94 protein-coding genes and 3 tRNA genes (1 of these 97 running past the window's edge) are annotated in these 115,343 nt (G+C 41.5%); 56 read left to right on the top strand and 41 right to left on the bottom strand.

The window, feature by feature from the left end; all coding sequences use genetic code 11:
- The 5 genes in view from AB4160_RS01175 to dinG are tightly spaced (at most 9 nt apart) and all read right to left on the bottom strand, a layout consistent with a single transcriptional unit that may run on beyond the window.
- A protein-coding gene (locus tag AB4160_RS01175) for a histone deacetylase (RefSeq protein WP_102436092.1) crosses the window boundary here: on the bottom strand, positions 1-405 show its beginning. The gene continues 501 nt to the left of window position 1, outside the view; only the first 405 of its 906 coding nucleotides appear in the window; the start codon lies at positions 403-405; the stop codon falls past the left edge of the window.
- A complete protein-coding gene (locus AB4160_RS01170; protein ID WP_102476368.1) occupies positions 405-1,133 on the bottom strand; it encodes a DUF2057 domain-containing protein in 729 nt (242 codons plus the stop codon). The genes AB4160_RS01175 and AB4160_RS01170 overlap by 1 nt, the downstream gene beginning before the upstream one ends.
- Positions 1,134-1,142: 9 nt before the next feature.
- Positions 1,143-1,808, bottom strand: a complete 666-nt coding sequence (locus tag AB4160_RS01165) for a primosomal replication protein (RefSeq protein WP_102436088.1) — start codon at positions 1,806-1,808, stop codon at positions 1,143-1,145.
- Positions 1,805-2,578, bottom strand: a complete 774-nt coding sequence (locus tag AB4160_RS01160; protein ID WP_102436086.1) for a TSUP family transporter — start codon at positions 2,576-2,578, stop codon at positions 1,805-1,807. The genes AB4160_RS01165 and AB4160_RS01160 overlap by 4 nt, the downstream gene beginning before the upstream one ends.
- A gap of 8 nt (positions 2,579-2,586) precedes the next feature.
- Positions 2,587-4,662: an ATP-dependent DNA helicase DinG gene (gene dinG / locus AB4160_RS01155; RefSeq protein ID WP_372003280.1), complete on the bottom strand. Its 2,076-nt coding sequence runs from the start codon at positions 4,660-4,662 to the stop codon at positions 2,587-2,589.
- 108 nt (positions 4,663-4,770) lie between these two features.
- On the opposite strand from dinG, the gene AB4160_RS01150 reads away from it, so the two are divergent.
- The 15 genes from AB4160_RS01150 to glnS all read left to right on the top strand — a co-directional run bounded on the left by AB4160_RS01150 (position 4,771) and on the right by glnS (position 24,695).
- The gene (locus tag AB4160_RS01150; RefSeq protein WP_372003277.1) at positions 4,771-7,161 is read left to right on the top strand and encodes a DNA polymerase II; all 2,391 of its coding nucleotides are present in this window, start codon (positions 4,771-4,773) and stop codon (positions 7,159-7,161) included.
- 225 nt (positions 7,162-7,386) lie between these two features.
- Positions 7,387-8,571, top strand: coding sequence for a porin (locus AB4160_RS01145; RefSeq protein WP_303501649.1), 1,185 nt, complete (start codon positions 7,387-7,389; stop codon positions 8,569-8,571).
- A 449-nt stretch (positions 8,572-9,020) separates the two neighbouring features.
- Entirely contained in the window at positions 9,021-11,789 is a 2,769-nt protein-coding gene (locus AB4160_RS01140; protein ID WP_372003274.1) for a TonB-dependent receptor, read from the top strand.
- 358 nt (positions 11,790-12,147) lie between these two features.
- Positions 12,148-12,930 (top strand): DUF3450 domain-containing protein, encoded by a 783-nt coding sequence (locus tag AB4160_RS01135; RefSeq protein ID WP_102436074.1) that lies wholly within the window; start codon positions 12,148-12,150, stop codon positions 12,928-12,930.
- Positions 12,930-14,285, top strand: coding sequence for a MotA/TolQ/ExbB proton channel family protein (locus AB4160_RS01130; protein ID WP_372003271.1), 1,356 nt, complete (start codon positions 12,930-12,932; stop codon positions 14,283-14,285). Before AB4160_RS01135 ends, AB4160_RS01130 begins: the two co-directional genes overlap by 1 nt.
- Positions 14,285-14,812: a MotA/TolQ/ExbB proton channel family protein gene (locus AB4160_RS01125; RefSeq protein ID WP_076537019.1), complete on the top strand. Its 528-nt coding sequence runs from the start codon at positions 14,285-14,287 to the stop codon at positions 14,810-14,812. Before AB4160_RS01130 ends, AB4160_RS01125 begins: the two co-directional genes overlap by 1 nt.
- 14 nt (positions 14,813-14,826) lie before the next feature.
- Positions 14,827-15,231 carry a biopolymer transporter ExbD gene (locus AB4160_RS01120; RefSeq protein ID WP_076537018.1) on the top strand — a complete coding sequence of 135 codons (405 nt, stop codon included), beginning with the start codon at positions 14,827-14,829 and terminating at the stop codon, positions 15,229-15,231.
- Position 15,232: 1 nt separating this feature from the next.
- Complete coding sequence (locus AB4160_RS01115) at positions 15,233-15,853, top strand: energy transducer TonB (protein ID WP_076537016.1); 621 nt, start codon at positions 15,233-15,235, stop codon at positions 15,851-15,853.
- Entirely contained in the window at positions 15,853-17,103 is a 1,251-nt protein-coding gene (locus tag AB4160_RS01110; RefSeq protein WP_303501650.1) for a tetratricopeptide repeat protein, read from the top strand. Before AB4160_RS01115 ends, AB4160_RS01110 begins: the two co-directional genes overlap by 1 nt.
- 202 nt (positions 17,104-17,305) lie before the next feature.
- Entirely contained in the window at positions 17,306-19,132 is a 1,827-nt protein-coding gene (locus tag AB4160_RS01105; RefSeq protein ID WP_102476362.1) for a DUF885 family protein, read from the top strand.
- A gap of 117 nt (positions 19,133-19,249) precedes the next feature.
- On the top strand, positions 19,250-19,528 hold the full coding sequence (locus AB4160_RS01100) for a peptidylprolyl isomerase (RefSeq protein ID WP_076537011.1): 279 nt from the start codon (positions 19,250-19,252) through the stop codon (positions 19,526-19,528).
- Between the two features lie 58 nt (positions 19,529-19,586).
- A complete protein-coding gene (locus AB4160_RS01095) occupies positions 19,587-20,120 on the top strand; it encodes a GNAT family N-acetyltransferase (RefSeq protein ID WP_102476361.1) in 534 nt (177 codons plus the stop codon).
- A gap of 223 nt (positions 20,121-20,343) precedes the next feature.
- Complete coding sequence (locus tag AB4160_RS01090) at positions 20,344-20,583, top strand: FeoA family protein (protein WP_102531826.1); 240 nt, start codon at positions 20,344-20,346, stop codon at positions 20,581-20,583.
- Entirely contained in the window at positions 20,576-22,870 is a 2,295-nt protein-coding gene (feoB, locus tag AB4160_RS01085; RefSeq protein WP_372003267.1) for a Fe(2+) transporter permease subunit FeoB, read from the top strand. Before AB4160_RS01090 ends, feoB begins: the two co-directional genes overlap by 8 nt.
- 154 nt (positions 22,871-23,024) lie before the next feature.
- Positions 23,025-24,695, top strand: a complete 1,671-nt coding sequence (glnS, locus tag AB4160_RS01080; RefSeq protein WP_102440510.1) for a glutamine--tRNA ligase — start codon at positions 23,025-23,027, stop codon at positions 24,693-24,695.
- An 88-nt stretch (positions 24,696-24,783) separates the two neighbouring features.
- Here glnS and AB4160_RS01075 read toward each other — a convergent pair whose 3' ends face one another.
- The gene (locus AB4160_RS01075; RefSeq protein WP_102440511.1) at positions 24,784-25,842 is read right to left on the bottom strand and encodes a glucosaminidase domain-containing protein; all 1,059 of its coding nucleotides are present in this window, start codon (positions 25,840-25,842) and stop codon (positions 24,784-24,786) included.
- 86 nt (positions 25,843-25,928) lie between these two features.
- On the bottom strand, positions 25,929-26,525 hold the full coding sequence (locus tag AB4160_RS01070; protein ID WP_102440512.1) for a Yip1 family protein: 597 nt from the start codon (positions 26,523-26,525) through the stop codon (positions 25,929-25,931).
- Between the two features lie 493 nt (positions 26,526-27,018).
- On the opposite strand from AB4160_RS01070, the gene miaE reads away from it, so the two are divergent.
- A complete protein-coding gene (miaE, locus tag AB4160_RS01065; protein ID WP_102476390.1) occupies positions 27,019-27,777 on the top strand; it encodes a tRNA isopentenyl-2-thiomethyl-A-37 hydroxylase MiaE in 759 nt (252 codons plus the stop codon).
- Positions 27,778-27,805: 28 nt separating this feature from the next.
- Here miaE and AB4160_RS01060 read toward each other — a convergent pair whose 3' ends face one another.
- Together AB4160_RS01060 and AB4160_RS01055 are read right to left on the bottom strand one after the other, a co-directional pair.
- On the bottom strand, positions 27,806-28,522 hold the full coding sequence (locus tag AB4160_RS01060; RefSeq protein ID WP_102476356.1) for a UDP-2,3-diacylglucosamine diphosphatase: 717 nt from the start codon (positions 28,520-28,522) through the stop codon (positions 27,806-27,808).
- 6 nt (positions 28,523-28,528) lie between these two features.
- On the bottom strand, positions 28,529-29,023 hold the full coding sequence (locus AB4160_RS01055; RefSeq protein ID WP_102440514.1) for a peptidylprolyl isomerase: 495 nt from the start codon (positions 29,021-29,023) through the stop codon (positions 28,529-28,531).
- A gap of 143 nt (positions 29,024-29,166) precedes the next feature.
- Between AB4160_RS01055 and cysS the strand changes: the two genes are divergently transcribed.
- The gene (gene cysS, locus AB4160_RS01050) at positions 29,167-30,549 is read left to right on the top strand and encodes a cysteine--tRNA ligase (RefSeq protein WP_303411051.1); all 1,383 of its coding nucleotides are present in this window, start codon (positions 29,167-29,169) and stop codon (positions 30,547-30,549) included.
- An 85-nt stretch (positions 30,550-30,634) separates the two neighbouring features.
- Here cysS and folD read toward each other — a convergent pair whose 3' ends face one another.
- A complete protein-coding gene (gene folD, locus AB4160_RS01045) occupies positions 30,635-31,489 on the bottom strand; it encodes a bifunctional methylenetetrahydrofolate dehydrogenase/methenyltetrahydrofolate cyclohydrolase FolD (RefSeq protein WP_102440516.1) in 855 nt (284 codons plus the stop codon).
- 251 nt (positions 31,490-31,740) lie between these two features.
- Here folD and AB4160_RS01040 point away from each other — a divergent pair.
- The 11 genes from AB4160_RS01040 to AB4160_RS00990 all read left to right on the top strand — a co-directional run bounded on the left by AB4160_RS01040 (position 31,741) and on the right by AB4160_RS00990 (position 42,687).
- Positions 31,741-31,817: transfer RNA gene (locus AB4160_RS01040), tRNA-Pro, on the top strand.
- A gap of 111 nt (positions 31,818-31,928) precedes the next feature.
- Positions 31,929-32,005: transfer RNA gene (locus AB4160_RS01035), tRNA-Arg, on the top strand.
- Positions 32,006-32,012: 7 nt separating this feature from the next.
- Positions 32,013-32,088: transfer RNA gene (locus AB4160_RS01030), tRNA-His, on the top strand.
- Positions 32,089-32,373: 285 nt separating this feature from the next.
- Positions 32,374-33,678 (top strand): trigger factor, encoded by a 1,305-nt coding sequence (gene tig / locus AB4160_RS01025; protein ID WP_102440517.1) that lies wholly within the window; start codon positions 32,374-32,376, stop codon positions 33,676-33,678.
- A 90-nt stretch (positions 33,679-33,768) separates the two neighbouring features.
- Complete coding sequence (clpP, locus tag AB4160_RS01020) at positions 33,769-34,380, top strand: ATP-dependent Clp endopeptidase proteolytic subunit ClpP (RefSeq protein WP_076536986.1); 612 nt, start codon at positions 33,769-33,771, stop codon at positions 34,378-34,380.
- 126 nt (positions 34,381-34,506) lie between these two features.
- Positions 34,507-35,787: an ATP-dependent protease ATP-binding subunit ClpX gene (clpX, locus tag AB4160_RS01015; RefSeq protein WP_076536985.1), complete on the top strand. Its 1,281-nt coding sequence runs from the start codon at positions 34,507-34,509 to the stop codon at positions 35,785-35,787.
- Between the two features lie 130 nt (positions 35,788-35,917).
- Entirely contained in the window at positions 35,918-38,269 is a 2,352-nt protein-coding gene (gene lon / locus AB4160_RS01010; RefSeq protein WP_102440518.1) for an endopeptidase La, read from the top strand.
- A gap of 264 nt (positions 38,270-38,533) precedes the next feature.
- Positions 38,534-38,806 (top strand): HU family DNA-binding protein, encoded by a 273-nt coding sequence (locus tag AB4160_RS01005; protein WP_076536981.1) that lies wholly within the window; start codon positions 38,534-38,536, stop codon positions 38,804-38,806.
- A 220-nt stretch (positions 38,807-39,026) separates the two neighbouring features.
- Positions 39,027-40,898, top strand: a complete 1,872-nt coding sequence (locus tag AB4160_RS01000) for a SurA N-terminal domain-containing protein (protein WP_102476389.1) — start codon at positions 39,027-39,029, stop codon at positions 40,896-40,898.
- Positions 40,899-40,976: 78 nt separating this feature from the next.
- The gene (locus tag AB4160_RS00995; RefSeq protein ID WP_102440519.1) at positions 40,977-41,570 is read left to right on the top strand and encodes an HAD-IB family hydrolase; all 594 of its coding nucleotides are present in this window, start codon (positions 40,977-40,979) and stop codon (positions 41,568-41,570) included.
- 166 nt (positions 41,571-41,736) lie between these two features.
- A complete protein-coding gene (locus tag AB4160_RS00990; protein WP_372003263.1) occupies positions 41,737-42,687 on the top strand; it encodes a GyrI-like domain-containing protein in 951 nt (316 codons plus the stop codon).
- 43 nt (positions 42,688-42,730) lie between these two features.
- Here the strand turns inward: AB4160_RS00990 and AB4160_RS00985 are convergent, their stop codons facing one another.
- The 3 genes from AB4160_RS00985 to AB4160_RS00975 all read right to left on the bottom strand — a co-directional run bounded on the left by AB4160_RS00985 (position 42,731) and on the right by AB4160_RS00975 (position 46,107).
- Positions 42,731-43,963 carry a DUF819 domain-containing protein gene (locus AB4160_RS00985; RefSeq protein ID WP_102440521.1) on the bottom strand — a complete coding sequence of 411 codons (1,233 nt, stop codon included), beginning with the start codon at positions 43,961-43,963 and terminating at the stop codon, positions 42,731-42,733.
- Between the two features lie 36 nt (positions 43,964-43,999).
- Entirely contained in the window at positions 44,000-44,875 is an 876-nt protein-coding gene (locus AB4160_RS00980) for a LysR family transcriptional regulator (RefSeq protein ID WP_102440522.1), read from the bottom strand.
- Positions 44,876-45,072: 197 nt separating this feature from the next.
- A complete protein-coding gene (locus tag AB4160_RS00975) occupies positions 45,073-46,107 on the bottom strand; it encodes a porin (protein WP_372003260.1) in 1,035 nt (344 codons plus the stop codon).
- A gap of 335 nt (positions 46,108-46,442) precedes the next feature.
- Between AB4160_RS00975 and AB4160_RS00970 the strand changes: the two genes are divergently transcribed.
- Positions 46,443-48,218 (top strand): flavocytochrome c, encoded by a 1,776-nt coding sequence (locus AB4160_RS00970; protein ID WP_102440524.1) that lies wholly within the window; start codon positions 46,443-46,445, stop codon positions 48,216-48,218.
- Between the two features lie 164 nt (positions 48,219-48,382).
- On the opposite strand, the gene fabV is transcribed toward AB4160_RS00970, so the two are convergent.
- The 7 genes from fabV to pspF all read right to left on the bottom strand — a co-directional run bounded on the left by fabV (position 48,383) and on the right by pspF (position 56,173).
- Positions 48,383-49,585, bottom strand: coding sequence for an enoyl-ACP reductase FabV (gene fabV, locus AB4160_RS00965; RefSeq protein WP_102440525.1), 1,203 nt, complete (start codon positions 49,583-49,585; stop codon positions 48,383-48,385).
- A gap of 105 nt (positions 49,586-49,690) precedes the next feature.
- Entirely contained in the window at positions 49,691-50,476 is a 786-nt protein-coding gene (locus AB4160_RS00960) for an ATP-binding cassette domain-containing protein (protein WP_076536964.1), read from the bottom strand.
- On the bottom strand, positions 50,457-51,464 hold the full coding sequence (locus AB4160_RS00955; RefSeq protein ID WP_102440527.1) for an oligopeptide/dipeptide ABC transporter ATP-binding protein: 1,008 nt from the start codon (positions 51,462-51,464) through the stop codon (positions 50,457-50,459). Before AB4160_RS00955 ends, AB4160_RS00960 begins: the two co-directional genes overlap by 20 nt.
- 3 nt (positions 51,465-51,467) lie before the next feature.
- Positions 51,468-52,358 (bottom strand): ABC transporter permease subunit, encoded by an 891-nt coding sequence (locus AB4160_RS00950; RefSeq protein ID WP_102440528.1) that lies wholly within the window; start codon positions 52,356-52,358, stop codon positions 51,468-51,470.
- The gene (locus tag AB4160_RS00945; protein ID WP_372003257.1) at positions 52,345-53,376 is read right to left on the bottom strand and encodes an ABC transporter permease subunit; all 1,032 of its coding nucleotides are present in this window, start codon (positions 53,374-53,376) and stop codon (positions 52,345-52,347) included. The genes AB4160_RS00950 and AB4160_RS00945 overlap by 14 nt, the downstream gene beginning before the upstream one ends.
- Positions 53,376-55,004, bottom strand: coding sequence for an ABC transporter substrate-binding protein (locus tag AB4160_RS00940; protein WP_372003255.1), 1,629 nt, complete (start codon positions 55,002-55,004; stop codon positions 53,376-53,378). The genes AB4160_RS00945 and AB4160_RS00940 overlap by 1 nt, the downstream gene beginning before the upstream one ends.
- Positions 55,005-55,075: 71 nt before the next feature.
- Entirely contained in the window at positions 55,076-56,173 is a 1,098-nt protein-coding gene (gene pspF, locus AB4160_RS00935) for a phage shock protein operon transcriptional activator (protein ID WP_102440531.1), read from the bottom strand.
- A 178-nt stretch (positions 56,174-56,351) separates the two neighbouring features.
- On the opposite strand from pspF, the gene pspA reads away from it, so the two are divergent.
- The 6 genes from pspA (at position 56,352) to AB4160_RS00905 (ending at position 60,902) form a co-directional block, all read left to right on the top strand.
- Positions 56,352-57,047 (top strand): phage shock protein PspA, encoded by a 696-nt coding sequence (gene pspA / locus AB4160_RS00930; protein ID WP_076536951.1) that lies wholly within the window; start codon positions 56,352-56,354, stop codon positions 57,045-57,047.
- Positions 57,048-57,066: 19 nt separating this feature from the next.
- Positions 57,067-57,306 carry an envelope stress response membrane protein PspB gene (pspB, locus tag AB4160_RS00925; RefSeq protein WP_102440532.1) on the top strand — a complete coding sequence of 80 codons (240 nt, stop codon included), beginning with the start codon at positions 57,067-57,069 and terminating at the stop codon, positions 57,304-57,306.
- Positions 57,293-57,688 carry an envelope stress response membrane protein PspC gene (gene pspC / locus AB4160_RS00920; RefSeq protein ID WP_076536947.1) on the top strand — a complete coding sequence of 132 codons (396 nt, stop codon included), beginning with the start codon at positions 57,293-57,295 and terminating at the stop codon, positions 57,686-57,688. The genes pspB and pspC overlap by 14 nt, the downstream gene beginning before the upstream one ends.
- A 138-nt stretch (positions 57,689-57,826) precedes the next feature.
- Positions 57,827-59,281 (top strand): YcjX family protein, encoded by a 1,455-nt coding sequence (locus tag AB4160_RS00915; RefSeq protein WP_102440533.1) that lies wholly within the window; start codon positions 57,827-57,829, stop codon positions 59,279-59,281.
- Between the two features lies 1 nt (position 59,282).
- Positions 59,283-60,383, top strand: a complete 1,101-nt coding sequence (locus AB4160_RS00910) for a TIGR01620 family protein (RefSeq protein WP_303501674.1) — start codon at positions 59,283-59,285, stop codon at positions 60,381-60,383.
- Between the two features lie 171 nt (positions 60,384-60,554).
- A complete protein-coding gene (locus tag AB4160_RS00905) occupies positions 60,555-60,902 on the top strand; it encodes a ComEA family DNA-binding protein (protein WP_372003252.1) in 348 nt (115 codons plus the stop codon).
- 74 nt (positions 60,903-60,976) lie between these two features.
- Here the strand turns inward: AB4160_RS00905 and AB4160_RS00900 are convergent, their stop codons facing one another.
- Positions 60,977-61,714, bottom strand: coding sequence for a YciK family oxidoreductase (locus AB4160_RS00900; protein WP_303411026.1), 738 nt, complete (start codon positions 61,712-61,714; stop codon positions 60,977-60,979).
- Between the two features lie 259 nt (positions 61,715-61,973).
- On the opposite strand from AB4160_RS00900, the gene AB4160_RS00895 reads away from it, so the two are divergent.
- The 3 genes from AB4160_RS00895 to AB4160_RS00885 all read left to right on the top strand — a co-directional run bounded on the left by AB4160_RS00895 (position 61,974) and on the right by AB4160_RS00885 (position 66,626).
- Entirely contained in the window at positions 61,974-64,448 is a 2,475-nt protein-coding gene (locus AB4160_RS00895) for a VolA/Pla-1 family phospholipase (RefSeq protein WP_372000503.1), read from the top strand.
- A gap of 120 nt (positions 64,449-64,568) precedes the next feature.
- Positions 64,569-65,582, top strand: a complete 1,014-nt coding sequence (gene sohB / locus AB4160_RS00890; protein WP_198590876.1) for a protease SohB — start codon at positions 64,569-64,571, stop codon at positions 65,580-65,582.
- Between the two features lie 21 nt (positions 65,583-65,603).
- Positions 65,604-66,626, top strand: coding sequence for a helix-turn-helix transcriptional regulator (locus AB4160_RS00885; protein WP_102476343.1), 1,023 nt, complete (start codon positions 65,604-65,606; stop codon positions 66,624-66,626).
- Between the two features lie 69 nt (positions 66,627-66,695).
- Here AB4160_RS00885 and AB4160_RS00880 read toward each other — a convergent pair whose 3' ends face one another.
- The 4 genes from AB4160_RS00880 to AB4160_RS00865 form a co-directional block, all read right to left on the bottom strand.
- Complete coding sequence (locus AB4160_RS00880; protein ID WP_372003249.1) at positions 66,696-67,904, bottom strand: SO2930 family diheme c-type cytochrome; 1,209 nt, start codon at positions 67,902-67,904, stop codon at positions 66,696-66,698.
- 105 nt (positions 67,905-68,009) lie between these two features.
- Positions 68,010-70,658: a parallel beta-helix domain-containing protein gene (locus tag AB4160_RS00875; RefSeq protein ID WP_372003246.1), complete on the bottom strand. Its 2,649-nt coding sequence runs from the start codon at positions 70,656-70,658 to the stop codon at positions 68,010-68,012.
- A gap of 238 nt (positions 70,659-70,896) precedes the next feature.
- Positions 70,897-71,964, bottom strand: coding sequence for a DUF3083 family protein (locus AB4160_RS00870; protein WP_102440541.1), 1,068 nt, complete (start codon positions 71,962-71,964; stop codon positions 70,897-70,899).
- Between the two features lie 182 nt (positions 71,965-72,146).
- Complete coding sequence (locus AB4160_RS00865; RefSeq protein WP_241904989.1) at positions 72,147-72,725, bottom strand: arylesterase; 579 nt, start codon at positions 72,723-72,725, stop codon at positions 72,147-72,149.
- A gap of 85 nt (positions 72,726-72,810) precedes the next feature.
- On the opposite strand from AB4160_RS00865, the gene AB4160_RS00860 reads away from it, so the two are divergent.
- The 5 genes from AB4160_RS00860 to AB4160_RS00840 all read left to right on the top strand — a co-directional run bounded on the left by AB4160_RS00860 (position 72,811) and on the right by AB4160_RS00840 (position 78,599).
- Positions 72,811-73,560, top strand: coding sequence for an ABC transporter ATP-binding protein (locus AB4160_RS00860; protein ID WP_102440543.1), 750 nt, complete (start codon positions 72,811-72,813; stop codon positions 73,558-73,560).
- Positions 73,560-76,043, top strand: coding sequence for an ABC transporter permease (locus tag AB4160_RS00855; protein WP_372003243.1), 2,484 nt, complete (start codon positions 73,560-73,562; stop codon positions 76,041-76,043). The genes AB4160_RS00860 and AB4160_RS00855 overlap by 1 nt, the downstream gene beginning before the upstream one ends.
- Before the next feature lie 559 nt (positions 76,044-76,602).
- Positions 76,603-76,905 carry a hypothetical protein gene (locus tag AB4160_RS00850; protein WP_303501686.1) on the top strand — a complete coding sequence of 101 codons (303 nt, stop codon included), beginning with the start codon at positions 76,603-76,605 and terminating at the stop codon, positions 76,903-76,905.
- 345 nt (positions 76,906-77,250) lie between these two features.
- Entirely contained in the window at positions 77,251-77,547 is a 297-nt protein-coding gene (locus AB4160_RS00845; protein ID WP_102440545.1) for an antibiotic biosynthesis monooxygenase, read from the top strand.
- Positions 77,548-77,717: 170 nt separating this feature from the next.
- Positions 77,718-78,599: a LysR family transcriptional regulator gene (locus tag AB4160_RS00840; RefSeq protein WP_102476339.1), complete on the top strand. Its 882-nt coding sequence runs from the start codon at positions 77,718-77,720 to the stop codon at positions 78,597-78,599.
- Positions 78,600-78,644: 45 nt separating this feature from the next.
- Here the strand turns inward: AB4160_RS00840 and AB4160_RS00835 are convergent, their stop codons facing one another.
- On the bottom strand, positions 78,645-79,541 hold the full coding sequence (locus AB4160_RS00835) for a TIGR01777 family oxidoreductase (RefSeq protein ID WP_372003240.1): 897 nt from the start codon (positions 79,539-79,541) through the stop codon (positions 78,645-78,647).
- Positions 79,542-79,813: 272 nt separating this feature from the next.
- Here AB4160_RS00835 and AB4160_RS00830 point away from each other — a divergent pair, with 272 nt between their 5' ends.
- The 8 genes from AB4160_RS00830 to AB4160_RS00795 all read left to right on the top strand — a co-directional run bounded on the left by AB4160_RS00830 (position 79,814) and on the right by AB4160_RS00795 (position 87,654).
- Entirely contained in the window at positions 79,814-80,944 is a 1,131-nt protein-coding gene (locus AB4160_RS00830) for an AI-2E family transporter (RefSeq protein WP_102440548.1), read from the top strand.
- A 22-nt stretch (positions 80,945-80,966) separates the two neighbouring features.
- A complete protein-coding gene (locus AB4160_RS00825; RefSeq protein ID WP_102440549.1) occupies positions 80,967-81,890 on the top strand; it encodes a class I SAM-dependent methyltransferase in 924 nt (307 codons plus the stop codon).
- Positions 81,891-82,397: 507 nt separating this feature from the next.
- Positions 82,398-82,556, top strand: coding sequence for a periplasmic nitrate reductase, NapE protein (locus AB4160_RS00820; RefSeq protein WP_102440550.1), 159 nt, complete (start codon positions 82,398-82,400; stop codon positions 82,554-82,556).
- A 41-nt stretch (positions 82,557-82,597) separates the two neighbouring features.
- Positions 82,598-82,858: a chaperone NapD gene (locus tag AB4160_RS00815; RefSeq protein ID WP_102440551.1), complete on the top strand. Its 261-nt coding sequence runs from the start codon at positions 82,598-82,600 to the stop codon at positions 82,856-82,858.
- 2 nt (positions 82,859-82,860) lie between these two features.
- On the top strand, positions 82,861-85,350 hold the full coding sequence (gene napA / locus AB4160_RS00810; protein WP_102440576.1) for a nitrate reductase catalytic subunit NapA: 2,490 nt from the start codon (positions 82,861-82,863) through the stop codon (positions 85,348-85,350).
- An 11-nt stretch (positions 85,351-85,361) separates the two neighbouring features.
- Positions 85,362-85,832, top strand: coding sequence for a nitrate reductase cytochrome c-type subunit (locus AB4160_RS00805; protein ID WP_102440552.1), 471 nt, complete (start codon positions 85,362-85,364; stop codon positions 85,830-85,832).
- Positions 85,833-85,852: 20 nt separating this feature from the next.
- Positions 85,853-86,440 carry a cytochrome c3 family protein gene (locus AB4160_RS00800; RefSeq protein WP_102440577.1) on the top strand — a complete coding sequence of 196 codons (588 nt, stop codon included), beginning with the start codon at positions 85,853-85,855 and terminating at the stop codon, positions 86,438-86,440.
- A gap of 914 nt (positions 86,441-87,354) precedes the next feature.
- A complete protein-coding gene (locus AB4160_RS00795; RefSeq protein WP_102440554.1) occupies positions 87,355-87,654 on the top strand; it encodes a hypothetical protein in 300 nt (99 codons plus the stop codon).
- A gap of 47 nt (positions 87,655-87,701) precedes the next feature.
- Here AB4160_RS00795 and AB4160_RS00790 read toward each other — a convergent pair whose 3' ends face one another.
- Positions 87,702-88,703, bottom strand: coding sequence for a D-alanine--D-alanine ligase (locus tag AB4160_RS00790; RefSeq protein WP_372003237.1), 1,002 nt, complete (start codon positions 88,701-88,703; stop codon positions 87,702-87,704).
- Between the two features lie 618 nt (positions 88,704-89,321).
- Between AB4160_RS00790 and AB4160_RS00785 the strand changes: the two genes are divergently transcribed.
- The 5 genes from AB4160_RS00785 (at position 89,322) to prpF (ending at position 96,278) form a co-directional block, all read left to right on the top strand.
- Entirely contained in the window at positions 89,322-89,981 is a 660-nt protein-coding gene (locus tag AB4160_RS00785; RefSeq protein ID WP_102440556.1) for a GntR family transcriptional regulator, read from the top strand.
- Between the two features lie 65 nt (positions 89,982-90,046).
- The gene (gene prpB, locus AB4160_RS00780) at positions 90,047-90,925 is read left to right on the top strand and encodes a methylisocitrate lyase (RefSeq protein WP_076536891.1); all 879 of its coding nucleotides are present in this window, start codon (positions 90,047-90,049) and stop codon (positions 90,923-90,925) included.
- Positions 90,926-91,136: 211 nt separating this feature from the next.
- Positions 91,137-92,261, top strand: a complete 1,125-nt coding sequence (prpC, locus tag AB4160_RS00775) for a 2-methylcitrate synthase (protein ID WP_102440557.1) — start codon at positions 91,137-91,139, stop codon at positions 92,259-92,261.
- Between the two features lie 103 nt (positions 92,262-92,364).
- Positions 92,365-94,980 carry a Fe/S-dependent 2-methylisocitrate dehydratase AcnD gene (gene acnD, locus AB4160_RS00770; protein WP_372003234.1) on the top strand — a complete coding sequence of 872 codons (2,616 nt, stop codon included), beginning with the start codon at positions 92,365-92,367 and terminating at the stop codon, positions 94,978-94,980.
- Between the two features lie 104 nt (positions 94,981-95,084).
- Positions 95,085-96,278, top strand: coding sequence for a 2-methylaconitate cis-trans isomerase PrpF (prpF, locus tag AB4160_RS00765; RefSeq protein ID WP_372003334.1), 1,194 nt, complete (start codon positions 95,085-95,087; stop codon positions 96,276-96,278).
- An 83-nt stretch (positions 96,279-96,361) separates the two neighbouring features.
- Here the strand turns inward: prpF and AB4160_RS00760 are convergent, their stop codons facing one another.
- From AB4160_RS00760 to AB4160_RS00695, 14 genes are all read right to left on the bottom strand, one after another.
- Positions 96,362-96,739: a hypothetical protein gene (locus AB4160_RS00760; protein ID WP_102519827.1), complete on the bottom strand. Its 378-nt coding sequence runs from the start codon at positions 96,737-96,739 to the stop codon at positions 96,362-96,364.
- A gap of 142 nt (positions 96,740-96,881) precedes the next feature.
- Positions 96,882-98,879, bottom strand: a complete 1,998-nt coding sequence (gene recD / locus AB4160_RS00755) for an exodeoxyribonuclease V subunit alpha (protein WP_372003232.1) — start codon at positions 98,877-98,879, stop codon at positions 96,882-96,884.
- Positions 98,879-102,682, bottom strand: coding sequence for a UvrD-helicase domain-containing protein (locus AB4160_RS00750; RefSeq protein WP_372003331.1), 3,804 nt, complete (start codon positions 102,680-102,682; stop codon positions 98,879-98,881). Before AB4160_RS00750 ends, recD begins: the two co-directional genes overlap by 1 nt.
- A 50-nt stretch (positions 102,683-102,732) precedes the next feature.
- On the bottom strand, positions 102,733-106,437 hold the full coding sequence (gene recC, locus AB4160_RS00745) for an exodeoxyribonuclease V subunit gamma (RefSeq protein WP_372003229.1): 3,705 nt from the start codon (positions 106,435-106,437) through the stop codon (positions 102,733-102,735).
- 286 nt (positions 106,438-106,723) lie between these two features.
- Positions 106,724-108,424, bottom strand: a complete 1,701-nt coding sequence (locus tag AB4160_RS00740) for a Na(+)/H(+) antiporter subunit D (RefSeq protein WP_102476329.1) — start codon at positions 108,422-108,424, stop codon at positions 106,724-106,726.
- The gene (locus AB4160_RS00735) at positions 108,411-108,755 is read right to left on the bottom strand and encodes a hypothetical protein (protein WP_102440564.1); all 345 of its coding nucleotides are present in this window, start codon (positions 108,753-108,755) and stop codon (positions 108,411-108,413) included. Before AB4160_RS00735 ends, AB4160_RS00740 begins: the two co-directional genes overlap by 14 nt.
- Entirely contained in the window at positions 108,745-110,235 is a 1,491-nt protein-coding gene (locus AB4160_RS00730) for a monovalent cation/H+ antiporter subunit D family protein (RefSeq protein WP_372003226.1), read from the bottom strand. The genes AB4160_RS00735 and AB4160_RS00730 overlap by 11 nt, the downstream gene beginning before the upstream one ends.
- Entirely contained in the window at positions 110,232-111,710 is a 1,479-nt protein-coding gene (locus tag AB4160_RS00725) for a monovalent cation/H+ antiporter subunit D family protein (RefSeq protein ID WP_102440566.1), read from the bottom strand. The genes AB4160_RS00730 and AB4160_RS00725 overlap by 4 nt, the downstream gene beginning before the upstream one ends.
- A complete protein-coding gene (locus tag AB4160_RS00720) occupies positions 111,710-112,072 on the bottom strand; it encodes a cation:proton antiporter subunit C (RefSeq protein WP_102440567.1) in 363 nt (120 codons plus the stop codon). Before AB4160_RS00720 ends, AB4160_RS00725 begins: the two co-directional genes overlap by 1 nt.
- Positions 112,053-113,066 (bottom strand): Na(+)/H(+) antiporter subunit B, encoded by a 1,014-nt coding sequence (locus AB4160_RS00715; RefSeq protein WP_277869117.1) that lies wholly within the window; start codon positions 113,064-113,066, stop codon positions 112,053-112,055. Before AB4160_RS00715 ends, AB4160_RS00720 begins: the two co-directional genes overlap by 20 nt.
- 26 nt (positions 113,067-113,092) lie before the next feature.
- On the bottom strand, positions 113,093-113,434 hold the full coding sequence (gene mnhG, locus AB4160_RS00710; protein ID WP_102440569.1) for a monovalent cation/H(+) antiporter subunit G: 342 nt from the start codon (positions 113,432-113,434) through the stop codon (positions 113,093-113,095).
- On the bottom strand, positions 113,431-113,727 hold the full coding sequence (locus AB4160_RS00705) for a monovalent cation/H+ antiporter complex subunit F (RefSeq protein ID WP_102440570.1): 297 nt from the start codon (positions 113,725-113,727) through the stop codon (positions 113,431-113,433). Before AB4160_RS00705 ends, mnhG begins: the two co-directional genes overlap by 4 nt.
- Positions 113,727-114,227: a Na+/H+ antiporter subunit E gene (locus AB4160_RS00700; RefSeq protein ID WP_102440571.1), complete on the bottom strand. Its 501-nt coding sequence runs from the start codon at positions 114,225-114,227 to the stop codon at positions 113,727-113,729. The genes AB4160_RS00705 and AB4160_RS00700 overlap by 1 nt, the downstream gene beginning before the upstream one ends.
- 80 nt (positions 114,228-114,307) lie before the next feature.
- Positions 114,308-114,760 carry a Rap1a/Tai family immunity protein gene (locus AB4160_RS00695; protein ID WP_102440572.1) on the bottom strand — a complete coding sequence of 151 codons (453 nt, stop codon included), beginning with the start codon at positions 114,758-114,760 and terminating at the stop codon, positions 114,308-114,310.
- Between the last annotated feature and the right edge of the window lie 583 nt (positions 114,761-115,343).

The raw sequence follows: 115,343 nt of genomic DNA, 5'->3' as shown, positions 1-115,343 counted from the left end.
GTTAAAGACACAGAAACCACTGCCAAAGTCATAATGAGCATGATGATAGCCACCACTTAAATGTAGGGCAATACCATGGTCAATTGCCAAATTAGCGCTTAGCACTGTGCCATTGACCGCGTGAAGGGTGCGGTTAACCAGTGATTCGCTCCAAGGAAAACCGATACGGCGCAGCACTTTATTAGTAAGGGTGTTATTGATAAAGCCATCAACATAGTCACTTTGATGGGTTTGTTTTAACACTTTAATATCGATGGGGCTTGGCTGATGAAAATCTTGCGGGATAGCGAGACCTTGTTCAAGTAAATATTGCTGTAAACGTTGATATTTACTGGTAGGAAACCGATGCTTTTTAGGTAACGCCAGCTTGGAGTAGCTGGCGTGATAAACGAGTGGAATAGTCATTAAAGCTGTTTAATAGCCCAACTCATGAACTCTTTGCGTGTTTGCTCATCAGCTTGTAACCACCAATATTGCAGCATTTGCTCAGGATGAGTTGCCGCTTTATCTGTTACAGCCGATGTCGTTGCGGAAGCTGTCGCAGTTTGAGTCACAGGTGTGCTAGCAACTACTGCGGTCGAGGTCACGGCCGCTGTTGTGGCAGTTGCAGTGTTTACTGCGGCTGGAGCGACATTGCTACTGGTTGCAGAAGCTGCTAATGCGTCAATATCATCACCTTTATTACTGCCAAATAACCCGCCTAAAAATGAACCTTCTTCAAAATCGGTTTGGGTAATTGTGTAATCGACTTTGCCATTATCTTGGCGTGAGATAATCACTTGGGGATCTTTAGCAAAGCTTTTAGGGCGTTTTACAAATTCTCCGTCTGCGGGCTTAAGAAAATACTCATGATCGCCATCGACTATAATAGTGACAATAAAAGGCGCTGATTTTATAAAGCTTTGGCTATCGCTGAAGTCATCTTCAATCATATCGTGGTAACGGATGGCTATTTTATGGGAGCCATTACTAAGGTCTAGATCTGATTTATGGGTAAACTTATTGGTATCAATTTCTTTGCCATCCAATGCTAAATACTCAAACGACATTGGAATGGTTAAATTTGCCGCTAAAGCTGATGTTGATGTAGCTAAAGCAAGTAAAGTGGCACTTAGCGTTCGGGTAAAATTCATTGTTGCTCCTTAACGATTTAAATTTCTATTAGGTCGTTCAAACATCTGGATTCTTTCCTCTATATAACTAATTGCTTGACGACATTTTCCTAAGCGTCGATGTAGAGAGAGAATTTCATTTTGTAATCTGATTTTGTCAGTACTATGACAGTTTGCAAGTGCAGATTCCATTTCTGCTATTTTTTGTTCAAAGGTTGTAGCCCAATTCAAATGTTTGTTCAGCTCTTGATAAATTTGGTGGCTGTTTTTCATTACATTACTGGCTATCCAGCCAAAGCCACTGTCTGAATGTTGTTGCTGTTGTTTTTTTGCATAGCGTGCACGGCTATTGTCACGTTTTTGCTTTTCAGTATTCACATTCAGGTTGGTGGTCACTAAGGCTCGTCTTAATGCGGTAAAGCGATCTTGAATGCGCTGGCAGCTAAGCTCAATGATTCTGACATCAAGTTTGAAAGAAAGTTGCTTTTCTAATTGCTGAATGTCTTTTTTTAATTGGGCAATACAAGGGCTTAATTGGGCACCTTGTTGAATAAATAATTGTGAATTAAATCGTTCAATATCTTGCAGCATTTTCTTTTGTTGCGCAGGTAATTGCTGATCGTGATGTAAGGCATCTTGTTCTAATGAACTGAGCTGCTGTTTTAATTGGTAAATGAGTTGGTTGGTGTTTCTCATAGCCAAGCCGTCCAAGCTAAATGTGCTGCAATGGATAATACAGTAATGATAAATAGCGGTTTGATAAAGGGAATACCAAATCTTATAGCAGATTTAGCCCCAATAAATGATCCCGCCATCATACAAACACCGATCCACAAACCTAATATCCAATCCACTTCGCCTAATAAGGCAAAAATGACTAATGCGGTAACATTACTCACTGAGGTCATTAGCCTTGCTAAGGCGCAGCTGTTTAATAATGGCAGCTTATGCAGCCTGATGCTGGATACTGTCCAAAATGCGCCAATACCGGGGCCTGCAAAACCATCATAAGCACCTAAGGTCATTCCTTGCACTATTTGTTTGTTTTGAGATGGCAACCCGGTGGGTTGATTGATGATAGTTTCGCCCATCGCTTTGGGACTTATAAGGGTGTAGATTGCAATCCCGATAATGATCAGCGGTAAGATTTTTTCGAGCCAAGCAGCATCAATAAAATAAACTAAAAAACTGCCGATGATGGCACCTATAAAGGTCGTCAAAAATGCAGCCCGCCAGAAGGAAGGTTTAATGAGTTGTTGTTTGTAGTAGGTATAACCTGCAGTAATAGAGCCGAAACAGGCTGCGAGCTTATTGGTACCCAATGCTAAATGGGGTGGAACGCCCATCGTTAGCAGTGCAGGGATAGAAAGCAAACCGCCACCGCCAACAACGGCATCTATAAAACCTGCAACAACACCAATTATCGCCAGAATGACCCAATGACTAGGGTCTAACAAAAATTCCAAAAAAATACCTATTCAATAACTTTACGAAATGGCGGTAGGGCATCGAGTAACGATTTACCGTAACGCTTGGTAATTAGGCGGCGGTCTAAAATAGTCACTCGGCCATAATCGTCTTCTTTGCGCAGTAATCTACCACAACTTTGGATTAATTTACGTGACGCATCTGGAATGGTTAATTGTAGGAAAGGGTTGCCACCTTTGCTTTTTATATATTCCGCATGTGCTTGTTCAACTGGTGATGTCGGCACTGCAAAGGGCAGTTTGGTGACAATCAGGTTGGTAAGGTAATCCCCAGGTAAATCTAATCCTTCTGAAAAACTGCCTGTGCCAAAGATAATACTGGCTTTTCCGGCATCACAACGGGCTTTATGTTGAGTTAGCACCTGTTGTCTTGGCATAGTTCCTTGAACAAATAACTGCTCTTTAGGCATTTTACCAATAATTTGATCTGTCACCTTTTCCATTTGCCAATAAGAGGCAAACAGCACCAATGTTGCCATTTCATCTTCAACTAATGCCAATATCTGCTCTGCAAGCTCATCGGTAAAGGCTTCATCTGTAGGCTCATTCTTCATTTGAGGAATAAATAATGTGGCATTATTTTGATAATCAAATGGCGATAGTAACGCCAAAAAGCGGCTGCCATCATTTAATGATAACCCGACTTGATGGGCAAAATGATTAAAATTATTCAGCGCCCGCAGTGTTGCGCTGCACAATACAACACCTGCGGCTTTTTGCCACAGCATAGATTCGAGCATGAAACCCACTTCAATAGGAGACGCACAAAATAAATAATCCTGTTGTTTACCTGTGATCAGTTCAGCCCAGCGCGCCATGGGCGCACCTTTTTTTGAGTCTTCTTTAGCGAGCATTTTCCATAATTTATGCAAGTTTTCTAAACGCTGGGAAATAAAGCCTGCTTCTGAAAGCACTGTTTCTGATTGATGTTTAGGTAACTCACCATCTTTTATCGCTTCACTTAAAACGGTTTGAATTTTATTAAATTGCTTTAATGCAGAATTCGATGCTGAAGCTAAGTTTTCGGCCTGTATGAGTAATGATTCTGGTAATTTGCCATTTTCAAATCTTAAACGGGTTTCTGGGTTGGCAAAGAGCTGCGGCTGGGTATCACAAAAATGTGCCACTTGATTAAGCTGGCTAACCAGCTCATTAATGTGATCTAGCATCGCTTGCACTGGTGCAATAATATGAGTGGTTTTTAATTGGTTTTGTAATTTAGAGCAGGTTTTACCTGCCTTTTCTAGCCAATCAGCTGTGCCGCGAAGACTTGCTTGGGCGCTGGAGAAATCTCTGGCAACTGTTGGCAGATGATGCGCCTCATCGATGACATAAAACATCTCTTCAGGCTCTGGTAAAATAACGCCGCCGCCCAGTTCTAAGTCGGCAAATAACAAACTGTGGTTAACAATGAGTACGTCCCAGGTTTCGACATCTTCACGGGCTTTATGAAAAGGGCAGTTATGATGATTGGATAACTGACGATGGCAGCTGTGTTTATCACAGCATATTTGCTGCCATAAAAAGTCAGGAACAGGTTGCTCTAAAGTGTCGATTTCACCGTTCCACTTTTTATCTTGGTAATCTTTATGGATTTTTTTGAGTTGGTCAATCTGGCTTTGATCAGGCTTTGTCTGCCACATCGCCATTTGTGAGGTGTCTTCGGGGCCAATCATGGCTTCAAGCTTTGCTAAGCAAACATAGCGCTGACGGCCTTTGACTAAACCAAATTTAAAGTCTACCCCAGACTGTTGCAAAAAGAAGGGTAAATCTTTATGCAGTAATTGCTCTTGTAATGCTACGGTTGCCGTTGCTATACAGACTTTTTTCTTGCTGGCAATGGCTAACGGAATCGTGCCAAGAATATAGGATAAGGATTTACCAATACCGGTGCCGGCTTCACAAACCATAATGCGACGGTGTTTGTCATATTCACCGGCCAGTGTTTTAGATATTTCAGCCACCATATAGTTTTGCTCACGGCGAGAGCGAAAATTTGGCATTGCCGTCGCGATATCTTTATAGATAGTGCGGATCTGACTTTTGACTTTATCCGTTAACATGAGTGACCTATTCGCATTCTTTGCTTACTGTTTATGTGTTCGCTGTTATATGCTGTACATAATAACAGTGAATTGAACTGCACGAAATATTTAATCGAGCCAAAAACTATGACAGTAAGCGTAAATAAGGTGACTTCTATCAAAGGGCGAGTGTTGACGCGGCATTCAGCTTTTCGTGATGGTCGACTTATATTGCAATATTATTTAAAAACGAGATCTGGCCCTGTGCTGATAGAAGTGGACGGGGCTGAAGTAGTGTGTTTTTGCCGTCAAATAGATATACCAAAACTCGCAGGACATATTCATCAAGGTTGCAGAATCGAAACTGTCGCGCTTAAAAACTTTAATCACCAAGCTATCGCCTGTATTTACTTAAAGTCAGCCAGTGTACAAAGGCAGTTTTTGCGGATTGCCAATGATATGGGGATTGAGATTTATGAGGCAGATATTAGGGCAGAGCAGCGATATTTGATAGAACGCTTTATTGCCTTTGATGTTGAGTTTATCGGGCAATCTAGTTTAGAGGCTGATTTATGTAACAGTCAGAATACCAGCTTAAGTCAATTGCCGGTGTACCAAGCTGTAAAAGCAAGAAAAAGCGATAATGACATCTCGCTTTCTATGATTTCGTTGGATTTCGAATGTAGCCCTAGCGGCGAGTTATATTCAGTTGGCTTATATGGGCAAGATTATCAATTAGTCATTATGGTGGGACAGCCTCAAGAGTCAGAGCACTATATTCAGTGGGTGGTTACCGAAGTTGAGCTTATTAAGCGATTAATTGATTGGTTTGCCGAATATGATCCTGATGTCATTATTGGCTGGGCGGTCGTCACTTTTGATTTGTCACTATTGTATAAACGTTGTCAGTTACATTCGATACCGTTAACCATTGGTCGTGGGGCGACGGTATTAAGCTGGAAGGTTGAAGATAAGCATCGCCCTGAAACCTTATCTTTACCGGGGCGAGTGGTGCTAGATGGCATCGATTGGATTAAAGCGGCATTCTATCATTTTGAACGCTATTCATTAGAGCACGTATCGCAACAATTACTAAATGAAGGCAAGGCTATTGACCATGTTGATAATCGCAGCCAAGAAATCTGTCATTTGTTTGCCCATGATAAAGTCGCATTGGCGTTTTATAATATTACCGATTGCCGCCTAGTATGGGATATTTTTGATAAAACCCAGTTGCTGGCTTTTGCCATTGAACGGGCCAAACTAACCGGCTTAGAATTTGGCCGCGTTGGCGCATCTGTTGCTGCTTTTAATAATTTATACCTACCGCACTTACATCGAAGCGGTTTTGTTGCCCCTGCTCACCCAGCTAGTGATGGACTTGAATCTCCTGGTGGCTATGTGATGGATTCTATCCCGGGTTTTTACAAAGATGTTTTAGTGTTGGACTTTAAAAGCCTTTATCCATCAATTATTAGAACGTTTTTGATTGATCCCAAAGGCTTGGTGGTGGGCGAACAGCAGCCTGACGAAGTGACTGTGCCGGGTTTTCTCAATGCAAGATTTAGCAGAGACAACCCCATATTGCCAGAGCTAATAGCAACACTCGCGCAGCAGCGTGAGCAAGCCAAACAACTTAACAACCAACCTCTGTCCCAAGCCATTAAAATAATCATGAACTCTTTATATGGCGTATTGGGCTCTAGAGGCTGTGTGTTCCATGATGCCAAGCTTGCAAGCTCGATTACCATGCGTGGCCATCAAATCATGAAGCAAACCAAAGCTTGGATTGAAGAGTTGGGTTATAAGGTGATTTATGGTGATACCGACTCTACCTTTGTGTGGTTAGGAGAAAAGCATCAAATAGACGATATTAGTCAGTTAGGTCATATGCTGGCACAGGAAATTACCCAAAAATGGGCCGATTTTTGTGCTACCAAGTTTCAGTTAAAAAGTTATTTGGAACTTGAATTTGAAAGTCACTTTAATCAATTTGTCATGCCGACATTAAGAGGCTCAGATGCTGGCAGTAAAAAACGCTATGTAGGGGCAACCACTGACAAGGAGGGACAATTAGCACTGACCTTTAAAGGCATGGAGCAAGTCAGAAGTGATTGGAGCCCTTTAGCCAGAAGAATGCAATATCATTTATACTTGTTATTATTTACCCAAGGGGACGTTAGAGGCTACTTGTTAAAGCAAATTAAGGAGCTTCAAAATGGCTCATTTGATGATGAACTAATTTTTAGAAAACGCCTAAAGCGTAACATTGAAGATTATACGGCTAAATCTTCACCACATGTGAAAGCCGCAACGCGTCTATGTCAAATAACAGGTAATTCGGAGCTTGGTAAAAGAGGCACCATGATCGCTTACAGGATGACTCTGAATGGTGCGCAACCTATAGAAGCAACCAATGAATCAATTGATTACCAATATTACCTTGATAAACAAATCGAGCCCATTGCAGAACCAGTATTAGGGCTCAAAGGTGACAGTTTTGATAGTCTTGTGAGCAATCAGATGTTGTTACTTTAATGTTGCTGGCTGTGTAATTTATGGTGATACGTTATCATTTTTATGTCTTTTGGTAGTGGTTTGTGCTTTGCAATGTGCTTATTTAGTTTATTATGATATTTAATCGATTTATCTCTTTGTTTCATGCTAATTCATCATGCTAGCCTTCAGTTAATGGAAAAATTCTATGCAAATAGATTATTTAAAATAATTAATGATGAAAATGAAATGGGAAGGTTTAGCTCGATGAAAAAGACTTTAATCGCATCAACACTTGCAGCAGTTATGTTTGTACCAACAGCTTCTGCTATCGAAATCTATAAAGATGAGAAAAACTCTGTTGCTATTGGTGGTTTCATCGATGCACGTATTTATAGTGGCCAAGGTGAAACTGAAATCGTCAATGGCGCATCACGTATTAACTTCGCCTTTGATCGTCAAATGAATGATGGTTGGGCAACCTTTGCTAAATTCGAGTGGGGTGTTAACCCATTCGGTAACAGTGAAATCGTTTATAGTGCTGGTAGTCAATTTGAATCACAAAGCGATGACTTTCTAAATAACCGTTTAGGTTACGTTGGCGTATCAAATGATACTTACGGCTCAATCAGCCTAGGTAAGCAATGGGGTGTTTGGTACGACGTTGTTGCCGGAACAAACTACCCTATCGTATGGGATGGTAATGCTGCAGGTGTATACACATACAATAAAGCTGATGGCGCTATTAACGGTGTAGGCCGTGGTGATAAAACCATTCAATACCGTAACTCGTTTGATAAATTCAGTTTTGGTGCGCAAGTACAGTTAAAGCAAAATGAATTCGTTATTTACGAAGATGAGAACGTAGATGGTTTTTCTGATGCACCAAGTATTAGTGATGAAGAGTCACTAGGTACTGTAGAATACGGTAATACCTTCGGTTTATCGGCTATGTATCAATTCACTGATGAATTATCTGTTGGTATTGGTTACAACACGGGTAAATTTGAAGGTGAATTAGAGAACGGCACCCGCATTGAAGAGCGTGATGAAATTTACGGCTTAAGCGTAACTTATGGTAACTGGGATGCAGAAGGTATTTATTTCTCTGCTAACTACAATGAAAATAAATTTCATGACACAGATAACATTGGCCGTATGATCGAAAGTTCTAAAGGTGTTGAGTCATTAGTATCATATCGTTTTGACAACAACATCCGTGTTTTCTTAGCATACAACATGCTAGATGCTGATAACGTATTAGGCGCTGATGAAGGCGAAGTATTTAAGCGTCAATTCACTACAGCAGGTATTCATTATATCTGGGATACAAACACCATCCTTTATTTTGAAGGTCGTATCGACAGCAGTGATTTCCGCGGAACAAACGAAGACAAAATGAAGATCAGTGAAGATGATGGCATTGGCTTCGGTATTCGTTACATTTTATAAAATTAAAATTTAACAACTACCCATTAAAACACTCCGAAAGGGGTGTTTTTTTTGCTTTAAAATTCATAGCGACCGTCTGCTTGTTAATTAATTGTAAGTCTCGAAGGTCATTTGACCACATATCTATTTATTGTTGTGGGTATAAAATAGCCGATCGGAACAATTCTGCAACATTTTAAATTGTTATTTGTTATTTTTAAATGCTATTAAATACAGAGGCTTAAGGTGGCTGTGTAGTTTAATTCTCTATTTTTGTATGTTTTTGTGGACGAAATAACCATTCTAAACATGTTAACTGACCCGATATTAATGAAACATATGTTGAATTAATGTTTTATTTGTGATTTTATTGCATACGAAATGTGGTTGAGCGATGTTCAACTTCGTTAACCAACCTAAATTAATAAGGTTGGAACAATAAGAAAGACACAAGTCCAGGGAGATTGACAATGCATAAGAATTTATTAGCTAAATCAGTGCGTCTAGCAATGATTAGCGGTGCCGCTGCGGCAGCACTTAGTTCACCAGTAGCATTCGCTGCTGAAGAAGGCGAAAAAGTAGAACGTATTCAAGTAACAGGTTCTGCAATTAAACGCACAGACATGGAAGGTTCATTGCCCGTTACAGTGCTGACAGCAGAGGATATTGCACGCACAGGTGTAGACAATGTTGCTGATTTAATGCAGCAATTACCTGCAATGCAAGGCTTTACGACTACATCTGATTCAGTTGGTGGTAGTGGTGGCGGTACTAGTACTGCTTCGATACATGATCTTGGTGAAGCATATACGCTAGTGTTATTAAATGGACGCCGTATGGCGCCACGTGGTTCAGGAAGTACTATCGACTTGAACTCAATACCATTAAGTGCAATCGCACGCGTAGATGTGTTAACTGATGGTGCATCAGCATTATATGGTTCAGATGCTATTGCTGGCGTTGTAAATTTCGTATTAAAAGATAATGTAAACGAAACCACAATCACAGGTCGTTACTCACTACCTGAAGAAGACGGTGGTTCGGGCTGGAATGGTAGTATCACGACTGGTTTTGGTGATATTGACACTGATGGCTTTAACGTAATGTTATCGTATAGCCATGATAGCAAAGAGCAACTAAAAGCTACAGACCGTGACTTCGCAAAAACTGGCATGATTGAGTTTGAGAGCAAAGGTAAAGATTTATTTTTCTTTAACGGCTCACCAAATGCAATACCAGGAAATGGTCGTTTTTACTTTGCTGATGGTACAACTCAAGATTTTAACCCAAATCGCAATGAAACTGGTGTTTGTGCAGAAAATACATCATCTATTGGTGATTGGTGCTGGTTCGATTATACAACGACTATTGAAATTCAACCTGAGTCAGAGCGTGATAGTTTCTTATTAAAAGCTGATTTTGCAATTACCGATAATTTAACTGGTTTTGTAGAAGGTACTTATTCAGATTATTCAATGACAACTCGTATCGCACCATATCCATCTGGTGGCGTACTGATTTCAACAGACAGTCCGTTATTTGATCAATATTTTACTCCTAATTTACCTGCGGGTTACAATCCAGAGGATGTTGATTTTGGATTAGGTGTTTGGCGTGCATTGCCAGCAGGAAATCGTACAACTGAGTGGAACACTAAATCTACTCATCTTGTTGCTGGCTTAGAAGGCACTATTGGTGACAATATTGATTTTGAGGCAGCTTATACATACTCAGTGAATGATACGGATCAAAACTACCCAACAGGTTGGTTAATTGAGTCTAAATTTGTTGATGCTGTAGAAAGTGGCGCAATTGATATCTTTGCTCCTGCAGGTACAGTAACTCAAGAAGAAGTAGATGCTGCAGGTATTGTTTACAGTGGTGATTGGTCTAATTCTAAGACAGTCATGAATGCTCTTGATTTTAAACTATCAATGCCAGTATTTGAAGTTAATGGTAATGATGCGTACTTTGCTGCAGGTGCAGATTATAGAACCTATGATTATGATTATTCGCTATCTGATGCAAACCAAGAATCTATCTTACTATTCTTAAGTGCTGATCAACCTTACTCTATGTCTAGAGAAGTATATGGTGCTTTTGCTGAATTAAATGTTCCATTAACAGATACATTCGATATCACCGGTTCTTTACGTTATGACAACATTGGTGCAGTAGATGATAATCTAAATGGCGGAACCATAAATGATAGCGATGATGATGTTACTTATAAGTTAAGCGGCCGCTGGCAAGCAACTGAAGACTTACTAATACGCGCATCTTATGGCACTGGCTTTAAAGCGCCATCAATGTTAGCAATCGGTCAACCACGTGCAGAAGCAGGTGTAACTGGTGGTAATTACCAATGTCCATTTGAAGGTACTGGAGATGCAAAAGAAGCTTGGTGTAAGCCTGGTTCTCAGCAATATAATGTATTTTCACAAGGCAACCCAGGTCTAAAATCTGAAACATCTTCTCAGTACTCTGCAGGCTTTGTATATGCTCCATCTAACCAATTTAGTTTTGGACTTGATTACTGGGCAGTTGAAATGGAAGATGTTGTTACTTCTTTAACTGAAGCACAGATTTTTGCTGAACCTGAAAAGTATTATGATTTATTTACTTATAAAACAAATACCGCAACAGGCATAGATGAGTTAGCTATTTTGCAAGCTAACGTGAACGTAGGTAAATCTAAAAACTCAGGTCTTGATTGGCATTTTAATAGTGCTACAGATCTTTCTTACGGTACAGTTCACTTTGGCTTGACCGGAACTTACACCATTGAAAGTGAGTATACTCGTCCAGGTACTACCGATGATTATATTTCAAGTTTAGGTAAGTTTGGTGATAATAATGCAGTAACATTCCGCGTCGTTAGTCAGTTACAAGCGGGATATGAGCATGATGATTTTTATCATAACTTTACCTTTAACTATCGTTCAGGCTATTTAGATCAATTTCAATCTAAAGAAGTCTGTAGCGTAACAGAAAATGATGCCTTTGGTGACTGTCAAGATGTACAACTATCAGTGGGCTCTTATACCAAACTTGATTATCAATCACGTTGGAATATCACCGATCACGCAAGCGTAGTATTTGGTATTAATAATTTATTAGATAAACAGCCATCACTGAGCTTACGTTCAGGCGGTGCAGGACATCAGGTAGGTTATGATCCACGTTATACTGACTCTTACGGTCGTACTTACTACTTATCTGGTTCATATGCATTTTAATTAATAGTTTTGGACACAAAATGCCTGTTACGTAAGTAACGGGCATTTTTTTATGCAATTGTTTAAGATTTACTCATTAAACTAAAATCAAATGTTCAATTAATACTCTTTCAAACAGATTCGCCTTGTTAACTCTCCTTTTCACTAGTTTTTGATGTTCTCAATTGTTGACACAGGTCAACATTTTGTGAAATGATGCGAGCGGGTCTATGCCTTAGCGGGTATAGAATAGGGAAGAAAAAACTAACAATCACAAGAGAAAGATACACTTAGTGAGTGCAACATCGGTTAACAATAAAATCGCAGTTGTTACTTTCGAGTTAAAGCTTTCTAATTCACTATAAATTGGTTGGGAACTATGTCCAAGGTAAGCAATAGAACAAAAATCGCTACTGCACTTGTTGGCGCGCTTGCATTAGCTAGCAGCAACTTCGTGATTGCAGATCCTCTAAGTGACGTACAAAAAGCAGACGGCAAAATTCATGCTGATGCTGCTGCGTCGCAAAACAAAGTTGATAAGTATTTTGATCAAGCACAAGACATGCTTTTTGAGTATGGCTCAGTTGCTGACGAACGCGAATCTTTAAAATCATACAATGACTATGTTGCCGGATTGGTTGCAGACCAACAGGCGACAATGAAACTTATCCAAGACGATATCGACGGTGTTGATGCTCTTAGACAAGGTGTTGTTCCTTTAATGTTTAAAATGGTAGACGCTTTAGAGCAATTTATCGCTTTAGACTTACCATTTAACAAAGACGCTCGTGAAGCTCGTGTTCAACGCTTAAAAGATACATTAAATAGCGCTGAAGTAACACTTGCTGAAAAGTACCGCTTGATCTTAGATGCGTATAACATTGAACGTGAATATGGTTCTAAGTTAATTGCAGAAACTGGTCAATTACAAATTGATGGTAAAGAAATACTAGTTGATTTCTTAAACTTCGGTCGTGTAAGCCTATACGCTCAAAGCCAAGACCAAAAGTCAGCTTGGATGTATAACGCAGAAACTAAAGGTTGGGATGTGTTAGAAGATAGCTATCTTCGTAACTTAAGCAAAGCTATTAAACAGGCTCGTGGTCAAGGTGCTCCTGATCTATTCGCCTTACCAATCCCTGCTGCGGAGGCTGCACAATAATGAAAAAGTTTATTACTACAGCAATCGTTGCTGCAACTCTGTCACTAACATCAGGTATGGTTAGCGCTGCAGATGCACCAAAAACGATTGAACAACTATTAAAGCAAGTTCAAACAGACCGTGCTAATGCGACTAAAACCAATAAGAAGCGTGAAGCAGAGTTCTTAAATGAGCGTGGCGATAAAGCTGCTCTTCTTAAACGTGAAAAATCAGCGCTTGCAGCTGAAAGACAACGTGGTAAAGATCTAGCGCAAGCATTTACTGATAACGAACGTAAAATCGCACAATTAGAAGAAGATCGTAAGATTGCTTCTGGTGACTTAGGCGAAATGTTCGGTGTTGTTAAAGGTGAAGCAGGTGACTTTGCTGGTAAGTTAGTTGGTTCTAACATTACTGCACAGTTCCCTGGCCGTGATGCATTTATTGCAGAACTTGGTGCTCGTAAAGAACTTCCAAAAATTAATGAGCTAGAACAATTCTGGGAAGCTCAACTTTTTGAAATGGTCGAATCTGGTAAAGTTGTTACTTTCGATGCTGATGTAACAGGTTTAGATGGCGGTGTTACTAATACTACAGTTACTCGTGTTGGTGCATATAACTTACTTGCTGATGGCAAATACGTTGTTTACAACGCTGACCTTGGTCTAATCCAAGAGCTTTCACAGCAACCAGGTAGTGCACAAGTATCAAGTGTTAAGTCATTTACAAGTGCGACTTCTGGCTATGAAAAGCTGTTTGTTGACCCTGCACGTGGTGTGTTACTAAGTGTATTCACTCAAAAAGCGACAATCGAAGAGCGTATTGAAGCGGGTGGACCAATTGGTTACATCATCATCGGTTTACTTGTTCTTGGTGCGCTAATTTCAATTGAGCGTTTAGTTACTCTTTATATTGTTGGTGCTAAAGTTAAAGCTCAACGTAAAGATACTTCAAACCCAGGTAATAACGCATTAGGTCGTGTACTTAAAGTTTATCAAGAAAACAAAGACGTTGATGTTGAAACGCTTGAACTTAAACTTGATGAAGCTATTTTGAAAGAAACGCCAGCTCTAGAAGCACGTATTTCAATCATTAAAGTTCTAGCAGCTATCGCGCCTATGATGGGTCTACTTGGTACAGTAACCGGTATGATTGCAACCTTCCAAACAATTCAATTGTTCGGTACTGGTGATCCACGTCTAATGGCAGGTGGTATCTCTATGGCATTGATGACAACGGTACAAGGTCTTGTTGCTGCACTTCCTCTAATGCTTATGCACGCAGTTGTTATCGCTCGTAGCAAGTCAGTAGTTCAAGTTCTTGAAGAACAAAGCGCTGGTATCATTGCAGAGCACGCTGAGAAGAGGGCTGACTAATGATGCTAATCCTGATGGATGTTTGGGACTCTGTCAGGGGCTTCATGGCCACCGGAGGAGATATCCTCTGGTTGGTAGCGGCAGTGCTATTTCTAATGTGGGTGTTAATGCTTGAGCGTTTTTGGTATATCAATTTAACTGCACCAAAAGAGCATAAAGCGATTATCAACGCATGGAATAATAGAGAGGATTCAACCTCTTGGTATGCACACCGTATCCGTGAAGCTTGGGTGTCCCAAGCTAAGCAAGATATGAATGCTCGTATGCTGCTTATCAAAACATTAGTAGCCATTTGTCCAATGATTGGTCTACTAGGTACCGTAACCGGAATGATAGCAGTGTTCGATGTGATGGCAGTTCATGGTACGAGTAACGCTCGTATGATGGCGGCTGGTATTTCAATGGCAACCATGCCGACAATGGCAGGAATGGTAGCAGCACTATCAGGTGTATTTTTTAGCACTCGATTAGATGCAAAATTGAAAATTAGTCTCGAAAAGCTAAAAGATAGCTTGCCACACCACTAGAGAGAGTATTGAAAATGGCACGTAAAAAGCATTTTAGTGTAGAAGAAGAAGCACAAGTAGATATGACTCCGATGCTCGACATCGTGTTTATCATGTTGATCTTCTTTATTGTGACGACTTCGTTCATTAAGCCATCAGGTCTTGATTATAAGAAACCTGAAGCTTCTACAGCGACACAACAAAAATCTGCAAACATCTTTATTGGTGTGAGTAAGACAGGCGTAATTAAGATGGAAAACCGTCAGGTTGACATCGAGCGTGTAACAGCGAACGTAGAGCGTATGTTAGCTGAAGCACCAGAAGCGGCTGTATTAATCGAAGCAGACCAAGAAGCAGAACATGGCCTTGTAGTTAAGGTTATGGACAACGTAAAGAAAGCGGGTATCGACAAAATCTCGATTTCAGCGGGGAAAGACTAATATGCTGAGAGCAATAGTATCACTCATAGTTGGTGCTGCTGTTACTTTCGCCCTGTTTGTCTTCATGGCCTTCTTGGTCGGTGGCGGCGCTAAACGCGCCGACACTTCAACTGATTCTCCTATTATTGAGATCAGTATGGATAAGCAGGATACGAAAGTGCAGGATAAGCCTAGGGTTAAACCTAAGCCACCAGCACCACCTGAGCAACCACCGAAACCGGATACTACTCCGCCAGATACGTCATCAGATATTGATACGAATATGGCATTTAACATGAGTGGTGTTGTCGCTGGCGGTGCTAGCACAGGTTTTAAACTTGGTAACATGATGACACGTGACGGTGATGCAACACCAATTGTACGTATTGATCCTCAATACCCAATTGCTGCAGCACGTGATGGTAAAGAAGGTTATGTACAACTTTCATTTACCATCAACGAATTAGGTGGCATCGAAGACGTTAAAGTTATTAAAGCAGAACCTAAACGTATTTTTGACCGCGAAGCAGTTCGTGCGTTAAAGAAATGGAAATACAAGCCTAAAATCATTGATGGTAAGGCTATGAAGGTTCCTGGTATGACTGTACAACTTGATTTCACATTGGATAAAGGAGGTAGATAATGCGTAAAGTAAATAAAATCGCTAGTGCGTTGCTACTAACTTTGTGTGGTAGTTCGCTACTCACAGTTTCAACTGCTCAAGCAGCTGAAAAATGTCCAATTGATGAGCGTCAATCTCGTGCAGTTGGTGCTAGTGCTGGTAAGAAAGTTCAAAAAGCTTTCGAAGAATACACAGAAGGACGTTTGGACCAAGCAATTGAAATTTTGCTTGAAGTGAATACCAAAAATGATTTTGATGCAGCGTATATAGGACGAATGATCGGTTCTTTCTATGCTGAAAAAGGTCAAATGGCAACGTCAATCAAGTATTTAAAAACAGCAGTAGATGCTGACATTCTTGGTGGTACAGATCACGCAGCAACATTACGTTTGTATGCTGACTTATTACTACAAGAAAAGAAGTTTAAAGACGCTATTCCTTACTACTACAAGTGGATGGACTTTACTTGTAAAGTCGACCCTGTTGTATACCGTCGTATCGGTATTGCATACAGCGAACTTAAGCAGTGGGATAAAGTACTTGAAGTTGCCGATAAAGGACTTTCTCTAGTAGCGAAGCCTGATAAAGGCCTTTATCAAATGAAATTAACTGCATACTTCAATCAAAAGAAGTATAAAGAAGCGGTAAAGGTACTCGAAATTATGGTACCGCTGTTCCAAGACGATAAACGTTTATGGGTACAGTTAGCGCAATTTTATTTGATGACTGAAGATTATACCAAGTCATTAGCCACTTATGATTTAGCTTATAAAAATGGTTTTCTAGAGTCTGATGGTAACATTACTCGTCTAGCACAACTTATGTCGCAAAATGGTGCGCCGTATAACGCTGCTAAGCTTTATGAAAAACATATGAAATCTGGTTTGATTAAAGAGACTGAAAAGTCGATTAAAATCTTAGCTGGTTTCTACCATAATGCTAAAAACTTCAAGCAAGCAGCCAAATTATATGGTCAAGCTGCTGAGTTATCTGGTGATGCTGAGTTATACCTTAAACAAGGTAAAATTCTTGCTATCGCTGAAGAGCCTAAAGCTGCAATTCCTGTGTTTGAAAAAGCACTTGCAGCAGGTTTGGATGAGCCAGGTGAAGCTGAACTTGAGTTAACTTTAGCCCATTTAAGTTTGAAGCAATATAAGTCTGCTTATAAGCGCGCAAATCGTGCTGCTAAACACAGCAAAACGAAGCGCAGCGCTAACAGCTATATTTCTTATATCAAAGAAAAAGCGCGAATTAACAATATTACTTTGTAATCTGGTTAATTTGAAAAAAGCCCCTTTCAAGGGGCTTTTTTTTTGAGTCGTATTTTTAGGTATAAAGAGAATAGATTGTTATTCTCAGTTACAATTATTTGCTAACTAATAACAACTATTTGCGATACATTGTAAATAATAACTAAAAAGATAAATCATATTTTAAGGCCGCTAAATTTGTGGCTCTGACAGGGATCTGATGATGAAAAAAACATTACTGACCGTTGCTATTGCTTCTTTATTATCGCTTCAAGCATGCAGCGAGCAAACAAGTCCAAACAACTCAAGCACCGCAAGTCTACAAAGCGCGCAACAAAGTAGCCAGACAGCAGCACAAGCATATAATGCTTTAGCGGATGATTACTTTAAAGCACTGTTAGCATTAGAACCTATCTATGCAACCTATGTAGGGGTTAATGATTACAACGCTGAGTTTGGTGGTTCATTAACTGAGGCTTACCTAAAACAACGACATGAACTAAATAGTCAGTTTCTAAAACGAGCAAAATCAATTAATGCAAATGAACTTCCTGCAGATTTACAATTAAGCTTTGATATGTTCATGTATGACCGTCATATGGATCTTGTTGCCGAGTCGTATCCTGAGCATTTTATGCCAATGAATCAGTTTTACAGTACGGTTATCAGCATGATCCAATTGGGCAGTGGTGAAAGTGCCCAGCCTTTTAACACCGTTGAAGATTATAACAACTGGTTAGGTCGTCTTGCAGGTTTTATCAATTGGATAGGCCTGGCTCAAGCAAGAATGGATGAGGGGATCGCCAGTAAAGTTGTGTTACCTAAAGTCTTGGTTGAACGTATTATCCCGCAGTTAGATGCTCAATTGGTTAAAGAGGCTAAGCAAAGCTTATTTTATGCACCAATTAATATCATGCCTGAAGACTTTAGTGAGCAAGATAAGACTCAATTAACAGCAGAGTACAGTAAGCTTATTCAATCTCAGTTAATTCCAGCTTTAACAGATTTAAGAAATTATTTTAAAGATAGTTATCTTTCCCACGCAAGAGCTTCTGATGGTTGGTGGGGATTACCTAATGGTAAAGAGTGGTATCAAACGCTAGCAAATAGTCATACCACCACAAAAATGCCGGTTGATGAAATTCATCAAATTGGTCTTTCAGAAGTAAAACGCATTTTAACTGAAATGGATACAGTACGTGAACAAGTTGGCTTTGAAGGTGATTTAAGCGCTTTCTTCGCATCACTTTCAAGTGATCCAGAATACTTTTTTAGTGAGCGCCAAGGCTTAATTGATGGCTATATGGCACTAAAAGATGACATCAATAAAGAGTTACCTAAATACTTTAACGTGATGCCAAAAGCTGATTATGTTGTTAAACCTGTTGAAAGCTTTAGAGAAAAATCAGCAGCAGGGGCTTCTTATCAATCTCCTGCGGTAGATGGCTCACGTCCTGGTGTGTTTTATATTAATACCTTTAATTTAAAAGCACAGCCTAAGTGGGGCATGACAACGCTTTCTTTACATGAAGCCGCGCCTGGGCATCACTTTCAAATTGCCATTAAACAAGAGTTAACCGGTATTCCTGAGTTCCAACGTTTCCAAGGTTATACTGCATTTGAAGAAGGCTGGGCATTATATGCTGAGTACTTAGGCATCGAAATGGGCTTATTCAGCGATCCTTATCAGTACTTTGGTAAGCTATCTGATGAAATGCTCCGTGCAATGCGGTTGGTGGTTGATACTGGCTTACATGCTAAAGGCTGGAGCCGTGAGCAAGCTATTCAGTATATGAAGGACAACTCGCCAATGGCAGAGTCTGACATTATTGCGGAAGTAGAACGTTATATGGCTATCCCTGGTCAGGCGTTATCTTACAAAATTGGTCAGCTGACTATTTTAAGATTACGTGCTGATGCTGAAGCCCAGCTTAGTGATAAATTTGATCTTAAGGGCTTTCATGATCAAATTTTAACAACCGGTTCGTTACCTATGGCAGTCATGGAGAAAAAAATTGCCCGCTGGATTGAATCCGAATTGGCAAAATAACCAATAACTGATAGTTTAGTAAATGTAATCTGAGTAACAAGGGAGCAATTTATGCTCCCTTTTATTTTTTATAAAAAAATGACTAATTAATGGCATCAACTGCCAAAGGAGCTATAAATGGTACAGGCAACAGCTAGGCATCTTCTTGTGAGTTCTGAAGAACAATGTGAAACGCTTAAGCAGCAAATCATAGCAGGTGCAGACTTCGCTGAAATTGCTAAAGCCCATTCATCATGTCCATCAGGTGCACAAGGTGGAGAACTTGGCTCTTTCGGTCCAGGTATGATGGTTCGTGAGTTTGATGAAGTCGTATTTAGCGCGCCTTTAAATGAAGTACAAGGCCCAGTTAAAACTCAATTTGGTTACCATTTATTAGAAGTAACCAGCAGAGGCTAAACGCCTTATGTTGATTAAGGCAGCTTAGGCTGCCTTTTTTATTGGAGGTCACCACTTAATGATTGCGTTATATACTGACAGATTAAAAATTAGAACCTTAATCAAGGAGGATTGGGACAGTTTTAACCGCCTGCATCAAAATCCTGATGTCATCCAATATATCTGTGAGCCAATGACTGAGTTAGCCATTAAACAGAAATTTAATTCAAGACTTGCACCGTGGGAGTTTGATTTAGGAGAGTGGTTAACGTTAGTGATTGAAGATATTCACACCGGTGCTTTTATTGGTTTTACAGGTTTTCATTGTGATGATGCCTTGCTAAGGCGCGCTGAGGTAGGTTATATCATAGCACCTGAGATGTCCGGTCAAGGTTACGCTACTGAAAGCTTAAACGCAGTTATTGATTGGGGGATCCATCAATTTGGGGTCCACAAGTATATTGGTATCTGTTCAACTAACAATCTCGCTTCAGCCAAGGTAATGACGGCTTGTGGTTTTATTAATGAAGGCTGCTTAAGACAAAATTATAAAATAGGCCCCGATTGGCATGATGAATTTACTTTTGGCCTACTTACTCAAGACACTCGTTAACATTTAAGTAAACAAACACCTCATATAAGCAGCCAATTTAGCCGTTATCAAAATATAATACTCAAAGCACTATTTTCTTTTGGGCTTTTATCACATAATTGACAATACAATTGAAAACCATTCTCGTTTGCACTCATAAAACATGATCTAGGTAAAGGTTTTGCTTAGTTAGCTCATATAAAATTAGTGTAATTCATATTTATAATCCCAAGGTAACTGCTTTATGAAGCTTAGTGAACTCAATCCCGGCGATAGCGCTAAGATTGCAGAGGTTGGCCAACTCTCTTTACCTCAAACAGTAAAGCGTAAATTACTCTCTATGGGCATCACTCCTCATACGTCATTTAAAATGTTACGCAGAGCGCCGATGGGTTCAGGAGTTGAATTAGATTTACGTGGTAGCCGTTTATGTATGCGCCGTGATTTAGCGGATGTTATTGAGGTAATAAAAACAAATGACTAAAGAATTTCATTGCGTCACCGTAGGCAACCCAAATGCAGGCAAGTCAACGCTGTTTAATGCATTAACGGGCTCTAATCAGCAGGTGGGTAATTGGTCTGGCGTAACGGTAGAAAAGAAAACCGGTTATTTCACTCTTGATAACACCAATATCCATTTAACTGATTTGCCGGGTATTTATGATTTATTACCGGCAGGTAATAGTTGTGATTGTTCTTTAGATGAACAAATCGCCCAACAATATTTAGCCGATCAAAGAATTGATGGCATTATCAACCTTGTAGACGCAACCAATATCGAACGCCATTTGTACCTGACTGTTCAATTAAGAGAACTGGGTATTCCAATGGTTGTGGTGTTGAATAAAATCGATGCGGCAAAAAAATTAGGTATTGCAGTCAATCTTGAAAAGATGGCTGCAGAGCTAGGTTGTCCTGTGATTGCCGTTTGTTCAAGAGAGTCAAATGATGTTAAGCAGGTGCAAGGCCAAGTCTTAAAGTTACTCAAAGGCGAAATTTCAGAGTCTGCTTTAATGCTTAATTATGATGAGCGTATTGAAGCGGGCGTGCAAACTCTGCAACAACATGCTAGCGATCTAAGTCGCGGCCGAGCACTTGCTATGCTTGGTAACGGTAATGGCTGTGGAAAATGTAATAATACTAGCTTAAAAGATGTTGTTAATGATTGTACTAAAATTGCGGAACAATCAGGAACAGATGTTGAAGTGTTAGTGGCCACTACCCGTTTTGATTTTGTTGAGACGGTATTTAGCCAATCTGTTGAAGTGGGTGAGTTTGAAAGCATCAGTGACAAGCTTGATAAATTAATTTTACATCCAGCACTCGGTGTTCCGGTGTTTTTGTTAGTGATGTATTTAATGTTTATGTTTAGTATCAATGTGGGTAGCTCGTTTATCGACTTTTTTGATATTACAGCCGGGGCCATCTTTGTTGATCACTTAGGCTCGCTATTATCCTCAATTGGTGCCCCTGTGTGGTTAGTGACAATTGTTGCTGGCGGGATCGGCCAGGGCATACAAACGGTTGCCACCTTTATACCGGTCATTGCAGCACTATTTCTTGCGTTATCGGTACTTGAAGCATCAGGCTATATGTCTCGTGCTGCATTTGTCGTTGATGGATTAATGAGACGTATTGGTCTACCCGGTAAAGCATTCGTGCCAATGATTGTCGGCTTTGGTTGTTCTGTACCTGCCATTATGGCAACACGGACACTGGGTAGTGAGCGTGAAAGAATCGTTACCGGCATGATGGCGCCCTTTATGTCATGTGGTGCTCGTCTTCCTGTTTATGCTCTATTTGCTGCGGCGTTCTTTCCTGATTCAGGTCAAAACTTAGTATTTTTACTGTATATCATTGGTATTTTTGCTGCTATTGGTACCGGTTTATTACTTCGCAGCACAGTATTGCCAGGTTCAAGCAGCGCGGTAGTGATGGAACTGCCTAGTTATGAAATGCCAAAAGCGAAAGCAGTTTTCTCTCGCACAGTTAAACGTACTAAAAGTTTTATTTTAGGTGCCGGTAAAACCATTGTTATCGTGGTGACGCTACTGAATTTTGTCAATGCAATTGGTACCGATGGTAGTTTCGGCCATGAAGACAGTAACGAGTCAGTACTAAGTGTATTAAGCCAAAAAGTAACACCATTTTTCTCACCAATGGGTGTAGAGCAAGATAACTGGCCTGCAACAGTAGGTATTATCACTGGTATTTTTGCAAAAGAGGCGGTTGTTGGCACATTAAACAGCTTATATGCCACGCCAGCAGGCGAAGATGAAGAGTTAGCGAGTCTGTCTGAAAGTTTTTCTGAGGCATTAAGTACTATCCCTGAAAACTTATTGGGTATTGCCCCTGAAGATCCTTTATCAATTGATGTTGGAAATGTCGAAAATTTAGAAGAAGCCGCTGCAGAGCTTGAAGTTGATAGTTCAACATTCAGTGCACTGCAAGCTGGTTTCACAACCAAAATTGCAGCATTCTCATATTTGCTCTTCATCTTGCTATACACGCCTTGTGTTGCGGCAATGGGCGCATTAGTGAATGAGTTTGGTGCTAAGTGGGCTCGATTTGCTGCGCTATGGACCTTTGCATTAGCTTATGGCAGTGCAACGGTAGTATATCAAGGTGCCAACATTGCTAAGCATCCAGTGCAATCTATCGGGTGGATTTCATTCTTTTCTATTGCGCTAGTGGGCTTTTATTTCTGGCTTAAAAAGCAAGGTAAAAAGAGTCAACAGATTATCCCAGGAATTAAAATCATCACTGAATAAGAGATTTTGTGTTCAAATTAAAACCAGCATTTTACGAAATGCTGGTTTTTTGTTTTTTGAGGGTTATTTTTAGCAAACAGGCATTGTAACTCGCGTAAATCTGTAGGATCATCAAAGGTCATAAATTTCACCATCGTGCACCAAGAGGAACTCCATGAGCCAAGTGGACAACGAAGTACGTCCAAGTAACTTCATTCGTAATATTATTGATGAAGACTTAAAAAGTGGTAAACACACCAGTGTGCAAACCCGTTTTCCGCCAGAGCCAAATGGTTTTTTACACATTGGCCATGCAAAGTCTATTTGTTTAAATTTTGGCATAGCACAAGATTATCAAGGTCAATGTAACTTACGTTTTGATGATACTAACCCTGAAAAGGAAGACATTGATTATGTTCATTCTATTCAGGATGATGTACGTTGGTTAGGCTTTAAATGGTCAGGTGAAGTTCGTTATTCTTCGAATTACTTCGATCAATTACATCAATATGCGGTTGAGCTAATCTCAAAAGGTTTAGCTTATGTGTGCTTCTTAAATGCTGAAGAAACACGCGAGTACCGTGGCACATTAAAAGCACCTGGTAAAAATAGCCCTTACCGTGATACCTCAGTTGAAGAAAACTTGAACCTATTTGAAAAAATGCGTGCAGGTGAATTCAAAGAGGGTGAGTGTGCACTGCGGGCTAAAATCGATATGGCTTCACCATTCATGTGTATGCGTGATCCGGTTATTTACCGTATTCGTTTTGCTCACCATCATCAAACAGGCGATAAGTGGTGCATTTACCCAATGTACGACTTTACTCACTGTATTTCAGATGCGATTGAAAACATCACTCATTCGTTATGTACTTTAGAGTTCCAAGACAACCGTCGTTTGTATGATTGGGTCTTAGATCATTTAGATGATTTTAATCAACCAAACCGTACACGTCAGTATGAATTTTCAAGACTTAACCTTGAATACACCATGATGTCGAAACGTAAATTGAACGATTTAGTAACGCGTGAAATCGTGTCTGGTTGGGATGATCCTCGTATGCCAACTATCGCAGGTTTACGCCGTCGCGGTTATACTCCGGCGTCTATTCGTGAATTCTGCCAACGTATCGGTGTTACAAAGCAAGAAAACCTTATTGAAGGTGGCGTGCTTGATGCGTGTATTCGTGAAGAGCTCAACGAAAATGCACCTCGTGCCATGGCTGTGTTAAGACCGATTAAAGTGGTAATTGAAAACTACCCGTCGGATACACCTGAAATAATTAATGCCCCAATGCATCCGAATAAACCTGAAATGGGTACCCGCGAAATTGCATTTGGTAAAGAGTTATTCATCGATGCCGAAGACTTTAAAGAGTCTGCTAATAAGCATTTTAAGCGTTTAGTACTTGGTAAAGAAGTTCGTTTACGTAATGCTTATGTGATTAAAGCTGAACGTTTTGATCAAGATGAAGACGGTAATGTCACCACGGTTTATTGTACTTACGACAATGAAACATTGGGTAAGAACCCAAGTGATGGCCGCAAAGTTAAAGGTGTTATTCATTGGGTTGAAGCGACAACGGCCAAACCAGCTGAATTTCGTTTATACCACCGTTTATTTACTGAAGCGTCTCCAGCAGCTTTTGAAACCTTAGACGAAGTGTTAAGCGATGACTCTTTAACTGTGCTTAAGGGTGTCGCTGAAGCAAGCTTAGCCAATGCAGTGGCAGAAAAAGCGTACCAGTTTGAACGTGAAGGTTACTTCTGCGCTGATAACAAGGATTCATCAAAAGAGGCTTTAGTGTTTAACTTAACTGTGGCACTACGTGATTCTTTTGCTTAAAGTTTACCTGTAGCTTTTACTGGGGGTAGTTTATCCCTAAGTCAGTTAATAAAAATGCCAGAACAATATTGTTCTGGCATTTTTTTGGTTAATCATCAGTAGAACTGGCTTGGTTATTTGCGGAAATTAAGTGTATTGGCGCACCATCACTTAAATAGGCGGCGTCCACTTGATCAAGTTTGTTGTAACGGATCATCTGCTGGATACTATCAATATAGGCTTGGCCACGTTCGGAATATTTATCTAATGTGGTGACTAATTTAAGGCCTGTAATCGGTTTTTTCTCATAACGTAATTGCTGTCTCATTTGTCTCAGTTTAAGGTAGGCTGCATGGGTATTGATATTTAGCATATAGCCCTCAACGGATGCTTGCGGAGTATTAAATCGTGCTAAACCGTAATTGCCTAACTCTGTTCTTTGCTTTTTAGGAGCCATGCCGTTGCCACTGAAATCCCACTGGCCAAAAAAGGCGTTACCTTCAACGGTAAATCGCGATGTCGCCCAGCCGCTTTCTTCAGCCGCTTGGGCTAGCACTAATGACGGCGGCATGATGTCTACGCGCTTAAGCAGTTGTTTTCGCAAATCTTGAGTTAATGGTGTTTGCTTATCGGGGATGACCTTGTATTTTGTTGCGATATCAATAAGCTTGTTATCGGTTAGCTCAGCCTGTTTCACCCATTTTCGCTCTAAAATAATATTTTCATTACTGAGTAATATTAATGGCGCCATTAATCTGAAAAAAACCATTTTCTTAACCTGTACAGGGATCTCATTTGAGGTTTTTTGCCAATTCTCACTCACGCTATCAAAGGTTAATCGAGGTACTTCCCTTACACCGGCATCCCAGCTTTGTTTGTTGTAATTTAACGAGTCGAATAATTCAATTAATTGATCGAGCGAGTTTAAAATAATCTCTGTTGAGGCCTTGGTTTGCGGTTTTTTAGTTGTGAGTTTGTTGTTTGCGGCATCTATATATTGATGATTAACATCTGGCTCAATTGTTGCAGTTGGAGATTTAGTCGCGTTTGTACCAGTAGTATCAGTCTCATTTTCTGTAGTGGATGACTTAACCCAGTAGTTGATGGCAAATAAACCCGCTAGAAGCAGCAATACAAAAAGGATTTTTTGATAGGTATTTTGGGTCATATATCACCTTAGTTCAAACTCACTTTATGGGCCGAGCCATAACAAAAAAGGCGCGAAAGCGCCTTTTAAATATAGTACAAAAACATTTACTGCATCATAGGTCCTAAGCCTAAGCTCCATAATATAACGCTAGTGCCCATTAATCCGACCAATAGCACTAAACCTGCAGTAACGACTGAACTTGCGTAAATAAAGCCTTTTTCTTCAGGGATATTCATAATGATGGGGACACCAGCATAAAGTAGATATACTGAGTAGGCTAAGCCTGCAAGGCCCACTAACATCATAAACCATAACACAGGGTATAGCGCTGATATGCCAACCATAAATAATGGTGTAGCGGTATAGGCGGCTAACTCAAGTGCTTGAGTGAAGGTTGGTGCGGCATCAAAGGTTTTTGCCATCCAATAAGATAAATATGCCAGTGCAAATACGCCAGCAATGAGGCCAAAGTACATACCCACTGACATGAACATGGCGCTTTGTGGAGTGAGAAATAGTAGCTCGCCGTTAGCAGGATGCCAGCCTATATAAGCGGTTGCTACAAAACTGCACACAGCAGGAATTAAGGCGATAAGTAAGATATGACTAAGGCTGCTTTTAACTGCCTCGTGATTACGTTCAATTGTTTGCCACTCTTGTTTCGGATGAGTGTATAGCCCCATTAGGTGATTCAATATCATTGTTATTATCCTTGTTTAGCATTTCATACATAGCTCGCCAAACTTCAGACGAACTGATCATAGCCCCATATATCAATCGCCTTAATCAGTCCTACACATACTTAATGCACTCGTTACTAGTGAGCCGTTTAAGTAATAACTTCATCCCTATCGAAGCTTATCCATTAAAGGTGATTGAAATACAACTTAAGCAACTATTGTTACGCAGATGTATAGACTATTTATTGAACATTAGCGGCCATTCGTCAAGTGCTATTGTTGTTTTATCAGTATAAAAAGCTAATAAGCTCATCAGAAGTTAGCTCATGCAGTATTTTTCTCTTTAGATTGTCGATTTATATGTAAATATTCGACGTTAATGTAACTTAGTTGATGATTGTTAAATATCTATTTGCTGCTTAATGCAATCTTAGAATATGCAGATGGGTTGTCGTATCTGTTTCATTTTTTTAATACAATGGCGCCACATAAAATATTTAGTGGTACTTCAATGATGTATGAGCAGGGTTTACTTGAGCCGATTTACTCTTTTTTGAATTGTGAAACACCTGATAAGTGGATTGAAATGGCCAGCAAGCCTGAAAACTTATCCATCATTCTTCGTGATCATATGATTTGTGAGTTAAAAGCCGCCCAAAGCGCGATGTTTTTAATTAGGAAATACGCGGTGGATAAACCCAGTGCTGAGCAGTTATCCCAATGGATAAAGCCATACGAAGAGTTTGCCTATAAAAAGGTCGGCGATTTAGCCTCTCTTAAAGGAAAAAGTAACGTCAGCAAACAAATCACAGTGCGTGAAGGCTGTGTTTATGGTCAAGAGTTAGTTGATAAAATGGTATTGCTGATCAAAGAAGAATTACATCATTTCTATCAAGTAATGGAGTTGATGGAAAAAAAACAGGTACAGTATGAGCTAATAGAGGCCGGACGTTATGCCAAAGGCTTACTGAAACATGTTAAAACCTTCGAGCCAGATGCATTAGTCGATAAGTTAATTATTGGTGCACTAATTGAGGCCAGATCTTGTGAACGTTTTGCCAAACTTGCCCCGCATCTGGATGAAGAATTAAGTAAATTCTACGTATCGCTACTTCGCTCTGAAGCTCGTCACTACCAAGATTACCTGACGTTGGCCGAGTTAGTATCGGATAAAGATATTAGTGACAGAGTAAGGTTTTTGACCGAGGTTGAAGCTGAGCTTATTTTAACCCCAGATACCGATTTTAAATTCCACAGTGGTTTACCCAATTAACACTATATCCTTGCGGTATTTGAAGTCCTCAAGTTAGCAAGGGCAGTTGTTTAAGATTGGCAGTGTATTGGTCGACAATCAGTATGCTGCCTTGCTCGTACCAGTCACCAACCACAATGCGCTGCTTGTTATCGGCTAATTGATGTATTGCCGGACGGTGGGTATGGCCATGGATCATTCTTTGGCAGTTGGTTTTTAGCAGTAGGCTGTCAACGGCTGATTGCTCAACATCCATAATGGTATAGCTTTTTTGTTGATTGCTTTTTTGACTTTTTTTGCGAATATCAGCAGCGATGTTCTGTCGCGTTGATTTAGGCAAGTTACGGTAAATCCATTTCACGAATGATGAATTTCTGAAGCTTCTAAATCTTTGATAAGCCTTATCGAGCGTGCAAAGGCTATCACCATGCAAGACTACTGTTTTTATCCCATACAAATCTAACTCGACAACTTCTGGGAGTATGATCATTCCAGCTTTACGAGCAAATGATTTGCCAATCATAAAATCTCGATTACCGTGGATAAAATAAATAGGGATGCTTGTGGCGACACGTTTTAGATGGGTGGCTATTTCGTCAGTAAAGGGCTCAGCAATATCATCACTGGTCCAGACTTCAAACAAGTCACCGATGATATAAATCGCTTCAACATCAGCAAGATCTGAGTTGAGGTAGCGAATAAAAGCTTGGCTAATATCTGGGCGGTCTGCACTTAAGTGCAAATCGCCCATAAAAACAGTCTGCATTAATGATTATTCAGCAATGCTTGCACTGTTAATGATAACAGCTTCTAGTGGTACGTCTTGATGCATGCCACGGTTACCTGTGCTAACAGTTTTGATTTTCTCTACAATATCAAAACCTTCAACAACTTCAGCGAATACACAATAGCCCCAGCCTTGAGATGTTTCGGCTTTAAAGTCTAAGAAAGTGTTGTCATTCACATTGATAAAAAACTGTGATGTTGCTGAATGCGGATCAGATGTACGCGCCATCGCTAAGGTACCGACTTTGTTTGATAAGCCGTTGTTCGCTTCATTTTTAACTGCAGCATGAGGGGTTTTCTGAACCATATCTTCAGTAAAGCCACCACCTTGTACCATGAAACCATCAATCACACGGTGAAAAATAGTACCGTCGTAGAAACCTTCTTTTACGTACTTAATGAAGCTTTCAACAGTTAAAGGTGCTTTTTCAGCATTTAAAGCGATTTTGATGTCGCCCATATTTGTGTGCAAAGTGATCATATTTAATTACCTAGATAAAAATTGTTGCGCGATTCTAACTTATCTTACGTGAGGCTTAAAGTGCAGTGTTCAAAACAGTGTTGCTCATGGTAGACTTTGTGGCAATTAAATTGAGTTTTATTAAGAGTAAAAGAGAACCATCGATGTTGAAAATTTACAATAGTATGAGTCGTGAAAAGCAAGAGTTTAAACCGATTAACCCTGGCAAGATTGACATGTATGTATGTGGGATCACCATATATGATTTATGTCACATTGGTCATGGTCGTACTTTTGTGTCTTTCGATATGATAGTTCGCTACTTACGTTATAGTGGCTATGCGGTGAACTACTTACGTAACATCACCGATGTCGACGATAAAATCATTAAACGCGCCGCTGAAAATAACGAAAGTTGTGACTCACTCACTGAGCGTTTGATTGGTGAGATGCACAATGATTTTGATTCATTAAATATGCTACGCCCAGATTTCGAACCAAGAGCGACCCTGCATATTGATGAGATCATCGACATGGTGCAGACACTCATCGCTAAAGAGCATGCTTATGTTGCTGACAATGGCGATGTGCTCTTTAGTGTGGCTTCATTTGCGGAATATGGCCGCTTATCAGGACAAAACCTTGAACAGCTTCAAGCTGGCGCGCGCGTTGAAGTGGAAGCTGCTAAACGTAATCCTATGGATTTTGTTTTGTGGAAAATGTCAAAACCTGGCGAACCAACGTGGGAGTCTCCATGGGGGCCTGGCCGTCCTGGCTGGCACATTGAATGTTCTGCAATGAATGGCAAACACTTAGGTGAAAACTTTGATATTCATGGCGGCGGTAGCGATTTACAGTTCCCACATCATGAAAACGAAATTGCGCAGTCTTGCTGTGCTCATGGCTCAAAGTATGTCAACTACTGGATGCATACTGGCATGGTGATGGTTGATAAAGAAAAAATGTCTAAATCACTGGGCAACTTCTTCACAATCAGAGATGTGTTAGAACATTACGATCCAGAAACAGTACGTTACTTCTTATTATCGGGTCACTATCGTAGCCAGCTAAATTATTCTGAAGATAATTTAAAGCAAGCTAAGTCGGCTTTAGAACGTATTTATACTTCGTTAAAAGGCTTAGATTTATCAGTTGCTCCAGCAGCTGCACCTGAGTATGTCGGTAAATTTAAACTGGCGATGGATGATGATTTTAATACACCAGAAGCCTACTCGGTTATCTTTGATATGGTACGTGAGATTAACCGTCTTAAATCAGTTGATATGGCGCAAGCCAGCGCCTTAGGTGTTAGCCTTAAGCAATTAACAGACGTGCTAGGCATTATCAGCAACGATGTTGATGTTTATTTCCAAGGCGAGGGTAGTGATGATGAAGTCGCTGAAATTGAGGCCTTGATCGTTGAACGTAATCGCGCCCGCGCTGAAAAAGATTGGCCTGCTGCAGATATCGCTAGAGATAGACTAAATGCCCTTGGGGTTATTCTGGAAGATGGCGAAAATGGTGTAACAACTTGGCGTAAAAAGTAACGTCTAAGTTTAATCCGCCATAAAAAAGCCTGCATTAGCAGGCTTTTTTAGTTAATACAATTATTAACTCTGATTAAACAAAGGTTTAGTCGTGGTAAGTCTCAGCAGCATATAAGGTATTTTCTAGTAAGCTGGCAATTGTCATCGGACCTACACCACCGGGTACTGGGGTAATGAATGCCGCTTTCTCAGCAGCAAGATCAAATTCTACATCACCCACTAAGCGGCCATTGTCTAAGCGGTTAATGCCCACATCGATAACAATCGCACCAGGTTTAATCCAATCACCAGCAATAAAACCAGGTTTACCTACTGCAACAATCAACAAGTCAGCTTGGCGTACCTTTTGTTCAAGGTTTTTAGTAAAGCGATGACAGGTGGTCGTAGTACAGCCTGCAAGTAGTAGCTCCAATGTCATTGGTCTACCGACAATATTAGACGCGCCAACAATCGTTGCATCAAGACCATATGTATCTACACCCGTTGAATTGATCAAGGTCATAATGCCTTTTGGCGTACATGAACGCAGCACTGGGATGCGCTGAGCAAGTCGGCCGACATTATAAGGGTGGAAACCATCAACATCTTTATCAGGGCGAATTTGCTCAATGACTTTAGATTCTTCAATGTGTGCAGGTAATGGCAGTTGCACTAAAATGCCATCAATTTTAGGGTCATCATTGCATTGATCAATTAAGGCTAACAATTCTGCTTCAGTGGCCGTGGTCTCTAAATCATATGAATAAGATTGAAAGCCGACTTCTTCACACGCGCGGCGCTTACTTCCTACATAGACTTGTGACGCAGCATCTGCACCAACTAAGATGACCGCTAAGCCAGGAATTCTTTTACCTGCTTCTTTACGGGCAAGTACTTTTTCTTTTAAAGTGATTCGAATAGATTGAGCGATCGCTTTGCCATCAATATTTTGGGCAGTCATGGGGGTATAGTTTCCTTTATGGCGCGATAATAAGACGAAATTAACGAAGCGTATTCTATCAGTCAGCTAAAGTCATGTCATGAATATTGCCTTAGTGATTTTTTAAAAACAGAATTTTTTGTTTGTTAAAACAGCAGCTGAACAAGTTTGTCAAAAAAATCGTTGACGATAGGAAAGTGACTCGTTAATATGCGCTCCGTTCTCACAGCGAAGGTGTTTAAAGAAAATAAACATTGTAGCATTGAACATCTCGGTGATTAGCGCAGCCCGGTAGCGCATCTCGTTTGGGACGAGAGGGTCAGAGGTTCGAATCCTCTATCACCGACCAAATTTATTTATTTGTAAAGCTTCGGTTTTATGAATAAGCTGTAAAAAGATAAGTTGTTAACCAAAGCAACTTATCACGCTAGTAGGATATACAGATTTATCTGTAAACCATGCGCCCGTAGCTCAGTTGGATAGAGCACCCGCCTTCTAAGCGGGTGGTCGCAGGTTCGAATCCTGCCGGGCGTACCAAATTATGGTGATTGTAGCTCAGTTGGTAGAGCCCCGGATTGTGATTCCGGTTGTCGTGGGTTCGAGCCCCATCAGTCACCCCAAATTTTGCATTGATAATGCACAGTTGTAGAAAAAGCGACCTAAGGTCGCTTTTTTTATGTCTAAAATCCCCATTTAACCGCGTTTTCAGACTCGACTCGGCAGTAAACGGTCGCTATAATGTCGCGTCTTGATAAATATCTAATACGGATTACTACGGGTAACAGCGCTTAAACGCTGCTGTATCACTACTTTTATTAGTAAACATTAATCATCAAGAAATGAATATTTAATAGTTGAGTTTTCGACTATTACAAAGGACGTCAGACATATTTCGAGGTAAAACAATGCAAGTTTCTGTTGAAACAACTCAAGGCCTAGAACGTCGCCTAACAATTTCTGTACCTGCTGAGCAAATTGAGAAATTAGTTAAAGACAATTTATTACGTGAAGCGAAGCGTGCAAAGATCTCTGGTTTCCGTCCAGGTAAAGTACCAGTATCAGTAATCAACCAACGTTACGGTAAAGCTATCCGTCAAGATGTGACCGGTGAAGTTATGCAACGCAACTTCATTGAAGCTATCATGGCTGAAAAACTAAACCCAGCTGGCGCACCAGTATTTGCTCCTAGTAAAGCAGAAGGCGAGAACTTCGAGTTCGTTGCTACTTTTGAAATCTACCCAGAAGTTGAATTAACTGGTTTAGATGCAATCGCTGTTGAACAACCACAAGCTGAAGTTAATGACGCTGACGTTGACACCATGATTGAAACGCTTCGCAAGCAACACGCTACTTTCGCTGTAGTTGAAACTGCTGCTGAAGAAGGCAACAAAGTTAAAATGAACTTTGTTGGTTCAGTTGAAGGTGAAGAATTTGAAGGTGGCAAAGCTGACGATTTCGAACTTGAGCTTGGTAGCAACCGTATGATCCCAGGTTTTGAAACTGGCATCATTGGTCATAAAGCCGGTGAAGAATTTGAAGTTGAAGTCACTTTCCCTGAAGATTACCACGCTGAAAACTTAAAAGGTAAAGCGGCTAATTTCGTTATTACTCTTACCGAAGTTCAAGCTGCAGAATTACCAGAAGTGAATGACGAGTTCGCTTCATTATTCGGTATTGCTGAAGGTGGCCTAGAAGCCCTTAAAGCTGAAATCCGTAAAAACATGACTCGTGAACTTGATCAAGCGCTTAAAGCGAATGTTAAAGAGCAAGTTATCGAAGGCTTATTAGCTGCTAACGACATCACTATCCCTAAAGCACTTGTAGACGGTGAAGTGAATGTTCTTCGTCAACAAGCTATGCAACGTTTTGGTGGTCAAGCTGAAAACATGCCTGAGCTTCCAGCTGATCTATTCACTGAGCAAGCTGAGCGTCGCGTTAAAGTTGGTCTATTATTAGGCGAAGTAATCAAAACGAATGAACTTCAAGCTGAAGATGAGCGCGTTCAAGGTTTAATCGCTTCAATGGCTTCTGCTTACGAAGATCCAACAGAAGTTGTTGAATACTACAATGGCAACAAAGAGCTTATGCAGAACATGCGTAACGTAGCTCTTGAAGAGCAAGCTGTTGAAGTGCTATTAAAATCAGCAAAAGTAACTCTAAAAGAAGTTGCTTTTGAAGAATTTATGAACAAGGCAACAGGTAAAGCGTAACCTTCGCTTGACTTGATTGGCGGTTCGCCATTTATAATGGCTCGTATGAGGTTCTCATACGAGCCATTTTTATTTTAGGGAAAGTATAAAATGCATAAAGCGCCAGAATCTGTACTCAATGCTCTCGTACCTATGGTTGTTGAACAAACAGCAAAAGGTGAGCGTTCATATGATATTTACTCTCGTTTATTAAAAGAGCGTGTAATTTTCTTGGTTGGCCAGGTTGAAGAACACATGGCTAATTTGATCGTGGCGCAATTATTGTTCCTAGAATCAGAAAGCCCAGACAAAGATATTTCAATTTACATTAACTCGCCAGGAGGCTCAGTAACAGCCGGCATGGCGATTTATGACACCATGCAGTTTATCAAGCCAAATGTCAGTACAGTATGTATTGGTCAAGCAGCAAGCATGGGCGCTTTTTTACTTGCTGGTGGCGCAAAAGGCAAACGTCATTGTTTACCTAATTCTCGCGTGATGATCCACCAACCATTAGGCGGTTTCCAAGGTCAGGCTTCAGATATTGCAATTCATGCTCAAGAAATTCTTGGCATTAAGAACAAATTGAACCAAATGTTGGCGGAACATACCGGTCAACCAATGGAAATCATTGAACGTGATACTGACCGTGATAACTTCATGAGTGCTCAAGAAGCAGCCGATTATGGTTTAGTTGATTCAGTTTTTGAAAAGCGTAGCTGATCTTTACGCCTGAGTGCGCTATTCTTTGAAGAATAGAGTATTAAAATATAAGACTGTGTTTGTGCATTTAAACAGTACAGATGGTTTTCTACAGACAGTGTCTAGGCTGTAACAGAGGTAGAGTTAATGGGCGATAACAAAAATTCCGGTGACAGCGGTAAGCTGCTGTACTGCTCTTTTTGCGGGAAAAGCCAACATGAAGTTAGAAAGCTAATTGCTGGACCTTCAGTATATGTTTGTGACGAATGTGTCGAGTTATGTAATGACATAATTCGTGAAGAGATAAAAGAAATTTCGCCTAAACGCGATCAAGACCAATTACCAACGCCACACGAATTACGTAATCACCTCGATGATTACGTCATTGGTCAGAATCAGGCAAAAAAGGTGCTATCGGTAGCGGTTTATAATCACTATAAGCGCTTACGTAATGGTACGCCGATTGAAGGTGTTGAGCTTGGTAAAAGTAATATCTTACTTATTGGGCCTACAGGTAGTGGTAAAACATTACTGGCTGAAACCTTAGCGCGTTCACTTGATGTGCCGTTTACTATGGCTGATGCAACCACATTAACTGAAGCAGGTTATGTGGGTGAAGACGTTGAAAACATTATTCAGAAACTTCTGCAAAAATGTGATTACGACGTTGAAAAAGCGGAACGTGGTATTGTTTACATCGATGAAATCGACAAGATTAGTCGTAAATCTGACAATCCTTCTATAACTCGTGATGTATCGGGTGAAGGTGTTCAGCAGGCGTTACTAAAACTAATTGAAGGTACTGTTGCTTCTGTGCCACCTCAAGGTGGTCGTAAGCATCCACAACAAGAGTTTTTGCAAGTTGATACTTCAAAGATCTTATTTATTTGTGGTGGTGCGTTTGCTGGGCTTGAAAAAGTTATTGAGCAACGTGGCTTAACAGGTACTGGTATCGGTTTTGGCGCTGAAGTTAAAGGTGATGCAGATAAAGCGACTATCTCGCAAACATTAGGTAAGGTTGAACCAGAAGATTTAATTAAATTTGGTTTGATCCCTGAGTTTATCGGTCGTTTACCTGTTGTTGCGACGCTAACTGAATTAGATGAATCTGCATTGGTTCAAATCTTATCTCAACCTAAAAATGCACTTACTAAGCAATATGGTGCCTTATTTGAGATGGAAGATGTTGAGTTAGAGTTCCGCGAAGATGCGCTTAAAGCCATTGCTCATAAAGCAATGACCCGTAAAACCGGTGCTCGTGGACTTCGTTCAATTATCGAAGATATTTTACTCGATACCATGTATGACATCCCTTCAGTGGAAGGCGTGATTAAGGCCGTTGTTGATGAGTCTGTAGTAAAAGGCGAATCCGCACCAATCCTAATTTACGAAAATGCCGAAAGCCAAGTTGCTGGTGGTGAACAATAAATAGACGATTTAGTCTTTTATTAAAAATAAGGAGTCCATTGGGCTCCTTTTTTCGTATTAACCATTGAAAGTTTGAGAAACATCCCAATATACTGACTTATAAAATCCATTCATCAAACGGAATCGAACTATGACCCAAGAGCGTGAAGCGCATATCGAACTCCCCGTGCTGCCACTGCGAGATGTAGTGGTTTATCCCCATATGGTAATTCCGTTGTTCGTCGGACGAGAGAAATCTATTCGTTGTCTCGAATCGGCAATGGAACAAGACAAGCAAATTTTATTGGTCGCACAGCGAGAAGCTGATTTAGACGAGCCAACAAAAGAAGATATTTTCGACGTCGGTACCGTAGCCTCAATTTTGCAGTTATTAAAACTACCTGACGGGACCGTTAAAGTCTTAGTTGAAGGTGGTCAGCGTGCAAAAGTAACCGCTTACACCCAAGAAGATGAATTCTTTGTCGCGACAGCTGAATACTTAGCTTCTGAAGACTTAGCTGACAAAGAAGAAGAAGTCTTAGTCCGCAGTGCAATCAGTCAATTTGAAGGTTACATCAAGCTTAACAAGAAAATACCGCCTGAAGTGCTCACTTCATTAACCGGTATTGAAGAAGCAGCGCGCCTTGCTGACACCATGGCGGCGCATATGCCACTTAAGCTAGAAGACAAACAGTCTGTGCTTGAGATGATTAATGTTGGTGAGCGCCTTGAATACTTAATGGCGATGATGGAAGGCGAGATTGACTTATTACAAGTTGAAAAACGCATCCGTGGCCGCGTTAAGAAACAAATGGAAAAGAGTCAACGCGAATACTATTTGAATGAGCAAATGAAAGCCATTCAAAAAGAATTAGGCGATCTTGATGAAGGCCAAGATGAGTTTGAAGTATTAGCTCGGAAGATCACTGAGGCTAAAATGCCAGCAGAAGCCAAAGAAAAAGCCGAAGCTGAGTTAAACAAACTGAAGATGATGTCTCCAATGTCTGCAGAAGCGACTGTTGTCAGAAGCTATGTCGATTGGATGACCTCGGTACCTTGGAGTCAGCGTTCTAAAATTAAGCGTGATTTATCAAAAGCTGAAGCCATTCTTGATACCGATCACCATGGGCTTGAGAAGGTTAAAGAGCGCATTTTAGAGTATCTTGCGGTACAAAGCCGTGTTAAACAGCTTAAAGGGCCAATTCTTTGTCTAGTGGGCCCACCAGGTGTCGGTAAAACGTCACTCGGTCAGTCAATTGCAAAGGCGACAGGTCGTAAGTATGTGCGTGTTGCATTAGGTGGTGTGCGTGATGAAGCCGAGATCCGTGGTCATCGTCGTACTTATATTGGTTCTATGCCAGGTAAAGTCATTCAAAAAATGGCTAAAGTGGGCGTTAAAAACCCATTATTCCTATTAGATGAAATTGACAAAATGAGTTCTGATATGCGCGGCGATCCATCGTCAGCATTATTAGAAGTATTAGATCCTGAACAAAACTCAGCATTTAACGATCATTACCTTGAAGTGGATTACGACTTATCAGACGTAATGTTTGTCGCTACCTCAAACTCAATGGATATCCCTGGACCATTACTTGACCGTATGGAAGTGATCCGTTTATCGGGTTACACCGAAGATGAAAAGCTTAATATTGCTAAGAAGCATTTATTAACCAAACAGATTGAGCGTAATGGCTTAAAAGCGAGTGAGATAACCATAGAAGACAGTGCCATTATTGGCATGATCCGTTATTACACCCGTGAAGCTGGCGTGCGTTCATTAGAGCGTGAGCTGTCTAAAGTGTGCCGTAAAGTCGTAAAAATGATTTTGCTTGATAAGTCAGTGAAAACCGTTGTTGTGGATCAAGATAACCTGAAATCTTTCTTAGGTGTGCAGCGCTTTGATTACGGTAAAGCTGAATCTAACAATCAAATTGGTCAAGTTACTGGCCTTGCATGGACGCAAGTTGGTGGTGATTTACTGACCATTGAAGCCACTTCGGTGCCAGGTAAAGGCAAACTTGCTTATACCGGTTCGCTAGGTGACGTGATGCAAGAGTCAATTCAAGCTGCAATGACCGTTGTTAGAGGCCGCGCAGAGCAGTTGGGGATCAATAACGACTTTTATGAAAAGCGTGATATCCATGTTCATGTACCAGAAGGTGCAACGCCAAAAGATGGTCCTTCAGCAGGTGCGGCAATGTGTACTGCTTTAGTATCAAGTTTAACCGGCAACCCGGTTAAAAGTGACGTAGCGATGACGGGTGAAATTACCCTTCGTGGTGAAGTGTTACCAATTGGTGGCCTGAAAGAGAAACTGCTTGCGGCGCATCGCGGTGGGATAAAAGTTGTGCTTATTCCTAAAGAAAATGAGCGTGATTTAGAAGAAATTCCAGCAAATGTGATTGCTGATTTAAAGATCCACCCTGTAAGGTGGGTCGAGGAAGTCCTTGAATTGGCCTTAGAAAGACCTGTTAAAGGCTTCGAAGTGGTCAAAAAGTAACTAATCAGTAAGAAAACTTGCTAGTAACCCAAAAAAAATGAAAAAAGGGGCTTAACAAACACGAAAGCTGTGGTAGCCTAGATAAGTGGAGAGTCAGTTAGCACCAAACCCTTGGCGCATCTGACTTTGAGCTGTATCCAAGTACATTTTTTTTGGTTTTCCAACTAAGTTTGGTGTGGTATCAAACTTACGATAAAAAGCCTCCGTAGACCGTTCCAAAGACGGATTTGGTTGCGGCGCAAAAATAACATTCAAGGGGATGACATGAACAAATCTGAACTAATCGAGAAAATCGCTTCTGGTGCTGACATTTCTAAAGCAGGCGCTGGCCGTGCACTAGATTCTTTTATTGCTGCTGTTACTGAAGCGCTTAAAGAAGGCGATAAGATTTCTCTAGTTGGTTTTGGTACTTTTGAAGTACGTCAACGTGCAGAACGTACTGGCCGTAACCCACAAACGGGTGCAGAAATCAAAATTGCAGCAGCAAACATTCCTGCCTTCAAAGCTGGTAAAGCACTAAAAGACGCTGTTAACTAAATAGTTGGTATCGTTGCCTTTTGTAAGGCATTTGTAGAAAGCACTGTTTTAACAGTGCTTTTTGCGAAATAAAGTATCAGAATTAACTTTGTTTTTTTGATATTAGGAGAGATAAGGCATACCTCGGTAGCGTCTGAATACTCCGTCTAAATTACAAGAAGGCGCATCCGCAAAAGGTGCGCCTTTTTATTTTATTATGTCGCAACAAGCGAGAATTCAGATGTTAGAAAAAATTCGCGAAGGTTCACAGGGTGTTATAGCTAAAAGTATTTTAGTACTGGTGATCCTTTCGTTCGCATTTGCTGGTGTCAGTAGTTACCTAGGAACCTCGACAGATGTTCCAGCCGCAGTAGTTAATGGTGACGAAATCACAGCCAATGAATTAGAACAAGCATTCCAAAATGAACGTGGCCGTTTAGAACAACAACTAGGCGAAATGTTTGATGCCTTAGCTGCTGATGATAACTATATGAATGGTATCAAGCAGAATGTATTAGATCGTTTGATTTCAGATAAGCTAATTAGCCAAGCGGCTGAAGATTTGGGACTACGTGTTTCAGATGAGCAAATTAAACAAGCGATTCTGAATGAGCAAGCATTCCAAACCGATGGTGTATTTGATAATGACCGCTACTTAGCTGTACTACGTCAATTAGGTTATCAAACCACTAGCTTTAGAAATATGATGCGTGTTGATATGACTCGTCGTCAACTTTTAACCGCGCTAGTGGGAAGTGAGTTTGTTCTTGATGGTGAAGCAAAGCAATTAGCTGAAGTTCAAGGTCAAACCCGTGATATTCGTTATTTAGTTGTGGACTCTACACCTTTCTTAGCTTCTTCAACAGTTTCTGCTGAAGAGATTAAAGCCTATTACGAAAGTAACTTAATTCAGTTCATGAGCCAAGAAAAAGTTAGCTTAGAATATGTCGAGTTGGACGTTGCAGATCTGGCTAAAGGTATCGAAACGTCAGTTGATGATGCGCGTGCTTTTTATGAAGACAACCAACAACAATATCAAACGCCAGAAAAACGTTTAGCTGCACATATTTTATTTGCATCTGGCGATGATAGCGCCGATGAAGCAAAGGCCGAAGCTGCTTTAGCTAAATTACAAGCTGGTGAAGACTTTGCTGCCGTTGCTAAATCAGATTCAGATGACCAATTTAGCGCAGAGCAGGGCGGTCAACTCGATTGGTTCGAACAAGGTGTAATGGATCCTGCATTTGACTCAGCTTTATTTGCACTTTCAACTGGTGAGTACTCACAAATTGTGAAGAGTGAATTTGGTTATCACATTATCAAGTTACTCGATGTGGAATCTGGTGCTGCAGCGCCGTTTGATGACGTGCAAGATAAAATCATCGCTGATCTTCAAAACAAAAAAGCGGTTGATGAATTTTATAGCTTACAAAGTGTTTTAGCCGATACCAGCTACGAAATACCTGACACTTTAGATGAAACAGCTAAAGCATTAGGCGTTGAGGTTCAATCAACAGCGTTATTTTCTCGTGATAATGCGCCTGTTAATTTAAATACTCCAGCTTTAATCAAAGCTGCATTTTCTGATGACGTTATTGGTAGCGGCATGAACAGTGAAGTGATTGAGTTAGCACCTAACCATGTGGTTGTGATTCGTTTACTGCAACATAAAGATGCTGGTACATTGCCATTAACTGAAGTATCTAGCAGCATTGAAGCACGTTTATTGCAAGATAAAGCGAACTTTGCCGCAAGTGAAAAAGCCAATGAATATTTAGCGCAATTAAAAGCAGGCACTGAAATCACTGAAGTTGCAGTAGCAACGAAAGAGAAGCTAGCACGATTTAATCAAGATATTGATCAAGCTATCTCGACTAAGGCATTTAAAATGGCAGCTCCAGATGCTGGTGCAAGCTCATTTGATACCGCTGCATTAGCTAATGGCTATGCGGTTATTGCTTTGGATAAAGTTAATGATGCAGAAGGTATTGATGCAAATATTGTTGAAAGTATTAAGCAACGTTTAGTACCTCAATACAGCGAAGCTGATTACCGTTCAGTTGTCGCAGCTTTAAAAGCAAAAGCAACAGTTGAATACCCAGTAGCTGAATAAGCTGATTGGAATTCACAAAAGCCAAGGTTCGCCTTGGCTTTTTTATGTCAAAATTTTGAGGTTCTTATAAGGATATTTATGAACTTAGCATTGTTTGATTTTGATGGAACTATTACAAGTAAAGATACTTACACGCCATTTATTTACTCAAGTGTACCTAAGTGGCGTTTAATCGTTTGTTATCCGATATTAATCCCTGTGATAGCCGCTTATAAATGGCAGCTCATTGGTGGGTCAAGAACGCGTAGCATCATTTCTAAGTTTGCTTTTTGGCAACAAGATGAGCAACACATTAAGGCCATCGGCGAAGATTATGCTACAAGTTTTGATCTACAAATCAAACCTCAAGCGCTAGCGCGTCTGCAATGGCATCAGATGCAAGGTGACACCATTGTTGTGGTTTCGGCATCACTTAATGTTTATTTAGCGCCATGGTGTCGCCAGCATGGATTTAAACTGATATGTGCAGAGCTAGAAAGTAAAAAGGGTAAACTGACCGGACGGTATATTAATGGTGACTGTAGCGGCGCTGCAAAATCAAATCGAGTTTTAGCTCAGTTTGACCTACAAGATTTTGATAAAGTGTATGCCTATGGTGATACAGAAGAAGATAAACCCATGCTAGAACTTGCTGATGTCAGTTATTACCGATGGCAAAAACTGACAGGCTAACGCCGTTATATAGTAAAAAACTAAGGTATGGCTTTACTGTTTACTAGTAAATCTAGCGGTTTATAAGCCAAACAACTTGTTGCAGTCATGGGACTAAAAATCGGACTTGTAAGTTGTGTTTATATGAAAGATAAGTCAGTTTTAAACTAAGAGGTCTAGTCAAAAATTGAAAGATTTACATGCTCAATTTGAAGTGCTATTAAGCTATATCGATAATAATCTACCTGCAATTTCTGCGTTTGATGACAATCTCAACAGCCGCTTAGCGGCGATTGCAGGGGTTGCTGAAGTGCATTTTGGTGCGTTATTTTACAGTCTGTTTCATACTAAAGTGCAGGATTATATTCGTTTGCTAAAAAACCTTGAAGCGGCGCAGTTACTGGGTTTTGATAAAACTATTAGCTTAGATACTGTCGCGTTAAAAATGGGCTACCCGTCAACTGCGACATTTATTACCGCGTTTACCGACAGCATTGGTCAAAGTCCGCAAAGCTTTCAAGCCTCACCTGATTGGGGGAATTTTTTTGCCAAGCAGCAACCACTGAGTACCCTAGCCGAAGGACACGAGCAGTTTTCTGCTGCTGAGGTTAATATTCAGGCATCGGATCTAACGGCGACAGAGTTAGTGGTTATTAAGCATCGTGGACCCGCTTGTTATTTATCTCAATCGAAAAATGCCTTAAACGCATTTAGGCAAAAATATCATTTATCGCCCAGTACTAGTCGCACCTTTAATTTCGTTTATGATATGCCTTATCCGCAAATTAATGCCTTAACTGACGATCAATCCATGTTATCGCTGGATATTGGTGTGAGTGTCAATCAAGCGCAGCTTACTGAATTAGCACCCGTTATCGCTGAGTCTGGTTATTTTTCGAATAAGTCTGTGGCTAAGGGGCGTTATGCTCAGTTTTATCATTTGGGTTCTGAAAAAGAGCTCAATAGCAAAATAAAATATCTTTATAGTCATTGGCTTGCTGCCAGTGATTGGACTTTAACGACCCAGCCGCTGATAATTGAACGCTTGGATGTGATTAAGAGTGAGGCTGTTGAAGCTGCTATTGCCGATGACAACCAAGAGCTTGTAGAGGTTAGAGTCTATTTAAAATTACAGTAACAGGTATCCGTATATGTTCACTGTAAGAAATTAACTCATCGTTTTATTGCGATACGAGCCGCATCATCTCGGCGCATAGCCAAGCCATGTAAGTTGCCCAAGCATAACCAAATACTGAGAACATGATCGCGATAGGTACCAGTGAGCGGTGAAATGCAATTGCCACCACAGGGGATGATGCCGCGCCGCCAATACAGCATTGACTTGCTAATGCCATATAAGCCACAGGTGCTTTCATCACTAGCCCAGCAATAATCACGAACAGGCTATGAATTGCTAACCATACAAAGCCGATGGCAAAGTAGATTGGAAAGTCATCAATCATGGTCAAGTCCATTCTAAGGCCCATACTAGCAATCAAAATATACAGCATGACAGTGGAGACCTTTGATGCCCCTAATTGCTCAAGTTCACGCACTTTGGTATTTGAAAGTGCAATACTGATAGTGGTCACTATGATGACAATCCAAAAGAAATTTGAAGTCAGACTAAACTTTTCTGTTGCAGGGTAGTGGGCGGCAAAATATGGCGCCAGAATATCAGCCCCCATATGTGCTAATCCCGTCACGCCAAATGCCACACTGAATATTAATATGTAATCAGTTATGGTGATATTCTTGACCGTGTGAGCTTGCTGATATTCGCTTGTAGCGATTAACCGCTGATAATTGCTTGAGTCGGCACCCGTTTTTTTATCTATCGCAGCAGCATTATTGGCGCAGATTAATAAAAATGACATCCAAATCGCTGAGTAGACTACATTGACCGAAATCATAATCGCAAATAAGTTTTCTTTTACCTGATAGATTTCTTTCATGGCAAGTTGATTCGCTGTGCCACCAACCCAATTCCCTGCTAAGGTCGCCATTCCGCGCCAGGCAGCATCTTCACCTAGCCAATTAATAGATTCAGGCGCTATTTTCGCAAAAAGTATCAGAGTTAACGGGCCGCCAATAATAATGCCTAAGCTGGCAATTAAAAACAGCATGACAATTTTAGGGCCCAATAATAGAATGGATTTTATGTCTACACTGATAATTAGTAATGTTAAACAAGCGGGCATTAAATACTTTGAGGATATGTGGGGTAATTGACTTTGGGAAGCATCGACAATGTTTAAGGTATTTAAAAATGATGGCAACACATAAATCATGACCATAATGGGCACAAAACGGTAAAGTTGTTTCCAAAAGCTTTGTTTTAGCTTGCTAGTATAAAATACCAAACCAATAATCGCGGCCAACAAGCCAAAAATGACCGGATCTGCAGTAATCATAATTTATATTGGCAACCTTATTAGTTTATCGCTTTGTTATTGATTGCAGAATTGGATGAACTCTTCAAGTAACGGACTTAATGCTTCTTCATTACGCCAAATAGACCAGTAGTTTCGCTCGAAATCCCACTCTGGTAAATCTATTTCAATAAGTTGACCGCTGGCTATTTCTTCTTTTACAGCAAGGTAGGGCAGTACACTAACGCCAATGCCAGTACCAATAGCACGTTTTATCGCGCCCATAGTATTCATTGATAATTCTTGATGAATATTGATACTGGCACTTTTTAATAGCTGGGTATTACGTAGCCTCGACACCGAAATGGTTTCATCCATAACCCATAATTGTTGCGACAGCAATTCAGGGGTAATGGTTTCGCTTGCTATTGGATTGTTACTGCCGATGACGATACACAATCTATCTTTAAGCCACTGCTGATATTGTAAATTATTTAACCCAGGCTTGGCATCGACAAAACCTAAATCCAGTTCTTTTTCAGACACCATTTTCTCGATGGCTAAACTGTTGTTAATCACTAGTTTAATATCAACACAGGGGTGTTGTTGTTTAAATAATGGGATGATTCTTGAAAGAATATAGTTACCCGCAGTTTTACTACTGCCAACTTTGATGGTGCCACCGATGGCTGTTCGCTCAGTAAACATCTGCTCTAATTGATTACTTTTAGAAAGCATCTCATTGGCGTAAGGCAAAATAACTTCACCATTATCATTAATGGTTAAGCCGTTACTGCTTCTCTCAAATAGACGGGTGCCTAATGAACCTTCTAAATCCTTTAACGCCATACTGACAGCGGGGACTGACATATGTAATGTTTTGGCTGCTTTAGAGATCTGACCATTAATATGGATGGCTTTAAATATTGACAGTTGCTTGAGTGTGATTTTCATGGGCAAATTATTCTATGAATTCATCAATAGTATAACGAGTTGACAATATTACTCTGTAAATGCTAACGAGTTCAAGTTATTTGAAAAAGTCTTACCTTGTTAGCATAAACCCATCATTTATGATGGGTTTATCATATTTTATCAGCGAGACCTACATCGATATAAGTGCAGATATTAACGCGAAATAAAAATTGGACTTAGAAATCGTAGCGCACGCCTAGGGTAAATACATTATCATCTTCTAATTCAATCGTCGGGCCTGTGTTAGCAACCCGATATTCACCTTCATAGGTGGCGTAGTGACCAAACACCATCGTTGACTTTGATAGACGGTAATCGGCACCGACTGTGAATGAGCTAATATCGACATCGGTCGCTTCCTTGTATTGTGCTGAAGAGACGTCATTATTTTTAAAATACTTACCAAAACCGGCCTTGTCCTTGCCATATTCAGCTTTAAAGTTGATGCCACTCCAGTTATATATTGCGCTAACGAAGTAGGAATTACCTTCTTTATCACTATAAGTTTGGCTTTGGGTATTTTGTAATAAACCGCCTAGTTTAAGACTACCAATTTTAACTTGCCCAACCCCGCGGTATGCGTCGACACCGCCAATGGTGTTATATGCCGCTGCAACATAATAACGTTGTTTTTTGAGTTTTTTATCACCAGCGGTGACGCTTAATGCGTACTGACTTTCGCCAGAGTCATAATTGTCATCCACTAAATAGGTCGCATTGACACTGACTAAATCGGCAATTTGTGGAGAATAGTATGTGATGCCATCGGCTTTCCTGTCTTGCCCAGCAATCATTCTATTGTAGGCGGCATTGGTTAATGCGAATGCTTCAGCAGTACCTTTTGAGGTTTTCATTACCGTATCATTACGACCGACAATGATGGTACCAAAGTCACTTTTTAACCCTAAGTAGGTGTTTCTTGGTTGAAATAAATCATCATCAGCTTCGTTGGTGGCAGCGTTAACTTGCACTTCAACATTGTAAATGATTTCAATGTTTTCAGTTATTTTCTCACTGCCTTTTACCCCTAAGCGAGAAAAGTTATTTTCTAGCACAGTGCCCGACTTTTGATTTTGTGTTGTGAAACCGTTATCAGATTCTGTTAGTGCCATTTCTAGACGGCCATAGAACTGCGGTGACTCAGCGAAAGCGGCAAAAGAACTTGCTGATAGAATTGATACAACAGTGAGTGAAACTAGTGACTTGTTCATCTTCATAATCATCTCTATTTTAAAATAATATTATCAATTGGTTACGCTGCTTTGGCTAATAAATAGATTCATTAGTAAACCTTAATATCATCAGTTTTGAGGAGGTCGCAGTGTATGTAAACCTGCTATACATAATAGGGTTGAATCACAGAGATAAATTCTAACTGGGTCACAGATGTTGTTATTTTGTAGCGGTTTAAGTTAATTTTAATTTGGTTTCATTAAAACTGAACCAAGTGACAATGTTGACTCATGTCTAAGTTTTACAATCTCTTTATGGGTACTCTTCGTCCAACAAAACAAGTTGTGAAAATGATAATTAGAGGTATGAACCAATGAAACTTAAATATTTAGCTTCGGCAGTGGCAGTGATGATGCTTACTTCTGGCAGCGTAATGGCAAAAAATGACTTAGCGTCTTTCCATACTGAAATGGGTGACTGTCAAAGCTGTCACGTTGCAGAAAAAATGAAAGACATCAAGAAAAGCATGACTGATAGCCAAACTCATGAGAACGCCCAGTGTCAGGACTGTCATGGTGGTTATGCTGATTTAGTTAACGATGAACTTGCGTTTGACCCTCATGCATCTCATTTAGGTGATATCAACTGTACTTCTTGTCATACCGCCCATGCTAAACCTGAGTTGACTTGTAATAACTGTCATAACTTTGAAATGGAAATGCCATTTGCTGATTCAAAAGCGAAGAAGAAGTGGGATGGTGATTGGAATCAAGACAAAATCCAACAAGCGATTGATAAAGGCCCTGTAGAAACCGTTGATGTGATTGTTGTTGGTGGCGGTAGTGCCGGTTTCAATGCAGCGATTTCAGCTAAATTGGCAGGTGCCAACGTTGTTTTATTTGAAAAAGCCCCTTATACCGGTGGTAACTCAATGCTTGCTGCAGGCGGTATTAATGCTGTCGGCACACCACAACAAAAAGCCAAAGGCATTGAAGACACTGTTGATTGGTATGCTGAAGATGCCATGAAAGGCGGTCGTTATCAAAATGACCCTAAACTTGTGCAAACTATGGCTGAAGAGTCTGCTGGCGCTGTAGCATGGCTTGAGTCTTTAGGTGCTGATATGTCAGAGCTTAAACGTTCAGGCGGCGCAAGAGCAGAGCGTACTCACGCACCTTCTGGTGGCGCGTCAATTGGTCCACACTTAATTGATACCTTGCGTAAAGCCGCAGTAGAACGTGATATTCCAGTTCGCGTTAACTCAAGAGTTGAAAAAATCGTCTTAAATGATGATCAATCAGTTGCTGGCGTGGTGGTTCACGGCCGTCATTCAGGCTACAACATGGTCGCTGCTGATTCTATTGTATTAGCGACAGGTGGTTATGGTATGAATAAGCAAATGGTTGCTTACTACCGCCCAACAATGAAAGACATGTCTAGTTCAAATAACGTTACAGCCACTGGTGATGGTGTGCTACTTGCTAAAGAAATTGGCGCTTCAATGACTGATATTGATTGGGTTCAAGCGCATCCTACAGTAGGTAAAGATAGCCGTATTTTGATTTCTGAAACCGTTCGCGGTGTTGGTGCAATTATGGTCAATACTGATGGCAACCGTTTCATTAATGAACTAACGACTCGTGACCGTGCATCAGATGCAATCTTAAAGCAAAAAGATCAATATGCTTGGTTAGTGTTCGATGAGCAATTGGTTGAGAAAAAGAAAATGGTACGTGGTTACGAACATTTAGGTATGTTAAGTAAAGCCAACACCATTGAAGAACTGGCAAAAATCACCGGAATGGCTGATTTACCGAAAACTGCAGCGGATTACAACAAGTATAAAGCAGCAGGTAAAGATGATGCATTCGGCCGCGCCAATATGCCATTAAGCTTAAGCACGCCGCCATACTACGCTGTAAAAGTAGCACCTGGTATTCACCATACTATGGGCGGGATCGCAATTGATACCGATACGAATATCTTGAACCTACAAAGCTGGAAAATGCCTGGTTTGTTTGCGGCTGGTGAGGTCACTGGTGGTGTTCATGGTTATAACCGTCTAGGCGGTAACGCAATCGCTGATACGGTAGTATTTGGTCGTAAAGCTGGTGAAAACGCCGCTAAGCATGCGCTAAAAACTAAATAACTCTTAGTTAAATTTCATCATTCCCTTATAAAGGCCAAGTCTCATCAACTTGGCCTTTTTTTATTAATAAAGCCGCATTAATAAAATAAAGAGTCACTGTGCAGTTAACCAGATATAAAAAAGCCAAGTTATAATAACTTGGCTTTTCTTATTACCTTAGGGGATTAAAGGCTGATAACATCAAAAGTCACGTTTGGATTAACGTCAGCTTCATAGTCGATGCCAGCAATACCAAAACCAAACAGTTTTAAAAACTCTTCTTTGTATTCATTGTAATCAGTCAGTTCAGCAAGGTTTTCAGTGGTGACATCCGGCCATAAGTCACGGCAATGTTTTTGAATTTCTTCGCGTAACTCCCAATCATCTAAACGAAGACGATTTTCATCATCTGTTGGTGCCGCTTGACCATCAGCGCGATATAAACGCTCGCTGAACATACGGTAAATTTGGTCCATACAGCCTTCATGAACGCCTTCTTCACGCATTTTCTTAAATACCATCGCGATGTATAAAGGCATTACCGGGATAGCAGAGCTTGCTTGAGTGACAACACTCTTAAGCACAGCCACATTGGCAGAGCCGCCTGTTTTGGCTAACTTTTCATTAAGGCTATGAGCCGCACGGTCTAAATCCATTTTGGCTTTACCTAATGCGCCATGCCAGTAGATAGGCCAAGTGATCTCGGTGCCAATATAGCTGTAGGCCACGGTTTTACAATTATCCGCTAATACACCCGCATCACTTAAGGCGCTCATCCATAATTCCCAATCTTGACCGCCCATCACTGTCACGGTATCAGCAATTTCTTGCTCTGTTGCTGGCTCTACCGAGGTTTCGATGATGGTGTTTTTGTTGGTGTCTACCGCAGTTGCGGTATAAGTTTCACCGATAGGCTTAAGGCTTGAGCGGATCACTTCACCGGTATCAGGCAATTTACGCACTGGAGATGCTAAAGAGTAAACCACCATATCAATTTGACCTAGGTCTTGTTTGATAAGCTCAATGACTTTTTGTTTAGCTTCATGGCTAAAAGCATCACAGTTAATGCTTTTTGAATATAGACCTTCAGCTTTAGCGAATTTGTCAAAGTAGGCAGAGTTGTACCAACCGGCCGTACCTGGTTTGGTTTCAGTGCTTGGTTTTTCAAAGAAAACACCAATGGTGGCTGCATCACTACCAAATGCAGATGCAATACGAGAAGATAAGCCGTAGCCACTTGAAGAGCCAACCACTAAGACTTTTTTAGGGCCATTGGCAATTTTGCCTTTTGCTTTGGTTAATTCGATTTGTTCTTTGACGTTAGCTTCACAACCGATAGGATGAGTGGTTGTACAAATAAAGCCACGTGTTTTAGGTTTAATAATCATAATTTGGTTTCTTCCTTTAACAATCGCACTAGGATAAATAGTTAGGCGACGAATTGGCACTAGTTTTTATGTTTTTTGGCTAAATTACTCAGTGGTTGGAGCAGTTTAGCGTTTGGCTGTGAGTTGTGTTTGCTGCGATATTAAGCGGCGAGAGTATTCTTGTTGTGGGTGATTGAATAATTCTTCTGTGCTCGCTAGTTCAACTACGCTACCATTTTTGAGCACCAGTACCTTGTCACTAAAATGACGTACAATGTTCAAATTGTGGGTCACAAAAATATACGATAGCCCCATTTCTTTTTGTAATTTTATCAGCAGATTAAGTATTTGAGAACGCACTGATAAATCTAATGAGGCAAGTGCTTCATCAGCGATAATGATTTTAGGGTTTAACATTAAAGCTCTAGCAACGGCTACACGTTGTTTTTGACCTTCAGAGACCATATGAGGATAGAAATTGGCATGTTCAGGTAGTAAGCCCACTTTTCTGAGTCTATCTGCCACCCGCACTTTTCGTTCCGCTGAATTCAATGTGGTGTTAAATCGTAATGGTTCTTCTAGTAGGCTACCAATGGTTAACCTCGGGTTTAATGAGGTGTTAGGGTCTTGAAAAATCATTCTAATTAAGCGGCTGCGCTGTTTGAGATTTCGCGCCTCCAATGCTTCCCCTTCAAACAATATTTCTCCACCGCTGCGAGGCTCTGCGCCAACCAGTATTCGCGCTAAGGTACTTTTACCTGAGCTTACTTCACCGACAATAGCCAAGGTTTGTCCACGCTCAAGTTCAAATGATAGTGGTGACAGGGCTTGATTATATTGCGCTTTGAACCTTTTATAACCCGTAAAATAGCGTTTGCTTAGCTGGTTTACTTTAAGTAATGGAGTTGTCATCTTCTATCTCACTGTTATACGGGAAATGGCAGGCAAAATAGCGATCTTTTTCGTGGGCCAAACTGGGTTGGATAACACATGCTCTTTGGGCGTCAGGGCAGCGAGGACCCAGCCTGCACCCTGCAGGCAAATGCTGCAATGACGGCGAGGAACCTTGCAATGTTGGTAAATAGGCTTTGTGGCGTATTTGGCCTGCAAAGTCTGGCAGATTTTTGAATAATGCTTTGGTATAGGGGTGATAGGGTTGTTTGATTAATTCGTTAACGGGCCCCGACTCCATGATTTGTCCGCTGTATAAAATACTGATGCGATCGCACCATTTTGCTAAAGTTTCTAGTTCATGGCTGACTAGCAGTATAGAGACATTTTGAAGTTGGTTTAATTGAGCTAACAAACGAAATATTTGCGCTTGAGTACTTAATTCCATCGCATTCGTTGGTTCGTCGGCGATTAATAACTTAGGGTGGTTAGCTACTGCCATAGCAATCATTACCTTTTGGCAGGCACCTTCAGAAAGTTCCCAAGGGTAACGCTTCATAATGGCTTTGGGCTTTTTAATTCCAACTTTATGAAGCCATTTTTGCGCGGTTAAATGAGTGTCTTTTGCTCTGCGCCAAAAAGGCACGGCTTTGTTTGGCGTGAGCGATTCAATTAACTGACTGCCGATAGTTTTTACCGGGTCTAAACTGCCAGAAGGGTCTTGGAAAATCATGGTCATATCACTGCCCATTAAGCTGCGACGTTGCTTTTTAGTCATTTCCAATAAATTTTTGCCATCCCACATCATGCGATCGGCAATGATGCGCCAGTTTGGGCCTAAAACGCCTAGTACCGCTTTGGCTAATAAGCTACGCCCAGAACCTGATTCACCAACTAAGCCATGAATTTCACCCGGATTAATGGTTAAACTGACTTTCTCAAGTACCTTCACTGTGCCTTGTGGGGTATCGAGTTCGATAGTGAGATTTCTGACATCAAGTAATGGCATGGGCTAGTTTCTTATCGGCGCGAGCGCCGAGCGTAATCCGTCACCCACCAAATTAATGGATAACACAGTAAATAGGATCGCCAAACCTGGAATGGTAATCGACCAAGGCGCAATTAATTGGCTGTTTAACCCTTGAAAAATCATCGCTCCCCACTCTGAGCTAGGGGCTTGTGCTCCAAGATTGAGAAAGCCTAAGGCGGCAATGTCTAATATCGCCACCGATATGGCAATGGTCGTTTGAATAATAACCACTTCCCAGACGTTTGGCATGATGACATACCAAAAGATTTGTATTTGACTGGCGCCATCAAGTTTAGCGGCAATAACGTATTCTTTTTGTAGCTCTTCATGTACTGCTTGGTGAATTGCCCGCACAAATTGCGGCGTTAAGGCTAAGCCTACTGCCCAAAATACATTTATTAACCCCGGACCGGTCACTGCGACAACCAAAATGGCGAGCAATAATGACGGAATTGATAATAAGGCATCGAGCAAATGACCTAAAATACTTGATTTTAACCCACGCATCATTCCTGAAAGGGAGCCAATAATAAAGCCGACGATTAAGGCGCAAAGCACCACAATTAATGACATGCCGAACGTTAATCTAACCCCATGCAATAAGCGGCTGAATAAGTCTCGGCCTAAATCATCGGTACCTAAAAAATGCGAAACATGTCCAAGGGCGTCCCATGATGGCGGTAATAATATGGCATCAGGATTTTGCATTTCTGGTGGGTAAGGAGCGAGTAGCGGCCCCAATACAACCAGTAGTAATAAAAATATTACCGCCCAAAGGCCTGCGACAGCAAATGGGTTACTAGCAAATGCTTTCCACAATTGCATCATAGGTGAAGCTATGTGTTCATCCTGATATATTTTAATTGCTGGCATACAGTTCTTTCCTATTAATAGGGTTAATAGTGGTATGCACTAAATCAATCATAATGCTTAAAAAGATAATCAGCAAAGAGACTGAAAGGATCCCTGCTTGAATCACGGTGTAATCTCGCTGATATATTCCTGCAATAAGCCATGATCCCACCCCTGGCCATGCAAAAATTACCTCGACAATAATGCCGTAACTGGCAAACGAGCCAAGCATTAAGCCAAAGGCTTTAAGAACTGGGATAAGCGCGTTAGGTAAGGCGTGTTTCATTAAAATACTATAGGTATTAAGGCCACGGGCTTCAGCAGCGCGAATATAGGTTTGGGTCATAACCGTCATCATTGCTTGACGTGTGATACGTATAACGACAGTAAAAGGTAATACCGCTAAGGTTACCGCAGGTAAAATGATGTGTAATAAGGCATCTTTAAATGCTGAGATCCGATAGGCTTCATGTGATAGCAAAGTATCGATCAGCATAAAACCTGTGACGGGTTCAATTTCATATAATAAATTGATTTGTCCAGAGATCGGCAACCACTCTAGCTTTACCCCAAACCATAATGACAAGGTTAATCCGAGCCAGAATACAGGTATAGAGTAACCGGTTAAGGTTAGGGCTAAAATACTGCGCTGGACTGACTTGCTTTCACTTAATGAGGACAATACGCCAAGTGGCACTCCAAAAAATATTGCTATCGTCCCAGCAAATAATGACAATTCAAAAGAGGCGGGTAACACGTTACTGAGCTCTGTGGCGACACTTTGTTGTGAGTTAACCGAAATCCCTAAATTGCCTGATAATCGCTCGGTTAAATAAGCGATAAATTGACTAAGCTGGTTACTATCAAGCTTAAAGTCTGCAACGGTTTGTGCTTGTTGCTCACTGCTAGGGAACTGTAACCCAGTTAAGGCGTAGCTTTTTTCAACTGGAAACATACCGGTGGCAAAAAACAGTACCGCAATCATAACCAATGAAGTGGCAAAAAATAAATTAATTCGTCTTAGAAAATAACGCCACATTAAGGTTTTTTCTCCGCAGTTTTTAGTTCGATATTAGAGAAAGCCATTCCACCATAGGGGTTAACATCTTTAGTTGATACTGAAATGTTTTTTAGGATCAATTTTTGTCCATGGGCAATATTAACCAAGGGAACTTGCTGATGAATGAGCTGTTCAGCTTGCTGATATAGCGCCTTTCTTGTGGTTTTTATTGGCGTAGCTTTAGCTTGTGCAAGTATTGCGTCCAATTCAGCTGAACACCATTTAGAACGGTTATTATTTGATTCTAGGGCTGAGCAACTGAGTAGTGGGGTAAAGAAATTATCAGGATCGGTATTGTCAGCATTCCAACCAATTAATACTGAATCATAATCTTGGCTAATTAATTTTTGCGTAAACACGCTCCAGTCATAACTGACAATATTCACTTTAACCCCAATGTTGGCTAAGTCGGCCTGAATCAGCTCTGCGGTCTTGAGGGCGTTTGGATTATAAATTCGCACCACTGGCATCGCCCAAATATCAAAGGTTAAGTTATTAACCCCTGATTCTTCTAACAGCCTTTTAGCTTTCTCAGGATCAAAATCATTAGGGTCGGATGAGTCTGAATAAGCCCATGATCCTGGCGGCAGCATTCCGGTCGCTTCTACAGCGGTGTCATGGTAAACCACATTAAGGATATTTTTCTTATCAATGGCATGGGCAAGGGCAAGTCGAACTCGCACATCGTCTAGAGGAGGCTTTTGAGTGTTAAATGCCCAAAAACCGACGTTTAACCCCGGTTTAGTGTTAATTTTTAAGTGTTTATGCTGTTTAATTACTGCAAGTTCATTTGCCTTTGGCAGGGCAGACACATGGCAATCTTTAGTGATGATTTTAGCCAGTCTAGACTCACTTTTAGGTGTGATATCAAAAACTAACAGGTCAATTTTAGCCGCTTTACCCCAATATGCGGTATTGCGTTTATAGCGAATAAAATCATTTTTGACATAATCTGCGAGGTAAAAAGGCCCTGTGCCGATGGCGAAGTAATCGATATTTTCAGGGGTACCTGCCTGCCATTGTTGCTCGCCATATTCGGCAGAAAGAATAACGGCAAAATCAGTGGCCAAATTAGCTAAAAATGATGCATCAGGTTGGGTTAAGTGGAATACCACTTCATAATCGTTTACTTTTTCGACTCGACTCACTAAGTTGGAAAAATCAATACTTTGGAAAAATGGATAGCCAGTTCTGCTCACTGAGTGAAAAGGATGCGCGGGATTAATGATGCGATTAAATGAGAATAGTACATCATCGGCATTAAAATTTCTTGAAGGTTTGAACAAATTATTGTGCTGGAACTGTACGCCTTTACGCAACACAAAGTGATAACGTAAGCCATCATCGGATATGCGCCACTGGGTTGCCAGCGCAGCCATAAAATCAGATGAGTCATTGTTATAGTCAATTAGGCGGTTGTATAACTGATTAGAACTGGCATCAATAGTGGTACCAGAAGTGACCAATTGCGGATTAAAGGTTTCAGGATTGCCCTCAGAGCAATACACAATACCTGATGGGACATTGAGTTCACCACAACCTGTTACTAAAAAACTTAGCAAGCAGAGTAATGCAGCAGGTTTAAAGCGTTTTAATGTCTCACGCATTTTTTCATCATATTATTTAGGTACTGAATAAGTATTTTAGCAGTGTTAATAACTTAGGAGCAAATATCCTATTAAGACTTTTCAAGTAAATTATACTTTTTCAAAATGCCCCGCAGTTGGTGGTAGCTTAAACCTAATATTTCAGCGGTTTTCTTTTGATTATATTGGCTTTGGGCTAAGGCACTTTTTAGCAGGTTAATCTCATAGTTTTCAGTATGCTCTTTAAAGTCTAATGGGAAGCGAATATCTCTGTCTGTTGCACTGGTGCTAACTGATGATGCTTCATTTTCAGTGGAGTCATCGGTTACTGGAACCGCGACTGAAGTATCGGGAGCTTGATGCTCTGTTTGCTGCCTTTCACGAGTTTTGATTCTTGATGTTGGTCGATAAGGAGAGGCAAAAGGATCGACAATAATGTGGTCTATTTCTTCACCTTCAGATCCTCGACGATAGACGCTGCGTTCGACCACGTTTTTAAGTTCGCGGATATTACCTGGCCAGCGATATGACATGAGTTGCTCTATAGCTACTGGACTAAAACCGCCAAAATAATCTAAATTCAGTTGCCTTGCCATGCTCACGGCAAAATGCTCTGCTAAAGGCATAATGTCTTCTGTGCGGCTACGAAGGGGCGGTAGGGTGATAACATCAAAGGCTAACCTATCCAGTAAATCAGCCCTAAATTCACCATTTTCAGCTAATGAAGGTAAGTCCTCATTGGCAGCACAAATTAACCTTACATTGGTATTAACTGTTTTACTGCCACCCACTCGTTCGAATTCACCGTATTCGATGACACGTAACAGTTTCTCTTGAATTAATCCTGAGGTATTGGCCAGCTCATCTAAAAATAAGGTGCCTTCATCGGCGCGTTCGAAGCGACCTTCATGTTTGCCTTTCGCGCCCGTAAACGCACCAGACTCGTGGCCAAACAGTTCGCTTTCAAGTAATGATTCACTTAATGAAGAGCAGTTTAATTTAATAAACTCTTTATCCCAACGGCCTGATAAATAGTGTAACCGCTCGGCGATTAATTCTTTACCTGTGCCGCGTTCACCAATAATTAATACCGGCTTAGAAAGTGGGGCAACTTTAGAAACATGTTCTAATACCTCTAACAAAGCATTAGATTGTCCGATAAGATTGTCTTGCTCAAATTGTTTAGTCACTGTAATTTTTAGTCTATTACGCTAACAAGTGGTGAAAATCATAATAGTGGGCTGCGGCATTAAAAGAAAGAAAAAGTTAATATTTTGGTTATGATGTTGAATTGTCTGGTTTTTTAAAAGTTGGCACAACTCGTGAATAGTAAACTTCGACATTAACAATATTTTTGAGGGACACATTATGGGAATCTTCTCACGCTTTGCAGATATCATTAATTCGAACATCAGTGCTTTACTTGATAAAGCTGAAGATCCAGAAAAAATGGTACGCCTGATCATTCAGGAAATGGAAGACACGTTAGTTGAAGTACGCTCTACTTCTGCAAAAGTATTAGCAGAAAAGAAAGAATTACTAAGACGCATTAGCCGAGTTCAAGAGCAAGTGATTGATTGGCAAGCTAAAGCTGAATTAGCTTTATCGAAAGATAGAGAAGACTTAGCAAAAGCTGCGCTAATTGAAAAACAAAAAACGGTTTCATTATTAGAAACCCTTGAGATGGAACTTCAAGTAGTAGAAGAGCACATTGCTCGTCTTAAACATGAAGTTGAACAGTTACAAGAAAAACTGAATGATGCCAGAGCACGCCAAAAAACCATTATTATGCGCAAGCAAACTGCCACTTCACGTTTAGAAGTTAAAAAGCAGCTTGATTCAAGTAAAATTGATGATGCGATGGTGAAGTTTGAGCAATATGAGCGTCGCGTTGAAGGTTTAGAGTCACAAGTTGAAGCTTATGATATTGGTAAAAAGGGTAGCCTTGCTGATGAGTTTGCGGCACTTGAAGCTGAAGATTCAGTCAATGACGAACTTGAAGCATTAAAAGCGAAAGTGAAAGCTAAATCGCAACCTAAATCAAAAACTAAATCAGACAAGTAAACTTTTTCAGAGGTGAGTTATGGATATGGATCTTCTTATTGCCCCAATCATTATATTTTTAGTTATTGTGGCACCTATTTGGTTGATTCTTCATTATCGCAGTAAGCGACAAGTGAGTCAGGGGCTCACTGAAGAAGAGTTTACACAATTGAATGAATTAATTGCCCAAGCTGAAAAAATGGGCCGACGTATTGAAACATTGGAAGCTATTTTAGATACGGAAGCGCCAGAGTGGAGGGGGAAAGATGAGCACAGCTAACGGTCGCACATTATACCGTATCCCATCATCAGGCAAAATTTCTGGGGTATGTGCAGGGATTGCAGACTTTTTTAATCTTGAAACCTGGTTAGTCAGAGTGGTCGTAGTCTCAATATTTTTATTGGGTGGTTCTGGGCCTGTGTTTATTATCTATGTCGCCTTATGGATGATATTAGATATTAAGCCTGAAGATACAACACATGCCAAAGGCCACAAAGATATTGAAGTGAAGAAAAAGGTTTGGCAGGCAGGAGAGCCGGCAAAACGTGCCTTACATGATGTAAATAGTCAGTTTTATGCACTTGAAATTAGACTGCAACGACTTGAGCGCCATGTCACTTCCGATAATTTTGATTTGAAAAGAGAAATTAATAATCTTTAACTCGATTCAGACGACTATCTTCATATAATTCCAATGGGCGGTTTACCGCCCTTGTGTTTTTTTAGCAAAGACTTGATTATCAGTACTTGAAAATATTTTTCATCCCTATTTTGCTTATTCCTTAATTTGAGATTAACTATGAGCTTTATTGATCGTTCAATTAATAAAATTTCCCAAAAAACTCATCAATTAGTTCATCGCTCAACCGATCGGCATGTTCGTTTAGCCGTGACCGGTTTATCAGGGGCGGGTAAAACCGCCTTTATAACAGGGCTGGTTAATCAAATGCTCCATGCGGGGCTGCAATCAGAAAAAAGCCAAACTCAAAACCCATTGCCTTTGTGGCAAGTGTGCCGTGAAAATCGTTTGATAGGCATTAAACGCGCCATGCAACCTGATTTAGCCATTGCCAGTTTTGACTATAAAGGAGCGATGACATCATTAACCCAGTCGCCTGCAACTTGGCCTGCATCAACCCGTAATATCTCTGAGTTAAGGCTAGCGATTAAATATCGTCCTCAAAAGGGCATATTGGCAAAACTTGCTGATACTGCCACCTTGTATGTGGATATTGTTGATTACCCAGGTGAGTGGTTATTGGATTTACCAATGATGAAGCAAAACTTCATCCAGTGGTGTGAGTCACAAATTGACGTTAAGCACCGATTAGCTGCCTCAAGCTATTATCCGCAGTTTGTTAGTGTATTAGCTAACATCAATTTATCAGAAACTGCTGATGAGCATAAGTTAAAGCAGATTGCAGACTTGTACCAAACATTACTGGTCGACTTGGTTAACAACCAAGGCTTTTATCTTGCACAGCCTGGTCGAATGCTATTACCTGGAGAGTTTGCCGATACCCCTTTATTGGCCTTTTTCCCACTCATAAATCTCAGTAATGATGAATTAGCCAATTTAGAAAACGCTGCTGACTCTAGCTATTACCAAGTGCTAAAGCGTCGCTATGAAGAGTATGTTTCAGTGGTGGTTAAGCCGTTTTATCGGGATTATTTTGCTAGTTTTGATCGTCAATTGGTGCTGGTGGATTGCTTTAATGGCCTAAACAGCGGTAAAGCACAATTTGAGGATATGGGTAATGCACTCAATAGTATTGTCGAAAGCTTTCATTTTGGACAATCGAGTTTATTAAGGCGTTTGTTCTCACCTAAAATTGATAAGTTACTGTTTGCCGCCAGTAAGGTTGACAGGGTTACTCGTGATCAGCAGAGCCATGTATTAAGTTTATTGACCGATATGCTAAAACACAGTCAGCACTTTGCTAACTATGAAGGCTGCGAAGTCGAAACGATGGCCATTAGCGCCATCAAAGCCACACAGCATGGCATGGTATCAACAACCAGTGGCGAGCAAGAAGTGGTCAGAGGCATAGATAAAAATCAGCAAATGCTCACCATATTTCCAGGCGAAGTGCCTCAGCGGTTACCCCAAGATAGCTTTTGGGACAAGCAAGGCTTTAATTTCGTGTCTTTTAACCCGCCTCGATTACCACAATCATCGATGTCCGACCCTCGTTTTGAGCATATTCGCTTAGATCATCTTTTACAGTTTTTGCTGGGGGATAAGTTGCAATAATATGAGTAACAATAATAGCAAGAGAACAGAGTTTGAAGACGCTCAACTTAAGCAGCAGCAAGTGTTTGATACTGAAACGCTTGATTCGGGTAAGGATCAAGACGTTAAAGGGTCACAATCATTTACCGATGTCGAGTTTATTTGTGAAACTAATTTAGCAAAACTCCCTGAAACCATCGATGAACTCGAGTCCATCGATAAGCTCGGCGCTAAGCCTAAAAAAATCTCAATGCTTGCCAAGTTATCATTGTTAGCTTTGATACTGGTGGTTATCGTTCAAACCATACAAGGGCTGCAAACTGCCTACCTGCAAAGCCCGTGGCTATTTGGTTTTTACGTGACAGTGGCGGGGATCATCATGGCGTGGGCTGGGGCAATAACCCTGTCAGAGTGGAAAAAACTGATAAAGCTTAAACATGTGGCCGATACCCAAGCCACAGGCGAGCGTTTAGCGTTAAGTATGCAGCGCGGTGAAGCCAGTAAGTTCATCAGCCCCTTATTGCAAAAATACCCAGATACCGAAGGTAAAAAGCAATACTTAGCCATTAATAGCGTTGAACATAATGACGCTGAAATGGTGATGCTATTTGATGAATTAGTTTTGTCTGAACGCGATGAAAAAGCCAAAAAAATTGTAAGTCGCTTTGCGGCGGAGTCGGCACTACTGTTAGCGGCGAGTCCTTTAGCAGTATTAGATATGGCGATTATTTTATGGCGTAATCAGCGCATGGTTAATGTTATTGCAGATGTATATGGCATTGAATTAGGCTATTGGAGCCGGATTAAACTGATAAAAAGTATCGTACTAAATATTGTTTATGCTGGCACCACTGAAGTGGTAACAGATTTAGGCACCCAGTTATTATCGGTTGAAATGACCGGAAAGTTATCAGCACGTTTAGCCCAAGGTTTAGGCGGAGGTTTATTAACTGCGCGACTTGGTTATCAAGCCATGAGCTTATGTCGGCCGCTAAGTTTTAAAGCGCAAAATCGCCCTAAATTGAGCCAAGTGCATCAGCAGTTGTTAGGCGAACTAAAAAGCTTTTCTGCGAGTGTAATGAAAATAAATAAAAATAAGCAAAAACAAACAGTAGAAAAATAATCTTACTTATTTTTTGCAAAAAATAAATTGTTTACTACAGTTTTATGTTAGCGATAAATGCCCTGTTTTTAATAGATCATTTTCTTGTTGAATAGGGTGTAACGCTGACAAATACCGACCATGGATAGGGAAGTTGGTCGGGTTATTAAATAGGACTTTAAGGAGTTAACAATGAAACATCCATTACTCATGGGCGTCATGCTCACCTGCGCGTTATCAGCAGCAAGTATCACTTTGGCTGTCGCCAAAGACACCACTAAACCAGCAGCACTCACTTCAGCTGAAATGTCTAAAACCACAGCCGTGAAAAGTAGCAATACAAAGATGGCTAAGGTGAATATTAATAAAGCGACAGCAGAGCAGTTACAAGCCCTCAATGGTGTTGGTGAAGCCAAGGCAAAAGCCATTGTGGAATATCGAAATAAATATGGTAAGTTCAAAAATGTCCAGCAATTAACCCAAGTTGCCGGTATAGGTGAAAAGCTGGTTGAGAAAAATGCTAAAGCGATAAGTTTGTAATTTATCAATTGACGACTTGGTATTAAAAAAGGGAGCTTTCGCTCCCTTTTTCAGTTTACTGATTCAATGGATGGTTACTGAGCGGTAAGTTGCTGACCGTTGACTTCAAAAGAATCTTCACCCATTAAATATAAGTAGGTTGGCATGATATCTTGTGCGGTTTTTAATGTTTGTGGATCTTCACCTGGGTAAGCTTTTGCGCGCATTTCAGTGCGGGTTGCACCAGGGTTAATACTATTTACACGCAGGCTAGTGCCTTCACATTCATGGGCAAGTACTTGCATCATGCCCTCAGTCGCAAATTTAGAGAACGCATAAGGTCCCCAATAAGCTCGTCCTTGACGACCAACACCGCTAGAAGTGAAGATAATAGATGCTGATGGTGCGCTGCGCATTATCGGTAATAAGGCTTTAGTTAAGATTACTTGGGCGGTGACGTTCACTTTCATTACATCTTCAAGTGATTCAAGGTCGATATGTTCAAACGGCCCTAATGCGCCAAGTAAACTGGCATTATGCAGTAATCCATCTAAATGACCGAATTGCTCAGCGATAGTTTCGGCCATATCTTGATAGTTTTGCTCTGTGGCACCTTTTAAATCTAATGGCACAATAGCAGGTTTGGGATAACCAGCTTGTACTATTTCATCATAAACCGTTTCAAGTTTTTTAACTGTTTTACCTAGCAAAATAACGGTCGCGCCGTGTTTTGCGTAGTTTATCGCCGCAGTGCGACCAATACCTGCGCCAGCGCCGGTAACCAGGATTGTTTTATTTTTTAGTAAATCTTTTTTAGCTTGGTATTCCAACATGATTCAATTTTTCCTTGGACTGTAAAAGCATGTCAAATCTCGTTTCGAACAAAAGGTAAACGAACGTTTTAAACAATTGACTTATATTTGTTAGTGAATAGTATGTTTCTTTGTAACAAATTTGTGGCTAACTCTATAATTTTACGTTAACTTGAGATGAGTTAAGGGCAAAAATATGTCCTTATGGTCATGCGTTTACGCTATTGTGACCAATTTTTGGGGAAATTAAAATTATTACAACAAGATTTGGGGAAAAAAGATGAAAAGACTCATATTGGGTGTTGCTATTGCATCTGCTCTTGGGCTTAGCGGCTGTAGTGAAGATAGTTCTAACGAAGCAAAAGATAATGTAGAAACGCTAATTCCATTCTCTCAAGTGGTATTTGACCCTGCTGCAGGTGATGTGCCATTACCAAATGACCTTTTATTTAACGGAACACTTGATGGAACGCTAGCTATACCAGGTGAAGACGGTATTGATTATGTTGATCCATCGCTTGCTTTGGGGGCATTAGATGGCTGGTCAACTTCATCACCAATTTCGCTTAGTGTTGATTTAGCAACAGACTCTGATGGTGCAATGCTCACCCTTGATGAAGCCTCTGTTTCTCAACCTGGTGCAGTAAGATTATTTGAAGCCACTGTTGGCGGCGCTTTATCATCTGATCCTGAATGTAGCGATGCGCCCTCTGTATCAGCATGTAAAGTGGGTGATGAACTGCAATTTGGTGTTGATTTTGTGGCATTAGCTTCAGGTAATAAAATTGCAATCGTGCCTTTAAAACCGCTTAAAGCTAATCAATCTTATATTTACGCTACCACCACATTAGTTCAAGACTCTGCAGGCCGCGCCGTTGAACCATCGAGCACATATAATTTATTAAAACTAGATATCGACACTAAGCCTCTTGAAACACCTGACCAATTATTCCTTCAAGGTTTAGTTAATAGTTATGAAAAGGGCTTAGCAGCAGAGCATGGTGTTGATGCTGCAACCATCAGTTATTCTGGCTTGTTCACGACTCAATCAGTCAATGATGTGTATGAAACCGCTAAACTGCTAATGGCAGGGCGCGAGCCATATATGCCATCATTTGTGCAAACGCCTTCACCGCAAGGTTACACTGTAGCGCAAGCGCTTGGTCTAACGCCTGAAGATGGTGTTGCATATCTGCTTTCTGATATGGCAGATGTTTATGGCGCAGCGATTAAATTACCGGTTTATGGTGAATGTTCATCAGTAAATTGTTTAAGCCCAGAGTTTGAGCCATTAATTAATGGACGTTGGTTTGCTCAAGGTGATAGCCCTGTATCGGTATTGCTTGCATTGCAAGCTGGGACCTTAAGCACCGCTAAATTTGCTGAGCAAGCGATGGGGTTCAATATCGATCCTAATGCGGCTTTAGCTAACCCATCGTTACTAGCTGGCTACCCATGGAAGTTAGACGATGGTACAGATGCTGACCCAACAAAGCATTTAACTAAGTTTAATCCTATTCCTAAAATTATGTCCTATGAAACGGTGCCTGTGTTTATTGCAATGCCAAACGCGCAGAAAGTCGCAGCGTTTCAAGCATCACAAGGTCTTAATTTCATCCCACCAACGAATGGCTGGCCAACCAATATTGCTTTACATGGTTTAGGTGGCGGTAAAGAAATGGCGTTATCTTATGCCGGCGCTTACGCTGCAATGGGTGTGGCAACTATCGCAATCGATATGCCGCTTCATGGGGCACGCTCTTTTGATGTCAACAAAGACGGTATTTATGAAGTATCAGCAACCGATCCTGCTTTTGGTTCGCTAATCGGCCAACCTGATGCATTCCAAAATGGTAACCCGTTAGCATTTGTGAATATCGGTAGCACATTGTCTGTTCGTGATAACTTCCGTCAGGCAACTCTTGATCATCTTGCTTTGCGTTTACTGTTAACTGGCATGTATCAACAAATTGCCCAAGATGGTGGGCAGCAAGTTTTTGATATCAGCAAAATCAGTGCTCAAGGATTAAGTCTCGGTGGTATTGTTGGGACTAGTTTTTCAACGTTTGCCAATACTGGTTTAGTCGATCCGACTACAGGTAATGCATTACCCAATCCTTATGCCACTAATGCAGCATCCTTAGTGGCTCCCGCGGGTGGATTAGCGGGCGCATTTGCTGGTTCTGCAGCCTTTGGTCCTGTTCTATTTGCAACCATTACCCAAACTGACATGTTTAAAGCATTGGTTGACGAGGCCAACCCTGGTTATGAAGTCGGTACACCTGAGTATGATGCATTAGTTCAAGCCGTTTATGCTGGATTTATTCCAACTTTTGCTTTTGCTGTTCAAACAGCCTTTGATAGTGCCGATCCAATCAACCACGCAGCAACACTAGCTGCAACAGGTACCCCTGTGCATTTGATTGAGGTTGTGGGTGATGGCGCAGGTAACTTACCAGACCAAACACTACCAAACAGCGTTGAAGGTTTCCCATTGTCAGGTACCGAGCCGTTAATCGCTACCCTTGGTCTAGAGTGTGTTGATAGCACAAAATCTGGATCTGGTGTCGTTCGATTCTCTAAAGGTCATCACAGCTCTGTTGTGAGCCCTAATGAAACAGATGCGACTGATGGTATGGCTGCTCAAGCGACGGCTGAAATGCAATCGCAAGTCTCTATGTTTGCCCGTACCGCAGCGGTGGGAGAAGCGGGAATTGTCGTGACTGATAACGATGTGATCCAAGCTTGTAATTAATCATTACGATTAAATGCGTTGATTGATTAAAAACCCAGCATTTGCTGGGTTTTTATTGTCTACCGGGTTTAACTTCCTGCTAAGATAACGGCAATTAACTTTTCCCATTTGGAGTGTATTTTGGAGTTTTTATCCGAGTACGGCATGTTTCTAGCGAAAGCCGTCACTATTGTCGTTGCAATTCTTGCCGTTGTTATTGTGGTTTTAGCAAGCAGTATTAAACATAAAACTGAAAAGGGTGAGTTAAAGCTTACTGATGTTACTGATGAGCTAAAGGAACTTGAGAAAGAATTAAAGCAAGAGCTGCTGTCTAAAAAGCAATTTAAAGCTTATGAGAAAAAACTAAAAGCTGATGAAAAAGCGGCTGATAAAGAAGATGCTCCCACTTCAAAAGTATTTGTTATCGATTTTAAAGGCAGTATTGATGCAGGTGAAGTCGCCTCATTAAGAGAAGAAATTACTGCGGTATTAACCGTTGCTGATGAAAACGATCAAGTGTTAGTGAATGTTGAAAGCGGCGGCGGAATGGTGCACGGCTATGGTTTAGCCTCTAGCCAGTTAGACCGCTTGAAGCAAGCCAATATCCCACTGACTATCTGTATTGATAAAGTGGCAGCCAGTGGCGGTTATATGATGGCCTGTGTTGCGAACAAAATTGTTGCCGCGCCATTTGCGATTGTGGGTTCAATTGGTGTTGTTGCCCAATTACCAAACTTTAGCCGTTTACTTAAAAAACACGATATTGATTACGAGCAGCATACCGCTGGTGACTTTAAGCGGACTTTAACCGTGTTTGGTGAAAATACTGATGAAGGTCGTGAAAAGTTCCAACAAGAGTTGGAAGAAACCCATGTGTTATTTAAACAGTTTGTCAGTAAGTACCGTCCAGATATGGATATTGCAAAAGTCGCAACCGGCGAGCATTGGTACGGTCAACAAGCGATTGAATTAGGCTTAGTTGATGCTATTTCTACCAGTGATGATGTGGTGCTTGAGTTAGCCAAAAAACACCAAGTCATTAAAATTAAATATCAAATGAAAAAGAAACTGGCTGATAAAATTGCCCATGGCGCTTCTTTATCGGTTGATAGTGTATTAAACCGTTTGATGGAGCGTGATAACGCTGTTAAATAAGCCATTTAGAATAGGGTATCGATGCAAAGAGAATTAGGCTACAAGGCAAATATGATGGTAGGGGATCAATGTTACCCTGCCTTTGAACTACGGAATTTGCTTAACTTTATTGAACTGCATCTTGGCGACGTTGTCGCTACTGATATCTATTTAAAAATTGGCTTAGGGCCGCAAGAACTCAACGCCATGCAGTTTGTTTATGTATGGCAGGTTGAGTATGCCATGGAAGTGTTAAGAACGACCTCGCCAGATCCTGAAATTGGCGCTCGATTGGGCGCCAGTTATCAAATTGCCAGTCTTGATGTGTTACTGCCTTTCTTTGATAAATTTACCACCTTAAATCAATGCCTACTGTTTGTGATCAAAAACCCTGATTTAGCGGGTAGCTTTGCTGATACTGTTATTCGTTTTGATGAGACTAGATTATGGGTAAGGTGGCTCAATACCGGAAAAGCTAACGCCCAAAAGTTTGCTTTTCAATTTCAGCACAGTGTTTGTGCGTTATTAGGCGCAGCAAGGCAGTTAGTGGCTTCAACTGTGGTTATTGATGAAATTCATATGGCAGAGCCTCAATGTAACACTGAGTTTTTAAGTGCAGAAACCGGCGCTAAAATTGTGTTTGATTGTGATTTCTATGAGTGGGGTATTGATATTGCTATACTCAATACACCGCTAAGTTATCAATTTGACCACCTTGCCTTAGCCGCTTCGGTGCCAGATGGCGTGTCATTTATTGAGCCGCTGCTGACAGATATTCGCCTATGCATGCCTAAGCCACCCAAGCTTGAACAATTGGCAGAAAAACACCATATGAGCGCCCGAAGTTTACGCCGAAAACTATCGGCTGCGGGAACCAGTTATCAAAAGCTGGTGGATCAAGTGCGCTGCCAAGCAGCGATAAATTTAATTTTAGCAAATGAGTTGAGTGCAGAAGACATATCTGAAGTGCTCGGTTATGGCGATGTTAGCCATTTCAGACAAAGCTTTAAGCATTGGCTTGGCTATCCACCCGGTCACTTCTTAAAGCTTAATCTTGTCAGTTAACAGTCTTTAGTTTTCCTATTTCATTGCTTAATCATTCATTATTTAACGGTGCACTCTGCTACAGCTAATTTAACTGCACGTTGCAATGGTGATAGCCATGTCATCAATCCAGCGTTTAATTAAATCAGCGCCTTCAATGTGGGTCATTTCTCGGCCAATGGGCGGCATTCTATCTTTAGGGCTTAACAGTGTTTGTCGATAATGCACAATAGAGCGCTCGCCATTGCCAGGAACAATGTCATAAGCAAGCCCATTAGGGCCGCCATCCCAACCTGGTGGCTGCTTACACACGCCATACTCAAATGAAGTATGGTCAACATGGTAGTTGAGTCTGAGGCCTGAAATACTGGCAAAGCCCTCTGCACTATGGCAATGGGCGCAATTTACATCGAGATAGCCTTTTGCTCTGCTGGTTAAATCTGCAGTGTCATCATTAACGGCAAATGATTGTGCAACGCTGTTAAGCGCGGGTAAGTTTATTAACAGGCCTTGTTGTGACCACTGAGTCAGTTGATTAATGGGACTGTTGTTGCCGTGTGTTACTTGGCGGTTTAATAAATGGGCTTTCAGTCCGATGGGCTTTATTTTACTGATCCCTTGCTCATTAACCTGATGACAAATCTTATATTCTGCTTTACTGGGAATGTGATAATCAAAACTAATCGATTCACCTTGATTATCCATGGTATGCGCTACATTCGCACCAGCGATAACAAGTTTGGCTTGGCCTTCTATCCATTGGTAGGCCAATGCTGTCCAGCCAGTTTCTCGATGGATTAATAGCCGTGTTTCGATTAATTTCTCATTATCTGCGCCACTATTTTGGGTATCAAAAGGTAACGCAAAGCTTTTAACTAATACACTACCAACGGGTAATTCGAATTGGCTTTGGGCTTGAAAGCTGATTGCTTGATTATCAGGTAAAAAAACAAACCGATATTTACTGGCGTAATTGGAAAATAACTCAGTAGATAGTTGGTAAAGCATACCTGGGCTTCGTGGTGATTCAGTTGGTTTGCTTGGGTCGATAAACAAGCTGTAATCCGCTAGATTGTCACAATCTGCGCTCATTAATGCGGGCCAATTCACTTCGCTATTGTTTTGTAAACATAGCTCATCTGGCGCTGTCTCGGGATCCTCTGGTACTGCTACAGGTGGCGTTGGCGTATCAAGGATATTGTTATCGTTATTATTCTCTTTTGAGTCAGAGCCGCCGCAGGCTATTAGCGACAAACATAAACTAATAACAAGTATTTGATGGGCTTTAAAAACAAACATTGATGACATCCTTGTATGAATAGAATGTACGATGAAAAAGCCGAGTTTCCCCGGCTTATTTGGTTTGATATAACCCGTGGTTACATCATATGGGTTAAAGTTGACTTAAGAGCATGATGCTGCAGGTAAACGCTTAATCCACTCATTGATCAGTGCTACGCCTTCATCATGAGATAAACTGCGACCAATTTCAGGCATACGATCGCCAGGTTCATTGGTTTCCATACGGAAATGTAAGATTGACTCTTCAGGATTACCCGGAACCACATCAAAACCTAAGCTGCCGCCGCCATAAGCAACAGGTGACTTACAAGTACCATGGGAAAATCCTGCATCTTCATCATAACTGCGCCAGTACTCTAGCTTTAAGCCTGTGTTAGAGGCATTACCTTCAGGCCGATGACAATGGGCACAGTTAATATCTAAGTAGCCTTTAGCTGCGGCCATAAGCTCAGTATCCGACATAGAATCAATATTTGCTTCATCGCCATCTTGGAATTTTGGCACCATAGGGACAGTGTCTAATTCTGGCACGCCTTGTAAAATACCTGCCGCTTGCCATTTCGCGAGTTGATTCATTGCTCCATCAGCATATGGGTAAGTTTTATTAAGGTGACGAGCTTTAGGTCCAATGGGCATAAATACCGCATTACTGTCTTCACCGGCTTTAAATTGATGACATTGCTTACATTGATTCATGCTGGGTACGACGTAATCAAATGCCAATTCAGCGCCTTTGTGAGTAATGGTTTTTCCTTGAATCGCGCCCGCTTTAGCAATAACAGCATCGGATTTATCGGCTTTCCAAACATAAGGCAGCGCTGTCCAGCCAGTGTCACGATGGATCAGTAATCGTGTTTCAATTAAATCCTCGTTTGCAAATCCACGATTATTAGTGTTTGTTGGTAAAGAGAAGGTTTTACTGATCACTGTGCCTACAGGGAAGTCGAATGATTCATTTTCGCTGTAGTCGGCGATAGTGCCATCAGGTAAATACACAAAGCGATATTTACTGGCATGATCGGTAAATAATGGCGTATTAAGATCATAAGGTAAGCCACCCGAGTTTGGCCCATCGGTTGGATTAGCCATATCTGCAAATAGATTATAATCAGACAGGTTAGGGCAGTTAGCTTTTAGTAGTGCATCCCAGCTGACATTATCACCACTGGCTTCACATAAGGCTAAATCACCATCGCCTTCAAGGCCGCCTTCACCTTCACCAATAGAGCCACCGCCACCGATTAAAGTGCCGCCATCACAACCTGCGGTATCATCATCAACACCACAGCCAAATATCTCATCACCAAAGGTAACGGTATGAACAGGTAGGCTCACTTGAGCGCAGTTCATTAAGTCCATTTGCGTTTTTTCATAAAGCACATCGGCAATACTGGCATCGGTATTATTATTGGCATATAAACGGCCAATACTTACCTCACCATTATTTTGCGCACACACGTTATCACTGCCATCGGCTGCAAAAGGTAACTCCTGTAAACCTAAATAGGCCGCGGTGCCGTTGTTAGAGAACATCTCACCTAAACCATCATATAAAATCCCCGGTAATGCGCCGTGGGTTAATACATAAGCGGTGATGATATCTTTAATTAAATAGCCTTTTGGCTTAGTGCCATAATCGCTTATCACGTTGTCATGAATGGAGATATTACGCGGTGTTGGACGCCAGCCATCATCAATAGCTTGGCCTGGTTGACCATAATTACCCACAAAAGTACTGATATCGGGCTCAGCAATAAAGAAGCTCGAAATAGTTAAGCCAACCGTGTCGTGGTTTGTAATTTCATTATTAAAAATTTCTACATCGTCAGTGGATAACACAATCACCCCAGTTCCGGGTGGCACAATATGTACCCCTGCTGGGTTTGATGATGCGTTAGCAAAGTTCAAGGTATTATTATCGTAAACCTTGTTATTAAAAATACGTACGCTTGAACCATATCTATGGTTATTAATCGGTAAATCGAAGACTAAAATACCGCCGGTATTACCCATGGCCTCGTTATCGTAAACGTCGGCATATTTAGAGTTTTCAATTTCAATGCCGGCGACGTTTTCTTTAGCGATATTGCGGCGCACTACAATATATTGGGATTGGCCAACGTAAATACCGGCATCAGCACTACCGCGAACATAGGTATCTTCAATAAGAATGTTTTCACACTCTACAGGATACAAACCATAAGCACCGTTGCCTTCATCAAGTTCGCCTTCCCAAATGGTTGCCAACCTTCTTAAAATAATGCCATTGGTATTTTTGAGTTTAATACCGTTATTTTTGGCTTCGTTAACGGATAGGTCTTGAATAATAATGTTCATGGCATTTTGAACAAAAATACCATCACCCGAATTGGCCTCAGAAAAATCCAACACGGTTTCATCTTGGCCGTAACCCATAATGGTAATATTTTTGGCAAAACTGCCGTCGCCGTCTACATCACCATCAAACAGTAAGGTTGATTCTATTTTGAAGTTACCTTTGGGTAATACGATAACGTCATTACTTTGGGCGTTGATTAATGCTTCTTGAATACTGATAGTGAGGTTATCACCCGCTTCGACCATGATGGCACCTTCAGGGAAGGTGGGACCGGTTTCTGCTGGTGGTTGAACAACGGGTGGGGTTTCGGTGATCTGTGAATCGTTATCATCTGAGCCGCAGCCCGCTAAACTGATTGTGACAGCTGTTGCTACAAGTGTAGGTACCAGCCAAGGCTTTGTCTTGTTGAACATAGCATCTCCTGCTTTTTATTATTTATGTCCTACTCCAGCGTTATACGCCCCAAAGGAGTGGATACGATTTATTCGTATGTTGTTCAACATGCCTTGGAGGACACTTGTTAATCAATGTGAAACCTGGACACATTTATTTAACAAGTTTTTTTGATGTATCTTGCACAAGGAAGGATGATAAAAAAGGAGCAATAAAAAACGGCAGCTAGGCTGCCGTTTATGGGGAGAATAGAGTTAATTATGCTTTATAGCTAAGGTGTTGATGGAAGCCTACAGTTAAATCGATGTGCTCTTTATCAAAGTCGATGTCACTGATAAATTTACGCATCGCATCTTCAACTTGGTTCATAAAGCGGCCATAACCACCATCAGCAATATCACTATCACCCGCAACAATGACAAAGCGTATTGCTTCAGTAATGACATTTCCATCCCAATGACAGATAGGCTCAGCATCTGTGGCACTAGGGTCAAAACCGATCATTTGAAATTCAGCGGTACTTTGTAAATCTTCAAACTTACTATTACGTACTAAAGGTACTTTACCATTAGCAACCACGGCTAATTTATTCAGTTGTTTTGAGCGAGCAGCGTCAATAAATTTTTGGCAAACCTTTTGGTAACTATCGCTAAAATCATTGCGGTTTTCTGCAAGTAGCTGATTTTTAATTCGGCGACCAACAGGCATAGTGATCTGAACGTAAGAAAGTGCACTGACATCTTCTGGTAATGGGCAGTCACGATGCTGGTAGCGGCTATTAAGCGCTCTTAGCTTATAACCGTAGGTTTCTTTATGACCTTTATTTTTGGCAAATAGATCATAAGAAATATGCTGGTGATCGCGTATTTTGGTTGCCAGCTTCTGAGTGGGTAACTGTGGCATTAATGCCTCAGTAAACTCACGAATACGAGCATGAAAGTTTGCTGCTTTGCTGCGAATTTCATCACCCGTTGCTAAAAAGACCACTTTAAGTTTTTTAGCGCGATAATCAGGAATCATGTGTAAACGGTTTGCTTCATGATGCACCGGGTTATAGAAAAATCGTAACTGCTCTTGGGTTGAAAAACAGTAAACCTCATTATGAAAACGCACAACAGGGAGTTTATCTGTCGCAACAACATGGACATTATAAAGTTCAAATTTATCCGCGGTTTGAAAAACCAGCTTAGAAAACTCTTGGTAGCAGTTTTCTAACGTTTCATAATGAGCGATAAACTCATCGGTAAGTGGGAAACCAACGGTAATATATTGATTTTTTCTGGTCGTAGTAGGTAGGTAAACTTTCTTTTGCCGACTGATAGCCATGAGATTTCCTTGTAGTCATAAACAAAATACCAAACCTTATTGCTCAAAAACTGTCATTAAGGATTAGTATTTTAGAACGTTTGAACAAAGTTATTTGTGTATCATTCTAAATCCTAAACCTTAAAATAAAATTACTATTTTAGGCTTTTGTTCTCATTTTTGACTAAATGTTTTAACCTCTGTTACTTTTTTACTGCATCGATGATCCATGGACTCATCCATTGCGTAATTTTAGGCTGGGCATCCTCATTAGGGTGAATGCCATCTCGTTGCATTAAGTCAGGGTTTGGAGCGATTTCCTGCATAAAAAATGGGATCAGTTCAATATCATAATCACTGGCCAATTGATGATAAACATCATTAAACATTTTAGTATATCGAGGACCATAATTTGGCGGCACCATGATTTCAGTAAGTAACACATCGGCGCCACTTTGTTGAGATAACTCAATCATTTTTGTAAGATTTGATTTCAGCTGTTTTGGGGGGAACCCACGTAGACCATCATTACCACCAAGCTCAATAACAACAAGGTCAACAGGGCTCGAAGCCAGTAGATCTGGTAGTCTACGTAATCCGCCAGCTGTGGTTTCACCGCTGACAGAGCCATTAATAATTTGGTATTCGGGCAGGTCATTACGTAACAATTGTACCCAACCTTGCTCTTCCGACATGCCATAACCTGCACTTAGACTATCGCCAAGGATTAAAACCGTGGCAGCATAGCTAGGTGTCGATGTTAACAACGCGGATGTGACCAGTGTTGAAAACGACACTGCAGATACCACAACTAAGATGAAAGCCGCATTAAGCAGGCGTTTCGCCGGTAATAATAAGAAGGATCGTATGTCTACTAATTTTGCAAATAATTCCAGTGCCATTAATGTAACTAACCTCAATAAAACAGTGGTGACCCAAGAGGGGGAGCTCACTATCCTCAACGGCATTAATATGGATGTCAAGCAGGGAGACAGTATTGCTATTCTTGGGCCTTCTGGATCTGGCAAGTCAACCTTACTGGGTTTACTGGCTGCGCTTGATACGCCAACATCGGGTGAGATCTATCTTGATGGCCAAGCATTATCGGGCCTGAATGAAGAGCAAAAAGCCGCCTTGAGAAAACAAAAGGTCAGTTTTATTTTCCAATCTTTTATGTTGGTCGATACCCTTACCGCACTTGAAAATGTCATGCTGCCAGCGGAGCTTGCTGGTGTCAGCAATGCTAAAGAAAAGGCCCAAAGCATGCTGGGCAGAGTGGGGCTTTCCCATCGTTTGACCCATCTTCCTAAGCAATTATCGGGCGGCGAACAACAACGTGTGGCTATTGCTAGAGCCTTCATTTGCGAGCCTAAAGTGTTATTTGCTGATGAACCTACCGGAAATTTAGACAGTGTAAACGGCGATAAAATTGCTGATATGTTGTTTGCCTTAAACCAAGAAAGTGATACCACGCTGGTGTTAGTGACCCATGATCTTGAATTGGCTAAACGCTGCAAACGTCAACTGGTGATGGAAAATGGTCATTTGTCTGAACCTGCGATAACGGCTGCAAACACTAACTCGACGCTTGAAAACGTGACCGAGGAGGCCAGCTAATGGAGTTACAATTAGCGTGGCGTCTGTTTAAAAGAGAATTAATGCAAGGCCAGCTAGTACTAATTGTATTGGCGATAACCTTGGCTGTGTTATCGGTCAGTGGTCTTGCTCGAGTGAGTGAGCGATTACAAGTTGCCATTAATGGTGAGGCGGCTAATTTTATCGCCGCTGATCGCATTATTGATTCACCTGTTAAAATTGATGACAAGGTATTGGCGATAGCAGAGTCATTATCGGTTAACTATGTCACCAATATGAAGTTTAACTCCATGGTTTACTCGGGTGACAAATTTCAACTGGTGACTATAAAAGCTGTTGCTGATGGTTATCCACTGCGGGGCGAAATAGAGCTATCATCAGGCGCGACTCAAGCACTGCCCGCTAAAGGTGAGGCGTGGTATGAAAATCGCTTAGGGGGGTTACTGAATTACCCCAAAACCCTTGAACTGGGTAATATAGAGCTTAATTTAAGCGCTGAGATTAGTCGTTTACCCGATGCAGGCTTTAATCCTTTTGCATCATCACCAGTACTTTTAATGCGTCTTGATGATGTTGACTCAACAGGCATTATCCAACCAGGTAGTCGAGTCAGTTATATTTATCAATTTGCTGGCGATGCAGCGCAATTAACCAAGTTTGAAAACCAAGTTAAACCGCTATTAAATAATAGTCAGCGCTGGGTAGACGTTCAAAGTGGTGATTCACCGATTGCCTCTGCGGTAAAACGTGCCGAACGCTTTTTATTGCTGGCAAGCTTGTTAGGTATTGCCCTTGCGTGTGCAGCCATTGGTATTGCCGCTCAGCGCTATTGTCAGCGTCATTATGATGTGGTGGCGATGCTTAAAACCTTTGGCGCTTCAGCTAAGCAAATCCGCAGCTTGTTTGGGTTGCACCTCATGTTGGTAACGGCATTAGGTATTGTCTTAGGTTTAATCGGTGGTGTGCTACTGGATATTGGTATTACCCAGTTTTTACCTGCTGAAATAGCGGCTTATTCTCCGCCTTATAGCCGACCAATTCTTCTGGGTGTCAGTACCGGGCTCATCAGTGCATTTATGTTTTCTGCCTATCCATTGATGCGCTTGTTAGCTATTCCACCATTACGGGTATTACAGCGTCAATTAGAAGGCTTACAGCTAGGCATGTGGCTGCATTTGTTGCTGAGTTTAGGGGCGATGGCGCTACTGGGCTACTTATATTCACGCAGTATTGAACTGACCATGACTGTGGTGTTGGCTGTATTGTTATTGGGAGTGCTGCTTAGCGTGCTGGGCTTTGTGATGATCCGCCTTGGTCACAGCGTTGGCATGAAAACCACCAACCCATTTCAGTTAGCATTAGCGGGTCTGCGCCGCAGAGCTAGACAAAATGCAGTGCAGTTGGTTGGGTTTAGCAGCGCATTAGTGCTTTTACTGACCATTTTGGCGTTAAGACAAGACTTACTCAATGAATGGCAAAAACAATTACCTGAAAATGCGCCTAACTATTTTCTGGTCAATATCGCCCCAGAAGATGCTAAGCCATTAGATGACTTCTTAGATACTAACAAAATTATCGCGACCGATATTTACCCTGTGATCCGTGGTCGCTTAACTCATATTAATGATGAAGAGTTGATTTCGCGAGATGAAGAAAAGTCTGGCATAGAAGGGCGAGTCGGTATTTCAAGAGAGTTAAATCTGACTTATCGTGACGCCTTGCCGCCTAACAACGACATCACTGAAGGCACATTTAATCAAGCAGATGATGAGGTGTCGGTCGAGTCAGGTGTAGCAGAGCGCTTAGGCTTAGCCCTTAACGATACCATGACCTTTACTATGGATAATCGGGCGGTTACCGTTAAAGTGACCAGCTTTAGACAAGTACAGTGGGAAACCTTGCAACCTAATTTCTTTATGATATTTAGGCCTAAAGCCTTAGAAGGTTTTTCGTATACTTCTATGGCGAGCTTTCATTTAAATGATGAAGACTTGAAACAGGCGGGCAGTTCGCTAACTGCAAATGCCGTGGTATTGCAGTTAATTCAGCAGTTTCCGACAATTTCGGTTATCGATGTTGGCGCTATGGTGCAACAACTTAGACAGATTATTGACCAAGTGTCATTGTCGCTTACCTTAGTGTTGGCACTGGTGTTACTGGCAAGTGCTTTAGTGCTGATAGCCCAAACGGAAGCAGGAATGGCGACTCGCCAGCGTGAGCTTGCAGTGCTGCGCACCTTTGGCGCTTCAGGCTGGTTACTTCGCTCAGCAACAGGGCTTGAATTTGCCATCTTGGGGGCTATAGCAGGCCTTTTAGCGGTGATTGTCGCTGAGTTTGCGCTGTACATGCTCAAAACCCAAGTGTTTGAACTTGTGGTGTACATGCACTGGCCGTGGTGGGCAATCGCCCCTATTGCGGGCGCCGCAGTGGTATCCTTCTTAGGGATGTGGCGCTGCAGGCAGTTACTTAATCGTTCTTGCAGTGAGTTGCTAAAAGCCGGTTAATAACGGGTTTTATTATTTAAAGGAGAAGGCTAGCCTTCTCCTTTTTTATTGGGTTAAATTTAGTAGGTTTTATATGGGTTTTGGTTTAAAAGCATTAAAAATGCTTTAGCACTTCTGTTAATTGCAGCGAAGAGTGATTTATCACCTGTTGAGTTTGAAAGTTCCTAACTAAAAGTGTCCAATTGGAGTTGACCAGTACATTATACCTAGAACCAATAATTTATCGAAAAGGACTCGGATATATTCTTGCTTAAGCGCTTGGAAAAGATGTGTTTTTTCGAAATGTTGACGCAATACTACAGTACGTTCAAAATAATAATCTAGCAGTAATTAAATTCTATCACTGACATTATTTTATCCAAACAGGTGTAGATGTTGATGAAGCGCACTGGCAGGTAAGCCGTTAATTTGCAGATAAAAAAGCATGTTGCGAACCTCGAAACTGTTCAGAGTATACACCGCATTCACATGGGATATAGTTTGATTTGTAATTGAAATTGGCTATATAATTAATTAGTTAAAATATTGTAACTTATCAATCTAAATTCAAGGAAGAAACATGATTATTAAGCATAAAAAAACCTCTCTTATATTTACAAGTTTATGGTTAGTAAGCTTTTTATTTATTATCTACTTTATATCACAGCCTTATAATCTTCTTCCTGCAGACAGTAATGAGGCTGTTTTTAAAATGGTAGTATTTGGAGCTAATTTTATCTCATTATTACTTGCTTTTTGCTTTTATTCCAAAGCCAAAGGATACCCCTCATTTTTAGGTTTTTTATTATGGGCATTACTTTTTATTGGGTTTATAATATTGCTTTATTTACCTGATAAAACTGTTGAAAACTCTTCACCTTAAAAACGATTAAACTAGCTAGCACTTTACTAATCTAAATTGCATGGCTTACCCCAATTAGTTAAATTCTTAATTTCCACTCGGCTTTAGTTATTGCTCATTACTTGGTGACTTAAGATGGCCAGACCTAGACAAACACTCGTTAGCTTAGAAGATACGCCTTACTACGACTGCTGTTCACTTGTGGTACGTAAGGCATTTTTTCGAGTTTGATAAGTCGACTGGTGAAAACTTTGAACGTTGACGAAAGTGGGTAGTTCAAGGATTTAATTAAATAAGTTTTGGCAGAAATAGGGAGTGTTACTCCCTATTTTTATGCCTTATTACTAATCAAAAGGAGTTTGAAGCATGTTTGCGGTGATATTTAAAGCAACGGTTGGACAACAAGATAAGCATTATTCAGATACTGTTGCCGTGATGAGGGACCTAGCGTTTAACCATTATAATTGCATCGATTTTATTGCAGTATCAGAAGGGGATAAGGAAATCGCGATTTCATATTGGCATTCAGAGGCAGATATTCAAGCTTGGCATCAAGATTCAAAACATGCCGTGGCGCAAAAGTTAGGTCAAGATAAGTGGTACCGCGCTTACAGCGTTGAAGTTGTCGAAATTAAAAGGCAATATTCCTTCGATAATCAATAGTTGTTAACTTACTTTCTCCAGCTTCTTACTGCGAATAGTTAAATCATTTAATTATCAAAGTGAGTAAGTTTTATAACCTGCTGTTATTTAAAATTTGCTATGCTATCAAAACTAAAGATTAGCAGAGCGTGCCATCTGCACTTGCAGCTTGAATAACAAAGGTAACTTTGATGATTAATCAAAAATGGTTAACGACCTTCTTAAAATTGGCTGAAGTAGGCCACTTTACTCAAACTGCTGAGCAGTTGTTTATGACTCAACCGGGTGTGAGTCAGCATGTGCAGAAATTAGAAAAGCAGTTGAACGTAAAGTTAATCGAACGCTTTGGTAAGCGCTTTGAATTAACGTCGGCCGGTATGCAGTTACAGCAATATGGCCAATCTCTAGTTAAGGAACAGCAGCAATTATTAACCGATTTACAGCTTGATTCAGAACATGTGGGTGAGTGCCGCTTTGCTTGTTCAGGTTCATTAGCCTCATTGTTATATCCGCACTTTATTGATTATCAAATCAAACATCAGCAGCTGAATGTTTCAATCGAAGCTGGACCCAATAGAAGGATAATAGAGTTATTATCCAATAACGATATTGATATTGGCATTGTGACCCAGCTTGTTTCCGACCCTGAACTTGAAGTGTTAGCCATAGGCTATGAGCACCTTTGTCTTGTGGTGCCGAAAAGTGAATCAAAAACGGTAATAAATTATGATGAGTTAATGGCGTTGGGCATGGTTGCTCACCCAGATGCGATGCATAATTGGCAGCAAGTGGTGGCTAATAACTATAAAGATAAACAAGCAATAGAGGTTCGGGTTGTCAGTTATGTTAATCAACTTAACCAAATTTTGTTGCCAGTTTCAAAAGGCCTAGGTTTTACTGTGTTACCTGAGTTTGCAGTAAAAAGCTTTAGTGATGTAGCGGCAATATCGATTGCTAAACTTGATAAGCAGGTAAAAGAGCCCTTGTACATGATTTATAAAAAACATCGACCTTTACCAAAACGTTACCAGTGGTTTATGGATAAAACCACTGAGCTGGTTAACAGTAAATAGTGTTCTTGAAGACCACAATAATCAGAACTGCACATATCCAAGTGATTAGGCATTAAAAATTGAATCTAACGCTGGGTCAATATGGGTATATTTAAAGTTAAAGCCTGACGCCAATGTACGTTTGGGCAATACAAATTGCCCTTCAACAATTAAGTCTGCCATTTCGCCCATGGCTAACCGTAATGCTAATACAGGTGTCGGGATTTTAGCTGGGCGCTTTAAGGTAAAGCCTAATGATTGAGCAAATTGCTTGTGATTAACAGGATTCGGTGCGGTAGCATTGAAAATACCCTTAGCATCGTTAGAGTTAATTAAGTGTTCAATCAGATGGGTTAGGTCATCAATGTGGATCCAGCTAACCCCATGGGTGCCTTTACCAATCGGGCCGCCCAAGCCTAATTTAAACGGTGGCAACATTTTTGCTAATGCACCGCCATTTTTACCTAATACAATGCCAATTCTGAGCACACAGACTCGGGTGTTTTCTGACTGAGCTTTTAAGGCTAAGTGTTCCCACTCACTACAAACCTGATGGCTAAACTCATCATGGGCTTGACTATGCTCATCAACAGGCTCTTGGCCTTGGCGACCATAAAAGCCGATGGCAGAGGCGCTAATAAAACTTGCTGGTGGGGTGGTGCTTTGTTGGATCAGCTGGGCCAGTCTGGCGGTTATATTCCAGCGACTGTCGCAAATACGTTGCTTTTGTTGTTGGCTCCAGCGTTTGCCGACAATGGGCTCTCCAGCTAGATTTATCACGCTATCAAATTCATTGAGATTGTCTAAGGTATCAAGGCCTGATAAGTACTGATGTTTATTACCCAGCACGGCTTCAGCATGCTCAATATTACGGCTAACAATAGTAAGCTTATGTTCTTCTTGCAGTAAATGTACTAATTGTTGGCCAACAAATCCTGTTGCCCCAGTTATTAAAATCTTCATAAAGTCTCACCATTCATTTTGCCAACATAAGTAATAATACGTGCTAGCTTAGCGTTTCGATCAGTGTTTAGTGACTTGCTTTAGTTTCAAATTAATTAATTTTACTCGCTTAATTCACCCTTGGGGCGCTTTAAACATTTATACACAAAATATAACAGGTATAATCAATAACTTTGCAGTTAGTTGTTTTGTTTTTTCAATTAATTACGCATATAGTTTCAACTTAACAAATCTTAGTTTAATTCACGTTTAAGTATAAAAAGGTTTTCATTATGAATGGAGGTAACTCTTCCTCGATTGCGTTACGTGGTTTTGCCATCATGGCTTGCTTAGTGGTGATCCTTGCCGGTATCAAAACAGCAAGTCCAATTGTGGTCCCGTTTGTATTATCTGCATTTTTAGCGGTTGTTTGTAATCCCGCCATTGTATTTATGAGCCGTTTTAGGGTACCTAAATGGCTATCAATTATACTGTTGATGCTATTGATCGTGCTAATGGGCTTATGGCTGGCGAGTTTAGTGGGCAGCTCTATTAATGAGTTTTCTAAACAAATACCGGTTTACCGCCAACAATTAATTGAGCAGTTTTCATGGATATTAGAAAAGCTAACCGCGTTAAATATTAATATCTCTAAAGAAAAAGCCTTAGAATACTTTGACCCCGGTATGGCCTTAAGCATGACCACTAATATGTTGTCAGGCCTTGGTAATGTGATGGCAAATCTGTTTCTAATCATCTTGACCATTATCTTTATGTTGTTTGAAGCCCAATCATTACCGAAAAAGTTTCATTTTGCCTTAGACGATCCAGACATGCGCTTGAAGCAAATTGATAAATTTTTGCATTCAGTTAATCAATATATGGTGATAAAAACCCTCGTCAGTATTGGCACCGGTATTATTGTCGGTATTGGCTTGAGTATTATTGGGGTTGACTACGCATTATTGTGGGCAGTGTTAGCCTTCCTGTTTAACTATATTCCCAACATTGGTTCTATAATTGCTGCTATTCCAGCGGTACTATTGGCATTCATTCAAATGGGGCCCGGGGCTGCAGGTGTTACGGCTTTATTATTTTTAGGCACAAATACTGTCATGGGTAATGTGGTTGAACCTAAATTTATGGGCCGCGGTTTAGGCTTATCAACCTTAGTGGTGTTCTTGTCATTAATTTTTTGGGGCTGGTTACTTGGCTCAGTAGGGATGCTGTTATCTGTACCACTGACTATGATTGTCAAAATTGCATTAGAGTCCAGTGACAGTGGTAAGTGGTTGGCTATCTTGTTATCTGATGAAATCCATGATGAAGATGACAAAAATGGGGAATTAGTTGCCCGAGTAGAAGAAGCCGAACAAACAACAGATGAAACCCCATCTGAAAAGTCCGAAAATGGTCATGTTTAATTTACATAAATGAGCGTTATAAATGAATTCAAATGATTCAAATTTTCCTGCGGTTAACGCATTAGCCCAAGCACAATTAGGTGATGACCTTTGTCGCTTATTTCATGGTCGCGGGGGGCTCTTTAGCGGTTATGAGCATATTTGCTTAGACTGGTTTAACCCTGTGTTACTGCTTACCAGCTTTAAAGAGCTGCCAGAATCAGAAAGACAGTCAATGGTTGCTGATATAGAAGCAGTTTGGCAGCAGTGTCATGGCGATAAACCGTTTAATTTAGTATTTCAGTACCGTAATGCAGGGCAAACTATAACCGATGTTGTTGCCGGTGAAGTACCTGAAAAACACATAGTGACAGAAAATGGCGCCCATTTTTTAGTCCACCTGTTACGCGGGCAAAATCACGGTATTTTCCTTGATATGGCCAATGGTCGAAAGTGGGTTAAAGCACACGCAAAGGATAAAAAAGTGCTTAACCTATTTGCTTATACCTGCGCCTTTTCTGTTGTCGCTTTACAGGGCGAAGCGACTGAAGTGGTTAATATGGATATGAGCAAGGGCGCATTAGCCATAGGCAAACAAAACCATTTGCTCAATGATTTTGCTTCAGGCGCACGCTTTCTCGGTCATGACATCTTTAGATCATGGGGCAAACTAACCAAACTTGGGCCTTATGACTTAATTGTTGCCGATCCACCAAGTAATCAAAAAGGAAGTTTTGTTGCCACCAAAGATTATGTAAGGCTGCTGAGACGTTTACCAGAGTTACTGGCTGATAACGGTGAAGTGTTGTTGTGTTTAAATGCGCCTGAGCTTGGCTGTGATTTTTTAATGAAGCAAGTTGAAGAAACTGCAGAAAGCTTAACCTTTGTTGAGCGTATTGATAATCCCCCCGAGTTTACTGATATTGATGAGCAAAAATCCTTGAAGGTCTTACGCTATAAGTTATAAGTATTTAACCGTGTAGTGACACATCTATATTTCTTTAAAAAGCACAATTGAATAACAATTCAGTTGTGCTTTTTTATTTGAGGATAATTTAAAGGTGGAGAAGTGATCGAGGTAACTCGCATGGTTATCGGCTAAGCCTGTTTGAAATCACTAGAATGTTCTGTAAGTGTTTGATTAACGATTAACAAGTTGATAACTTTTGTGTTAGAGACTATATATACTTATGCATGAGTATTTCTCTCCAGTGGTTCTGGTTTAAATCGAATCAATTAACATGATTGAGATTTTTATTTTTGGCTGGATTTACTATTGAAGCGCTTTATTGTTCATATGCCATTTCTAGTTGTAATAATTGTTGGTTTTTTTATGATCTAGATCAACATTTATTCGTTTTACCAATTTGTGAGTATATAGTTTAGTCATTGATAAAAGATAGAATTCACACGAATATCAATCAGTAACAATTATGCTACATCCCTTTCCTTAGAAACCTCTGCCGGAGGCTCCATGAATATAGATTCTAAAACTGAGAAAAGCCTAGAACTTAAAATTTTTATATTTTTAACGGTTTTCTTAGCACCCATTTTGTCAGCGATACTCGTTAGTGCATTAGGGTTCACCATTTGGTTTAGTCAAATTCTTTCTGGCCCTCCTGGCGCTGGATAATCATAGAAATTAAAACAAAAATTAATAGAGAAGTAATCTTGATGAGCAAAAAAGAAATCCACGTAACTAGCCTGATAGTGCAAGTAAAACCAGAGCAAATGGCTGAAGTTCGCCAACAAATTATGGCCATGGACAATGCAGATTTATCAGTTAACAACGAGATGAAGATAGTCGTAGTGATTGAAGGACCAAGCCAGCGTTCCTTAATGGATGACATTTCAACTATTAACGCAATACCTGGTGTGCTTACTGCCACTATGGTTTATCACCAAAGCGAAGAGCTAGAAGAGGGTGAAGAATGAGTATGAACAGACGTGAGTTTATGAAGGCTAATGCTGCTATGGCAGCTGCCAGCGTGGCAGGCATGGCTTTACCGGCATCAGCAAGTAACTTAATTACTAGCTCTGAGCAGACCAAATTAGAGTGGAACAAAGCACCATGTCGTTTTTGTGGTACAGGTTGTTCCGTTATCGTTGCGACGCGTGACGGTAAAGTGGTTGCAACCCATGGTGACGCAAAAAGTGAAGTCAACAAAGGCCTTAACTGTATTAAAGGCTACTTCTTATCAAAAATTATGTACGGTCGCGATCGCCTTCAAACTCCAATGTTAAGAATGACCGACGGAAAATATGATAAGAATGGCGAGTTCAGCCCCATTAGTTGGGATACTGCGTTTGATACCATGGCTGAAAAATGGAAAAAAACCATTAAAGCTAAAGGGCCTACTGCAGTCGGCATGTTTGGTTCTGGCCAATGGACTGTGTGGGAAGGCTATGCAGCGGTTAAATTAATGAAAGCAGGCTTTGGTTCTAACAATATTGATCCCAATGCACGTCATTGTATGGCTTCTGCTGTTGGTGGATTCATGCGTACCTTTGGTATTGATGAACCCATGGGTTGTTATGATGATATGGAAGCGGCGGATGCTTTCGTATTATGGGGCTCTAATATGGCAGAAATGCACCCGATCCTTTGGACTCGCGTGACTGACCGCCGTTTAAGTGCACCACATGTGAAAGTTGCTGTGTTATCGACGTTCCAACATCGTTCATTTGATTTGGCGGATTTAGGCATAGTATTTACGCCGCAAACCGATTTAGCCATGCTTAACTTTATCGCCAATTACATTATTCAAAACGATAAAGTAGACAAAGATTTTGTCGCTAAGCATGTTAATTTCCGTAAAGGTGAAACGGATATTGGTTATGGTTTACGAGCCACTCATCCATTACAGAAAAAAGCCAAGAACGTTGAGACTGCGGGTGATTCAACCCCAATCGATTTTGAGCAGTTTAAGGCGTTTGTAGCTGACTACGATGTTAAATCAGTAAGCGAGCTTTCTGGTGTACCTGAGCACAAGTTGATTGAACTTGCAGAGTTGTACGCTGACCCTAAAAAGAAAGTCACCTCTTTCTGGACTATGGGTTTCAACCAACATACTCGTGGTGTGTGGTGTAATAACCTTATTTATAACATTCACTTGCTAGTCGGTAAAATTTCTACTCCTGGCAACAGCCCATTCTCATTAACGGGTCAACCATCAGCTTGTGGTACCGCGCGTGAAGTCGGTACATTCTCGCATCGTTTACCTGCTGATATGGTGGTTACTAACCCTGAGCATCGTAAACATGCTGAAGAAATTTGGAATATTCCAAGTGGCATAATCCCACCAAAGCCTGGCTACCATGCCGTTGAACAAAATCGCCGTCTTAAAGATGGTGATTTAAATTGTTATTGGGTTCAAGTGAACAACAACATGCAAGCTGCGGCTAACATGAACGAAGAAGGATTACCGGGTTACCGTAATCCAGAAAACTTCATTGTTGTTTCTGATGCTTATCCAACGGTAACAACACAAGCAGCTGATTTGATTTTACCTACCGCAATGTGGGTTGAGAAAGAAGGGGCTTATGGTAATGCAGAGCGTCGTACTCAATTCTGGCATCAAATGGTTAAAGCGCCAGGCGAGTCAATGTCTGACTTATGGCAGTTGATGGAATTCTCAAAACGTTTCACCACTGATGAAGTTTGGCCGCAAGATGTTTTAGATGCCAATCCTAAGTTTAAAGGTAAAACGTTATTCGAAGTACTTTACCAAAACGGTAATGTTGAGAAGTTCCCATTAAGTGATGCTGATCCTAAGTTCTTGAATGATGAAGCTAAACATTTTGGTTTTTACGTTCAAAAAGGCTTATTTGAAGAATATGCAACCTTTGGTCGTGGACATGGTCATGATTTAGCTGACTTTGACCGTTACCATGAAGAGCACGGTTTACGTTGGCCTGTTGTTGACGGTAAAGAAACCAAATGGCGTTTCCGTGAAGGGTCTGACCCTTATGTTAAAGCCGGTAAAGGTTTTGAGTTCTATGGTAAGCCAGATGGTAAAGCGGTTATTTTTGCACTGCCTTATGAACCAGCGCCAGAGATGCCAGATGAAGAATACGATATTTGGTTATCAACCGGTCGCGTACTAGAACATTGGCATTCGGGGTCAATGACCCAGCGTGTGCCAGAGCTTTATAAAGCCTTCCCTGATGCAGTGTGTTTTATGCATCCAGATGATGCTAAAAAACGTGGTTTACGTCGTGGTGATGAAGTGAAGGTTATTTCTCGTCGTGGTGAAATTAAAACCCGTATAGAAACCCGAGGTCGTAATAAGCCGCCTGTTGGCTTGGTATTTGTTCCTTGGTTTGATGCTAGCCAGCTCATTAACAAAGTCACGTTAGATGCGACAGATCCATTGTCAAAACAAACAGACTTTAAAAAGTGCGCGGTTAAAATCGTTAAAGCCTAAGGAGAGACACCATGAAAGCACGTAAAATATTGTCAATCATTGCGTTAGTTGGATTCTCTTTTGGTTTGACGGCAGCAACTGTGCCTGATGAGAAAGTTGCTACATTACGCCTTGCACCATTAAACGTTGAACCAACACCGCCTGTTATGCAGAAAGTGATTAATTCAGATGTTAAGCAAGTGCGTAATTACCCGATGCAGCCGCCAATTATTCCTCATAAAATTGATGGTTATCAAATTGATTTGAAAGTGAATAAATGTATGCAATGTCATGCGCGTAGTAGCACTGGGCATTCTCAAGCTCCTATGGTAAGTGTGACGCATTATATGGACAGAGATAATAATTTCTTGGCATCGTTGTCGCCACGTCGTTATTACTGTACTCAATGCCATGTATCTCAGTTAGATGCCAAGTTATTGGTTGAAAATGATTTTGTGGATGTTAAAGAACTCATGAAAAAATCTTCAACGACTGAGCATTAGGAGCATTTATGATTGCAAAAATACTAGAAAAATTGAAGTTAGTTTGGCAGGTAGTAAACAGGCCAAGTGTTCATTACAGCTTGGGTTTTTTGACATTAGGTGGCTTTGTAGCAGGGGTGATTTTTTGGGGTGGGTTTAATACCGCTCTTGAATTAGCAAGCACCGAGGAGTTCTGTACCAGTTGCCATGAAATGGAAAGTAATGTTTATCAAGAGCTGCAAAGCACCATTCACTTTACTAACCGAAGTGGTGTGCGCGCAACGTGTTCAGATTGCCATGTACCACATGAATGGACCAATAAAATTGCTCGTAAAATGCAGGCTTCGAAAGAAGTTTGGGGCAAGGTATTTGGCACCATCAATACTCGTGAAAAGTTTGAAGGTAAACGCCGTGAGTTGGCAGAGCATGAGTGGGCACGCCTTAAAGCTAATGACTCATTAGAATGCCGTAACTGCCATAATTTCGATTATATGGACTTTACGCGTCAATCGACTCGCGCTTCGCAAATGCACTCAACCTCATTAGCGAGCGGTGATAAAACCTGTATCGACTGTCATAAAGGGATAGCCCATCAATTACCTGATATGGCTGGTGTGGAAGGCTTTTAGTAAAAACCAATAGCAATAAATAAGGTCAGCGAAAGCTGGCCTTTTTTGGGTTTGCTTTTAATACTATTTGAGGCCTATGTCAGAGCAGGTATTCTTTGTGGCTGGCTTGTAAAATATTTGAAGTTTATAGCTGGGAATAATCATTGAGAAGTTAAATTTGAAGTAACGAAAATGGCTTATTGAAGTAACTAAACAAAGCTTACAGTACATCCATGTACATAAGCGGTTAGAGCACGATTAAATTAAATATTATTTTTCTGTAGTAGCTCAGACTTGATCTGACAGTTACCCATTTTTTATGGTGTCTGTCAGCTTAGATTTGAGCTAGATTTTTATCTGCCCAAATCTGTTTCCCATCCAATAATGTTTCAAGTGGCGTTCGACCAGAACACCTTGTACTGGTCAACTCAAATTGGACACTTTTAGTTGAGAATGTTCAAACTCTACAGGTGACTTAAGGTTTGAATCATTGAAATGAGGAGTTTGACTACAGCCAGATATGAGCATAAAACTGACTATGCATAAAACAATTTTTGACATTATTCCTTTCCGATTAAGTTATGAGAAACAACAACATAGAAGTAATACTATATATAACATTAAGCTGTTAGGTAAATGTTGCAATACTGTTCTAGTAAACGGATAAAATCAAGTTGTAAGTCATTTTGTTGACACTGGTTAAAAAGTTGACATCTTAATATGTTTTTATTTGACTGTGTTTGTTTTATTCTAATTCTCTATATTTCAATGGGTAGTATGTAATTTCTTGGGGTTAAACTACCGTTTTTTTCATTTGATGAATAATGTTTGGTCAGATGAGTTTGTTAAACTATTGTGCTGAAAATCGTAAAGTGCACTAAACTATTAGTTAGATTTAGTTGTAGTTTTTTTGATTTAAATACGAGGGCAATCAAATGGTGAGTTCAAAAGATTTTGCGAATTGGCTAATGATTCAATTTGAACAATTAGAGAATGGAGTAAGCTTAACGCGAGGAGACATTAATCAGTTAACAGGCAGGCAGAATTTTTCTTTGGTATTTGTACATGATATTCATTATGAATTAATGCAACATGGGATTGCATTCGTCACTGATACCTACCGTGAGCGTTTCTATATGGTCAGGGTTCAAGATAACCCTTGGCGCAAACAATTGGAAGATGCTGGCCATCAGCAAACATATTCCAATATTGTTTCAATCAATATGACGCGATAGCTATTTTGTCGTTAATCGTCGTATCAAGTGGGTATATGTGTTTAGATTTATAATTGGCTTTTGATGTTTTCAACCAAGTAATCAGAAAAGTTTTCGCCGTGGTTTTGTAGCATTTTTGGAAACATGGAAATTGGTGTAGAGCCAGGGAAGGTATTAATCTCGTTTAATAAAATTTCATTCTCTTCGGTTAAAAAGAAATCAATTCTTGATAAGTGACGTAACTTCATCCCTTTAAATGCTTTTATCGCATACCCGCGAATCGCTTCAATCACATCCTCAGATAAATTCTTTGCGACTACATTGGTGGTCGCCTTACTTGAAGCATTATATTTTTCTTCAAAAGTATAAAAAGTGTTACTGGCACAAATGATCTCACCTGGCAGTGTTGCTATTACTTCACCTTGATATTGATAAACTGCGACTTCTAACTCTCGGGCGATAATGGTCTTTTCAACCACCACAGAAGGCGCAAAACTGAAGGCATCAGTTAATACTTGTTGTATTTGCGTTGCGTCATCAACTTTATAGCAGCCCACTGATGAACCTTGAGAGGCGGCTTTAACAAATACTGAGCCCCATTCTGATAAGGCTGCTGCCGTTTGTTGTATAGCGTCATCATTTAGTTCATTAAGAAAAATATAAGGCGTATTAGGGATGCCTAAGGCGCTAAACCACATTTTGGCGGTGATTTTGTTAAAACAGTTTCTTGAGGCTTCTGACTCACAACCAAAGTAAGGCAATTGGATTAAATTGAAATAAGATTGAATGTCACCGGTCTCACCGGGAAATCCATGAATACAAGGAATGACATAGTCTACAGGCCAAGGTGCTTTTTGCTGATCTTCAAAACGAATTTCGCGCTTATTGGTTAGCTCACAAACATTACCATCTTGATCGTGATAATGGCCATTTTTATCAAGTTCAACTCGCAGTAAATTAATCTCGTTACTATTTGCGAGAGATGATTCAAAAAAATCAGCTGATAACAAAGACACATCATGCTCTGCACTGCCGCCGCCACAGATTAAAAGTAAGTTGATAGTTGTCATTGTTGCTCCGCAAAATTGCTGATGGATATCACTGAATGTGCATTAAATTAACTTATGATAATGAACTGACAAGCCACTAGGCAAGAGCAGGGCTGAGTAAATGGTGAACAAAGCAACAAATAGTCATGAACACCGCTTAATTGCGCGTTTTATGGGCAATAAAGTTGTGCCATAGCCATATTATTTACTTGGGATATTTAAAACGGCTTAGGTGTACTCCCTAAGCTTGCTTGGCTGTTATACATTTATTCATTGCCCAATGTATGGGGCTTATGGGTGAGTTTATTCATCCGCTCCGTCACGATTTATCCATTTATCCATTTATCTGTCTATCTATCTATCTGTCTATTTATAAATAAGGGAGGCGTTAACCGAGCATGGGTGTTTTCTGTGTTAGTTCTCTGTGTTAGTTCTCTGTGTTATTTCTCTGAGTCATATCGCGAGCTTATATCGGTAAACATACTTTGCCCTGCTTATGCTTTAGCCACAACTTAGCAGCGTTGATTTATCACTGGCGTTTTATACTTTTGTCGACAATCTAGCTTGTTTATGTTGACCACTTGTTATTATTGGCTTATATTGTCGACAATTATTCTTTGGTCAGACAGCCTACTTTAAATGACATTTTTTACTGAACAGCCCATTACAGCAGCCGATAAAACCTTTTTTGAGTTAAGAAAGGACATCGTTGAAGGCGATATTACGGCAGGCTCAAAACTGAGTGAAACAGAACTGTCGACAAAGTACGCCGTTAGCCGCGCAGTTATCCGCGAGGCAATAAACCGTTTAGAGTCATGCCATTTGGTTGAACGTAAAGCCAATATAGGTGCCCGAGTGGTGGCATTAACGCCTGAAGGGCTCATAGAGTTGTATCAAGTGCGCGAATCCCTTGAAGGCATGGCGGCTAGGCTTGCCGCTAAAAACATGACTGATGAAGAGATTGCAGATTTATTAACGCTTCTGAGCAAACACTCTAATGAAGTGAAATCTGGCGAGTCTTATTATCAAGAAGCAGGTGATGTGGATTTTCATTACCGCATTATTCTAGGGAGCAAAAACAAACACCTCATTTCTGTGCTGATAGACGGTATGTATCACCTTATTCGTATGTACCGAGTGCAATTAGGCATGGCAGGACCTCGGGTGACAACTGCCTTTGAAGAACATACCCATATAGTTAAAGCCATTTCAAATCGTGATGAAGAGTTAGCAGAGATGCTAATGCGTCGTCACATCATGTACTCCAAAAATAATATCGAAACTAAATTAAACCGTTAATTAAGCTTCGGCAGTTAAGCGTAAACAACTGCCGCATAGCAATAACAAATAGAGAGAGGGATATCATGAGCGCAGGCAAAAAATTCCGTCAGGCATTAGTCGACAACAAGCCACTACAAATCGTTGGAACTATTAATGCGTATTCAGCAATGATGGCGAAACAAATTGGTCATCAAGCGATATATTTATCGGGTGGCGGTGTGGCGAACGCATCTTATGGTTTACCTGATTTAGGTATGACGTCACTCAATGATGTGATTGTTGACGTTCAGCGTATTACTTCAGCCTGTGACTTACCACTATTAGTGGATATCGATACCGGTTGGGGTGGTGCATTTAACATCGCTAAAACCGTTCGTGATATGGAAAAAGCCGGCGCTGCAGCTGTGCACATGGAAGATCAAGTTGCGCAGAAGCGTTGTGGTCATCGCCCGAACAAAGAGATTGTGTCTACTGAAGAAATGGTTGATCGCATTAAAGCGGCTGTCGATGCCCGTATTGATCCTGATTTTTTCATCATGGCAAGAACCGACTCATTTGCTCAAGAAGGTTTAGAGGCGGCGATCGCCCGTGCTAAAGCCTATGTTGCCGCCGGTGCAGACGGTATTTTTGCCGAAGCGGTAAAAACTGAAGAGCATTATCGCGCCTTTGCCGATGCACTTGATGTACCGATTTTGGCTAACATCACCGAGTTTGGTCAAACAGAGTTATGGAACAAAGAGCAACTCGGTCAGTGGGGCGCAGCCATGGTGCTGTATCCGTTAAGTGCATTTCGTGCGATGAATAAAGCCGCTGAAAATGTCTACAGCGCAATCTTAAAAGATGGCGACCAAAAAGCGGTTGTCGACACCATGCAAACCCGTATGGATTTATACGATTACCTCGGTTACCACGATTATGAGCAAAAGCTTGATAGCTTATTTGCTGAAGGTAAAAACAAGTAATTACTGGCAAGACATAAAAGCAGTTTTCTGTTGATAGAAAGTGTTGATAAACAGTGTTTATAAGCTTTGTCGTTGTAGCAATAGCGATTTATTGCGATTGGATGATTAATGCACAAATATTGTTCTTGAACAAAGATTGTCGACAAGCAAACCGATAATTTAAAAGACAACCAAATAGTACTCGAAACACATAAAAGAATAGGAAATCATTATGGTAGACAAGAAACTAAGTGGTGCAGGCCTTCGTGGTCAAAGCGCAGGTGATACAGCATTATGTACCGTAGGTAAATCAGGCTCAGGTTTAACCTATTGCGGTTACGATGTTGCCGATTTATCTGAAAATGCTACTTTTGAGGAAGTCGCCTATCTATTATTTAATGGTGAATTGCCAACGCAAGATCAGCTAGATACTTATAAATCAGTATTGACGACTCAGCGTGATTTACCACAAGCATTAAAAGAAGTATTACAACGTATTCCTGCCGATGCGCATCCAATGGATGTGATGCGCACTGGTTGCTCATTTTTAGGTAATCTTGAGCCAGAAGCTGATTTTGCTGAGCAACATAAAGCAGCAAACCGCTTACTCGCCGCTTTTCCTGCCATCATGTGTTACTGGTATCGTTTCAGCCATGAAGGTGTTGAAATTGACTGCGTTACAGATGAAGAAACCATCGGCGGCCACTTCTTAAAACTATTGAATGGTAAAACGCCTTCAGAGCAACATCGTAAAGTGATGGATGTATCGTTAATACTTTATGCAGAGCATGAGTTTAACGCTTCTACCTTTACTGCGCGCGTATGTGCTTCAACCTTATCTGACATGTTCTCGTGTATTACCGGTGCTATCGGTACTCTTCGTGGCCCACTTCATGGCGGTGCTAATGAAGCAGCAATGGACATGATCCAAAAGTTTACTTCGCCAAGCGATGCTAAAGCGCAAATGGCAGGCATGCTAGAGCGTAAAGAAAAAATCATGGGCTTTGGTCATGCGATTTACCGCACTTCAGATCCACGTAATGTGATCATTAAAGCCTGGTCAGAAAAACTGGCTCAGGAAAATGGCGATACTAGCTTGTACGACATCTCAGTGGCTTGTGAAGAGTTTATGTGGGATACAAAAAAACTATTCTGTAATGCTGATTTCTTCCATGCATCGGCTTATCATTTTATGGGTATTCCAACCAAGCTATTTACGCCTATCTTTGTGTGTTCACGTCTTACTGGCTGGGCTGCTCACGTCATGGAGCAGCGCTCAAACAATCGTATTATCAGACCAAGTGCTGATTACATCGGATCTGAGCCACGCACTGTAACGCCAATTAGCGAAAGATAAACAGTCAAAGGCTGGCCAATGGGTCAGCCTTTTGTTTTTCAGACCTTGTTGAACATGCAAATTGCAAACTAGCTAACAATTACCAAACTTGATGGATTGGGTTATGAATTCAAATTATAGAAAACCGTTACCAGGTACAGAGCTGGATTACTTTGATACCAAAGCTGCTGTTGATGATATTCAAGCAGGCGCATTCGACAAACTGCCATACAGTTCTCGTGTTTATGCCGAGAACCTTGTACGCCGTTGCCCACCTGAGACGCTAACAGATTGCTTAAAACAAATTATTGAACGTAAGCGAGATCTCGATTTCCCTTGGTTTCCAGCCCGTGTTGTTTGTCACGACATTCTTGGTCAAACCGCATTAGTTGATTTAGCGGGTTTACGTGATGCTATCGCTGAAAAAGGCGGCGACCCATCAAAAGTGAACCCAGTAGTGCCAACGCAGTTGATTGTCGATCACTCTCTGGCTGTCGAACATGCAGGTTTCGAAAAAGATGCCTTTGAAAAAAACCGCGCCATTGAAGACAGACGTAATGAAGACAGATTTCATTTTATTAACTGGACTAAAACGGCCTTTAAAAATATTGATGTGATCCAGCCCGGTAACGGCATCATGCATCAAATTAATTTAGAGAAAATGTCGCCAGTGGTGCAAGCCCGTGAAGGCGTGGCATTTCCTGATACCTTAGTGGGCACAGATAGCCATACGCCCCATGTGGATGCTTTAGGTGTTATCGCTATTGGTGTTGGTGGGCTTGAAGCTGAAAGCGTGATGCTAGGTCGCCCATCTTATATGCGTCTACCTGATATTGTCGGTGTTGAGCTGGTCGGCGAGCGTCAATCAGGCATTACTGCGACAGATATTGTGTTAGCGATTACCGAGTTTTTACGCGAGCAAAAAGTAGTATCAACTTACCTTGAGTTTTATGGTGAAGGCGCCGCTAATCTGACATTAGGCGATCGCGCTACGATTTCAAATATGACGCCAGAATTTGGCGCCACAGCAGCGATGTTTTATATCGATGATAAAACCATTGATTACTTAAAACTGACTGGCCGTGATGATAAACAAGTTGAGTTAGTTGAGACTTACGCCAAACAAAATGGCCTATGGGCTGACACGCTAGTTAATGCAGAATATGAACGCGTGCTGCGTTTTGACTTATCCAGTGTTGGACGTAACATTGCAGGTCCTTCAAACCCACATCGCCGCGTATCGACAAGTGATTTAGCCGCTAAAGGCATTAGCGGTATTGTTGAGAATGAAGAGGGCTTAATGCCTGATGGCGCTTGTATTATTGCCGCCATTACCAGTTGTACTAACACCTCTAACCCACGCAATGTGATTGCTGCAGGCTTAATCGCCCGTAACGCCAATGCCAAGGGGCTTACACGTAAACCTTGGGTTAAAACCTCATTAGCACCAGGCTCAAAAGCGGTGCAGTTGTATCTTGAAGATGCCAATTTATTAACCGAACTTGAAGCCTTGGGCTTTGGTATTGTCGGTTTTGCCTGTACTACCTGTAATGGCATGAGTGGCGCGCTCGATCCTGTGATTCAACAAGAAGTGATTGAACGTGATTTATATGCCACCGCGGTGTTATCAGGTAACCGAAATTTTGATGGTCGTATTCATCCTTATGCGAAACAAGCGTTCTTAGCCTCGCCGCCACTGGTGGTTGCCTACGCTATTGCTGGCACCATTCGTTTTGATATTGAAAAAGATGTTTTAGGTAAAGATCAACAAGGTAACGATATAAGGCTTAAAGATATCTGGCCATCAGATGCTGAAATTGATGCGGTTATCGCTGCTAGCGTTAAGCCTGAGCAATTCCGCAAAGTGTATGAGCCAATGTTTGATATCAAAGTTGAATACGGCAGCGACTCTTCAGCTAAGATTGATCCACAGTATGATTGGCGCCCTCAAAGTACCTATATCCGTCGTCCTCCTTATTGGGAAGGCGCATTAGCGGGTGAGCGCGCCATGAAAGGCATGCGCCCATTAGCGGTATTAGGTGACAACATCACTACCGATCATTTATCACCATCAAACGCTATTATGCTTGATAGTGCAGCAGGTGCTTACCTTGATAAAATGGGCTTGCCTGAAGTTGATTTCAACTCATATGCCACCCATCGCGGCGATCACTTAACCGCACAACGTGCCACATTTGCTAACCCTAAACTATTTAATGAAATGGTGACCACCTTAGGTAAAGATGGCAAGCAAGTGATTAAGCAAGGTTCTTACGCCCGAATCGAGCCAGAAGGGCAAGAGTCGCGCATGTGGGAAGCCATTGAAACCTATATGGAGCGTAAGCAGCCACTTATCATCATCGCAGGTGCTGATTATGGTCAAGGTTCAAGCCGTGACTGGGCAGCCAAAGGGGTCCGCTTAGCGGGCGTTGAAGTGATTGTTGCTGAAGGCTTTGAGCGTATCCATCGTACCAACCTTGTAGGAATGGGCGTGCTGCCGCTTGAGTTTACCAATGGCGAGAACCGTCATACCTATCAAATTGATGGTACTGAAACCTATGATGTTATTGGTGAACGTACTCCAGGCGCTGCACTCACGGTTATCATCACGCGTCATAACGGCGAGCAAATAACTGTCCCTGTTAAGTGTCGATTAGATACGGCTGAAGAAGTGTCTATCTATGAAGCGGGCGGTATTTTACAGCGCTTTGCACAAGACTTTTTAGAGGCCAGCCATTAGTCATTAGCGATTAGTCATAAGTAATTATAGCTGCGTTAAATTTAACAAACATCAGCACAATGAATGCCTCTCACTCATTGTGCTGATTGATTTTAGGAAACATGATGTCTCATATTCCACAAATAAAAATTCCAGCAACCTATATGCGTGGTGGCACCAGTAAAGGGGTGTTTTTCAATCTAACTGATTTACCTAAATCCGCTCAAGTGGCTGGCGATGCCCGCGATGCCATGCTGCTTAGAGTCATCGGCAGTCCAGATCCTTATGGTAAGCAAACTGATGGTATGGGCGGCGCGACTTCAAGTACTAGCAAAACGGTAATACTGTCTAAAAGCGCCCACGCCGATCACGATGTTGATTACCTTTTTGGCCAAGTGGCAATTGATAAACCCTTCGTTGATTGGAGTGGTAATTGCGGTAATTTAACTGCAGCCGTAGGTTCATTTGCCATATCCAATGGCTTAATTGATAGTAGCCGCGTACCTGAAAATGGTATTGCGGTAGTGCGTATATGGCAGGCCAATATCAGCAAAACCATAATTGCGCACGTGCCAATGGCTAACGGCGCAGTGCAAGAAACCGGTGATTTTGAATTAGACGGGGTGACCTTTCCTGCAGCCGAAGTACTGGTTGATTTTTTAGCGCCAGCAGACGCTGATGCGGCGATGTTCCCAACTGGTAATGTGGTGGATGATTTAGTTGTGCCAGAGCTTACCGCAAAAGGGATCCCATCCATTAAAGCCACTATGATTAATGCAGGTATTCCAACGATATTTGTTAATGCTGCCGACATTGGTTATGTGGGTAATGAGCTTCAAGATGACATAAACAATGATGATAGCGCATTAGCATTTTTCGAAAGCTTACGTGCCCATGGCGCAGTGCAAATGGGGTTAATTAAACACATTGATGAAGCCGCAGCGCGCCAACACACGCCAAAAATTGCCTTTGTGTCGCCGCCAAGTGCATATAACTCATCAAGTGGAAAAGCGGTATCTGCCATTGATATTGACTTACAAGTGCGGGCATTATCAATGGGTAAACTGCACCATGCCATGATGGGTACAGCAGCGGTAGCAATAGGCACGGCTGCTGCCGTTGAAGGCTCGCTAGTAAATCTTGCAGCTGGTGGACAAGCACGTACTTCAGTGGTGTTTGGTCATCCATCAGGTACTCTAAAAGTGGGCGCAGAAGCGACATTATCCAATGGTAGCTGGCAGGTGAATAAAGCCAGCATGAGCCGCAGTGCAAGAGTGCTTATGGAAGGTTGGGTAAGAATACCTGGGGATAGTTTTTAGGTTGTTTTTAGTGTTTGATTTGGCAGTTATCTTAACGGGATAACTGCCAGTTTAAGTTTTTAAAGATTATCCGTTCGATGATACTAGCCTGTTCGCTTTAAAAATACGACGCATTCAAACGAATCCTTTCCAGCTGAAGAACTTAAAACAGGCTTAGAGGTTTTGCCCGTTGAGGGGGTAGTTTTTGAGTCACAAGTCAGATCATTGAACGCGACTGAAACACTTATAATTTCACCGTTATAATCAATCACAGTGGATATTTTATCATTAGTGATATGGGTTACAATAAATGCAGCGTTTTCAAAGCCTTCCTTATGTAGCGGCGCAATTTTAAATTCATGCCCCGGGCTGAATCGATTGAGAGCTAGGTTATAGTTTTCTTTACCTATCTTTTGCCATCTAGGCGGGTTAGGGTCATTTATTGTCTTATCTGCTTGGTCTAAACTATTTTCTAGATCCATAATACTTCCTTGTTTCTATGAATTAACTCATAGGAACTAACTTAGCTGCTTTATGGAAAAACATCAAAAAGTTACATTTCTAGCTCTATCTATATCTATTTGATCAATTGCTTGGCGGCAGTATCCGTAGTTGTGATACCAACTACTCGTTATCCTCTCCCCATAACCTCAGCGCTAAACCTGATGCGCGTGAGGTTACCTGTTTGCTGGCACGCTCAAATACATACGGTGTGCCTAAGCAAATAAAATGCTCTTTAGCGCGGGTGATAGCGGTATAAACCAACTCTTTAGTCAGCAGCTGCCATTGGGCGTTACTGGGTTTTTGTGGTAACACAAAGGCGACTTTTTCAAACTCGCTGCCTTGGCTTTTATGTACGGTCATCGCAAAGCAACTGTCGTGATTGGGTAGCCTTGCAGGTTGTACTTTTAACAAGCTGCCATCGGCTTTAACGAAGTAGGCCATTAATTTTTCAGGCTTTTGCTCATCTTGCAAAATCAAACCAATATCGCCGTTGAATAAGCCTAAATTGTAATCATTACTTTGAATGATAATCGGTCTGCCAAGGTAAAATTCTTGAGTGGGTTTTATCCAATGGTTTTGTTTGAGCACATTAGTAATGGCGAGGTTCATGCCATCAACGCCAAATTCACCTGAGCGCATGGCACATAGAATGCGGAATTTATTGAAGGTATCAATAATCTCTTCTGCGCCATAAATACAGCTTAATTGCTGCGAGTAAGCATGCTGATTATCGAGCACTTTTTGCAAATACTCGGCATAAGCTGCCACTGCCGATTGCAATAACGGCAGACTTTGGGCATCGGGCTGATGCTCTATCCAAGTTAACTCTTGATGGCCGCACTGCCACTCACGGCGAATGCCGTTGATGTTGACATAGTTTACCGCATTGGCCAGCAAGCCAATGCCGCCATCGCCTTTAAAGCGGTGGCTGTGCATCAGCATGCATAAATTGTCGCCGAGCATAGGTTTAGGATGAATAAACTGACTGGTATTTTGCTGAGTTAACTGCTGCAATAAGTTGGCTTGCTGCTCTGAATAGCGCATTCGCCATGGTGATGCATTAGCACTAAGATCGGCCGTCACTTTCAAACCGGCACAAATATCAGCCAATACAGCGCCTGCTTCAACGGATGCCAGCTGGTCTTGATCGCCCAATAATATTAGGCGGGCATTTTTAGGCAGGGCGCTTAATAGCTTATGCATCATAGGCAAATCCACCATTGATGCTTCATCGACCACCAATAAATCTAACCTAAGAGGGTTATCTTTGTGGTGTCTAAATAAGTGTGAGTTAGGGATCACTCCCAACAAACGGTGCAGCGTAGCAGCCTCTTCAGGAATTTTGCTTAGGGCATCAATTAGCTCTGGCTTAGCGGTTTGCTCAACTTGACTTACTAGCCGCGCTTTAGAGGCTTTAATGGACTCACTTAATCGCGCAGCGGCTTTACCGGTTGGCGCCACCAGTCGAATGGTTAAGGCTTTTTGAGTTAGCAGTAACAAGAGCAACTTAGTGACAGTGGTAGTTTTACCAGTTCCTGGGCCGCCAGTAATCACCGCTAAGGCTTTAGTTAGCGCCGTAGCAGTGGCCACTTTTTGCCAGTTGATGCTCTTGCTATTTACATCTGGTTTTTCATCGAATAAGTCATTCAAATATTGCGCTAGCGTTGCGGTATCAACAGTTAAGTTAACTTGTGCCAACTGGTTGAATCGGGCTGCCACTTGGGTTTCAAAGTGATAATACTTGTTTAAGTACAATCGGTTATGCTCAACAATTAATGGCTGGTTATCATCAGGTTGGCCGACACAGGCTAATGCTTCGATAGCGTCACTGAGTTGCTGGTGGGTTATTGTTAACTTGCAATGGGACTCTTGCTCGCAAAACGGATTATCAAGATCGATATTATCGATAACTAAGCAGCTGTGCTGACTTGATAATTGCTGGCTTAATAGCGCACAGATTAATAATAAAAACTCATCAGCAGTGTCATTTTTGGCATCAACTTGAGCGAGCTGAGAGTTGGCCATTTCAAGGGCGAAGTGACGATCAAGTGGGGTAATTAACCCTTGTTGTTGCCAATTTTTAAGTAACTGAGTCATTGGGGCGCTAAGGGTAATCATTATTTTTGCTCCAATGCATTGTTGTTTGAAAATAGTGCATCTAAATCAGTGATTAAGGCCAATGGCGGTTTATCAAAAAATATTCCTGCGCCTGAAGCTTCTGGGCTCATACCACGTAAGAAAAGGTAAAAACTGCCGCCTATATGACGCTGGTAATCATAACTTGGCATTCGCAAAGATAAGTAACGATGCAGTGCCAAGGTATAAAGAATATATTGCAAATTATAACGGTGGCTACTGATGGCTGTCGCCATCGCATTATGGTCATAACATGTTAAATCGTCACCCAAATGGTTAGATTTATAATCGGCAATAAAATACTGGCCTTTATACTCAAAGGTTAAATCGATAAAGCCTTTTAACATGCCTTGTAGCTCGTCAAATTCAAGCCCTGCATCATAACCATATTGTTGTAACAACTGATTTAACTGCTGAGATTTTAATTGGCTAATGGGCAGATAAAACTCCATCTCAACTAATTTTTGCTCTGGGGCTAACTGGGCTAATGTCAGTGGCAAACCATGATCATTTAATAGCTGATTATCTTGCGCTGCATTATTGGTAATGAGCGGGCTATGAAGGATTTGTTGATACCACTGGATTAAGGTATCTGTCCATATCTCTTGGTCAAAACCATATTGCTCCATGGCTTTGGGTAAGGCTTGTGGCAATTCAACCTCAGCATTGGTGAAATCAAATAGCTCTAACACCAAATGCATGAAGCTACCGGCATTGGCGCCGCGCTCGAAGGTAAAACGATTAATGGCGTTGTTTTCAACATCAGTGTCAAAAGGGTTGATGTCAGCTGCGGATTCAAATTGCGGCAGGGTTTCTTGGCTAAAATCTTCATCGTCGGCACCCGGAGAGACTTTTTCATGGGCAAGGTGTTTCACCAAACCTGAGTAACTGCCAACTCGCCATGGGGTGTGGTAATCACGCTGCAAAGTTTTTGCCGCCAATTGTTGCGACTGGCCATTAAGTTCAGTGAGTACTGAGTCATCAATCGCCTCTAGCTGAACCACGCTAATGGCATCGGGCACTGGCGCGCTGGTTTTTATGGCCAGTGCTTGTTGTGATAACAACTCAAAATCACAATCTTTAGTGGTGATCCCCAATAAATAACCAATGGCGGTTTCGTATAAGTGACTACTTACCCCTGCTTTAAGCATGCGGCTATGGTTGGCAATGTATAAGTAACACACATAAACCGGACGGGTGAGCGCCACGTATAACAGACGTAAATCTTCAGCGAGGTTTTCTTGTTTGTATTGCTCCCAGCCTTCTTTCGTGCCCTCAACATCCCAAACTAATTGGTCATTTTTATGGTAAAGCATAGGCGCAGGCTTTTTGCGATTATCCCGCGCGAGACTGATAAATGGCACCATACAAACGGGATATTCAAGCCCCTTACTTTTATGAATGGTAACGATTTGCACCAGATTTTGTTCGCTTTCAAGGCGCAATTGCTGCTCATCATTGCCTTGAGCATCAATCAGTTGTTGCTCAAACCAATTCATTATCGCGCTGCTACCATCAAGTTCGGTGGCTTTTTGCTGCAGTAGTTCGCACAAATGGCGGAAATCGGTGAGTCGGCGCTCGCCACTTTCAGCATTACTATTAGCACTACTATCAACACTACTATCAGCCATACTATCTGAGTTGCTGTCGACGCTTGGGCTAAGCTGTTTACTTAAATAGCGCTTAATCAGCTGGGTTTGGTTAGCCAAACTTAACAGCGCAGGCATGATGCCGCGCTTAAGCCAGGTTTGATGCCAATCAGCAAATTGGTCCAGTAAGCTTTGTCGCTGCTCTTCATCTTGATTAAACAGATGAATTTGCTGGGCGCTGTAACCCATAAGCTCAGTGGCAAGTGCTGCGCGAAGGCAGCGCTCATCTTTCGGGTTAGCAATAGCCCGTAAAATTATCGCCAGTTCAAAGGCCTCTTGGGTGTTAAATACGCTATCTCGGCTTAAAAATACTGCGCCAATATTACGCTCGCTTAAGGCTTGCTTCATCACCGAGGCTTCATTTTTATCGCGCACTAACACTGCAATATCTTTGGCGATGAGCGCTGTGCCATTCATATGGCATTGCTCAGTTTGCGCTTCAGTTAATAAACGTTTTATTTCACTGGCAGCATCATTCGCCAGTAGATGACGGGCAGTAGTTTTATTTAAGCCGCTTTCACCTTCGCCAAGCAGTTTAATTCGCAGCGCTGATTTGTCTTCAGTGGCTTCAGTGAGCTTTTTATTGTCAGCGCTGGCTGGGGTATCAACCACATCATAAGGGATCGCATCACTGATAAATGGATCCTGATGTTGGCTAAAGAGCTGGTTAACCCCATTGACCAGTGCCGTGGATGAGCGGTAATTGGTTTCGAGGTTATAGTGCGCTTTAGTTTGCTTACGGGCATGGATATAGGTATGAATATCGGCGCCGCGAAAGGCATAAATGGCTTGTTTGGGATCGCCAATCATTAATAAACTTAAACTATCAAGCTGGGTTTGCTGCTGATAAATGGTTGAGAAAATAGTAAATTGCAGCGGATCAGTATCTTGGAATTCATCAATTAATGCCACCGGAAAGCGTGTTGCAATGGCTTTGGCTAAATGGTGTGCGCTGGATTCAGTAGCAGTTGATTCAGTATCAGTTGATTCAGTATCAGTTGATTTAGTAGCAGTTGATAAGGCATCAGCCAAGGTGATCAAGAGATCATCTGGGGTCATTAAGTTGCGCTGGGCTTTTTGCAGCATAAATCGCAGCCGAATACCGTCACGGGCGCGAATTAAAAATGATGGCTTTATTTGCTGGATAAGTGCAAATAATCGCTCGATATGATCGAGCAGCGGCGCATCATTTGCGCTGGGGATAGTGCCACCTTTATTGAGTTTTAACTCAGATAGCGCCAGCATTTCTAAATCTTTAACTGGCGGCAGGCCATTGCCGAAGCTAACCCAATTGGTTAAGCGATCATACATGGCCGCAAGCTTTGGATAATCATCGGCTTTTTTGCCGAATCTCGCGCCATTGAGCGGTAAGCTGTGTAGCAGTTCCAGTTCTTTTTCACTGTCTGTTGGCCAGCGCTTTTTAAAGCGAGCAAGGCTTTGAACTAATTCATCAGCTAACTGGTTAAACTCTTTCGCCACAAACGGGATATTGGCTTGGCTCGCGCCGAGTAACGGTTTAAGTTGCCAAGCCAAGCTATCAGGGTCGCCAAACTCGTTATCAATCACTTGGGCTAATACTTGTGGCAGTGGGTAGCAGGTCTCACGCCAAAAATCACGCACGGCATGATGTAAAAACTCACTGTCATCGAGAGTAAATTCTGACTCGAATAATAGCGATGACTCAAACGCCATGTCAGATAAAATGCGTTGACAAAAACCGTGAATGGTAAAAATCGCCGCTTCATCTAGTGACTTTAGTGCTAAATCTAACCGTCTTAGGGCAATTGCTCGCTCAGACTCTGGTACTTGTTGGTACAGCGCCACTACAAATTCATCATTGGTGTCTAAGCCAATAAAGCACTTAAAGGCCACTTGAATACGTTTACGAATTCGATCCCGCAGCTCTTCGGTGGCGGCATTAGTAAAGGTCACCACTAAAATCTGTTCACAGGTGAGCGGCGCTTTATCTTTATCGCCCAGTAATAGCCGTAAATACAGCCCAGAAATGGTGTAGGTTTTACCTGTGCCAGCACTGGCTTCAATTAAGCTTGAACCTGCAAAAGGCAGTGTTAGCGGATTAAGCTTGCTGACTTTTGAGTGAGTTTCTTTGCCATTAGCGATTTCAGAGTCAGTCATTTCGGTGTTAGCGGCCTCTAACTTGCTAGCATTGTCATTAATTTGAGTCATTAGGCTTTGCCCCCTTTAATTACAGAGAGCTTAGGTGGTTGGATAGCATATTCGTCAAGCTCGGCGAGGGTGCCTTTGTGATAAATACTCAACATAGGTTGCAGTAACATGGTGGCTGTTTTGCCAAATTCAGCTTCAGTAAAGTCTTCAGGAAAACTAAATAAACGGCGATTATGGGGATCGTTCCCTTCACCAAAGCCTGATTGTTCATCAAGCCATAATGGCTCGGCAGCTTGCAGTTTTTCCATATGATCACCATCGGCTTCAACATAGGCTAACGCGGTGCGCGGCATAAAGCATAACGGCTGGGCTTGGCCATTGAGATAAGCTTGAATAAATTGCTGTAATAATTGCTGAGCGGACTCTGGCGTAATTGCGCTAAAGGCATGAAAATGGCCAATATCCAGCAGGTAACTGTTTTTCTCAACCCCTGCGGCATTAAGGCATAAATGGCGCAAATACACCCTGACAAAATCACGACCATGGGCAGTGCCAGGGCGATAATTTATTTGCCCTTTAGCGTAAATATCATCGATGCGGCCAATAAGGTTAACGTTAATGCTTGATTGAGTGCTGTCTAAAGCCTCGCTGTTTAGCGGCGTTAGCCCTTCAAACTGTAAATCAATATCCACTTCCTGACTGTGGCTCTTATCGCCTGTGAGATAGAGCACCCGACCAATGACGTATTTAATGTCGTTTTGATAGCGATTAAGCAGCACATCATCAAAGGGCGCCATGGGTAAACTGCCACTGGCTTTTAGCTGGTTGATAAACTCAATGTCAGCGTGTTCAAGTTGGTGATGCACTGCACTGTCAATCATTGCTGATTGCAATTTATAGCGCTCTAATGCATCTAAGTTAAATGGCTCGTCGTTATCGTCAGCTTGAATTCGTAAATTAAAATCAATTTTTAAACTGCGATTGAAAAAGAATTGCGCTGGGCTTCTGAAAAAGCGTAATAATGCCGACAATTCAAGTTGCACAATGGCGCTGCCATCGTCGGCAACAGCATCAAATGGGTTGTCATCGTTGGCTAAATCTAACGGCTTAAGGCGGTTAAAGAAGCGGGCATTATTAAGTAAGTGGTTCGCATCTGCGATACTTGGCGGGCACCACTGATGATTATAACTTTGCTGCAATTTAGTTTGCTGAGTTGCAGTAAACAATTTGGCATCAAAGGGCTGCAGCGGTTGCTGTTGGATTAAATGGCGTAATATTGCTTTATCGGCATTATTTACTTCAACGCTTTCACGAAAGCTTTCACATAAGCCTTGGCTGGTTTCGAGTTGAGGCTCATTATTTGTAGTGAAATAATAGTCAGCAAAATAACACAGCTGGCAATACTCGGTTAGCTCTGACACCAACATTGAGGGAATTCGTTCAGCGTTATCACGCTCAGAGTGGCCAATGTAGCTGATATAAAATTGCTCTCTGGCAGACAATAAAGCTTCTAAAAACAGGTAACGATCGTCTAATCGGCGGGAACGGTCACCTTTAATAGCGCCATTGTGGGCCATTAAGTCAAATCCAACAGGGTGTTGTACTCGTGGATACACCCCATCATTCATACCCAGTAAACATACCACTTTAAAAGGAATTGAGCGCATCGGCATCAAGGTACAAAAGTTCACACTCCCTGCAAGGTAGCGCTGACCAACTCGAGATTCATTAAGGTTTTGATTAAACCATTGCTTGAGCACTTCAACATCGAGTTCACCTTGATGACCGGCGTCTTCAAGCTCGGTACTTAAGGTGACTAAGGCTTCGCGAATGGTTTGAACTTGCTCGCGCTCGTCATCATCAGCATCAAAGAAAACCTCTAATAAAGCTTGTAGCTGCACGATACGTTCAAGGGTTGGACATTGGCTAGCCAGTTGCAGTTGATATTCGTCAATGGCCTCTAAGAAATTGAGTAAATAGCCAAGAATTTGCGCAGACTGGCCTTCAACACCTTGTACTAGCAGTGAATCGTTATAAAGCGCTGATTCATCATTAAAAGCATAACCTTGAATTAAGCGGCTAATACCAAATGCCCAAGAGTTCTGCTTAAACGCTGGTACTCCTTGTTGCAATCGGGTTTTTTCATCACGGCCCCAACGCACGTTGGCATCATCTAGCCAACGTCTAATAAGCTGCAGAGCATCATCATCGAGCTGAAATTTTCGTAAAATTGCTGGGACTTCGAGAATACTGATAATGTCAGTGAGGCCAAAACGGCTTTGATTAATATTGAGTAAATTCAAAAAGCTGTTAATTAGCGGTGACTCTTGAGCTGCGCCTCTATCGGCAATGGCATAGGGAATATAGTAGTTGGCTGTTTTGCCTGAGTCTTGATTACTTCGATGTAAACCGCTATTGCTGGTGCCAAATACTGCATCAATATAAGGCGCATAAGCTGCCACGTCGGGCATCATCACCACGATATCTTTGGGTTTTAGTGATGCTTTACCGTTGTCATTCGCATTGCTTGACAGTAACTCGAGTAAATGATCGTGCAGGGTTTCGACTTCTCGTAGCGGGCTATGGCAACTGCGCAGGGTAATTGATTGGTCTTGCTGGCTTAACGAGCGTCTATTGGCGACATTTTGATAAAGTGCTGCATCAGGGCCAAGGGCTTGGCCTAGGGTTTCCATTTGCAGAATATCGTATTGCACCCCTTGGAGTAGATTTAAACTGTCAGGGGATTGTTCGGGCTCGATATAGCAGTCGTAACTAAAGTCAGTGTGTTCTGGCGGTAGTTCGAGCATTAAATCCAGTAATTCACGGCCCATTTTGCCATTGTTAGCCAGGATCGGATTACCCACTTCGAGCTTTTCTTCCCATTGCTCGCCTAACTGCTTTTTATCAACATATTGCAGCGCCATTCTTGCGCGAGCTTTAGGGTCAACAATATCGCCCCAGTAATGCTGACAAGGGCTTAAGGAAAACATAATCACTTCAATGCGTTCAGCCAAGTGATACAGCACTTGCAAGGTTTGTGGCGGCATAGAAGAAATACCAAACACAAATAATCGCTCAGGTAGCGACTTAATTACAGTGTCAGGGTTTTGCAGTGCAGCAATTAAGTGTTGATGTAAGTTGGCGCGATGATAAGTGCTGGCACGAAGGTGGTGCTGGTTATATTCAATCAGTGCCCGCCAGAGCTTAGGTTGCCAACGCTGGTTTTCTTCCAGCTTCAGCGGATGCTCGTTTTGCTCCCAAGCTTGAATCCACTCAGGGCGATACACTAAGTATTGGTCAAAAATATCGGCAATACGGCCACATAATTGATACAGCTTAATGGCATCAAAACTGCCAGCTTGCACATAAGGCAGCGCTTCATCTGTATGGTTGGCGTGCTGATTTTCAACCGGAGCTAAATAGGCTTGTAGCGGCGCAAAGTCAGGGTCATCAAGTAATGGCGGCAGTAAATCCATTAACTTCCACGTCATCGCCGCTTTAGTAAAGGCATTATCTTTAGGCACATCTGGCAGCAGTTCATGGCATAACTGCCAGGTAAAACTCGACGGCAGCGGAAAGGACAGGGCGGCAGCAATACCATTATATTTAGCCACTTCTAAGCGCAGCCAAGTCGACATCCCCGGGCTTTGCACCAAGATATGTTCATTTGCGAGTAAATTAGCGTTATCAAGGGGGATAGCGAGCATTTTAGACAGTTGTTCTGACAGAACTTCCATCTGATTTGATTGAATTAATCTAAGCATTAATCGACTCTACAAATGATGATAAAAACCATTCTAAGAGGTTGTTATTAGGTTTGAAAGGCTTTTATCACATCTAGGGTTTAAGCGCTAAATAAGCAACCAAATTACATGGAGTTTGGTTGGCAAAACTCCTGTTTTTTTCTATAGGATTTATTGATTGAAGCTAAATTTTAATTCAATAATTTACTTGATTATTAATTGAGATCCACTCCCAAAAAAACAACAAGTAGCCTGTTTACTCATGTTTATAGGCAAACAAGCTAGAGAGTATATTAATGAGACTGAGTCAGTTTATAAAGCCAATGAATAGGTAGCTGGCTAGAATCACTGCTACCCAAAGCACCATGTTGCCAGATGGATAGTCGCTCGAGATAAAGCTCCCCCCCCCTTTGTATTGGCGCGCTAAAAACTGCTGACATTGGTCTAACTTCCCACGAATTGATTGACGAATTTCGCCATCCACTTTCCAAATGACTGCAAATATGCGCTGCAGTGCATTAGGCACTAAGCGCCTGTATACCCAATCTACATCAAGGTGAGTAGAGCGAAGCTCTGGTGGATATTTACCTTTGAGATTGAGCCAAACGAACGCTAATGCTGAAAACAGTAATAACTGAGTCTGAGCGAGTACATGGGTCGCATCATATGGGTTGTAACCCGTATCGTATGGCAGCAGAGAATAAAGCGCTGCAGGATAAATACCAATACCAATACATAGACAGGCAGCGATAAACATTGCTGTTAACATATTGAGCGGTGGATCGTTGGCTCGAATACCCGAGTCATGGGCAAAGAAGGCAAAGTAAGGGATTTTGATCCCCGCGTGATGAAAAACACCTGCTGACGCAAACAGTAGCATTAACCAGACCCAGTCATGGCCAGTTTCCATTGCGGCAGACATCACCATGGATTTACTGACAAAACCGCTAAACAGAGGGAATGCAGAAATGGAGGCCGCACCAACAATACACAGTATCGTGGTTTTTGGCATGGTCTTATAAAGGCCGCCGAGATCGGAGCCATTTATACGCCCTGTCATATGCAGTACGGCGCCCATACTCATAAACAACAAGCCTTTAAAAATGACATCGTTAAAAGCATGAGACACAGCACCATTTAATGCCAGCGAAGTCCCGATCCCGATGCCGACGACCATAAAGCCTACTTGGTTAATCAAACTATAGGCAAGCACTCGGCGAAGATCGTTTTCAATCACCGCAAAGAAGATTGGGAAACAGGTCATTGTAGCGCCAATGTATATCAGCAACTCAGTGCCAGGGTAAGCCCGAGCAAGTGCATAAACCGCCACTTTAGTGGTAAATGCGCTGAGTAACACTGTACCGGTCGGCGTCGCTTCAGGGTAAGCGTCGGTAAGCCAAGTGTGAGCAAAAGGAAAAGCACACTTAATACCGAAGGCAATAAAGATAAGCCATCCTGCAATGCTATCTAGGCCGATATAGTCAAAGGCTAGGCTACCGGTTTCAGAGATATAAAACAGCGCACCTATCAGCAAAATAACCCCAGAGAGAACCTGCATGATGAGGTAGCGCATCCCCGCGCTATATGCTGCTGGAGTACGACGAGCCCAAACTAGAAATACTGAGGTAAATGCCAACAGCTCCCAGAACACAAACAAGGTAAGTAAATCACCCGCAAACACCGCACCAATAGCGCTACCTGCGTACAGCATAGCGGCAACTTGTTGCACTGTATCTTTAACGTGCAATGAGTAGACGATGCCAATAAATGCGGCAATATGGAAAATATAGCCAAACATCAGGCTTAATTTATCTGCGCGATAAGGGATTAATTCATAGTCTAAAAACATCAATTGCAAATGGACGCCTTCTGGCACAGTCCACAAATGCAATCCGCTGATCACTGGAATCGCTATCATCAAGGCACCGCGCAGCTTTCCACGAGTTGTAGCAGCAATCAATCCGCCAATGATAAACAGCACAAACGGCGGTAACTCAAGCATCCACATTGCGATCACCTTTATTGTTAGCTTCTTTGGCGTGGCCATCGCTGACGTCGACTATTTCAATTTTGCTATTATCAAGCTCTTCAACGGGTCCATAATAATCTTCTGGGCGCATCAAAAAGGTACGCATCCAGCTGGCGACTATGACCAAGATGACGCAGCCGACAAAGCCATAGATAGGATAAAACGCTGGCAGGTTTTCCCAGCTATGATAAACATGGCGATGAATAACAAAATCAAGTGCCACAAGCAATGCACAACAGGTATATAACAGGTATAAAACCCGCTGAATGTTTTTCGGTTTATCAAAGAGATATTGCTTCTCATTGTCCATGGCTAACTCCAGATACAGTCAAGATAGCTTTCGCCAACTCATAAACGGGCTGTGGATGGATGAACATAATCAAGCAGCCTAGGGATGTGATAATTAATGCGATTAATGAAGCCATTGGTGCTTCTTTAATATCTGTACTTGATGACTTATACCCTTTACCGGGGAAAAACGCATGGTAAGGAATAGGTAGTAGGTAGGCGATGTTGAGTAATGAACTGAGCATTAAAGCAACCATGACAACCCAATAGCCGGTTTCAATAGTGCCCATCAATAGGAACCATTTACTCCATGTCCCTCCGGCTGGTGGAACGCCGATAATGCTAAGGCTGGCAATAAAAAAAGCGCCCATGGTGATTGGCATGGCAAAACCTAAGCCGCGCATTTCGCTTACCTTAGATTTATGGCTAGCCACCAAAATGGCGCCAGCACAAAAGAATAGGGTAATTTTGCCAAAGGCATGGGAGGCAATATGCATTGAACTACCAATCACACCCGATGAAGTAGCTAGCAGTGTCCCAATAGTGATATAGCCGAGTTGGCTCACTGTTGAGTAGGCCAATCTGGCTTTTAAGTTGTCTTGTCGCATCGCCACGATTGAAGCTAAGAGCACTGAAAGGGTAGCTAAATAAAGTAAAAATTCAGTAGTTGGTAATTGGGGGAGTAGGTCGAGTCCAAAAATGAAAATACACACCTTCAATACCGTAAATACCCCTGCTTTTACTACCGCTACAGCATGAAGCAGGGCGCTGACCGGTGTTGGTGCCACCATCGCTGCGGGTAGCCAGCGATGAAATGGCATAATGGCAGCCTTACCAATGCCAAATATAAATAGCATTAGGATTATGCCTGCAATGGTGGTATCCACATCGGCATCAAATACGCCGCCTGCTGTAAATTCAAGGGTGCCAGTCACAAACCAAGTTAAGATGATGGCCAGTAAGAAAAAGGCGATAGAGGTAGTGAGCAAGATACCGAGGTAGACACGGCCACCTTGTTTGGCCTTGTCTGTACCTGCGTGAGTCACCAGCGGATAGGTTGATAGAGTGAGCACTTCGTAAAAGATAAACAGAGTAAACAGGTTGGCTGAAAAGGCGAGCCCCATCACTGCACTAATCGCCAAAGCGAAACAGATATAAAAGCGAGTTTGGTTATCCTCATTATGGTCACGCATATAGCCGATGGCGTAAATGGTGGTGATTAGCCAAAGAAAACTGGCAATGAGAGCAAACAGCATACCGAGCGGTTCTACGACAAAACTCACCTCTAAATCAGGCATCAGCTCCCACCATGAGACCTCAATACTGGCACCAGCCATGAGGGCTTGGTAGATATTGATTACGCAGTAAAGCACCATAAGGCTGATACTGATGGTGATAGCCTCACGCAGGTTAGGTTTCTTTCCTGTTGCTGCAATTGCAAAGGTTGCCAGTAAAGGCAATAAGATAGTTAGCTGTAACATCAGCGGCAAAGATGGATTCATGGGGTTATTCCAAACAAACTTTGAGAAGCCGCCTGTGCAACTTGCACGCTTAGGCGAGTATCTATACCGAAATAAATATTAGCGAAAATGAGCGCCCAAATAGGGGCGAGGAAGGTCCAAGGCGCCTCTTTGACAGTTTCACACCCATTAAGTGGCGGCTTGAAGTAAGCCATTTCTACAATACGCCAGATATAGATAATCGCCAGCAGTGATCCCAATAGAATAAGAACGGCCACTGGCCACATACCAGCCTCAACACTGGCGATAAGCAGATACCATTTACTGACAAAACCGACGGTCAATGGCACACCAATCAAACTGAGCCCACCAATAACGATGGCTGACATGGTCAATGGCATTTGTTTACCTAGGCCTTGGAACTGTTTGAGCTGGACGCTGCCAATGCGGTACATTACAGCGCCTAATGCTAAAAACAGCGCGCCTTTCATTAAGGCATGGTTAAACAAATGTAGTAAGGTGGCCATAATGCCGGTACTGGTATTAATCGAGTAGCCAATGATCATATATCCCACCTGAGCGATACTTGAGTAAGCTAAGATGTGTTTCACATTTTGCTGATAAATAGCCGTGATAGATGCGGCAAAAACACCTATAAGACCAAGCACCATTAAAATACTTTGCAGGGGCAGGGTGGTGAATGAGAAAGAGATGCCAAGTACGGTAAAAGTAAAACGAATGAGCAGATACACAGCAACCTTAGTTGAGGTTGCTGCTAAAAATGCTGTCACAATTGAAGGTGCATAGGCATAAGCATTAGGTAGCCACAGGTGCAGTGGAAATAACGCCAGCTTTAAGCAGATCCCGACAATTAAAAAGGCGAATGCTGCAAATACTGTACGGGTGTGGCCAACATCAACTAACCTAACAGCTAAATCGCTCATGTTTAGCGTGCCCGTCATTTGATAGAGCATGCCAATACCAATCAAAATAAAGGTGGCACCAATGGTACCCATTATCAGGTATTGGTAGGCAGCCCACAGTGCTCGTCTATCTTTACCCAAGGCAATTAAGGCATAGGAGGACAGTGAGGAAATCTCTAAAAATACAAATACATTAAAGGCATCACCGGTTGCCACAATGCCGAACATGCCGGTTAAAGACAGCAGGTATAAGCTGTAAAATAAGGTGTGGCGGTCTTCGTCTAACTCTTTTTGTATGCTGGTGTTAGCGGCAAACAACACCACAGTACCTATGGTGGAGATGATTAGCAGTAAAAAGGCGTTCAGCTTATCGATGCGATATTCAATGCCCCAAGGTGCTTCCCAACCCCCAAGTTCATAGGTAATGGTGCCAGACTTCATGACCTCAATTAGTAATATTATGCTGTTGATACAGGTAGCACTGCACACCAATAAGGCAAATATCCACACAAGTTTGGAGCGATTTAGGAACCAGCATAGCGGGGCTGCCATTAGCGGCACCACAACTTGTAAAACAGGCAGGTGAGCTAACACTATGATTCGTCCTCGTTGAGCTGATCTTGTTTTTGGATCTCATCTTCTTCTATACAGCCATAGGCTTCTTTGATTCTGATCACCAGTGCTAGACCAAGCGCTGTGGTCGCAATACCCACCACAATGGCAGTTAGAATTAACACATGGGGCAGCGGGTTAGAGTAATCACTGATCCCTTCAGCCAATATCGGTGCGCTACCACGCTCGACCATGCCGACACTGATATAAAAAATAAACACTGAGGTTTGAAAAATGGTGAGTCCAACTAACTTCTTAACCAAGTTTCCATGGGCGATAACGATATAAAAGCCAATCATCATCAACAATACGACGATCCAATAGTTATAGAGTCCGAGAAACATCCTGCTCCCCTTTTTTATCTGAGCTGTTTTTCTCAGCTTGAATTTGAGCCTGAGCTTGTCTGCGGCCATCAAAGTTGAAAAAGATGCTTAACATCACCGAAGCGACAGTGATGCCCACGCCTAATTCAATCAGCAGTATGCCTAAGTGCTGGCCATCAATCGGATTTTCAGCCAGTACGTTGTAATCTAAGAAGTTAGCCCCATTGATCATGGAAACAACTCCGACACTGGCATAGAGCAAAAGCCCAACAGCAGCAAGCAATTGAATTAGCGCCGGATTAAATACCTTTTTAGCGGTATCTAAACCAAATAGCATGGTATAAAGAATAATCGCAGCAGCGAAGATAACACCTGCTTGAAATCCGCCACCAGGCCCAAAGTCACCATGGAATTGTACATACAGTGCAAATAACAAGATTAAAGGAATAAGTGTTTTACTGACGATGCGCACCACCATGTGGCGCTCATGCATTTGTTCTTCTGTTGGCTCTTCAGATTGAATTTTTTTACGGCGACGAGGCAGTGATAACAGCGAAAGCACGCCAATACCTGCGGTAAAGATAACGGCTACTTCACCTAAAGTATCAAAGGCTCGGTAGCTCCCTAATACTGACGTCACAATATTAGGCACACCTACCTCGTCCATCGAGTCATGAATATAGCGCGGGGCAACATGTTGATGCACTGGCGCATCAACAGTGCCAAAATAAGGCATATCTAGGGTACCGTAGATCAGCATGCTACCAGTGACGAGTACAACAAACAGTGCAAGAAAGGGTTTATGCCGCTTTGGCGCCTCTTTTCGGCCAGTCATGGTAATGGCGGCTAGCATGAGTAAGCCTGATATTCCTGCACCTACAGACGCTTCGGTAAAGGCAACATCTACAGCGTCGAGTACCACAAAGAAACAGGCTGATAATAAGCCATAAATTCCGGTTAACATGACGACCGCTAATAGATCTCTCATGCGAACGATAGCGATGGCGATGACCACTAAAAAGATTAATAGTATTACATCTACTAAGGCTTCGATGGCTTGTTTCCTCCCTGAGGATCAGGCTTATCTTTTTGCGGTAATAGGCCATTATGTAATGCCGCTTTTGCTAAGGCATGACTAGCAGAAGGGTTGATAAAGAGTGTGAATACTAAAATCAATACCAACTTAATGAGTACTAAACCATTTGGGCTTTGCAGCATTAACCCTATCAGGATTGAGCTTGCACCTAAGGTATCGGTTACGCTTGCAGCGTGCATTCGGGTGTAAAAATCAGGGAAACGAATAATCCCTATACCACCAGAAAAACAAAGGAAGCTACCAATTAGCAGGCATAAACCACTGCTTATTTCGAGTAAGAGATTCATTTCTTCCTCTTCTTGGTTAAATGAGATTTATAGGGGGTCACTTTGAACTCGGCTGAGTCTGAATAGCGTAAAACGCCGATGACGCTGATAAAGTTAATGAGGGCATAAACAAGGGCGATATCGAGAAACTCTGGGCGTCCCATTAAAAAGCCCAATAGCGAAATAAGCAGTATGGCTTTAGTACCAAAAGAGTTGAAAGCTAATATTCGATCATAAAGCGTCGGGCCGGCAATACAGCGAATGATTGCCAGTAACATAACAACGAGAATAGCGATGGTGGCAGTAGCTAACATTAGTCTTCAAGCTCCCTTACCCGGCGGTCCATCTCTCCGGCTTTTAGTGCGTCGATACCATCTTTATGTAAAGCATGAACAGTAAGCTTGTCATCAATTAAGTCTATCGCTACTGTGCCAGGGGTTAGGGTAATGGAGTTGGCGTAAATGACTTTATTAATATCTGAGCATTGGCGAGTGTCTATGGTAGTGAGTGTTGAAGAGATACTGCTGTTACCCAGCCAGATATGTTTAACCACACTAATATTAGATAAAATAACTTCTTTCACTAACCATATCGTATAGCCTGGCATATTGGCATTTAGACGGATTGGGTGCGTTTCTTGGTCGATAACATCCATTTTTTGGGCAATATAAAGCACCAGCATGATTGAGCCTGCACCCAGTGATAATAAAAGCGGGTTAGTGTAATTTGAGTTAATCCACCAAAATAGGGCTAAGGTTAATAACAGGCTAAGCCTATGGCTTGGAACAACGCCGCTTTTATTTTTTTGTGTCATATTATTTAATGCTTCGTGTTAGTTAACTCCAGTACAAAACCTGGCGAGTTTTAAGATTATTATGGTTAGCTTTTTACTCGTTAATCATTTTGCTCGCATGACGATTCATCAGCTAATGCTTGATATACTTGCCTGTGAAGGTCATTAAAAGAATCTGTAGATGGAGACAGTTGGTTAATTGTTCGATCGACTATCTGCTGAACCAGTTGTTCTCGAGTTACATCAGAGGGTATACATACGATTGTAGGTAGCTTTTTGGATGTCTGTGTACCAACTCGAGTACGGTAAGCTCTGTCAGCAAATCCTTCGGTATTGTTTCTAAGTTCGTATTGCTGACTCGTATTTAATGCACCAGCAAGAAAGCCCTGAATATAGTAAGTACATGGCATAGCCGAAATGGTGGCTGATTCGTTATTTAGCGACTTACAAGATGATAGAACAAGTTTTTCTTCATTTTTAGCGTTATTTGAGGATGCGGAAAGCGAAAAAGTAACACTGAATGTAAATAGTACTAAGAGCTTTATGAGCGACATATAACCTCCTTTTATAATTCTATTAATTTTAATATCACCTAGTGAAATATTTCAGTGCAGTACTCTTTAGGCGACTTTGTTTAGCTTCGTATCATGCATTTCTTGCTTGCAATGATATTTCAAGATTATTACGTTGCGCAAAGCTGTTGCTAGCAACATGCTGATTACTTTTTGCTAACCAATACTCTTTATTTATAACATGAATTATCCAAATTTAAATGCTTAGTAAGTGTAAACTGTATATTTTTTTGATTTTGAGCAGGTTACACCAGTTATAGAAAGGCTCTAGCAAGGGCTACGCACTTGGTTATTGCTAATTTTACTCAGTTAAAGTTTTATATGACTTGTGGCTTTAGTGAGTATGTAAGTTTGAAAATAGAGTGGGGTTATTAGCTTGGTGAAGCTAACTTCTAGATCTAGTACTGGCTGACTGCCAATGGGTTTTTAACCGCTTCAAATTGCAACCTTTTTAAGCGCTTAGCCCCATCAATGAGTTTGAGAATAGGCTTCGGTGTTTAACTGACTTAGCTTGATAATACCTATGGTATAAAGGCGTTAAAGGTACCCTGTTGACGCATAAATT

Origin of the sequence: Shewanella sp. 10N.286.51.B8 (assembly GCF_041469325.1) — a bacterium.
Lineage (GTDB): Bacteria > Pseudomonadota > Gammaproteobacteria > Enterobacterales > Shewanellaceae > Shewanella.
Note: the sequence above shows the minus strand (reverse complement) of the source record. Positions and strands in the feature narration are given on the sequence as shown.

Coding starts and splice junctions, on each gene's coding strand:
- AB4160_RS01170 (WP_102476368.1), bottom strand. CDS start 1,133: ATGAATTTTACCCGAACGCTAAGTGCCACTTTACTTGCTTTAGCTACA.
- AB4160_RS01165 (WP_102436088.1), bottom strand. CDS start 1,808: ATGAGAAACACCAACCAACTCATTTACCAATTAAAACAGCAGCTCAGT.
- dinG (WP_372003280.1), bottom strand. CDS start 4,662: ATGTTAACGGATAAAGTCAAAAGTCAGATCCGCACTATCTATAAAGAT.
- AB4160_RS01150 (WP_372003277.1), top strand. CDS start 4,771: ATGACAGTAAGCGTAAATAAGGTGACTTCTATCAAAGGGCGAGTGTTG.
- AB4160_RS01145 (WP_303501649.1), top strand. CDS start 7,387: ATGAAAAAGACTTTAATCGCATCAACACTTGCAGCAGTTATGTTTGTA.
- AB4160_RS01140 (WP_372003274.1), top strand. CDS start 9,021: ATGCATAAGAATTTATTAGCTAAATCAGTGCGTCTAGCAATGATTAGC.
- AB4160_RS01135 (WP_102436074.1), top strand. CDS start 12,148: ATGTCCAAGGTAAGCAATAGAACAAAAATCGCTACTGCACTTGTTGGC.
- AB4160_RS01130 (WP_372003271.1), top strand. CDS start 12,930: ATGAAAAAGTTTATTACTACAGCAATCGTTGCTGCAACTCTGTCACTA.
- AB4160_RS01125 (WP_076537019.1), top strand. CDS start 14,285: ATGATGCTAATCCTGATGGATGTTTGGGACTCTGTCAGGGGCTTCATG.
- AB4160_RS01120 (WP_076537018.1), top strand. CDS start 14,827: ATGGCACGTAAAAAGCATTTTAGTGTAGAAGAAGAAGCACAAGTAGAT.
- AB4160_RS01115 (WP_076537016.1), top strand. CDS start 15,233: ATGCTGAGAGCAATAGTATCACTCATAGTTGGTGCTGCTGTTACTTTC.
- AB4160_RS01110 (WP_303501650.1), top strand. CDS start 15,853: ATGCGTAAAGTAAATAAAATCGCTAGTGCGTTGCTACTAACTTTGTGT.
- AB4160_RS01105 (WP_102476362.1), top strand. CDS start 17,306: ATGAAAAAAACATTACTGACCGTTGCTATTGCTTCTTTATTATCGCTT.
- AB4160_RS01100 (WP_076537011.1), top strand. CDS start 19,250: ATGGTACAGGCAACAGCTAGGCATCTTCTTGTGAGTTCTGAAGAACAA.
- AB4160_RS01095 (WP_102476361.1), top strand. CDS start 19,587: ATGATTGCGTTATATACTGACAGATTAAAAATTAGAACCTTAATCAAG.
- AB4160_RS01090 (WP_102531826.1), top strand. CDS start 20,344: ATGAAGCTTAGTGAACTCAATCCCGGCGATAGCGCTAAGATTGCAGAG.
- feoB (WP_372003267.1), top strand. CDS start 20,576: ATGACTAAAGAATTTCATTGCGTCACCGTAGGCAACCCAAATGCAGGC.
- glnS (WP_102440510.1), top strand. CDS start 23,025: ATGAGCCAAGTGGACAACGAAGTACGTCCAAGTAACTTCATTCGTAAT.
- AB4160_RS01075 (WP_102440511.1), bottom strand. CDS start 25,842: ATGACCCAAAATACCTATCAAAAAATCCTTTTTGTATTGCTGCTTCTA.
- AB4160_RS01070 (WP_102440512.1), bottom strand. CDS start 26,525: ATGATATTGAATCACCTAATGGGGCTATACACTCATCCGAAACAAGAG.
- miaE (WP_102476390.1), top strand. CDS start 27,019: ATGTATGAGCAGGGTTTACTTGAGCCGATTTACTCTTTTTTGAATTGT.
- AB4160_RS01060 (WP_102476356.1), bottom strand. CDS start 28,522: ATGCAGACTGTTTTTATGGGCGATTTGCACTTAAGTGCAGACCGCCCA.
- AB4160_RS01055 (WP_102440514.1), bottom strand. CDS start 29,023: ATGATCACTTTGCACACAAATATGGGCGACATCAAAATCGCTTTAAAT.
- cysS (WP_303411051.1), top strand. CDS start 29,167: ATGTTGAAAATTTACAATAGTATGAGTCGTGAAAAGCAAGAGTTTAAA.
- folD (WP_102440516.1), bottom strand. CDS start 31,489: ATGACTGCCCAAAATATTGATGGCAAAGCGATCGCTCAATCTATTCGA.
- tig (WP_102440517.1), top strand. CDS start 32,374: ATGCAAGTTTCTGTTGAAACAACTCAAGGCCTAGAACGTCGCCTAACA.
- clpP (WP_076536986.1), top strand. CDS start 33,769: ATGCATAAAGCGCCAGAATCTGTACTCAATGCTCTCGTACCTATGGTT.
- clpX (WP_076536985.1), top strand. CDS start 34,507: ATGGGCGATAACAAAAATTCCGGTGACAGCGGTAAGCTGCTGTACTGC.
- lon (WP_102440518.1), top strand. CDS start 35,918: ATGACCCAAGAGCGTGAAGCGCATATCGAACTCCCCGTGCTGCCACTG.
- AB4160_RS01005 (WP_076536981.1), top strand. CDS start 38,534: ATGAACAAATCTGAACTAATCGAGAAAATCGCTTCTGGTGCTGACATT.
- AB4160_RS01000 (WP_102476389.1), top strand. CDS start 39,027: ATGTTAGAAAAAATTCGCGAAGGTTCACAGGGTGTTATAGCTAAAAGT.
- AB4160_RS00995 (WP_102440519.1), top strand. CDS start 40,977: ATGAACTTAGCATTGTTTGATTTTGATGGAACTATTACAAGTAAAGAT.
- AB4160_RS00985 (WP_102440521.1), bottom strand. CDS start 43,963: ATGATTACTGCAGATCCGGTCATTTTTGGCTTGTTGGCCGCGATTATT.
- AB4160_RS00980 (WP_102440522.1), bottom strand. CDS start 44,875: ATGAAAATCACACTCAAGCAACTGTCAATATTTAAAGCCATCCATATT.
- AB4160_RS00975 (WP_372003260.1), bottom strand. CDS start 46,107: ATGAACAAGTCACTAGTTTCACTCACTGTTGTATCAATTCTATCAGCA.
- AB4160_RS00970 (WP_102440524.1), top strand. CDS start 46,443: ATGAAACTTAAATATTTAGCTTCGGCAGTGGCAGTGATGATGCTTACT.
- fabV (WP_102440525.1), bottom strand. CDS start 49,585: ATGATTATTAAACCTAAAACACGTGGCTTTATTTGTACAACCACTCAT.
- AB4160_RS00960 (WP_076536964.1), bottom strand. CDS start 50,476: ATGACAACTCCATTACTTAAAGTAAACCAGCTAAGCAAACGCTATTTT.
- AB4160_RS00955 (WP_102440527.1), bottom strand. CDS start 51,464: ATGCCATTACTTGATGTCAGAAATCTCACTATCGAACTCGATACCCCA.
- AB4160_RS00950 (WP_102440528.1), bottom strand. CDS start 52,358: ATGCCAGCAATTAAAATATATCAGGATGAACACATAGCTTCACCTATG.
- AB4160_RS00945 (WP_372003257.1), bottom strand. CDS start 53,376: ATGTGGCGTTATTTTCTAAGACGAATTAATTTATTTTTTGCCACTTCA.
- AB4160_RS00940 (WP_372003255.1), bottom strand. CDS start 55,004: ATGCGTGAGACATTAAAACGCTTTAAACCTGCTGCATTACTCTGCTTG.
- pspA (WP_076536951.1), top strand. CDS start 56,352: ATGGGAATCTTCTCACGCTTTGCAGATATCATTAATTCGAACATCAGT.
- pspB (WP_102440532.1), top strand. CDS start 57,067: ATGGATATGGATCTTCTTATTGCCCCAATCATTATATTTTTAGTTATT.
- pspC (WP_076536947.1), top strand. CDS start 57,293: ATGAGCACAGCTAACGGTCGCACATTATACCGTATCCCATCATCAGGC.
- AB4160_RS00915 (WP_102440533.1), top strand. CDS start 57,827: ATGAGCTTTATTGATCGTTCAATTAATAAAATTTCCCAAAAAACTCAT.
- AB4160_RS00910 (WP_303501674.1), top strand. CDS start 59,283: ATGAGTAACAATAATAGCAAGAGAACAGAGTTTGAAGACGCTCAACTT.
- AB4160_RS00905 (WP_372003252.1), top strand. CDS start 60,555: ATGAAACATCCATTACTCATGGGCGTCATGCTCACCTGCGCGTTATCA.
- AB4160_RS00900 (WP_303411026.1), bottom strand. CDS start 61,714: ATGTTGGAATACCAAGCTAAAAAAGATTTACTAAAAAATAAAACAATC.
- AB4160_RS00895 (WP_372000503.1), top strand. CDS start 61,974: ATGAAAAGACTCATATTGGGTGTTGCTATTGCATCTGCTCTTGGGCTT.
- AB4160_RS00885 (WP_102476343.1), top strand. CDS start 65,604: ATGCAAAGAGAATTAGGCTACAAGGCAAATATGATGGTAGGGGATCAA.
- AB4160_RS00880 (WP_372003249.1), bottom strand. CDS start 67,904: ATGTTTGTTTTTAAAGCCCATCAAATACTTGTTATTAGTTTATGTTTG.
- AB4160_RS00875 (WP_372003246.1), bottom strand. CDS start 70,658: ATGTTCAACAAGACAAAGCCTTGGCTGGTACCTACACTTGTAGCAACA.
- AB4160_RS00870 (WP_102440541.1), bottom strand. CDS start 71,964: ATGGCTATCAGTCGGCAAAAGAAAGTTTACCTACCTACTACGACCAGA.
- AB4160_RS00860 (WP_102440543.1), top strand. CDS start 72,811: ATGTCTACTAATTTTGCAAATAATTCCAGTGCCATTAATGTAACTAAC.
- AB4160_RS00855 (WP_372003243.1), top strand. CDS start 73,560: ATGGAGTTACAATTAGCGTGGCGTCTGTTTAAAAGAGAATTAATGCAA.
- AB4160_RS00850 (WP_303501686.1), top strand. CDS start 76,603: ATGATTATTAAGCATAAAAAAACCTCTCTTATATTTACAAGTTTATGG.
- AB4160_RS00845 (WP_102440545.1), top strand. CDS start 77,251: ATGTTTGCGGTGATATTTAAAGCAACGGTTGGACAACAAGATAAGCAT.
- AB4160_RS00840 (WP_102476339.1), top strand. CDS start 77,718: ATGATTAATCAAAAATGGTTAACGACCTTCTTAAAATTGGCTGAAGTA.
- AB4160_RS00835 (WP_372003240.1), bottom strand. CDS start 79,541: ATGAAGATTTTAATAACTGGGGCAACAGGATTTGTTGGCCAACAATTA.
- AB4160_RS00830 (WP_102440548.1), top strand. CDS start 79,814: ATGAATGGAGGTAACTCTTCCTCGATTGCGTTACGTGGTTTTGCCATC.
- AB4160_RS00825 (WP_102440549.1), top strand. CDS start 80,967: ATGAATTCAAATGATTCAAATTTTCCTGCGGTTAACGCATTAGCCCAA.
- AB4160_RS00820 (WP_102440550.1), top strand. CDS start 82,398: ATGAATATAGATTCTAAAACTGAGAAAAGCCTAGAACTTAAAATTTTT.
- AB4160_RS00815 (WP_102440551.1), top strand. CDS start 82,598: ATGAGCAAAAAAGAAATCCACGTAACTAGCCTGATAGTGCAAGTAAAA.
- napA (WP_102440576.1), top strand. CDS start 82,861: ATGAACAGACGTGAGTTTATGAAGGCTAATGCTGCTATGGCAGCTGCC.
- AB4160_RS00805 (WP_102440552.1), top strand. CDS start 85,362: ATGAAAGCACGTAAAATATTGTCAATCATTGCGTTAGTTGGATTCTCT.
- AB4160_RS00795 (WP_102440554.1), top strand. CDS start 87,355: ATGGTGAGTTCAAAAGATTTTGCGAATTGGCTAATGATTCAATTTGAA.
- AB4160_RS00790 (WP_372003237.1), bottom strand. CDS start 88,703: ATGACAACTATCAACTTACTTTTAATCTGTGGCGGCGGCAGTGCAGAG.
- AB4160_RS00785 (WP_102440556.1), top strand. CDS start 89,322: ATGACATTTTTTACTGAACAGCCCATTACAGCAGCCGATAAAACCTTT.
- prpB (WP_076536891.1), top strand. CDS start 90,047: ATGAGCGCAGGCAAAAAATTCCGTCAGGCATTAGTCGACAACAAGCCA.
- prpC (WP_102440557.1), top strand. CDS start 91,137: ATGGTAGACAAGAAACTAAGTGGTGCAGGCCTTCGTGGTCAAAGCGCA.
- acnD (WP_372003234.1), top strand. CDS start 92,365: ATGAATTCAAATTATAGAAAACCGTTACCAGGTACAGAGCTGGATTAC.
- prpF (WP_372003334.1), top strand. CDS start 95,085: ATGTCTCATATTCCACAAATAAAAATTCCAGCAACCTATATGCGTGGT.
- AB4160_RS00760 (WP_102519827.1), bottom strand. CDS start 96,739: ATGGATCTAGAAAATAGTTTAGACCAAGCAGATAAGACAATAAATGAC.
- recD (WP_372003232.1), bottom strand. CDS start 98,879: ATGATTACCCTTAGCGCCCCAATGACTCAGTTACTTAAAAATTGGCAA.
- AB4160_RS00750 (WP_372003331.1), bottom strand. CDS start 102,682: ATGACTGACTCTGAAATCGCTAATGGCAAAGAAACTCACTCAAAAGTC.
- recC (WP_372003229.1), bottom strand. CDS start 106,437: ATGCTTAGATTAATTCAATCAAATCAGATGGAAGTTCTGTCAGAACAA.
- AB4160_RS00740 (WP_102476329.1), bottom strand. CDS start 108,424: ATGTGGATGCTTGAGTTACCGCCGTTTGTGCTGTTTATCATTGGCGGA.
- AB4160_RS00735 (WP_102440564.1), bottom strand. CDS start 108,755: ATGGACAATGAGAAGCAATATCTCTTTGATAAACCGAAAAACATTCAG.
- AB4160_RS00730 (WP_372003226.1), bottom strand. CDS start 110,235: ATGAATCCATCTTTGCCGCTGATGTTACAGCTAACTATCTTATTGCCT.
- AB4160_RS00720 (WP_102440567.1), bottom strand. CDS start 112,072: ATGTTTCTCGGACTCTATAACTATTGGATCGTCGTATTGTTGATGATG.
- mnhG (WP_102440569.1), bottom strand. CDS start 113,434: ATGAATCTCTTACTCGAAATAAGCAGTGGTTTATGCCTGCTAATTGGT.
- AB4160_RS00705 (WP_102440570.1), bottom strand. CDS start 113,727: ATGTTAGCTACTGCCACCATCGCTATTCTCGTTGTTATGTTACTGGCA.
- AB4160_RS00700 (WP_102440571.1), bottom strand. CDS start 114,227: ATGACACAAAAAAATAAAAGCGGCGTTGTTCCAAGCCATAGGCTTAGC.
- AB4160_RS00695 (WP_102440572.1), bottom strand. CDS start 114,760: ATGTCGCTCATAAAGCTCTTAGTACTATTTACATTCAGTGTTACTTTT.